Genomic DNA, 115,343 nt, shown 5'->3' on the forward strand with positions numbered 1-115,343 from the left:
GATTTTAAAAGATCGTGGCGGCTTCGCACTCTAGGGCGGCCGTTCCGTTCTGCACTAACGAAGCAGGGAAGAAGTTCACTTCCCTGCTTCGTTTTAAACCATTGTGCAGACTCCACCTGCCGCTTCGGGGGTATGCCCAAAGGCAAAGACCAGCCTTTGGCCTTGGCCTCGCTCGCCACAATCCCGTTGTGAGAAACCCGCTCACAACGGGATTTTAAAAGATCGTGGCGGCTTCGCACTCTAGGGCGGCCGTTCCGTTCTGCACTAACGAAGCAGGGAAGAAGTTCACTTCCCTGCTTCGTTTTGAAATCATTGTGCAGACTCCACCTGCCGCTTCGGGGGTATGCCCAAAGGCAAAGACCAGCCTTTGGGCATACCCCCTTCTATTTTTTCGGTATGATTTTGAAGATTTCTTCGCTTTCGAATAAGGCGATGACTTCTTGGAGCCATTCATAATACCGTTGGGCGTGATCGAGCTTTGCGGTATCGGTTTCGATCGTTTTTTGCAATGTTTCGTCCTCGGTACCACTTAATTCCGCCAATGTGCTTCTTAATTTATAGACTGCCTTTAAATTGTTATCAACTGATGTTCGCCAGCGCTTCACAAAAACCGTGGAAAACGATTTGTACCAATCATTTTCAGTTTCATATAAATCCTTTCGAACCCCTTTTTGCCAGACTCGTTCAACCATGTTCGCTTCTAATAGCGCTCTTATTCCTGTGCTCATACTCGTTTTGCTCATTTTGAGCTCCTGGCTCATTTGATCAAGGGTCATTGGCGACTCGGCAAAAAGAACAGTTCCGTATAAGCGACCAACCGATTCAGAAATTCCGTATAAATAGATGTTTTTCGAAAGTTCATGAATGAACCGTTCTCTAGCTTCTTCCAGCCTCTGCCACTCATCCTCTTTGTTCTCTAACATCTGCTGTCTGGTTCCTTTCTTTGTTTTCTACATAGAGTTAGTTAAAAGTCTAACAAATGTGAGACCCGAATGGAAGTAGCCTTTTAGCGATGATGCTGGCGCATATCAAAGGAAATATAAGGATCAACCGTATATACTATGTACAGTTTAAACTGTACATAGTATATAAACGAAATAAACAGAATATACGGATTGCCCGAAAATAAATTAAGCCGTATAGTTAGATAGTCAGTCATATTGTTACAGGAATATTACAAAGAGGTGTATGTAGTGTCAAAAATTAAAGTAGAGAATTTGACAAAAATTTTTGGCAAAAAACCAAAGCGCGCTTTAGAACTTCTCGCTCAGAAAAAAAGCAAGGATGAGATTCTAAAAGAAACCGGGATGACTGTCGGAGTCAACCAGGCGAACTTTGACGTTCAAAGCGGTGAAATTTTTGTCATTATGGGACTGTCAGGCAGCGGAAAGTCGACACTCGTCCGTTTATTAAACCGGCTGATTGAGCCTTCGGCGGGAAGCGTCTGGTTTGATGGGGTCGACCTCGCCAAGATGGACGATAAAACATTACGAAATGTCCGCCGGCAAAAAATCGGCATGGTCTTTCAAAAATTCGGCTTATTTCCTTTCCGCTCAGTCGTGTCCAATGTTGAATACGGGCTTGAAGTCCAGGGGATCCCGAAGCAGCAGCGCCAAGAGAAAGCGCTTGAGGCATTAAAACTAGTCGGACTCGAGGGCTACGAAGAGAAATATCCGAACGAGCTATCCGGCGGCATGCAGCAACGCGTCGGTCTCGCCCGCGCTCTGGCCAATGATCCCGACGTGCTGTTAATGGATGAAGCCTTTTCCGCACTGGACCCCCTCATCCGCAAGGATATGCAGGACGAACTGCTCGACCTTCAAGTCAAAATGCAAAAAACGATCATCTTTATTACCCATGATCTTGATGAAGCGTTGCGCATCGGCGATCGGATCATGATTATGAGAGACGGGGCGATCGTCCAGATCGGGACACCGGAGGACATCTTAACAAACCCGAAAAATCATTACGTCGAGAAATTTATAGAAGACGTTGACCGGGCCAAAGTGCTCACTGCTGAACATGTGATGATTAAACCCGAAGTGCTTTATCCGGAAAAAGAAGGGCCGCGTGTCGCCCTGCAACGGATGAAGGATCGCGGCTTATCAAGCATCTTCGTTACGAAGCGCAACAAAGAACTGCTTGGGATCATTCATGCCAGTCAAGTGTCGGAGCTGATTAAACAGCAGAAAAACAGCGTCGACAGCATCATTGTCGAAGATATTCCGCGCGTTCAGCTCGATACTCCGTTAAGTGAATTGCTTGATCAGTTAGCGGTAAGCTCTGTCCCCCTTGCCGTAGTGGACGAAGGAAAGCTGAAAGGAATTATTATTAGAGGCGCCGTGCTTGGTGCTCTTGCAGGAAGTGAGGTTGATTTTGATGAGTTCTATTCCACAACTTCCACTAGCTGATTGGATTGACGCGTTTGTTGAATGGCTGAAAAATGCCTCGGTTTTCTTCCAGTCGATCCGGACGACGATTGAAAGCATTGTTGATTTCCTCGTGCTCGTGCTGGAGCTGCCGCCCGCGTGGCTGTTGATCCTGATTATCGGGGTAATCACATTTTTCACGAGCAATCGCAAGGCAGGGTTAACGATTTTTTCGATTATCGGACTATTTCTTATTTATAACCTCGGTTATTGGGACGATATGATTCAAACTCTTTCCCTCGTCTTAACAAGCTCTCTGATTTCTGTCATTGTCGGAATCCCGCTCGGCATTTGGATGGCGAAAAGTGAAATTGTCGCCAGTCTGCTTAAGCCGATTCTCGATTTGATGCAAACGATGCCGGCCTTCGTCTATTTAATCCCTGCTGTCGCCTTCTTTGGGATTGGAATGGTACCTGGTGTTGTCGCTTCCGTTATTTTTGCGATGCCGCCAACTGTGCGGTTAACAAACCTCGGGATACGCCAGGTTTCGACTGAATTGGTAGAAGCCGCTGATGCATTCGGTTCAACCGGCTCCCAGCGTTTGTTCAAAGTTGAGCTGCCAATGGCAAAAGGAACGATCATGGCCGGAGTCAACCAAAGCATTATGCTCGCCCTTTCAATGGTCGTCATTGCCGCAATGATCGGGGCGAAGGGGCTCGGTCAGCAGGTTTATTATGCGGTCGGACAAAATAATGTCGGAAACGGCTTTGAAGCCGGACTGGCGATCGTCATACTCGCGATTATTTTAGACCGGATCACCCAAAGCTTTAACCGCGACAAGCGCAAAAGCGCGTAACGAGCGGAACGCCTGCCGCCATTCGACGGGCGGTAAGGCTTCTAACGTCTTTTTCAGACGGACGCCTTACCGCCCGTTGAAGCAAATAGCGGGAGATAGACTACATTTAAATAAAAAAGGAGAGGTTCATTTATGAAGAAAAACTGGAAACATATCAGCCTGGCAATCGGGGTCGCCTTTTCATTGACATTGGCGGGCTGCGGCTCCTCAAATGAGGATACGACGTCAGACGGAGCGGACGAAAACGGGCAAGACTCCGCTGAAGAAACCGCAGCAGTCGGGGAAGCTTTGAACTACACAATTACCGGAATTGATGCCGGCGCAGGCGTTATGGCTGCAGCTCAAAATGCAATAGAAGAATACGAGCTTGATGAGTACGAATTGCAGGCAAGCTCGGATGCCGCGATGACAAGCGCTCTGAATGAAGCGATCAGCAACGAAGAAGCGATCGTTGTCACAGGCTGGAATCCGCATTGGAAATTTTCTAAGTATGACTTAAAATATTTAGACGATCCAAAGGGTGTGTTCGGTGATGCCGAAAACATTCATACAATGGCACGGCTTGGTTTAGAGGAAGATATGCCGGAAGCTTATCAAGTGCTCGACAACTTCCATTGGACAGAAGACGACATGGGTGAAATCATGGTCGCGATTAACGAAGGACAGGATCCGGAAGAAGCAGCCGCCGAGTGGGTCGAAAACAATCCGGATAAAGTAGCAGAATGGACCGACGGAGTTGATTCTGTTGACGGTGAAACCATTGTCCTTGCTCTCGTAGCCTGGGATTCTGAAATTGCCTCTACGAACATGATCGCAAAAGTATTGGAGGGAATCGGCTATAACGTAGAAATCAGCCCGATGGAAGGCGGTTATATGTGGGCTGCCATCGCCAATGGCGAAGCGGACGCGATGGTTGCTGCCTGGCTGCCGGCGACACACGGCGCTTACTTTGAAGATTACCAGGACGATGTCATCGATCTTGGAACCAACCTAGAAGGCGCGAAAATCGGACTCGTTGTCCCTGCCTACATGGACATTGATTCGATCGAAGATTTAAAAGAATAATTTGCTAACACAGAAGAGCCTGAAACAAAGGTATTTATTCACCTTTTGTTTCAGGCTCTTCTCTTTTGCTATTCTAATTGCTCCCTTACCCGTCGCTGTACGACTCTCAGCCGCAGGAAAAAGCCAAGCGCGGCGCACGTTAAGCCTAATGTGATCCCGATCCAGAAGCCAAATGGCCCGAGCGCTGTCGCGGAGGCTAATAGATAGCCGGACGGAATGCCGATAAGCCAGTAGGAAATGAAGGCCGTCACAAAGGGTAGCTTCACATCCTTATAGCCGCGCAGCACCCCTTGAAGACCAGATTGAGCCGCATCAGAAATTTGATAAAAAATCGCAAAAATAAAAAACTGACTCGCCATGAGAACAACTTCCCGCTCAGTTGTATAAAGATAGGCAATCGGCTCACGCAAAAAGTAAAGAAACAACGCGCTGATGCCCAGGATGCCAATGCCGCTCAATACCCCGAGCTTGCCATACTGTTTGGCAGCCTGCAAATTACCAGCGCCTACCGAGAAGCCGACGACAATCGTCAGCGCCATTGAAATGCTTAGCGGAATCATGAAAATCAACGACGTAAAGTTAAAAGCGATTTGATGTGCCGCCACCGTCACCGTCGCGAACATCCGCCCCATCATCAAGGTCACGACTGAAAAGATGCTCGCTTCAAAAAAGATCGACAGCCCCATCGGCACCCCAATCCGCAGCTGTTCTTTCCAGGCACGCAGCGAGGGCTTCACCCATTGCTGAAACAAGCGGTACTGTCTCAGCACCCTGATCCGGAATGTCATCGTGACACTAATCACAAACATGATCCAATAGGTAATCGCTGTGGCGTATCCCGCGCCGATTCCACCAAGTGCCGGCAGGCCGAAATGACCAAAAATCAAACCGTAATTCAGCACTGCATTACAGGGCAGGGCCAGCACGGTAATAACCATTGTAATGCGCGTATAGCCTTGCGCATCGAAAAAATAACGCAGCACATTCGTGCAAAACAGCGGAATAATCCCGAGCGCCAATCCGGCTAAATAATGATAGGAAATGTAGGCGACATTCGGTTCAAGCTTCATAAACGCAAGCACCGGCTCAAGAACTAGCGCACCCACGCCGGCGACGGCAATCGCCAGCATAAGCGCGACATAAAGAGCTTGACGGACAGAATCGACAATCCGGTGGCGCTCGTTGCTGCCAATCAATTGGGCGACAATCGGCGTTACCGCAAGCAAAATTCCATTCATCCCGGTAAAAATCGGCATCCACAGACTGGCACCAATCGCCACCCCGGCCAAATCAACTGCTCCGACACGCCCAGCCATCATCGTGTCGATTAGCTTCATCGCGAAAAAGCTTACTTGTGTAACAACAATTGGCCATAAGATTGTCAAAAACAGGCCGATTTTTTCTCTCCATGTCTCCGCATGGTACATATTCTCTCCCACCTTATATGCTCTATCTTTCTATTCTTCTCTAGTATTCACAACAATAACTGGAAACGCAACCCCGTGAAAAGCGGTGTCTGTGCCACGATCCAAAAAGCCCGGAACAAAAGGTCACTTCCGACCATTTGTCCCGGGCCGCGGCCGCCATTGCTGAATACCGCCCAACAACATTTTATTTTTTAAAAAGCCCTCTTAAGGCAAAGGCGACATTTTGCGGCCGCTCAGCTAACCGTCGCATAAAGTAGCCATACCAGTCTTCCCCATATGGAACATAGACGCGCATCCGGTAGCCCTGAGCGGCAATTTCCCTTTGCAGGCCGGGACGGAAGCCGTACAGCATTTGAAATTCGTATTGCGATCTTGGAATGCGCTGCTCGCGGCAATAGTCCTTTACCTTTTTAATCATCCGATGATCATGACTCGCAATCGCCGTGTAGCTGCCACTATCGAGATGCTGCTTAATGATCCGGAAAAAGTTGTCATCGATCTCGCTTTTCTGCTGATACGCAACCGACTTCGGCTCTTTGTAGGCTCCTTTGACGAGACGGAGCGGCACGCCTTCGAGCTTCCGCAGATCATCAGCGGCGCAATGTAAATAAGCCTGAATCGCCGTTCCGACATTTTCATGCGATTCCCGCAGCCGGGCAAGAATTTCCAACGTCGCTTCCCGGCGCGAATAATCCTCCATATCAATTTGGACAAAATTCCGCTTTGCCTCGGCGGCACGGACGATCCGCTTCATATGATGCAGGCAGAGCTCCTGGTCAATGTCTAAGCCGAGCTGGGTCAATTTCACGGAAAGCTGACTATCGACGCCGGCGTCATCCAGCGCCTCGAGCGTTTGAATGCACACCTCCGCCGCAGCGCGCGCCTCCTCCTTTGTCGATACGAATTCGCCCAAGTGATCGACCGTACAGACGAGTCCCTGTTCATTCAGTGTTCGCACCGTTTGAACGACACTTTCAATCGTAGTGCCGGCCACGACTTGCGAGGCACCGAGCCGCAGACCCCATCTCCGCGCACCCTTCGTCAGGAGCTTGTTTTTTGATAACGCGATAAAGAAGTGCCTTGATAGTTTGTCGACGACCATCCGCATCCCCTCCCCGCCTGTTTAATACATTTCGGAAATGGTTTTCGCCTGCATGTGAAGAATGAGATAGTCAGGGCCGCCCGCTTTTGAATCCGTTCCCGACATCTTAAAGCCGCCGAACGGATGATAGCCGACAATTGCCCCGGTGCAATTACGGTTAAAGTAAAGATTGCCGACGTGAAAGTCACGCTTCGCCTGCTCAATCCGCTCGCGATTTGTCGTGATCACCGCGCCTGTTAAGCCGTATTCTGTGTTGTTGGCAATGTCCAGCGCCTCCTCGAAGTCACGCGCTTTGCTGAAGGCAAGCACAGGGCCAAAGATTTCCTCCTGCATAATGCGCGCTTTTGGGTCGGCATCAGCGAACACCGTCGGCTCGATAAAAAAGCCGTCCGCATTATCACCGCTTCCTCCGGCGACAAGACGGGCTTCCTGCTTGCCAATTTCAATATATTCCATAATTTTCGTATATGCCGCCTGATCGATCACCGGTCCCATATAGACGTCGGCCGTAGTTGGCTCTCCGACGGACAGCGCCTTCGTCAATGCGACGACACGCTCAAGAACTTCATCATAAACCGCCTGATCGACAACAGCGCGCGACCCGGCCGAGCATTTCTGACCGGAGAAGCCGAAGGCCGAGGTGACGATCGCCTGCGCCGCCAGCTCTAAATCAGCTTCCTTATCGACAACGACTGTATCCTTGCCGCCCATCTCGACAATCACCCGCTTTAAATGCTGCTGCCCCGGCTGAACAGCGGCGGCGCGTTCATAAAGCCGGACCCCTACATCACGTGAGCCGGTAAACGTAATCAGAGTCGTTTTCGGGTGGTCAACAAGATAGTCGCCGATTTCACTGCCGCTGCCGGGCACGAAGTTCACGACGCCCGGAGGCAGGCCGGCCTCTTCCAGCACTTCGACAAACTTATAGGCGACGACCGGAGTCGCGCTCGCCGGCTTCAACAGGACGGTGTTTCCTGTTACGAGCGGCGCTACCGTTGTCCCGGCCATGATCGCAAAAGCGAAATTCCACGGAGAAATCGTCAGGCAGACCCCCGTTGGTGTATAGAGATAACGGTTATGCTCCCCGGCCCGGCTATTTACCGGCTTCCCGTCCTTTAAGGCAATCATTTGTCGCCCGTAATATTCCATGAAATCAATCGCCTCCGCAGTATCGGCATCGGCTTCCTTCCACGGCTTTCCGGCCTCTTTTACAAGCCAGGCGGAAAATTCATGCTTCCGTCGTCTTACGATCGCCGCCGCCCGGATCAATAGATTGGCCCGCTCTTCCGGGCTGACCTTTCTCCAGCTTTGAAAGGCGGCATCTGCTGCCTCCATCGCCTGTTCTGCTTGCTCCTTGCCTGCTTTGGCGACGACCCCGATCACCTCGGACTTATTCGCCGGATTGCACGATGTGATCGTCTCCGCTGTCATTAGCCGTTTCCCTCCAATCACAAGCGGGTAGTCGGCACCAAGCTGCGCTTCGACCTTTTGTAAGGCAGCGGCAAAGGCGCTGCGGTTTTCCTCAATCGCAAAATCCGTAAATGGTTCATGGCTGTATGCTTGTAGCATGATCATCTCTCCTTTTCATTGTCATACGCATCCGGTTATGCAGAAAGCACCTTTTTAATCCGGGTCATCGCCCAATCAAGCTCTTCCCTCGTAATAATTAGCGGCGGCGCGAAACGAATCACATTGTCATGCGTTTCCTTGCAGAGAATGCCCTCTTCCATCAAACGCTCACAATACGGGCGGGCTGCCCGATCAAGCTCGACGCCGATGAACAGCCCCCGTCCGCGAACCTCCTTAATGAAAGGCTGCTTCAGCTCTTTTAATTGCTGCTGCAAATAGTCCCCCTGTTCAAGAGAGCGCTGGACGAGCTGCTCTGTCTCCATCACATCAAGCGCGGCAACAGCAACAGCGCAGGCCAGCGGATTGCCGCCGAAGGTCGAGCCGTGTGAGCCCGGCTCAAACACCTCTAAAATCGCGCGGTCAGCAGCAACAACTGATATCGGAAAGACCCCGCCGCCGAGCGCCTTGCCGAGAATATACATATCGGGGACGACGTTCTCCCAGTCAGAGGCGAACATTTTCCCGCTGCGGCCAAGCCCTGATTGAATTTCATCAGCGATAAACAGCACATTTTCCTGCCGGCACAAGGCAGCTGCCTCCTTTAGAAAACCGGCCGGTGGCATCCGGATCCCCGCTTCCCCCTGAATCGGTTCAAGTAGAAATGCGGCGGTATGAGCGGTAATCGCCTGCTTTAATGCGTCCAAATCGCCGTAAGGGATCACTTTAATCCCCGGCAGCAGCGGTCCAAAGCCGCGCTGGTAGTCCTCATGAGAGGAAAGCGAGACCGCCGCCATCGTCCGGCCGTGGAAATTGTCTTCACAGACGATGATTTCCGCGCAGTTATCCGGCACTCCTTTCTTGTCATACGCCCAGCGTCGCGCCGCTTTAATCGCTGTCTCGACGGCCTCCGCTCCGGTATTCATCGGCAGCAGCATATTTTTCTTTGTCAGCCGCGAAACCTTTTCATAGAAAGGGGCAAGCTGGTCATGGTGAAAGGCGCGTGACGTCAACGTCACCTTCTCCGCCTGGCGCTTCAAGGCGCCAATAATCGCCGGATGGCAGTGGCCCTGATTGACAGCCGAATAGGCACTCAACATATCTAGGTAGCGGTTTCCTTCCGGATCTTTCACCCAAACCCCCTTCGCTTCTGAAATGACAATCGGCAGCGGATGGTAGTTCCGCGCCCCAAGCTGTTCTGTTCGCTGAATAATCTCTGGTGTTCTCACCCAATCTCCTCCTTTTTCAATCCCACATCATTTATTTGCAAGTCTTATGCCAAACGTTTCTTCAGCATCTCTCACCTCATTCAGTGATAAGTGCCAATTTTTTTGTCGCAAACAATAATTTTTTTGCCTTATCGAAAAATTTTTTGTCTATTTTCTTCTTACTTCCTATTTGCAGCGAAAAGGATATTTGCTATTTTCACATTTTCTTTTTAGACTGGAGGAAAGCAGCAGGAGGGCTTTAAAAATGGATTCTTTAAAAATAGATGATTACTTGAAGCAAATTATGATATATGAGCAGCTGATCAATGAGATTGATGTCGGCATCCACGTCATTAACGAAGCCGGCAAAACGATTATTTATAATGAAAAAATGATGGAGATTGAGTCGCTTTCCAAGGAGGAGGTGTTGGAAAAGGATTTTCTCGATGTCTTTCTGTTCGAGGAAGGCCAGCGAAGCACATTACTTGATGCCCTTCATTCAAAAAAGGAAATTCGCAACGTCAAGCAAACGTATTTCACAAACAAGGGGAAAGAAATTAATACGATCAACCATACATTTCCCGTCTACCGCAACGGTGCTGTGATGGGCGCCGTTGAAATCGCCAAAGACGTGACGAAGCTCGAGCAATTAATCCGCCAGCAGCAAGCCGAAAAAAGTCGCGGAACCCGCTTTACGTTTGACAGCCTGATCGGCAAAAGCCCGGTCATGACGGAGGTCATCGAGAATGCCAAACGGGCGACGCGCACGCTTTCGTCCGTCTTAATCGTCGGCGAGACGGGCACCGGCAAGGAGCTGTTCGCCCAGAGCATTCACAATGGCAGCGACCGCCAGCAGGCTCCTTTTATTTCACAAAATTGTGCGGCAATGCCCGAGACGTTAATAGAAGGACTGCTTTTCGGCACGAAAAAAGGCGCCTTTACCGGGGCGGCCGAACGGCCGGGCCTGTTTGAACAAGCCGAGGGTGGAACATTGCTTCTTGATGAAATTAACTCGCTCAGCCCACTCCTGCAGGCAAAGCTGCTGCGGGCGATTCAGGAGAAATCCATTCGCCGGATCGGCGATACCGTCGATCGAAAGGTCAATGTCCGGATTTTGTCGACGATCAATGAAGACCCTGTTGAAGCGATAGCGGCCAACCGGCTGCGCAAGGATTTATACTACCGTCTCGGCGTCGTTTCTTTGTTTATACCGCCATTACGCGAGCGCCGAGAGGACATTCTGCTGCTGGCTGACCATTTTATTCATAAATACAATGTCATCTTTCAAATGGAGGTCAAAGGATTGGACGAGGACGTTGCCGAACTGTTTCTCCAGTACGACTGGCCGGGGAATGTCCGTGAGCTGGAGCATGTCATTGAAGGTGCGATGAATTTACTCATCGGCGAAGAACGGATCAGCTGGATTCACCTCCCGTATCACTTCCGACACCGGACCCAGCTCACTCCGCCAAATCACCCCCTCCCCGCCCTCCAAGAGGAACACGCTTATCAGGCGCGTCCTCTGAAAGATTACTTGGCTGAGGCCGAAAAGCTCTATATTCAGAAGGCGCTTGAGCGCCATCACGGACACATCACGAATACAGCGCAGGAGCTGGGGCTAAGCCGCCAAACGCTGCAATACCGGATGAAACGGCTGAATGTAGCGGGGAGGAAAGGATAAATAACGAGATGATAAAGAGCCTGAGCAAAAGGTCGGGTTCCCTTCTGTCTCAGGCTTGATAGTTGCGCCGACTTTGTGTTGCCGCGGCCATACCTGACGTTTCAAAAGCCTTACACCGTCCACTTATAATAGATAAACTTTACGCTTTTCCCATTCATGTTAAATTCCTGATTACTTGTCGAGATGTACTCAAATCCGTTTTTCTCGAGCACCCTTTGGGAAGCGATGTTATCAGTCGTCGTCTTCGCGGAAATTTGTGTAATGGATTGCCTGTCAATTATGCTTAGTAACAGCTGGACGGCTCGACTAGCAATTCCTTTTCCTGTATACGCTTCTCCCACCCGATAGCCGATAAAGCCCAATTGACGAGATAAATCGATATCTACTATGTTCATCCGGCCAATAATTAAACCGTTTTTGTTCTTTATTAAATAATAGATAGCCTGTCCTTTTCTTTGCTCTTCCAATAATGCGTTGTGCCTTATTTGAAAGGTGTCGAAATGATAGTAATCCTCCCCGCGGTCCGGTACCATTTTTTCAAAATACGCTCTGTTTTCAAGCTCAAATTCATATAATTTCTTTGCGTCATCCTGCTTCAATATTTCCAGTATGATGTCCATTTTCCTCTCCACTCTATTTGATTTCCAAAGGGAAAAACCGTATTATTCTAATTCCTGAATGATCTGTTTAAACTCATCAACCGCCATCCCTTTAACGGAGCGGCTTTTTTCCGGATCAAAAGCGTTAAGGCTTACAGAAGATTCTTCAGGAGAAAAGGGATTCTCAACCGAATGAACTTGTTCATTTACCACTGCAAATTTCCCATGATATTCACCGGTTATGGAATAAACATTTTTCTGAGAAGGATGCGGATCGAGAAACAAAATATATCTTTCCTTGCTTTCCATTAGTGGATTGTCACGTAGAACATACACTTCTCCACTGCCTTCATCTTCTTCCATGATTCCAACCTGATTAACCTGGATTTCTTTCGTGGAAAGCTCTCCTTTTAAAACGTCTAGCACTCTTGCATTGTAATAAGTAGTATCTTCAGACTCCACTTCTTTTTCAACACCTGTAATCTCCACTTCCGCTATCACGTTAGTATCAGCATAAAGCTCTGTTAATGAATCATAATACTTTTGCAAACTCATTTGACTCACTCTGACTGTTTCTACTGAATCAGGAAGGTCGTCGGGAATGAAATCTAGCTTTCCAACCTTTTCTCCAGAGCCTTCCATCAATTCCTCCGTTGATTGTTGACTTTCAGCCTGTGTACCACAACCAGTCAATAGAAGACCTAATGCTACTAAGAGATAGAGACGGTTCATTCTGTTCCTCCTTTTAAAAATTAATATGCAAGGCCACTTTTGCAGCTTTTGATAAGACTTTCATGGTCAAATCTCCTCAATATGTTTTATTTTATAACCATTTCCTGTATGGGGATAAAAATCTGGTAAATAAACATACTTTTTAGCAATAATTACATATTCCATAAGGCTGAGTTGCTTTAATTCCCATGAGAAAGCCGCATTGCTCCACTGAACAATGCGGCTTTCTGAATTTAGGTTGGCTCCTGGTACAACTGGGATAACGCTCTTATTGATAAAGGATCGTTTGCGCCACGCCAATAAAATATTCGGATTCTACAATAATATGGTTTAACACAACTTTCGCTGTCGGATTGGCACTGACGGGTCGACTTTCTTCCATAATTGTCCGGCAGAGATTAATAAATTCATTGCTTTGCTCTAAGCAAAAGGCCGTAAGCTGCATAATATCCTGGTAGAGTGCCTGAGAAACTTGTCCTTTTGAACGGTTGACCGTTTCGATATATCTTATGACACGGTGATGCGTTTCCGCAAAGGCACCCTCCCATTCCTTTAAGGCGTTTACATATTCCTGTTCGAGATTTCCTACAAGCTCCCTAATGACAACCGTATGCTCTTCCTCCTGATGCTTCCAAAACTCCGCCTCATCAAGAACACGCAGCGGCATTTGATTTCCGTAATAAAATTGCATATAACGAACCCCCGTCCTCGTTAATCTCTCGATACTAACACTATTCAAAGGACGTGGAAATAGAACAGTTTATGAGGAAAATCTGACGGCAAAGCCGAATCGAACTGAGTCAAAATGGCAATGGCTTCGTTCGCTACTCGCCTCAAGAGGAGAAACCCGCTCCTCTTGAGGCTTTTAAAACCCGTAGCGACTCCGCCCGGCGCGCGGTCAGAAGGAAAGAAAACCACTTTCCTTCTGCCTTTAAAACATTGCGCCGGCTCCACACGCTGTTCGGAACGCAGTCAAAAAGATTCCAAGGCTGGGCAATGGCTTCACTCGCCACACGTCCGTTGTGAAAAATCCACTCACACCGGACTTTAAAAGATCGTGGCGGTTACGCTCATTGCTTAGGGGCTGGGCTTTGGCCCAGCCCCTACAATAGTTTTTTGCCTAGTAGGGAGGTGATGAGGGCGACGGCTACGTCGGCTGTGTGGTTTTTGACATCGAGGATCGGGTTTACTTCGACGAATTCGGCTGAGGTGATCAGCTCTGCTTCGGCCAGCATTTCCAAAGCAAGATGGCTTTCGCGGTAGGTCAGTCCTCCAAGTACAGGGGTCCCGACACCCGGCGCTTCCTGCGGGTCAAGCCCGTCGAGGTCGAGACTGAGATGAACGCCGTCTGTTTTTTCCGCCAGGTAGGTGATCGTATCTTCCATTACCCGCTGCATGCCGAGACGGTCGACCTCGTGCATCGTAAAGACTTTTATCCCCAGCCTTTTAATCATTTCACGCTCTCCTTCATCAATATCGCGCGCGCCGATAATGACGACGTTCTCCGGCTTCAGCTTTGGCGCATAGCCGCCAATCGTTGTCAGCTTCGGGTGGCCGACGCCTAAATTGACGGCGAGCGGCATCCCGTGAATGTTGCCGGATGGCGACGTTTCAGCTGTATTCATATCAGGATGAGCATCGTACCAAATGACACCGAGGTTTTTATAGCGCTTACTAATCCCGGCGATCGAGCCGATGCTCATGCTGTGATCTCCTCCGAGAATGAGCGGAAAACTGTCTTTCTCTTGAATCGCCGTTACCTGCTGCTGCAATTTCTCACTTGCTTCAATGACTTCCTTTATATTTCTTAGTTCCTGCGTATCATCGGAACCCGGTCGGTCAATCGCGATATCGCCATAGTCGCGAACGTTAAAACCGAGTTTCTCCAGTTCCTCAATCAATCCAGCATATCTCATCGCACTTGGCCCCATGTCGACCCCGCGCCTCTTCTGTCCCAAATCCATCGGCATCCCAATCACCGATATCGTTTGTTCTTTTTTCATAGTTGCTTCCCCCTTCGTTCTCTTCACCTTTTATAATGCAATTACCGTGCCAACAATTACTCTCTCTGCTCCGTCCAAACATTTCCATTCTCAGATTGAATCGTTTCTCTATTTGTTATTTATCATATATACTATCGTCCGTTGAAAGGAACAACTTTTTCATGATATAACCTGACATCAAAAAGTTTTATACCAGGCATAAAGATTTTTATTTTTCATTTATTTCATCATTCAATATACTGAAAATTATCATAATTCAGGAGGGACAACGATGAACCTGCATCCGCAAAAAATAATAATTAAGGAAACAATCGAAGCAACGAAACAAAAATGGATTGATTTATCCTTAAAAATTCATGCTCATCCGGAGCTCAGTTTTGAAGAGTTTCAGGCGAGCCAATGGCTGACCGAACCGCTTGAAGAGGCGGGCTTCACAGTTAAGCGTCAGCTGCTGCCCGAGCTTCCGACTTCCTTCCATGCTGAGTGGACGGGAACAAAAAGCGGGCCGACGATTGTCCTTTTAGCAGAGTATGACGCCCTCGCTGAGCTCGGTCATGCGTGCGGCCATAACATCATTGGGACGGCCGCTGTCAGCGCCGCTGTTTCGCTAAAGCAGGCGTTAGGCGATATCGCCGGAAAACTGATCGTGCTCGGTACCCCGGCCGAAGAAGAAGGCGGCGGGAAAATTTTGCTGGCGGAAAACGGCTGGTTTGACGATGCCGATGCCGCGTTAATGTGCCACCCCCGCGATAAGACAATGATTTTCCGCGGCAGTCTGGCCTGCGTCGATGTTGATATTACGTTTAAAGGGAAGTCTGCTCATGCCGCCGCCAATCCCGATCAAGGAATCAGCGCGCTCGACGCGATGCTGCACAGCTTCGCTGCGATCAAACAGCTGTTGCCTGCCTTGCATAAATCAGCAAACGTCCACGGAATCATTCGCAAAGGCGGAGACGCGACCAATATTATCCCCGATCATTGCGAAGCGAGCTTCCTCTTACGGGCGAAAACACGGGAAGAGCTCGCCCTCGTTAAAAAACGCGTTTATCAAGCGATTACCAGCTCAACCGAAGCCATCGGAGCAACTTGCACGATGGAGGAAGGCCTTACCTATGCAGAACGGATCAACAACCGCGTGCTCAGCCATCTATTTAAGGACAATTTAGAGGCCATCGGCGTTGAAGTCGATGCTTCCGATATTCAATCAGGCATCGGCTCATCGGATATCGGGAATGTCAGCCAGCTCGTGCCGACGATTCATCCTTATATAAAAATTGGCGAGGCGATTACGCACACGCCGGCTTTTACGGAGGCAACAAAGTCAGAAGAAGGCATGCAGGGCTTGCTGCAAGCCGCAACGGCGCTCGCCTTAACAGCCTATGACGTATTTGAGCAGCCGGAATTGGCCAAGCAGGCCAAAGAAGAGCTGGCCGCGACTTTATCCACTAAAGGAGGAATCTAATATGTCCGAACCGAAGCAACCCGGGGCAGGAAGCGGATTGCGAAAGCTTCTCGTGATGCCCCACACATATGTCTTGCTCGTTATCATCATTTTACTCGCCGCCCTGCTCACTTATGTGATCCCGGCAGGTGAGTTTGAGCGGGCCGAGGACGTCAATTCAGGGCGGACGGTCGTCGTACCAGGGAGCTATGAAGAAACCGAGGCTTCCCCATTTAATCCGCTCCTGTTCCCTGTTTCAATTGTTGAAGGCTTTAATGATTCAAGTGATATTATTTTCTTTATTTTAATTATTGGCGGTACATTCCAGATCATTATGTCGACAGGAGCGATTGACGCAGTCACCGGCCGGACGACCAGGCTGTTTTCGAAACGCTCGGCCTTTGTCATTCCCGCTTTTTTAGCGTTGTTTTCTGTCGGCGGCTTTACAATGGGAATGAGCACGGAATCAATGGTATTCGTGCCGATCGGGATTCTCATCGCCCGGTCGCTCGGTTACGATGCGATCACCGGAACGGCAATGGTCATTTTAGGGAGCAACATCGGCTTTACCGCGGGGCTGCTCAACCCATTCAGCGTCGGTGTCGCCCAGTCGATTGCCGAAGTTCCACTTTTTTCGGGGATGTGGCTGCGCGCCATTATTCTGATCCTGCTGCTGATCATTACGTCGCTTTACATCATTCGTTACGCAAATAAAGTGAAGCAGGATCAACGCAACAGTCTCGTCTATGAGCTGGAAACAGAACAAAATCAAGCTGACATCGAAGGAGTCGCCATCGATTCAACGATTACAGGAAAACATATGATGGCGATCTCCGTCTTTCTGATTGGAATTATCGTTTTGCTTTTGGGTGTTTCCGTTCATGAATGGTATATTCTTGAGATTTCCTCGCTCTTCTTAGCGATGGGGATTGTGGCAGGACTTGTCTCCGGCTACGGACCAAGCCGAATATCGAAGGAATTTGTAAAAGGAGCAAAAAGTATCGTGATGGGCGCTTTAATGATCGGTCTGGCCAGAGCAGTTATCGTCGTTCTGGAAGATGGCGCGATTATTGATACAATCGTTTTCTATGCTTCCACTGTCGTTGATACGATGCCAGGCTCCCTCCAGGTGCTTGGAATGTATCTCTTCCAAGTATTCGTTAATTTATTTATTACATCAGGCTCCGGTCAGGCGGCGATTACGATGCCAATCATGACGCCGCTCGGCGACCTGCTCGGCGTCACGCGCCAAACCGGGGTGCTCGCGTTTCAGCTCGGTGACGGCTTCACTAATTTGATCAATCCGACCTCCTCCACGTTAATGGGAGCACTCGCCGTCTCAGGAATCGCCTTTCAAAAATGGTTCCGCTTCGCCTGGCCGCTTATCGTTATCTGGATCGTGTTCGGCGGCATCATGGTCGTCATTGCCAACTTGATTCATTACCAGTAAGCCCGCGCACCGGTTTTAAAGGGAGAAGTGACGCCCACTGCTTTTTAATGAGAAGAGCGGCCCCCGAGCATTGACGTTTTCGGGCGCCACTCTTCTTTCCTTTCCGCTCTTCGTCTATAATGAGGAAAAGGAGACGAGATTGATGAACGAGAAAGATTGCTTAATGCTGACCTATTTAGAACACGAGCCTAATATTACGCAGGCAGCCAAGCGGCTCTTCACAACGCAGCCGGCCCTCGCCTACCGCATCAAGCAAATTGAGGAAGAGTTCGGGATTGACTTATTTTACCGTGAAGGCAAAACGCCGACTTTGACGCCTGAAGGCCGCTCCTTAATACACTATGCCCATAAGCAGCTCCAGCTGTTGCGCGAAACGAAGGATCAGCTGCGTGAGCTGGCCAACGCCGGAAACCTGCGTATCGGCGTGAACAGCTATGTATGCAATTCGCTGTTCCCTCCTCTGTTAAGTCAATTCCATCGCCAGCATCCAGAGATCCAATATTATATCCATTCCGGGATGAGCTCGGAAATTTTCAAGAAATTGCAGAGCGGGGATATTAACCTGGCGATTGTCCGCGGGGATTTTGCCTGGACTGGCGAGAAGCAGCTGTTGCATGAGGATGAAGTCGGCATTGTCTCAAGCTCGCCTATCACGCTCGCTTCCCTCCCTGACGAACCGAGAATCTGTTTCCAGGAGCCTGACTATCTTTCTCAAATTCCTAATCATACAAAGATCACAATTGAGGATATGATCAAGCGATGGTGGGGAGAGCATTTTACCGATGAGCCGAAAGCATTCATGAAAGTGGACAGCTATGAGACCTGTGTCCGGATGGTCGATGCCGGACTGGGCTACGCTATCGTACCGAAGCTTTTTTTGCTTCAGCACGCCCATCTCCCATTTCAGCCGCTTCACTTTAAGGATGGAACTGTCGCTTCGCGGCGCATGTGGGTCTATTATCGCGCAAACAGCCTGACGCTGCGGGCGGTGAAGACCTTTCTATCCTTTTTGTTAAACTACTTTGCCGAAAACATACCTGGTGAGAAAAGAGAAGAGAACTGATGCTAAGGACAAGATGGATAAAAGGAAGTGGATTGCTTCTGCTCGTCCTGCTTCTCTGGTTTATAATTCATTCCGCCATCATGATCGCTGACGGCTTGCAGGATGATGCCCGGCAAACCGATGTTGCCGTCGTATTAGGAAACAAAGTCGATGATAATGGACAACCCGCCCATCGCCTGCAGGCGAGATTGGACAAAGCCGCCGACCTTTATCAGCAGGGCTACTTTCCTTTCATTATCGTCAGTGGAGGAGTAGGGAAAGAAGGCTTTGACGAAGCAGAAGTGATGAAAGATTATTTAATGAACCGCGGCATCCCAGCCGAACAAATTCTTACAGATTCAGCTGGAAACAATACGTTTTTAACAGCGAAGCATACAGACGCTATCATGGACGATTCAGGATTTACGTCTGTCACCGTCATCAGCCAGTATTTTCACATTACGAGGACGAAGCTCGCTTTTCACAAAGCCGGCATTGAAAACGTCTCCGGCGCCCATGCCGACCTCTTTGAATGGCGCGACCTTTACTCCATTTTTCGCGAATGGCCGGCTTTTTATAAATATCTTCTGTTCTATTAATACGCTGATTCCACCACTGCTGCTCTCGGTCTCGTTGCGCGATACACCTGGGCGCAGAATAGAAAGATGAGAACAGCGTCGATCAAATCCCCACCATAATACATCAGCATCGCCCCTGCCTCGGCCTCGGCAGGCGGTACACCTTCAGGGGGATAGGCATACAAATATTTTGCCAGGATCCCATGCGCCGCCAGGGCAAGCAGCAGGACAACTGCCCTGTATCGCACACTCGCCTGATGCGGGGCCGGATCGATCGAAATGATCGCCGCGGTAAACAGATAACCGGCGATAAAGACGTGGAGATGAATAAATAGATGCAACAATAGCGAGTCATGCATCGCGTTAAACAAATTTGTCGTATAGAGCAGCCACAGCCCGCCGATATTGAGCAGAGTCGCCACCACCGGATCACTGACAAATCGGGCCGGACGGCTTTTTAACACTCTCGATAAAGCGCGGGCCCACGGCACAGACATCGATCGCAGCGCCAATGTCATCGGGGCGGCCAGCACCATCAGCAGCGGGGCGAGCATCCCTAAAAACAGGTGCCCGGTCATATGCGCGGCAAAATCGTGATGCGACTTCTCCGCCAGTGGACCGATGACCGCTACTAAAGCGCACCCAACTCCGGCGATCCATAATACGGTTCGGTGAAGCGGCCAGCGTCTAAAACGGTGATTCGTAAAGAACACCGCACTGACATAAAAAATGAGCGCAAGTACGAATGGCAAGGCAAGCAGAAGCTGTGCAAGCAGGGTGATCTCCACATGAATTCCGGCCATTTCATGCCCATGATGAAGGGAATGTGCAGCCGGCATCAAAACTGAACCTTCCTTTCTGCGGTGGCCTGCCTTTTTGATCGGCGAAGCAACACGAGGCCGATGGCAATCATTATAAGTGCCAGGACATTCCAGATCAGATCGTAAACGATGACATTGTCGACGTAGCGGATCTGGTGAATCCTCATCAACTTATGCTGGATGACGCCATCATATAATTGGAATCCCCCGCCGCCAACAAGGACGCCGCCCCACCATGTGCCGCGGGATAAGGCATTCCTTCTCCGCAAATCGGCGAACAAAAAAAGGCCGGCGATCGTCGCAAACCAGCTGAAAGCATGAAAGAGACCATCTGAGATTAAGCCAATTTCGGTTGTTGCTCTATCATAGAAGTGATGCCAGTGCAGCAGCTGGTGAAAGACCGCCTCATCAAAAAACGCGACAAGGCCAAGACCAAACAAAATCCCTGACCACAGCTTCCGCGCACCATAGCGCGAAGAGGCATTCCCGCCTGCTTCGCTTTGATTCACCTTTTTACTCATAGCATTCGCTCACTTTCAACCCAATTGATAAACTCCTTTCTTACTCTACCCAAAAATAGCTGCGCTAAACAACATCATCCAAGCCCGACTTTGTTGCTCCGTCTCTCTAACAGCACTGTATCCCGCCAAATCCCATTAAGCTGGGCAATTCGTTCCCGTCTGCCGATTTCCCGAAAACCATTCTTTTTATGTAGATGAAGACTGGCCTCATTTTCCGGAAAAACAGATGCCTGTAATGTCCAAAAGCCGTTTTCTTCTGTTACATTGATCAGGTCCCGCAGCAAACGAGCACCGATACCGATACCGCGCGCCTCCGCTTTGACATAGACACTGACCTCGCCGACGCCTGCGTAAACACGCCGTTCGGAGACAGGAGACGCTTTGCTCCACCCAATAATCGTTTGCTCCTGCACGGCGACAAGACAGCAGGCCGGATTCGTTTGCTTAAGCCAGTTGTCATATTCCTCAGGGACTTTCGTTTCAAAGGTTGCCTTTCCCGTTTCAATTCCTGCCTCGTAGATCGCTCTCACCTGCTCCCAATCATCTCGCTTCATGGTCCGGATCGCAATGGTCACTTGTATCTCTCCTCTCAAAAAAACGTTCCATTCTTAAAGTATACAACACTTGCAAAATACAAATAAATAGAGTATAACCATTTATAGGAGGTGCAAGATGGAAAACAAAAGAGAATTATTCCAAACGATGACAAGGCGCTTTGGATTCCTCGACAAAAATTGCTGTTCCATTGGCGACGTCGATCTCTCCCTCGCTCAAAGTCATATCCTGTACGAAATTGATAAACAGCACGAACCATCAATGCAGCAAATTGCCGAAACGCTGGCAATGGACATTACAACCTTCAGCCGGCAAATTCAAACACTTATTAAGCGCAACCTCGTTCTGAAAACACCCTCGGCGCACGACAAACGGGTATCAATCCTCTCGCTTACCGCGGAAGGAACATATGTCGCAACAGTAATCGACGAACGAATGAATGCTTATTTAGAAGAAGTGTTTTCTGATATGAATGAATTTGAAAAAGAAGTCGTCCTCCGTTCGATCAAACGTTTAAACGAAGCGATGGCAAAGGCGACGGTTTGCTGCCAGCCTTTGCTATAGCACAATGAAGACAACGACAAGGCGCACCATTCCAGGCGTCCCTCCCCCTCTCATATACTTGCATTTTACAAATAAATAATAAGGAGTTTATGATGAAAACAAAGCTTGAAATCCCTTTAACAACTAGCTGCTGTGAGCCGATCAGAAAACCGTTCTTCGAGGAACAAACCAGGCAGCCAGACCCGTCCCTCCCTGTAGCAATTATCGGCGCGGGACCAGTCGGGCTAGCCGCGGCCGCTCATTTAGCTGAGCGCGGGCACCCGTTTCTCATGTTTGAAGCGGGCAGCCAAGTCGGACACAACATCCACCAATGGGGACATGTCCGCCTCTTCTCCCCGTGGCGCTACAATATTGATAAAATTTCAGCAAAGCTGCTTTCCAGGTACGGCTGGAGCGTGCCGGACAAAGATGCTCTCCCCCTTGGCAAAGAGCTTGTGGAGCACTATTTGCGACCTCTCGCCGACCTGCCTGAAATCAAGCCATATCTATTCTTGAATACACGGGTAACGGCAATCAGCAAACAAAACAGCGATAAAATGAAAAATGCGAAGCGCCATCAAACCCCTTTTGTAATCTATACCGAAAATAATAAAGGTCAGACAGAACGTCACCACGCAAAGGCCGTCATCGACGCCACCGGCACCTGGGGACAGCCAAATCCCGCTTATGCCGATCAAGTCTGGACGAAGGAGGAACGCAGCCTTTCCGCTCATCTCACTTACGGAATTCCCGATATTTCCGGCAAAAACGAAAAGCGTTACCGCGGCAAACGAATTGCCGTCGTCGGAAGCGGTCATTCTGCCTTAAATACCCTGCTCGACCTCGCCAAATTAAAGGAATCCGCACCAGCGACCGACATCATTTGGCTGATGCGCAAGCAGCAGATTGAGCAGGCATACGGAGGCGAAGAAAAGGATGCTTTGCAGGCCCGTGGCGAGCTCGGCACCCGCATCCACCAGCTTGTTGACTCCGGCCTGATCGACGTCAAAACTTCCTGCTCTATTCAAGAGCTGAAAAAGGAGAATGGGACAGTGACAATCCACGCTCAAATAGACGAGCAGTCGACAACGGTTCAATCGATCGATGAAATCATCGTCAACGCCGGCAGCCGGCCTGATTTTTCCTTTCTGCGCGAACTCCGGCTAAGCATTGATTCGGTGACGGAAAGCGTCGAAGCACTCGCTCCGCTCATTGATCCGAACTTGCACAGCTGCGGAACGGTTCGACCTCACGGGGAGCTGGAACTAAAGCAGCCGGAGGAACATTTTTATATCGCCGGCATGAAAAGCTACGGACGTGCCCCGACTTTCTTAATGGCAACCGGCTATGAACAAATCCGCTCGATCACCGCCTACCTTTGCGGTGATACCAGCGCCGCAAGACAGGTCGAGCTTGATTTGCCGGAAACCGGCGTCTGCCGGGTCACCCTCCCGGTAAATGACAGTCAGGCGGATTGCTGCCGCTAGAGACAAGCGCGCTTTTCTTAACTGTAACGTGGGAAGTCGACTTCCTTCTTCACTTTAAGAAACTGTAGTCCGGCGAGGCAGGTAATTAAGCGCCCTCCCCTTCTACGTAACACTCTTCGCATCAGAAATCAAGCGCCGTTCCCTGATTACTTCTACTCACACAAAAACTCCCCTACCATCATGTAAGGGAGTTTCTTCAATCCTTCATTTACTCGCGATTGTCTTGACCTTCATTTGGAAATAGGCGAGTTGTCTTTGCTTTGCTTCTTTGTTTTTGCGTTTGATCTTTTCTTCGAGCAACTCGGGCTTTACATATTCCTCATTGACAACCTTCTCCTGCCATTCATCCCAGTTTTGTTTCATCATTTATCACCTCTTTTTTGTCAGAATAATCAGTCTATTTAATTTAGTCTCATGTTCACATTTATGTCGTCGCGAAAGAATCGTGTTCAAAAAGTCGTTCATGACCAATCGCTTTGCTTGTTAGTCACCTGGAGAGAAGAGATTCGCTTCTCTCCAGGCTTTCCCATTGCTTTGATTACGCGTTCTTTACACAACACCCTGCGCTAACATCGCATCGGCTACTTTCACGAAGCCACAGATGTTGGCTCCTAACACAAGATTGCGCGGCTCTCCATACTTCGTCGCCGCAGCCACACTGTTGTGGTAAATATCAATCATAATTTTCTTCAGCTGCTGATCAACCTCTTCAAATGTCCAGGACATCCGGGCGCTATTCTGCGCCATTTCCAAGGCAGAGACAGCCACTCCACCGGCATTGGCTGCTTTTGCCGGAGCAAACAGTACTTGATTCTGATGGAAAACGCTGATTGCTTCAAGAGTGGAAGGCATATTCGCTCCCTCACCGACAGCAATTACACCGTTCGCTACAAGCTGCGTCGCGGCCGCTTCATCAATTTCATTTTGCGTCGCGCATGGCAACGCGATTTCACACGGCAATGTCCAGATTCCTTCACAGCCTTCTGTATAGAAAGCGCCAGGATGACTGTCGACGTATTCCTTGATCCGCTTTCCTTCGACTTCCTTCAGACGTTTAACGGTCTGAAGATCAATACCGTCCGGATCATAAATGTAACCATTTGAGTCGCTGCAGGCGACTACCTTCGCTCCAAGTTCGGTCGCTTTCTCAATCGCGTAAATCGAAACATTGCCCGACCCCGATACCACTACGGTACGTCCTGCAAAATCAAGTCCGTGATGCTTCATCATTTCTTCCACAAAGTAAACCGCGCCATAGCCTGTCGCTTCCGGTCTAGCCAAGCTGCCGCCATAACTGACCGCTTTCCCAGTCAGCACGCCGGCTTCAAAGCCGCCCTGAAGCTTTTTATATTGGCCGAACATAAAGCCGATTTCCCGCGCGCCAACGCCGATATCGCCGGCCGGCACGTCAATATCGGTGCCAATATGTCTGGAAAGCTCAGTCATGAAGCTTTGCGTGAACCGCATAATTTCGCGGTCTGACTTTCCTTTCGGGTCAAAGTCGGATCCCCCTTTTCCTCCCCCGATCGCCTGTCCTGTAAGCGAGTTTTTGAAAATCTGTTCAAACCCTAAAAACTTAATAATACTTAGGTTAACGGAAGGATGAAAACGAAGCCCGCCTTTATAAGGCCCTAATGCGCTATTAAACTGAACGCGGTAGCCGCGGTTGACCTGCACCTGCCCTTGGTCATCCACCCACGGGACGCGAAACATAATAACCCGTTCCGGTTCTACGATCCGCTCTAACACATTTTCCTCGATATAACGCGGTTCGTCAGCAAGAACCGGGACCAGTGAGTCAAATACTTCTTTCACCGCCTGAAGATACTCACTTTCATGGCCATTTTGCCGTTCCACTTTTGAAAATACTTTTTCAACATAATTTTTTGCAAGCTCTACTTGCTTAGTCTCATTCTCTTTCGTCACATTCATCTTAAGGAATCCCCTTCTCTCCGACTTTTTCTTTTTTATCTATATTTAATTTTGATTTCCGAATATTTTTATTTTAATTTCATTTTATACTGTTACAATAATCGTAACAATATAAATAAAAGATGAAATCAATCTCATTATGAGATTAATTGAAGGAGAGGTCGCGGTGGAGTTTAGACAGATTCTTTATTTTATGGAAGTTGCCAAGCTTGAACATATGACAGAGGCAGCTGAAAGTCTGCTTGTCGCTCAGTCGGCGATCAGCCGGCAAATCGCCAATCTGGAAGAGGAACTGGGCGTAAAGCTGTTTGTCCGGCAAGGAAGACGTCTGCGGTTAACGCCGACGGGACGGATGTTTTATGCGCGGATGAGCAATGCGATGAGGCTGATTGAGCAGGCCAAGCGGGAGATTGCCGAAGAGCTCGAGCCGGAAAAAGGGACGGTGCGGATCGCCTTTCCAATCAGCTTGGCTGCCTATATGCTGCCGATGGTGATTTCGGCTTTCCGCAAGCAGTACCCCGATACAAAATTCCAGCTGAAGCAGAGCAGCTATCGCACTGTCATTGAGGAAGTGATGAATGGCGATTTTAATATGGGTTTAGTTGGTCCCGTACCGACTGAAGATACGCGCGTCAACGGCTCAATTTTGTTTACGGAAAACATCGTGGCCCTCGTGCCGATCACTCACCCGCTCGCCGGCCGCTCGGCGATCCGCCTGCATCAGCTTGAAGGCGAGCCATTAATTTTGCTGTCAAAAGGGCTCGTTTTTCGCGATATGATCGTTTCCGCCTGCGTGAAAGAAGGCTTTGAACCGACCGTCGCCTTTGAAGGAGATGATGTCGATGCGTTAAAGGGACTGGCCTCGGCCGGACTTGGCATTTCGCTCATCCCGGAAGTTACGATGCTCGACAACGTCCCGCGCTCAACCGTAAAAATCCCGATTGTCGATCCCTCAATCCCGCGTACGATCGGCGTCGTGACACCCGTTGACCGCGAGCTGCTGCCAACGGAGACGCTCTTTTACAACTTCATTCATTCGTTCTATAAAGCGGGCTCGTAACAAGAGCAGCCTGATGTTGAATCATGCTGTGATTTATGTTCTACCATAGTCCAGCGATCAAATGGGTCGTTTGACTTGTTTTGCAAGAATTTGTTTCACCTTTACCAAGTCGGGTAACAAAAGAAAGCAGAAGACATGCCGGCTCAGCAACATGTCTTACAGGAGGACAACTGACTGCAGTCAAAACCCTCTTTAACCTGCAAAACCGACAACAGTGAAGGAGGCTTATTCTTATGTTTCGACATCAAAAAGAACTGCAATTTGAAGTGAAAGTGGAAGGTCCGGATCCGATGCTGGCCCGGCAAATTCAGGAGGTGCTCGGCGGTCAGTTCGGTGAAATGACCGTCATGATGCAATATCTTTTCCAAGGCTTTAATTGCCGTGGCGAGGAGAAATACAAGGATATGCTGATGGATATCGGCACTGAAGAAATCGGGCATGTTGAGATGCTCTGTTCTCTTATCAGCCAATTGCTCGACGGCGCTTCTCCGGAAGACCAGGCAGAAGCGGCGAAGGACCCGGCCACTGCAGCGATTATGGGAGGAATAAACCCGCAGCACCTGCTCGTTTGTAGACATCCTTGTCTTCAATCGGCAAAATTAAATCCTCAAGCTTTGTGACGCTCAATGTACCATACGTGCAAATCACATCTACCGGCTCATTTAACACCCGCTTTACCCGTTTCCTGTCATTCGTTCCTTCTACGATCAACACTTTCTCCACCATCCGGCTCATCCTTTGCTCGCGTTGTTCATACTTCTAGTATGCCGCAGCCTGCTCATCCTAACAAGCGAAGAAGAGAAAGAGAAGAACATCTGGCTCACCGAAGGTAACGCTTAAACCAGCCGACAACCCGCTTCATCCCATCAATCTGGTGAGCCTCTTCCGTAAGAACGTGTCCTTCCCCTTGATATTTCACATAGTCAACCGGAACGTTCAATGCTTTCAACGCGGCATAAAATTCATCCGCCTGAGCAGCAGGAATTTTCTGATCCTGTTCACCATGCAACAGCAGGCTTGGAGTTTGCACATTTTGAACAAAGTGTATCGGAGAACGCTTGATCAGCCTTTCCGGGTTTTGATAAGCGATCAGCCGATTGCCCCAGTGAATAGATGCCCACTGTCGCGCCATAGCCGACTGTCCTTGCCAGCTAATCCAGTTCACGATGGAAGCGCCGATCACCGCCGCCTTAAAACGTTTTGTTTGCGTAATCGCCCAAGCTGCCAAAAAGCCTCCATAGCTCCAGCCGGCGATTCCCAACTGCTCCGGATCGGCATATCCGCGCGCTATCATATCATCGACACCAGTGAGGACATCCGCTAAATCTGCTCCGCCTAAATCACAGCTGTTTGCCCGGACAAATTCCGCTCCCCTGCCGCTGCTGCCCCTCGGGTTCGGTAACAGCACTAGATACCCTTGATTGGCCAGGAGCTGAGCCCAGGAATGGCCGAGATAGCACGTATTCCACCAGGAACGGCGCGGTCCTCCGTGAATTTCAACAACTAATGGATAGCTCCGCCCCTCTACATAATCAACCGGCTTAATCAATAGCCCGTGAATATCGAGACCATCCGGCGCCATCCAGCTTAACTCCTCCACCTCTCCCAGCGTCATGCTTTTAACGTCGCTATTATAATCGGTAATTCGTTGCGGGCTTACATTCCAGCTTCCGGTAACAACATTTCCGGGTTCGGCCGGCCCTGAACAGGTCGTTGCATAGCGCTGTCCATCCTCGCTTACTGAGACGGTAAACTGCGAGAAACTTCCGCTCCCAAGTGAACCGGAATCTAACTGGAAAGGGTCCACTAGCGTCTCGACCCTGCCGCCATCGAGCCGAACCACATAAATCCCTACGCGAAACTGCTTGAGCGCGGCAAAAACGAGCCGGCCATCACGTAAAAAGCCGATCCATTTGATACTGCCTGGAAAATCGGCACAAAACGGCATAGTGATAACCGGGTCTGCTTCGAGCCGGAAGAGTTGGATTTGCCCTATTCCCGCTGTGTGCTCACGGCCACACCAGACAATGGTCTGCCCATCCGGGGACCAAGCAAACTGGATCGTCATATCAGAAACCGTCGCAAGAAAACGCTGCTGACTTTCATTCAGCGTCAGCACATACAATTTCTCTGCGTTCGGCTCAGCAGACGCGACAGCCGTAACGGCGAGCTGCCTGCTGTCGGGGGACCACGTATAGCTAGATATTGAATGGCGGGCGATTGTTTTGCTCACCAAGCGGCCGCTTTGCAGGCAGTAAAGGTGCAACCGCACTTCGGAGACAGCAGAGCCAGCAACATCAATCGTTGAACCTGTTGCTTCTGCAGCCGGCTGACGGGATAAAAAGCTGAGGAATCGTCCGTCAGGGGACCACTCGAGCCGCTGCGCCTCCTGCGGAATGGCGATGTCCGTTCTCTTGTTCGTCAGTTGATTGATGATCGTTAAGGAAACCGCGGGAGTACACGTAATAAACGCTAACAAGTTGCCATCGCGCGACCATCGCGGCTCCTTGGCTGGTCCATCGCCCAAAAGCTGCGGCTGTTTCTGTCCTTCTGCATCAGCGATCATGATGCGGCTTCCAGCCACTCCTTCTCGTTTTGCCATTGTTCCTTCGACGTACGCGACCTGCTTTCCATCCGGTGATAAACGGACGTCGCTGACAGTTGTGAATCTCGCTATTTCTTCAGGCCGTGGCGCCCGCTTTTCGTTGACAGCATACTCCATTTTATTTATCCCTTCCACCGATTATTTTGTCAGCTTTTCGACGGCATCTTCAACGATCAACGAGCTGCCAATCGGACCAAAACCTTGAAACCACAGCTCATAGTCAACCTGATATACATTCCCTTCCCGCACCGCCGTTAAGTTTTCCCAAATGCTGTTTCCTTCCACTAATTCAAGATTCTCTTCTTGATCACTTAACAGAAAAATATGATCGGGATCAATCTCCGGCAAAATTTCAAGCGAAATAGGAGCAAATGTATCTTCATTACCCGGAAAATCAACAGGTGGCTGCAGAGCTAAATCGCCATAAAGCACATCGAAGTTTTTCTGACCGTAATAACGCAGCTCTTTATCAGTCACTCGTAAAAACATCACCGACTCCTGACCGATAGCCCGTTCAATCTCCTGTTTCGCTTCTTCCACCTGCTGATCATATGAGGCAATGACCTGTTCGGCTTTTTCCTCCTCGCCGATAATCCCCGCTGTTTCGATAAACGTTTGGCGCCAATCCTTGATCCCCTCTTCCGTTTCCACGACATCTAATAAAATCGTTGGGGCAATTTTCTCAAGACTGCTATAAACTTGATCAAGGTTTGGCAGCCCTAAAATTAAATCCGGCTCGGCCTGTAAAAGCGCCTCAAAGTTCGGCTCGGTAAACCAACCGACACTCGTCGTCCCTTCAAGCTGATCGGCATAGTACCACGTAAATTCCTCAGCATCCGGTCCAGCTGTCGATACAGCGATCGGCGTTATCTCAAGCGCGAGCAGGAAATCAGTAAAGCGTGGAAAGAGAGAAGCAATCTGCTTTGGCTCTCCTTCAACGATCGTTTCCCCCATATGATGGACAATCGTTTTCGCTGTTTCGTCAATCTCCGGCTGTTTAGCTCCCTCGCCCACTGTTTCCCCCGGGTCAGTGTTTGGCTGTTTTGCCGTCCCCTCATGTTGTTCCGTTCCACACGCAGCTACTACCAATAAAAACAAAACAGCCAGTCCAAGCGCCATCATTGTCTTTTTTACATGTATCATGACTATCCCTCCATGATTTAATTGAAAATGATAATAATTATCAATTAAAGTGTAACGAAGCGTTTCTCCCACGACAATGGAAAGAATCATCAAATATCATGGACAAATTTATCATCGATCCTTTTTATCGCCGTCATTCGTTCAACAATTTGGTCTAATGCCTCCGAATTGACCAGCGGCGCGTGAGAATTAAAGCGGTCCTCCAATTCATACACCTGAGCTTGCTTAACCGCTGGCAGTTCCCTCCACCAATTGCTTTGGCCCAGCTCAGTCAGCTTTCTTTCCGCCGCCTTATCCTGACCTGCCAGCAAAATGATATGCGCTGCCTGATAATGAGCTAGCTCGTCGCTATTCACTGTAATAAAATGGTCTTCGGGGCTGATTTCGTTCGGCATGGCGAGTCCTAAATCCTTATAGAGTACAGCTCCAAGCTGGCGTTTTCCACCATATACACGAATCTCCTCCTGAATAATGCGGATGAGCAGCACCGACTCCCCCGCGGCTAAAATTGGATGAAGCTTCCTCCGGGCTGCGGCCGCCTGTTGCTCATAGTCAGCCAGCCAGCTTCTCGCTTCTTCCTCCTTGCCGATTAGCATAGCAAGCCGCTTCAGCAGCCGCTTCCAATCATCATCCCAAAAGGAAGCAGTAGGGGCAATTTCCGTGTAACGGTCCGTGCAGCCACGATGAATGCGCCGATTATCCGTTAAAATCAAATCAGGCTCCGCTTTTACTATCGCCGTTTTGCTTGGTGTATACAGTGCACCAACAATCTTCGTCCCCTTCAACTGCTCGGCGATATGCGGCGGATAGCCGTTAATATTGTCGGGCTTATCATAGGCCGTCGTCGCGACTGGCTTGACACCAAGCGCAAGCAAATAATCACTGAACGAGACATTCAACGTAGCGATCTTCGTCCGGTGTTTGTGCACATAAACTGTCGGCGTTACTCCGACAATTTTTTTAAAGACACGGCTAAAATAAAGCTCATCCTGATAGCCGACGCTTTTCGCAATTGTTTTTAGACGATGATTGCTTAAAACAAGCAGCTCCTTCGCCCGGTTGATCCGCAGCTTGGTCAAATAATCAATCGGTCTCTGTCCGGCGACCTTCTTAAACTCCCTCGAAAAATTAGATGTACTCAGGCCAGCCATTTGCGCCAATGCGTTCATTTTCAACTCTTCCATATAGTGCTGTTTCATATAGTGCATGACCTGCGTCACGCTATACTCTGTCCTCCCCAAATAAAAGGACTGAAGCTGGTCTTCGGCGATCGTCCATAGTACTTCTTGAAAAAGAATATTTTTGCGCATAGTAGCCAATCGCTTTTTCTCTTGATGCCATTGCTTGATTTGTTCGAGCAGATGGATGATTTGCGGCAAACATTGGATCATCACTTCTTCCTGAAAAGGAAAGGCTTGCTCTTCTTGATCAGCATCACCCAGCGCCTCGTGATCATTGTGCACCTCCTGCATAGCAAAAGGCAGCAAATAATATTCAGCCTGACTGTCAGCCGACCCTTCAGCGGCAACCATCGTTCCTGGCTTGATAAAGTAGACCTTTCCCGGCTCTGCATGGTAGGTCATTTTATTGATATGCAGCAATGCTTTTCCAGCCACCGGACAGCACATCGTCAATCGATGGACAAGGCGGGGCTTAAGCTGCCAATCGTTGATCTCCTTTACATGAAACATTTTGGCCAGCCTGACATACATATGTGGCAAACGGTTCAGGAGGTCGTCCATGTTCATCGTGCGCTCACCTCTTGATTGATTTTGATAATCATTTTCATTTATAGCTTTAGTTTACCATACGCTTCTCTGTCTGTCGTACAGCGGGTTGACAGCGGCCTCAATCTTCTTTAAAGTAAAACCTAACACAAACGAAAGGGTGAGCCTACGACAATGAAGTTTTAATCCTATTTTATCGAAAACAAGGTATTGGGAGACAGGAATAAGTAGTAGGAGCAGTCTGCTTTTTTCCGTCTTCGCAACGCTGTTTTCAGAATAGGATTCGCTTCAGCACATGGGCTCTCAGGCCGAAAACCGGGTATGGATTCATGCCCGTGTTTCGCTGGCTGTACCCGTATACCGGGCTGTCTCCTATTCTGTTCAGCAGATGGGAGACTTTTTTGTCTCCCGAACCGATAGCAAAGGAGATGAAAATATGCATTTGATCGAGGCGCAAAAGATAAAGCTATACGCGAAGGACCGCCTTTTACTTGACATAGAACGGTTACAGATAGAGGCCGGAGACCGAATCGGCCTTGTCGGACGAAACGGCAGCGGCAAGACAACGTTACTACACGCGCTTGCCGGTGAACGCCGGCCTGATGCCGGGGAGATCAAAGCAAGGGCAACAAGACGGCTCCTGCCCCAGCTTAAAAACACGAACACGCATAAAAGCGGCGGCGAAGTCACCCAGGCTTACATCCAGGAAGCGGTGGCCGCCGCACCCGCCCTGCTGCTCGCCGATGAACCAACGACAAATCTCGATACCGCCCATATTGAATGGATTGAATCAATCCTGCGTGAATGGCAGGGAGCCTTCATTCTCGTTTCCCATGACCGTGCCTTTCTCGACGCTCTCTGTACGAAAATATGGGAAATTGAAGATGGCAAACTGGCAGAATACAAAGGCGGCTATTCAGATTACGCCGCGCAGAAGGAGCTTCAGCGCCGCAGCCAGCAGCAGGCTTATGAGCAATATCAGAAAAAGAAGCGGCAGCTGGAAGAAGCGTTGAAGGAGAAAGAACGCAAGGCAGCCCGCGCCACGAAAAAGCCGAAGCGGGTCAGCGCCTCCGAGGCAAGCATCATCGGCGCCAAGCCGTATTTCGCCAAAAAGCAGAAAAAGCTTCAGCAAAACGCCAAAGCGATCGAAACACGAATTGACCAGCTCGAAAAGGTGGAAAAGGTGAAGGATCTGCCGGCAATCCGGATGCAGGCCGCGGATGAACCGGCGCTCAAAAAGCAAATCATCATCCGCGCTGAACAGGTCGAGGGTGTCGTTGGCGGCAGGACTCTTTGGAACAAGACGAGCTTTTACGTCCGTGGCGGCGATAAGCTGGCGATCCTCGGCGCCAACGGAAGCGGCAAAACGACACTCGTCAAAAAAATCATCAACGGGAGCGATGGCATTACGATTTCCCCTGCAATCCGCGTCGGCTATTTCAGTCAAAACTTGTCGACGCTCGACACTGGGCAAACGATCTTAGCCAATGTCAGCGAGAACTCCCCCTATGAGGAGTCGTTCATCAGGACGATGCTCGCCCGCCTCCTCTTCTTTCGCGAGGACGTCCTGAAGCCGGTCTCCGTCTTGAGCGGCGGCGAACGGGTGAAAGTCGCCCTTGCCAAACTGCTGGCAAGCGGCTGTCAGGCACTCATTCTGGATGAGCCGACGAATTTTCTCGATATTGCGTCGGTTGAAGCGCTCGAAAGCCTGTTACAGGAATTCAGCGGGACCGTCATTTTCGTCTCGCACGACCGGCAATTTGTCGCCAATATTGCCACCCGCCTGCTCGTTATCGAGAATCGTACGATTACCGCTTTTGATGGGAGCTACCAGGAGTATCGGGAGGCACAGGAGAAACCGCCAGCCACATCCGACGCCGACGACCTGCTCGTCATCGAGCAAAAAATAACCGAGGTGCTCAGCCGCCTCAGCCTCGACCCATCGGAGGAGCTGGAGACGGAATTCCAGCGGCTTTTGCAGAAAAAACGCGCCCTGATTCATGAAAGCTAACAGGCTGTCTGAGTCGCTGAATCATCAATTGCAGCGACTCAGGCCTTTTTTCTGTTTATGATCAGTACCGCAATCGAACTGGGGAAATGTCTAAATCTATTGACATATTTGCCGAAGTTGTTACAATCAACATGTCCAATACTTTAGACAAAGGTGATCTCCATGAAAAATAAACTGAAAGCAATCCGAAAACAGCTTGGGATAACCCAAGAGCAACTTGCGAAGGAATGTGGAGTCGTACGACAAACGATTAATTGTATCGAGAATGATAAATATGATCCTACGTTGGAAGTAGCATTCAAATTAGCGAAAACTTTACATGTAAAGGTAGATGAGTTGTTTATTTATGAATAAATTTCATTCAAATTATATGATCACAATGAAGGATATTGTGCGCGAAGGAACCCCGATTCTCCATCAAGCAACAGAGAATGTAAGGATACCGCCTTCCACAGAGGATAAAGAAACATTAGGCTGCATGATGCGCTTCTTGAAAAACAGTCAAAATCCGCAATTAGCAAAAACATACAAGCTTCGGGCCGGTGTGGGTCTATCAGCGAATCAGATCGGCTTGAATAAACGGATGTTTGTCGCCTATTTAACAGATGAGAAGGGGCAAGAACATGAATATACCTTTCTCAATCCGAAAATAATGAGTCATTCTCTGTCGATGATTTATTTGCCGCAAGGAGAAGGCTGTCTCTCTGTTAATCGCAAGATAAAAGGGTTTGTTCCAAGATATGAGCGGATTAAAGTGAAAGGATTTAATATAGAGGGAGAAGAAATAGAAGCAAAGCTCAGTGGGTATCCCTCGATTGTCATTCAACATGAAATAGACCATCTAAATGGAATTATGTTTTATGATCGTATTCATAAAGAGCATCCATTTAAACTGCCGGAAAATAGCAAGAGTTTATACGAATGACAAAAACATTTCAGTAGAGTTTTCTCCCCTAAAACCGCTTATGAAAAACGCGTAGTATCCTTTCTCGACTGAACCCGAAAGTTTTATCCTTTCTTATCTTTTAAAAAAAGGAGAACTCGCATGATCGATGCCCATATCCACCTCGACCACTATGACTCACACAATCTGTATGATGAGATTGAACGCTGGCACGAGGCTGGCATTACCGGCGTAATTGCCGTCAGCAAAGACCTGCCCTCCTCCTACCAGACTCTCGCCCTGCAGCAGCGCTTCCCGGATTTTGTCCACGCCTGCATCGGATTCCATCCTGAATATCCGCTGCCCGGTGCCAGAGATTTTGCGGAGTGGCGAAGACTGCTGCAAGCAGAGCGCGCGCGGATCACGGCAATCGGAGAAATCGGCCTGCCACATTATGAACTGGCGAATTTGCCAGACCGGCTTGAGGATCACCTCGCTTTTGTCAGTCAGATCCTTGATGAGGCTGTCGCTCACGGGCTTCCTGTCGCCCTCCATGCTGTTCATGACAAGGCGGCGCCCATGCTCCAGCTACTGCAAACGAAGGGCATCGCCGAAGCGCATTTTCACTGGCTGAAGGCTCCGCCAGCTGTCGTCCGTCAAATAGCCGCTGCCGGCTACTACATTTCACTGACCCCGGAAGTCTGCTACCGCCAGCGTGACCAGCAACTGGCCCGCCTCGTGCCAGCCCGACAACTACTGATTGAAACGGACGGGCCATGGCGATATGACGGGCCGTTTTCCGGTCAGGAGACGACACCGCTTTTGCTACAGTCTGTCGTCCAGCAGCTCGCCGCCCTTTTCGGAACAGCGGAAAGCACCATCCGCGCGCAAATCATCCGCAATACGCACAGCTGCTACCGGCTTGAGCCTCGCTTCACCTCATAAGCTGCTCAAGCTCTTCCTTTGTGTATTCGCCGATAATCCCCGGCTTTGTGAGTAAATAGTTTATAATGTCAGTATGGTGCAGCCCTTCAATGGTCTTCAATCCTTCGATGATCATTGAGACGTATGGCACAGAAGGCTTCGTGAACGCGACGTTCAGCCCCCAGTCAGCTGTAAACGTGAAAACTGGAATGCCATCATGCTGTCCAAGATGAATAATCGTTCCATACCATGATTCGCGTACTTTTTGATAGCGCCCGCTAATGATCTCGTCAAAATTCAGCTCCAGCTCCGCGCCATTATTCTCCTGTTTGACAACATCATGAAATTGTTCTGCTGTAATCAAATAGCGTTTGCTGAACGTCTGGGCATCCTCCTCCTCGTCCAAGCCGATAAAGGCCACTCCCTGCTTCTGCCACCGGCTTGAACGTTTCGCGAAATAGAGCGGGTAATGGATGATATCAACCTCTTCCTTAAGAGGAGGGGTCTTGTCCCGGCAGCCAACCTCGGTCTTCTCAGATCCCTTCGGCCTGCCTCCCTCGATGTAGCACATAAAACGTTCCCTGTTCAAGTTCGAGCCGTAGCTCGCATACCAGATATATGTTTCTTTCATAGTAAGTACATGCTCCTTTCTTTAAGAAAACCGCATAGCGGCTTTTTTTAGAAGCACTGTGCGGAGCCGTTACAACGATCTTTGTTCTCGATGAAAGCGGGGTTCTTTCAGCGAGAACGTAACGTGCAGAGCCAGTGCCCCTCCTTGTCATTCACCTAGATCATTGAACAAAGGGTGTACCAAAAAATTACTTTTCTTTTGGTACACCCTAAAACGGCCAATAGATCTGTGCTTATGCTTCCATCTCATCTATACTTCCCCCAGTGTCGCATTCACCCTGACATAGCTTACTTATATTCGGTCATAAAATTTAGAGGTTATCTTTAAGCTCCTTATTGGAAAGTTCATCATCAATCGCTTGAACAGCGACCTTCATTGCTTTCAACCTTCTTGCCAAAAGCGTTCTTTGGGGACTGCCCACCCTTGACTTAGCATAATTGTTCTCGATTGACGGGAATAAACCAGTAAGAACCTTACGGGCTTCTGCTACATCTGCCTCGGTGTATGGATGAAGCTGCTGAAAAAGTACGATTTTCACTTTTTCAACAGCTTTTTCGTAATGAGCGTAGCCGTTGCCTGATTTTGAAAGCCTTGCTACGAGTGGGTTTCTCGTAGCAAGGCGCGCAACGCGCGGAGCCATTACTCTTCTTCGAGTTACGGAAAAAGAGGTTTTTCAGTGGCCTCGTATGGATGAGGGTTTTCATACCACCTGTCTTCCAAGACTGCTAATCCGACGGAAACCGCTTTAAATCGTTTCTGTACCAAGGTCGTGTTTGCGCCCTTTTGAGTCATCTGGGACATGTCGTTTTCTAGTTTATTCCTTGTCGATAACAAAGACTTTACCGATTCCAATTTATCTTCATTGGATGCATTATCCATACTGGCATTGTCCTTTCATGCTCTTCTTATTCTGGAACTTCTGTTTGAAGTGAGGTAATCTTTTCTAACTTAAAGGATACCATTGATCAATCCAATTCCATACATTAAAGCAGACAAATGAGACGATAAAAAAGCCTCGTCTCTGATTTCGAGACAAGGCACTACTGTAAATCACACAAGGCATTTCATCTTTACTCGCTTTTCTCCTTCTCCTGATCATCCCAGCTTTCCAGATTAGAGACACCTTGAATGCTGTCGCGGTAGAAAACAGGATCAATCCCGTTGCGAGCCTGGTCCTGGAAGTGCTTCAGCGCCTTGAAGGCAATCGGCGCGAGCAGGGCAACAGCAATTAAATTGACAACGGCCATCGAACCCATAAAGAGATCGGCCAGCGCCCAGATGATCTCGAGATCACTTGTTGCGCCTACGACAATCATTGCGAGGAAGGCGATGCGGAAAAACAACAGATAAATCGGCTTTTCAGTAATAAACTCAATGTTAGCCTGCCCGTAATAATAGTTTCCAAGCAAGGAGCTGAAAGCGAAGAAAAAGATTGCCACCGTCACAAAAATCGTCGACCATTCGCCTATATGAACAGCCAATGCCGTTTGCGTCAATTGAATTCCTTCCATTTCCCCGACCGTATACACATCCGTCAGCAAAATAATAAAAGCCGTCGCGCTGCAAATCACAATCGTATCGATCAACACACTTAACGACTGAATCAGCCCCTGCTTCACCGGATGACTGACGTAGACCGTCGCAGCAGCATTCGGCGCGCTTCCCATTCCCGCTTCATTGGAAAACAGGCCCCGCTGCACACCGTTCATAATCGCCGCCCCAATTCCACCGCCGATCATTTCTTCCAGCCCGAAAGCATGAGAAAAAATTAGCGCAAACACAGCCGGCACTTGAGAAATGTTCATAAACGTAATGATTAAAGCCGCAATCACATATGTAATAGCAAAAATTGGTACAATCACTTCAGCGACAACCGCAATCCGACGCACTCCGCCAAAAATAATAAACGCCATCAAAACTGCGATCACAATCCCAACGACAGCCGGATTTACATCATAAGCGCCGGCAAAAGCATCGGAAATCGTATGCGTCTGAACTCCATTGAAAATCAACCCAAAACAGAGAATCATTAAAATCGCAAAAAGAATCCCCATTCCCCGCGAGCGAAGTCCTTTTTCCATGTAATAGGCCGGGCCGCCGCGAAAGCCATCCTTATCCCGCACTTTATAAATTTGCGCCAGCGTGCTCTCGACAAACCCGGTCGCCGCTCCAATCAAAGCAACAATCCACATCCAAAATATTGCTCCCGGACCACCGACCGATATCGCGATCGCCACCCCGGCCAAATTTCCTGTACCGACCCGCGCCGCCGTACTGATCGCAAACGCTTGAAACGGCGTCGTTCCTTTTCTCTGCTTAAATGCTGTCCGGTCCGTTCCTTCAATGAGTTCACGAATCATCGTCGGCAGCAAACGAAACTGAACAAAATTCATCCTAATCGTTAAATAAAACCCCAAAAGCAGAAGAAAGCCTACGAGCACGTATGTCCAAAGAATGTCATTCCCTATGCCTATCCATTCAGCCAGCCACGTATCGGTTGAAAACCACTCTTCCATCCCCTCATCCTTTCAAATTAACGTAAAAAATCCCACTCTATTCCTTCCCTCTTTCGCCGGCTAGTAAACCCTTTCCCATCCAGCGCGTCAAGAAGAGGCCGGGATTGAAAGGTTGTTCTTCCTTTTTCACCAGCCTCTTCTAAGTATGGAATTTAAATCCTGTAACAGTCAAGTTTTTTTACTCGACTTCCAGCCTTGCTGTTATTCTTTTACAAACTCCTTTGTACTGCGCACCGTATCAATCGGCCGGACCATGCGTTCAATTTGCTCCCGTTTCCCTTCCAAAAATGGCGGGAGGGAGAGCTTTTCTCCAAGAGTTTCATATGGCTCGTCGCCCATAAAACCCGGCCCGTCCGTCGCCAGCTCAAACAAGATTTGCGGCGCAACCCGCGCATACAACGATTCAAAGAAGAAACGGTCGACATATCCCGATGTTTGCAGTCCAAAGCGGGGCAGTCTGTTAATCCATTCCTCCAGCACGCCCCGGTCTTCCACCCGAAATGCAACATGGTGAACTGTACCGAAGCCTTGACGCGCCTGAGGAAGTACCGTGTTATGCTCCACGATGATCTGCGCCCCGTTTCCGCCTTCCCCTACCTCAAACAGGTGGAAAGAATCCTCCTGGGCAATCTCTTTAAACAGCATTACCTTTTCGAGCAGCTCTTTAAAAGCATCAAAATTAGCGATTCTGATAAAGATCGGGCCAAGCCCTGTAATCGCATATTCCAATGGAACCGGCCCCTTTTGCCAAGGCGTACCGGATACTACACCGGAGTTGTTTTCATCTGAAATGAGTTGATAATGCTGATCATCAAAATCAACGAATGACAACGTCTTTTTACCAAACTGCTCCTTGATTCCCGTATGCTTCACTTCCAGCCGGTCAAAACGCTTTACCCAATAATCAAGCGCCGCGTCGCTCGGAACACGGAATGATGTTTTTGAAATCTCATTCGTTCCATGAGAACCTTTTGGAATTCCCGGAAAGTCAAAAAACGTCATATCCGTTCCCGGACTTCCTGTATCATCGGCAAAAAACAAGTGATACGTTCGAATATCATCCTGGTTAACTGTTTTCTTTACGAGGCGCATGCCAAGCACATACGTAAAAAACTGATAATTTTCTTCCGCGCTGCTCGTAATCGCCGTAACGTGATGCACCCCTTTTAGCTCGTTCATCTCCATTACCTCCATATCATTTATCTCGAATTTGAAATAATTATATCGCTTTTGTCTTTTTCTGTCAACCTGAAGGACCGGGAACGAGGGGACACTTGATTTTGACCATGAGTTAAAGAAGCGGGCCATCGTGAGGCTGGGACAAAAGGTTGTTTTTTTCCCAGCCTCTAAGCAATGAGCGGAACCGCCATGATCTTTTAAAGCCCGTTGTGAGTGGGTTTCTCACAACGGGCTTGTGGCGTGTGAAGCCATTGCCAGTAGGTCCAAAGCTAGTTTTGTCTCAAGCTCAGGCTTTCTTTTAATAAGAGGCTTGTAACGTGTGAACATGCTCCAGCGTTGCCTTAACCTGATCATACTCCGCCCGCAGCTCGGCCGGAATGCGCTCCCGCCCGATTCCCTCACTTGTATTGATGCCGCTTTTCGCCATAATCGTTTGGTGCTTCATCACCGCCTCAATATAGGCATCCATTTCTGCCTCTGTCAGCAATGTTTCCAGCACAGGAAGATCATTCAGACGGTCAAAATAAGGCTGCGCTGCTATTAAAGTCGCTTTTTCTGCTTCATATAGATCAGCTGGCAGCTGGTCGTAATTGATATTTCCATAGGGATCGCCATACTCCATCTTGGCGTTGATAATCGAACGCGCCAGCTCTTTAAATGTTTCATATTCTTCCTGACCGAGCACGCCCTTGGCTTGCGCCAGCTTGGCATCAATCAGCAAATAGCTCTTCATCGTAAAGCCGGCAATATGCTTCTGGACAGTTTCGAATGAGCCGTAAACGTCATCGGCCAGCAACATTTGATACGCGAACGCGCCAGTCGGCAAAACAATGAGCGCCGCCAGCAGCAAACCAGCCACACGCTTTGGAAACTTCCGGCTTACCCCCGCCCGCCGCAGCACTTTTTCTTTTAACTCCGACGGCGCTTCTATTTCCTCTGCCTTTCTCTTCAGTACGTGACGGATACGCTCCTCTGTATTCATTGAACATTCCTCACTTTCTTAGCATCGTTTTGCCTGATCTCTTCTTTTTGCCGAAGCTTTTTCAAGGCCGCATGAACGCGGGATTTCACCGTTCCAAGCGGGATATCAAGAATACCGGCAACAACCTCCTGAGAATAATCGTTTAAATAGTGGAGAATCACGACCTGCTTCAGCTTAAATGGCAGCTGTTCAATCGAGCGGAACAAGTCATCATTAGCAAGTCTCTCCGCCTGATTATAAAGAAGGCTCTCCTTGCCTATTTCCTGTTCCTCCACCCGCCTTATCGTCCGCAGCCTCATCCACTTTTTCCGGCGGTACGCATGAACCTGCTTAATCGCAATCCCGAGCAGCCACGGCTTGAACGGCCGCTCCATATCGTACTTGTCCAATGCCTTAAAAGCCTGAATAAAGCTATCCTGCACGATATCATCAACATCCGTTTTATTGTCTGACAGGAAATGAACGGTTTTGTACACATCCTGGACGGTCCGCTCATACAACTCGCTGTAAGCCTCCTGTCTACCCATCCGGATTTGCCTGACGAATACCGCCAACTGCTGCTGCTCATCATCCAAAGCTCTCCCCTCCTTTTTCTTTTTTCACTTCATATTGGTCAGATCCGGTCGATTTCGTTCGTTTTTCCGAAAAAAAAATTTATGTAATGTGTTCATTTTAGCTGAAAACGGCAACGAGAGCTTGAGACAAAACTAGCTTAGGGGCTGGGCAAAAGGTAAAAAAACAACCTTTTGTTCCAGCCTCTCGCCAGGTAACGAAAAGCGTTATATCAATGTTTCAAACTCATTCTCTTCTGTCAGCCAAGTCGTCACTTCAGTGAGCGGACGGCGTTTTCCTTCATGCGGCTCCCGCTTTGGATAGCCAAAATAGAGAAAGCCGGCAATTTCTTCATGATCGCCCAGGCCAAACAGCTTTTTCATCGTCGGGTGATACGCCGGAGCCCCGGTGCGCCAATAACCGGCTACGCCAAGTCCATGCGCGGCAAGCAGCATATTTTGAATCGCCGCGTAGACGGCGCCTGCCTCCTCCAGCTTCAGCGCCTTCGGATTGTCGCTCGGACGGATCGCAACGGCGATGATCACAGGTGCACGAAATGGCTTTTCGGCGACCTTCTCTAGTTTTTTCTGATTTGTTTCGCTCGTTGGATCGTCCATTTCTTCCTTAGCGATCTCAACAAGTGCGTTCCCAAGTGCTTTTCTTGCTTCCCCCTCGATGACGAAAAAATGCCACGGCTCTGTCCGGTAATGGCTCGGAGCCCACGTTCCAGCTTCAATAATTTTCTCGATCGTTTCCTTTTCGAGTGGGTTTTCCTTCACAAGTCCGATACTTCTGCGGGAGCGAATTGCTTCCAATACGTCCATCGTGATGCACCTCCTGCATTTACTTTTTAAACTAAAATGTATAAAAAGTAGATAGTTAAATTAGACCATAAGAAAGCCGGAAATGCAATTAGTACTACTTGAGCCATCCAGAGCCGCCGCTCTTACTCCTGCTCCCTTTAGACTTTCATTGTCGAGGTTTTAACTCGTCTTCTCATGGTTATCAGTGTAGTAATACGCAAAGAGGAGGACAAATGCCCTTATGTCACCAGAAGTCGTCGGATTCAGCTTTATTATTCTAGGTATCTTGTTGATCATCGGCAAATGGATACGTGTGTTCACGCCGTTTTTGCAGACAATTTTTATCCCGAGCTCGATCATCGCCGGTCTGCTCGGCTTACTACTCGGTCCGGAAGTGCTCGGCCGTTTCTTTCATCTGTTTGACGAAGGCGGCCTGTTTCCGGAAGCGATGATTTCCGTTTGGGAAACGCTGCCCGAGCTTTTGATCAGCGTTATTTTTGCTTCCTTGTTCATCGGCAAAACGATTCCTTCGCTAAAAAAAATATGGCGGATTTCCGGCCCGCAAGTTACGTTCGCCCACATTCTCTCATGGGGGCAGTATGTCGTCGGCTCGCTGCTGGCCCTGCTGCTTTTCATTCCTTTGCTCGGGATGAATCCAGCTGTTGGCGCGCTGCTGGAGATCAGCTTTGTCGGCGGGCACGGAACCGCTGCCGGCCTATCCGGCACATTTTCTGCGGTCGGCTTTGAGGAGGGCAGGGACCTCGCTGTCGGCTTAGCGACAATCGGGGTGCTGTCAGGAGTCGTCCTCGGGATGATTTTGCTGAATTGGGGGGCGCGCAACGGCAAAACAGAAGTCTTGCAAAGTCCTGATGACATTTCAACCGAGCAGAGAAGGGGCCTGATCAAGCAGGAGAACCAGGAGGACGCTCCTGCCGGCCATCAGACTACCCGTCCGGAAGTCATTGAATCATTTACCGTTCACTTCGCCTACATCGGCATTGCAATCGCGGTCGGTTACGTCATTCTGCAAGGACTGATTTTCGTCGAAGAGATGCTCTGGGGAGACACGATTGAACTGCTTGTTCATCTTCCCCTCTTTCCATTGGCTATGGTCGGGGCGGTCATTGTTCAGCTGATCGTAAGCAAGGTTGTAAAGCGCAGTATTCTCGACCGCGGTCTGATTAATCGCATTCAGGGACTAGCTCTTGATCTGTTAATTGTCGCGGCGATCGCGACATTGTCCCTTTCCGTTTTAAGCGACTACCTGCTGCCTTTTCTCATCATGTCAGTAGCGGCAATCGCCTGGAACGTCGTCGCCTTTCTGTTTATTGCGCCTCGCATCATGCCGGATTACTGGTTTGAACGGGCGATTGGCGATCTTGGTCAGGCGATGGGGATGAGCGCGGCCGGGCTATTGCTGATCAAGCTGGCCGACGCCCATGACGAAACGCCGGCAAAGGAAGGATTCAGCTACAAACAGCTGCTGCTTGATATTTTCGTCGGCGGTGGAATCGTCACCGCTGCGTCCGTGCCGTTAATCGTCGCCTTTGGACCCGTCGCCTTCCTCTGCTTCGCCGCCGTCATCATGGCCGGCTGGCTCGCCCTCGGTCTGTTTCACTTCAGGAAGATGGAATAGAGCCATGTCCCGCAATGAGCCGAGTCGCTGCAAGGAGCCTGCAAGAAACAGACTTCCTTTGGCGGCGCCCGGCTCACTTACAAAATCGGCGAAAGCAGCCGGGAAATTGATTCCTTAAAGCGGATCACCTTGGAGCGCTCATTATATTTGAGCTGAGTCAGTTCAGTTGAGACGCTGACATCCTTCTCAAAATAGCCGACGAGCTTCTGGGCGACTTCGATATCGTAAATAAACGCATTTACTTCAAAGTTCAGCTTGAAGCTCCGCATATCGATATTAGCTGTCCCGACCGAGCTGACTTCGCTGTCGATGACGATCATTTTCGCGTGGATGAAGCCTTTTTCATAAATATAGACCTTCGCTCCGACCTTCAATAACTCACCGACATGGGAAAGCGTCGCCCAATAAACAAAAGGATGATCGGGACGGTTTGGAATCATCAAGTGAACCTCTTTGCCTGATAAGCAGGCAATCCGCAACGCATCCAGTAAGCTTTGATCAGGAATGAAATATGGCGTTTGAATATAAATCGAGCGCTTCGCCGACATGATCATTTTGATGTACCCGTTTTTGACCTGTTCCCATTCGGCATCCGGACCACTTGATACAATCTGAATCATCGCCCTGCCGTTTGTCCGTTTCTCCGGGAAGTAGCTTGGGTCATAATGAATCAAATGCTGCTTTGATGCCTGATTCCAGTCGAGGATAAATCTCGTTTGGATCGCGTCGACAGCCGGTCCTTTGATCCTAAGATGCGTATCGCGCCAGTAACCGAATTTCTTTTTTAGGCCAAGGTATTCATTACCGACATTAAACCCGCCAATATAGCCGATCTGGCCGTCGATATTGACCAGCTTCCGGTGATTGCGGTAATTCATCCGGAAGTTGATCAACGCCAGACGGGATGGAAAGAACACACCAACCTCCCCGCCATGGGCGACGACCTCCGCGAAATTCTTTCTTCTTAGTTTTCGCGAGCCCAGATCATCATACAATACCCGGACTTTGACCCCTTCCTTCGCCTTTTTTTCAAGAGCGCGAATAATTCGTTTCCCTAACTGATCATTTCTAAAAATATAATATTGTAAATGAATAAAGTGCTCTGCGCTTTCAATGTCCGCTAACAGCGTCTGGAATTTCTCTTCCCCGTCGACGAGGATATCGACCTCGTTTTTTTCGGTCAGCAGGGCATCATTATTAATTAAATGCATATAAATCAAGTCGCGGTACCGTTCCATTTCCGGCTCATCAAATGAAATAGTTGAATCCCGCATTTGCTGCATCTGGCTGGCGATCGCATCTTCAATTCCGATTTTTTGCATATCCTCCCAGTCAAACATTCTTCTCCTCGTTAAGTTCTGCCCGAGAAACAGATACACAATAAAACCGAGAAATGGGATGAACATCAAGATCATCAGCCAGGCCCACGTCGCCCCCGCATCCTTTCGTTCAATAAAGATGATGACGACCGCAAAAAGTAAATTGACAATAAAAAGAATGATCCCCATCATCATCATAAATAACTCCATCGTTTCTCCCTACCTTCCATCATCGCCACTTCTTTTCGCGCACCATTCATTGTCACGATTCGACATACAGACTGATTATACCACGGGTCATACAAACAGTGGACGAAATCAAAAGAAGGCTGGCCGATAAGGATAATGTACCCTAATCGGCCAGCCTCGTATGCTTATATATTTTCCTGCTTCAAAGTATCAATAATATTTTCTTTCCTAATTTTTGCAATGGAATAGAGCATCGCCGCCCCGACAATCGCGAAAACCGCAATCACAACATAGAGCATACTGAGCCATGGCAGGCTGAAATCGTACGCAAACGTATGATTCACGGAGCGGTGAATCAGATACATCACAAGAATGCTGAGCGGCAACCCGTACAACAGCGCCTTCACTCCGTAGAAAATACTTTCATAATTGATCATTTTATTAAAGGACTTCGGCGTCATGCCAATTGATTTCAGCATCGCGAATTCCCGCTTGCGCAAGGCAATGCTCGTCGAAATCGTATTGAAAATATTCGCAACGGAGATTAGCGTGATCAGCGTAATAAAGCCGTAGGTGAACACTCTCATGATCAGCACCATCTGCTGCTCCTGCTGCCTCATCTGGTGGACGTTGTAGACGTAGAACGAGGATCCCCCAAGTTCATCGATCTCCTCCTGGGTCGTCGCCGGATCACTTGTTTGCAGATGCAGAGTCGTCGTCATCGGCATATTGGTAAACTCGTCGGTCAGTCCGTCAAACACCTGCTCGGATACGACGATATTCAAGCTGCCGAGTCCATTCATCACTGCCCCCATCGGCTGCTCGTCGGTCAGCGCCAGCACTTCCACAGAAATAGCATCGATTTTTTCAGCCTGATCGCCAATCCACTCTTCATAAAATAAATCGAATGTCTCGCCAACCGCGGTCTGAATTGCTTTCGTTTCGACAAACTTTCCCTCATCGTAGTCAGTGTAAGAGATCGTATCGACAGCGATCGCTTTCAGGTTGCCCTCTTCCATTAACTGTTCCGGATCGATTCCGACCTGCTCGGCATAAGCAGTCAGGCTCGGCTCATCCAGGGCAATAACATTCATCGCATAACGATACTCGCCCTCCTCAAGCTGATCGGGAATTTGCTTTAGCTCCTCCGCGATTTTCGTTTCATCCACCATTGCTGACAGATAAATTTCTTTCCCAAGGGTGTAGTTCGTCACATCTCCAAGTGAAGGGATTTCATCCAACAGCTGCCGGGATTCCTCGGTCTCCTGCGTTTGCTGGACGCGAATATCAAAATCCACTCCATCCTGGGACATGTCCACTGATTTCACTAAGCTGTCCGTAAAAAACGCCACCGTCAAAAATAAAACAATGCTAATCACAAGGGAAAACACCGTTACTTGGTACCTGCGTTTATGGCGCTTTAAATTTTTCAGACCGATATCCGCTTCCACTCCGAACACGTTACGGATCAGAAATGATGTTTTGACCGCTTTGCCGCTCAGCTTGACGTCCTGACTTTGACGAATCGCATCAATCGCCGAAATGCGGGAAGCCCTTAGTGCCGGAATATAGGTCGAAATAAAAATCGTCGCGACCGAAATCCCTGCCGCTGTCAACAAAGAGCCCGGCGTGACGACAAGGCGCAAGCCGTTGCCAAGATAAAGCGCCTCCTGCAAAACCCCGTTAATAAAGAAGAAGGTGATGCCAATTCCCACGACACCGGCCAGAAGCCCGAGCGGGATGCTGACAAGACCGATTAAAAATCCTTCAAAGAAAACCGAGTTCCGCTTTTGCCGCTTTGTCGCTCCGACGCTCGAGAGCATTCCTAAATGGCGGGAACGCTCGGACACAGAAATCGCGAAAGCATTAAAAATTAACGCGACCGAGCCGATGACAATGACGGCAATGATGATGCCGAGCAACGAATAAAGGGTGCGATGCAGGTTGTCCTGGTCCGTGACGCCATAATAGCGCAATAACTCGCTATGATAGCTGACATTGCTAATGTTATGCGCCTGTGCCAACGCCTCCGCCTCAGCAAATAAAGCATTGCTCACGTCAGCAAGAACGACCGACGCATCAACAGGATCCGCTTCCGTCACGCTTGCCGGATCGACGTAGGAAATAACGGTATAGCCCGGAGACCATGACGGTTCCCAATGTGGGCTTTCAATCACGCCGACGATCGTATAGCTTCGTTCCTCCTGATTGATTAATGTCTCGACATTTTCTCCTTCTTCATTCATCACGAGAGAGGTTGTTTGACTAAGTAGCTGCTCGCTTGCCTGCCCTTCCGCAAAGCGCTCCCCGATCTCAAGTGTCAGCTCATCTCCAATTTGATACGATACTTGCGCGTTTTTCGCGATTTCCTCAGAAATGACGATTTCATTTTCAGTCTGCGGGAGACGACCCTCCTTCACGTTGACCGAGAATCGCTCAAAGCCTTCTTCATCCAAGTCCTTGACGAACAAATATGGTTTATAGCGATTTGCCGGACTTCCTTCAAGCCAGGCATAACCCCTGTCTCTTGAAAGAGACACTGCCTCCGTGTTGTCCTCGGCTTTAATCACTTCCAGCTGTGCTTTGTCCACTTCATGATAAGCAACATGCCACTCGCCATTCCTGTCCATCGTCTCGCGCTGAAACAAATCCATAAAGGACATGCCGAGTGTGGCGACCGCGGTCACCATCGCGACGGAAATAATCGTTCCGATAATCGTGACAAGGGTCCGCCTTTTATTTTGCTTTAAATGACGAAAGGTCACCTTATTGACGATGTTCATGGACGGATCACCTCATCCTTGGCGACCTTCCCGTCTTCGATGGAAATGATCCGGTCAGCCTGAAGGGCAATCCGGTCATCATGCGTAATCACGACAAGCGTCTGGTTGTATGTTTTGTTAAACATTTTTAACAGGTCAATGATTTCGCGGCTGTTCTTGCTGTCTAAATTTCCCGTCGGCTCATCTGCAAGCATAATCGCCGGGTTGCTGATTAACGCCCGTCCGATTGACACACGCTGCTGCTGCCCGCCCGACAGCTGATTCGGCAAATGCTGCAAACGCTCCTTCAGCTTCAAAATGCCAACGATATCGTCGAATTGCTTCTGATCAACCTTATGATCATCAAGCAAAAGCGGCAGCGTAATATTCTCTTCCACCGTTAAAATCGGGATCAAATTGTAAAACTGATAAATCAGGCCGATTTGTCGCCGTCTGAAAATCGCCAGCTGCGTTTCATTCAATTGGTACATATCCGTGTTATCAACGAGCACTTTCCCGCTTGTCGGCCGGTCGACGCCCCCGAGCAAATGCAGAAGCGTTGATTTCCCCGAGCCTGACGGACCGATAATCGCGACAAACTCACCTTTTTGGACAGAAAATGAAACATTATCGAGCGCTTTGACAGCCGTTTCCCCTTTTCCATACACTTTCGAAAGATTTTCGATTTTTAAGATTTCCATTAATAGACCTCCACCTGTTTCTTAGATGGTTCTAAGTATAGCGGCCTCATATGACTGTGAAGTGACTGCCAAAGTGACAATTTCGTCACCTCGCTGCCGGCGACCTGCTTTTAAGCGAGGGGGCAGTCGATTCATTCAAAAAATTTGCTGGTTATTAATGCTTATAAAATTTCAGCATGAAAGTCGTCCCTTTTCCAGGTTCGCTCGTCACTTCAATATCGCCGTTTTGACTTGTGATAATGCTGTGTGCCATCGCCAGTCCAATGCCGATGCTGCCTTCGCTGGCATTTTTTCCTTTATAAAACCGTTTGAAAATATACGGAAGGTCATCCTTGGCAATCCCTTTGCCATTATCGGCGATGATGATTTCACTGTAGAGCGCATTGTCGGAAAAGGACACGGCAATCTCTCCTCCCTCTCCTGTATGCTCCACCCCATTTTTCAAAATATTAATCAACGCTTCGACCGTCCAGTTCGCGTCAACACCGATTGAAACTGCTCCGTCACCAGCAAGCCTTAGACGCTGTTCCTTAATATCCATCGGAATTAACAGCGGTTCAACCGCCCTGCTTATCAATTCCTCCATCGCAATCGGCTCTTTTTTAAAGTGAATCGTGCCGGCATCGATTTTCGACAGTTTTAATAAGGATGAAACGAGCCATTCAATCCGTTCAAGCTGAATGCGGATATTATTTGTAAATTCCGCCCGTTTTTCAGTCGAGAGCTCGGCGTCGCTGAGCAAGTCAGACATGACCATCATCGACGTTAACGGTGTTTTTAATTGATGAGAAATATCCGAGATCGCATCGGTCAGTTTGCTTTTATCACGGGCCAGACTGTTTCCTTGCTCTGACAGCATTTGTGTCACTTTATATATTTCGTTTTTCAGCAGGCTCAGCTCTCCCTCTTCATTATCGCGGACATCGAGCGCGTAATCGCCCGCCGTGATCTGCCGCAAATAGCGTGAAAGCTTTCCCATCTCCCGATAGCGCCAGCGCGCATACACAAGATTGCTGACGCACAGCAGCAAAGCGGCAACGGCCACTACACTTGCCGCAATTGCTGAAAAAAAGCTCACCACGCCAACGGCAATGGTGCTGAAGACGACTTGAAACAAAACAAAATAGCGGAACTCGCGATTTCTGAACATCTTACTCACCGACCTTATAGCCGAGACCGCGCACGGTCTTTATTAAGTGCGGCTGCTGCGGATCATCCTCAAGCTTTTCGCGCAGGCGCTTAATGTAAACCGTTAATGTATTATCATTGACGAAATCACCAGCCACATCCCAAATCTGCTCCAGCAGCTGCTGTCGGGAAAGAACGTGGCCAATATGATTGGCAAAGATCATCAGCAGGCGATATTCCAGCGCCGTCAGCAGCACTTCCGTTCCCCGCTTGTACACCTTTCCTTCAAGCGTGTGAATCCGGACATCGCCAAGCTCAATCACCGACCTTGCCTGAGGTACCTGCTTCTGATAACGGCGGAGAACCGATTTAATCCGCGATAAAAGCTCGCGTACGCGAAACGGCTTCGTAATATAATCATCCGCTCCCATATCAAGCCCCATCACGACATTCACTTCCTCGTCCATCGCCGTTAAAAAAATGACCGGAATATCGCTCTGCTCCTTCACAAGCTGGCACAGTTCATATCCGCTGCCATCAGGAAGGGATAAATCGAACAAGCATAATTGAATATGATGAAGCTCGTTGGCGAGCACATGCTTCGCCGACTCGGCATCATAGCATAAAATCGTCGTAAACTGATCCTGCTGCAACGAATACTCCAGCCCGGCCGCGATCGTTTTATCATCCTCCACAAGTAAAATCGCCATCTTCTCTCCTCCAAAAAAATAGTAGGGTATAATTCATTATACCCTACACAGGCTGTCGCCAAAGTCGATCGGCTTTTTTGTTTCGTAGTCGGGGTTTTGCTCTTCGACCATCCCGCCGCTTTTCTAGTGGGATCAAATAAAGACAGGTGATCCGTTCTTTTCTATCGGGAGGAACGATGCCCATCGATGCAGGCGCCAAGAAAACATCACAGCTTAAAATGGTCAATTCTTTCCTTTAATTGTTCCGCGAGCTGCGCCAGTTCAGCCGCGCGACTTGACACCTCTTCAATGGAATCGCTCGATTGCTCTGCTGATTCGGCCGCCTGCTCTACCCCGGCAGCCAGCTCTTCAGAAACCGAGGCGATATCATCGACCGCACCAACCATTTCCTCGTTATCACGCGAAATATCTTTAAGATTGTTGGAAATCGCCGCAATTTTGCTGACGATTTCGTTCACCGACTGATTGATCTGCTTAAACGTCTCACCCGTCACCGCGATTTGATGAGAGCCTTCATCAACCACTTTATAACCGTCCTCCAGCGAGACGGCGACATCATTCGATTCGCTTTGAATCTTTGTCACAATATCCGTAATATCCCCGACCGAATCATTCACCTGCTCCGACAGCTTGCGAACCTCGTCCGCAACAACAGCGAATCCTTTCCCATGCTCGCCGGCCCGCGCCGCTTCAATCGCCGCATTTAATGCCAGCAAATTTGTCCGTTCAGCGACTTCCCGGATCACGTTAACCAATGCTGAAATCTCCTGTGACTGTTGATCCAGTCCTCTTACTTTTTCAACCGCATCGTGCACGATCTGATTGATATTGTTCATCTGTGTGACTGATGCCGTCATTAACTGGCTGCCTTCTTCCGTCACCGCCAGCATTCCTTTGGAAACGCGGGCGACCTCTTCCCCGTTCTGATAAGCGTGTTCGATCTCACTTGTAAACCGCTCCATGAATTCAGCCAAATCAGCAGCGCGATTCGCCTGTGTTTCGGTTCCTGAGGATAATTGCTGCATCGTCGCTGCAATCTGCTCACTGCCTTCCTTCACCTCGTTCGCCGCCCCGGTTAACTCCTGGCTTTGCTCTGTCACATGTCTGGATGCGTCCGCCATCTCACGGACAATATGATGGAGGCTATCTTTCATTGCGTTCACAGACTGCGCCAGTCCGTTAAATTCATCTTTCGTTTTCAAAACAATCGGCTCAGTCGACAGATCTCCCTCAGCGACCCTGTTCATTTCCTCATTCATGATCTGTACGTTTTTAACGAGGCCTTTGACGAACAATAACACACAAACAAGACCGAGGATGACGGAAACAACAGCCGTCAACATCGTCGCTCCAAGAATCTCGTGGCGCAATTCCGTTGCCAGCTTCGACATTTCAAAATCCATGCCGACCACCCCGATCACCGTGCCCTGCTCACTTTCGACCGTCATCGCCAGGGTAATCGTCGACTTTCCGGTGGCGGTATCAAAATACGGCTCTGTCCAAATCACCTCGCCCCGGGCCGCTTCAGCCTGCGTGTACCAAGCCGTCGTCCGCGGGTCATAGCTTGTCAGATCGACTTCTGCCGGCGGAATATGATCTAAATAAAGCGCCCCTGTATTCGTTCCGATGTAAAGGTTGATTAAATAATCGTCACCCTGGGAAAGCTCCTGCAAATACTCTTCATAAAAAGCCGTCAGCGCCGGTTCGTTCGCTGCCGGCATATTCTGATAATTTGCGGCGCCCGAGGCCTCGACTGCTTCATATTGTACTTCCGGCAATTCTGCGATGCGCTTCAATTCTTCTTCATAATCGCGAAAAATCGCTTCGATTGTCGACGACATACTTTCCAAGTCTTCTTTCTGGATTATTGCTTTTTCAAGGATAGCGGTTTTCTGATATAAAAACAGCGCGACAAATACTAATGGAATAACGAGTAAAACAATCATAAAAAAGTTTAATTTGAACTTTATTGATTTTCCTTTTATCATTTTTCATTGTCCCCTCTTCAAAATATATGCTACCAATAAAATGAATCAGGAACATTTTACCACTATTTTTTAACCATTTCGACAATTTTTCATTATCTAATAATAATAAAACGCTTACTTTTTCACTCTTTCTGACACACGCTATCAGACGCCTCAATCACTTTCATACAATAATGAAAAAAAGCCTAAGACAGCAGGTTGACTTTTCCCATTTTCGTCTTAAGCTTTGGCAAATCGACTTCCTTATTTTTTCTCATGAGCGCTTTGAGTAAATAATTTTTTTAATTGTATCCACTGAAAGACAGTGCCGCGCCGCCAATTCATCGACGGTCACCCCGTCAGCATAGCTTTGTCTGATCGCGTCATTGCGGCGATCAATCCGCTTTCTTTCCCCAGACTGACTGCCCCACCGTTCGCGACTGGCTGCAGGCTTCGGAATGTAAATCATATCACCTTGGACGTATTTTTGAATTTCCTTTATCAGTTTTTCTGGTAAAACATGACTTGCTTTCACATACTTCATATAGAGCCAGCTCCTTATTCATAGTTGCAAAATAAATAAGGTGCAAAGCCTCTATCAAAACGGCGATCTCCTATACGATCATTTCGCCCCATGCAAAGGATCGCCCATTCATCAAAGGCTTTGCATGAGTAGCTGAAGACGTAGGCAAAAAAGAATTTGCCATCCGAAACCCTCCCCTGCTTTGTGTCGTCTGCTTTATTATACATGTGGTCATTAGTTTGTTGCACTTCTCATGTTTTTTACTTCCGAATATAAACTATAAAAGAAGACAATTAGTGCAGTAGAAACCAAAATAATAGAAATTGGATCATTTAGCATCGTAAATATGTTTCCGTACTGCATCAATCCTCTTCTCAAGTAATCCTCTCCAATAGGCCCCAAAACGAAGCCTAGTATTAATGGAGCGAACGGAAAGTTGTTTTTCATAAGAATGAGCCCTACCACTCCTAACAAAACCATCAACCATACATCAAAAATGAGATAATTATCTGCGTATACACCTACAACCGTAAGCATTAAAATAATACTAAACAAATAATGATTAGGAATCATTAGAATTTTGGGGAATAGCCTCATTCCAAGTAACTGCAGAGCAAATACGGCAATGATCGACAAAAAGAAACCGATAAACACCACATATACAATATCTGGGTTTGACGTAAAAAGCATCGGTCCCGGCTGAATTCCATGAATCATAAATCCTCCTAATAGAATAGCGGTGACTGTATCTCCGGGTATTCCCAAGGATAGTAGTGGTATCAAGGCCCCTCCTAATGCGGCATTATTGGATGATTCAGAGGCGTATATTCCTTCTGGTGCCCCTTTACCAAAATTCTTTTTGTTTTTAGATGTCTGTTTTGCTTGAGCGTAAGCTACAAGGTTCGAAGCTCCGGCTCCTAATCCCGGCAAAACGCCGAAACCCACTCCTATTAGTGATGATCTAATCATATTCCACATATTTGCGAAAGTTTCTGATATCGAGATCCCTATCCCTTTGATTTTGAGCGAGGTCTTTGTTTTAAGATCACCTTTTTCAATATCAGATAGAATTTGGGAGATGGCAAACAGCCCCATAATTACAGCGACTAAGCTAACACCCGAATTTAATTGGCTAATCCCAAAGGTTAATCTAGCGGAACCATCAATAGGAGAAAAACCTACTAAGGCTATGGCAACTCCAAGCAATCCCGAAGTAAACCCCTTAATCATATTTCCGCGGGATAGCACAGAGATTAACAGGATCGCAAAAAAGACTAAGGAAAAAAATTGGGGCGGCCCTAATCGAACAGCAAATTGGGAAATCGTTACCGAGGATGTAATTAAAAACACTCCCCCAATTAATCCTCCAACTAAGGTTGCGATGATTCCGATGCCTAATGCACGTACAGGTTCACCATTTTTTGTCATTGGATACGCATCGAAAGTGGTGGCCACAGATGAAGGAGTTCCGGGAATGCCTAATAGCGTTGATGCTACTAGGCCACCAGATATACCACCGACATATACACCAACAAGTAAAAGTATCGCCGAAACGGAATCAAATCCAAATGTAACTGGAACTAAAATCGCCACAGCCATCGTTGCATTTAACCCAGGTATTGAGCCGACAATAATCCCAATGAACACTCCAACTAAGAGAAAGAAAATCGCACCGGATAACATGCTTTCCATTAAAGTTGATAAGAAAAGATCCAACCTAAAAGCACCTCCTTATAAAACAAGCTTAAAGTCCCTATTTTCTCAATATTGATTAGAACATTCCGTTTGGCAATCTGATATTTAATAGCATAGAGAAAGAGAAATTTACCGTAAGCGTGACGATTATTGATGTTGTGACAGCTATTATGAATGATTTCCTGCTTTTAACCGGGTTTAAAAACCAAATACTAAATGTTAGAAAAATTAATGTACTTACAACGAAACCGACAATATTTAATAGCGCAATATAGCCGACAAAAGCTCCAACAATGGACAGCATTCTTTTTTTACTGCCTTTTTGGATATACTCCGGCTCTTCTTGTTCATTTTCTGGCCCTGTTTCCTGACCTCTTTTAGAAGGCCAAAGGAGAAGGCCAAATCCACATAAAATAAGTCCTCCTCCTATTACTCTTGGCATTAGCACCGGTCCTGGCTCATTCGGAAACTGAGTATAGTTAACCCAAAACGTCTGTAATAGCATGTACAAACCGACAACCATAATACCTAACCCAATATAGCGATCATTTTTTGACATAATTCTCTCCTATTATCACAAGATTAATAGCCTAGTTCACTCTTTAAACTATCGATATATTGATAATTTTCATCAATAAATTCCATTGTTTCTTCTTGTGTCCGAAAATCATGTTGGTGACCAATGTTACCCAAGGACTGAATATATTCTTCTTTTTGAGTCAATTGTTCAGTAGCTTCTTCCCACACTGAAACAATATTTTCATCTAAACCTGCTGGTCCGTACAATACATGAGTAATTGGGAAATCGATATCAAATCCTTGTTCCGATGCCGAAGGTACATCTGGTAACAATTCCTCTCCCCCATCTGCGAAAACGGCTAAAACAGTAAAGTCGCCAGATGCCTGATATTCCGCCGCATTGCTTCCACTCGTAAATGTCATATCTATCTGGCCACCCAAAATGGCGCTCATTCTTTCGGCCTCTGAACCAGCTTCAAGCATTTGAATATCGATGTCCGCGGCTTGAAGTAACATTCCTCCCATAAAATGAGTAGCTCCACCAAAATCAGCCGCCAACGTATATTCTCCAGGGTATGACTTAGCATCTTCCACAAGATCGTTTAAATCTTCCCATCCACTGTCGCTGCTGACGACCAATGCCTGGGTCGAAGAAGAAAACGTCGTAAGAGGCGTTAAATCAGAAAGTTCATATTCTATCTGCCCTGTTGCCATCCCGGTAAAAACAGCCTGGTGGCCGTAAAACAGTTGATAACCAGGAGAGTTGGAGCTGATAACGCTGTTCATTGCTGTACTGCCTCCTCCTCCAGTTTGATTAATGATTGTTACATTCACACCCAAGATTTCACTTATCTCCTCTGCCATAATTCTTGCAGAGTTGTCAGTTGGTCCGCCGGGATTAAACGGTACATAGATCTCGATGTTCTCTTGTGGATAATTGTCTCCTCCATTCGTTGCTTCATCTGAACCACAGGCTGCTAGGGAAAAAGCTGCACCTGCAACAAAAAGAGTCCGTATTAGTCTTTTTAGCATGTTCTTTCCTCCAATTTTCTTATAGTAAAGCGTTTTCATTTTATCCTCTCTTTGTAACTGACTAGTGTTTATCTCTACTGAGCCAAATCTCGTCAAAAAAACTTTCCTTCACGCCATGGCGGCGCGCTGTTTCCAACAGCTCTTCAAAAATCTTGTCATCCAATTCAATTCCGTCTCTTTCCTGCCGCTGGAAGTTAGAATGTTCGATGTCCCCAGGCATGAAGACTTTTTCAAACCCTAAAGCCGGCGCGCTGTTTCTAGTTTGATTTTCCCTTTCTTCCATTCTCTCCAGGAAATCCGGCAATGACAGCATCGCGTCAATATTAATCGCCCCAAAAATATGTCCGAGATTCTGTGGGCTGTCTCCATTATAAAATTGTGAAATATCGCTTCCAAACGCTGAATTGGTTAAAACCCCGGATAAAATATCCACCATTAGAGCTAAACCGGAGCCTTTGGCTCCACCAAAAGGTAACAGGCTACCTTCCAAAGCTTCCTGTGGGTCTGTTGTTCTTTTACCATCCTTCGTTATCGCCCAGTCATCAGGAATTATTTGACCTGTCTTGGCTGCCAATGTTATTTTCCCTCTTGCTTGGTTACTCGTTGCCATATCTAAAAGCACTGGCTTCCCTGACTTTGTAGGGATCGCTATTGAAATCGGGTTGGTCCCCAACGAGGCCTCCCTTGAACCAAATGGTGCCATCACCGGGGAGGTGTTAGTCATCGAGATTCCTATCATCCCGTTTGAACTGATTTTAGAGGTCCAATAACCTGAGGTCCCATAATGGTTAGAGTTATACACTCCCACCCATGACGAACCCGCTTCTTTTGCTTTTTCAACTGCCACTTCCACGGCCGTCTCACTTGCCACTTGACCCCATCCGTTATTTGCATCGATCAGAGCTACCGAGGGTGCGTTTTTTATATAAGTCAGCTCTGTATGTTTTTTAGCGAGACCTTTTTCAATTCGAACAATATAATCAGTTAATCTTGCTATACCGTGAGAGTGATGCCCCATTAAATTGGCATGGACGATGGAATTTGAAATAATCTTCGTTTCCTTCTCAGGCACTCCAAAATTCAAAAGTATCTCATTTGAAAATTCTATTAATTTCTTGTAAGGAATAACGATTTTTCTGTCTGTTGAGCGTTTCATCCGTTCCCTCCACCTTATCATCATTTTTCAGGATATAAAGAATGAGCCTTAGCGATAACTTTCTCTAATTCACGATAGTGCTCTTTTTCCACCGCGACCAAAGGGGGTCTTACAAGTTCCCCAACCGGCAACCCTATAATTTCCATCCCGGCCTTGATCAATGATACAGCGTATCCCTTTTTCTCTTTTCGGATTTGATTAATTGGCAACAATACGTCTATATATAAATCATGTATTAACTCTTGATTATTCTCTTTAAGGGCTTCGTAAAAAAATTTTGAAATGTGGGGAATATAATTAGAAATCGCCGATGAATAAACTTGATACCCTAAATGAAAATAAGCTGGCATCGTAATCTCAGCAAACGGCATTCCATTAATCCACTGTACCCGGTTACCTATTGAATGAATGGCCTCTATGTTAAATTCCATATTACCTATTCCATCCTTAAACCCTACCAGTTGAGGATGATTAGAAATAAGCTGCTCAAGTGTTTTCAACTTTAAAACCGCATTATCTCTTTGATAAATAACTGCATTTAAACTTGTACTTTCTATTATCGATTTATAGTAATGGTAAAGCCCTTCCTGCTCCCCGTGAATCAAATAAGGCGGCAGAATTAAATAACCGTCGGCTCCTTTCCGTTCTGAAAGCTGAGCCAATTCAATAGAGGTCGAAATATTGCCACCTACTCCTGTATAAAGAGGAACTTTTTGATTCGTAATCGATAAGGCCACCTCTAGCATTTGCTCATATTCCCTTTCAGTAAGTGACTGATATTCCCCCGCCCCTCCGGCGATGAAAACAGCTGAAACCTCTGCCTTCACTAAAAACTCGACATTTTCGGAAAATGCTTTCTCATTCAAGCTCCCATCGCTGTTAAATGGGGCTACTGGAAAGCCTAAAATCCCGGATAAATCTGTTTTTTTGATGGTCATTCCTTTTCTCTCCTTATCTGAATTCATTGAGCAAGTTATCCTCTTTATCGAACTCAAGTGAAAACAGTTCTCCTATTTGCGTCATTGTTTTGCTTTTTTCCACTTCAGGTTTCAGCGCTTCTGATACCCAAATCTTTTCTAGCTCCAGCGTATTCTTAATAAAAACAATTCGGGGATTCTTCAAGTCTGCTTCATAGCAGGTCTTTAAAGCGACTTCGATTGCAGCCCTTTCATTTTTCATAATGACGGGTATCTTGGCAGAGCCGAGAACTTTCGAAGTGATAACATTGATATACATGTGATCTAAATTCATTTCTTTGTACACTTGTTCAGTTGTAATATCAGCCATTCCTATCCCTGTAGCGTTTCCTTTCGTTTCTTTCGTTAGCCCTAGCACGATAATCCTCTCGATTGAAGGAGCATTGAATTTCTGAGGAGCTTTCGAAGCAGACCTGCCGGTTATATTAGGATCCATACCAGATCCGCTTATGTTCTTACCAATTTCTGAAACAACCAGAACATCTATTTTTTCTGGCAAGATTTTCGGCATGTATTTTTTTGCCAAAAGCAGCAGTTCCCGATCCCTGGTCAAAAAGCTTCCAGATGGCACAGCTTCAATTTTTGCCGTTCTATCGTAAGCGTTTTCTAAAATGGCCACTCCAAAAGCAACCTTGTTCAATTTAAGATAAACTTGAGCAAATTCTGGAAGTAGAACCGGCATATTCGCTAATGGATATTCATGAACCGTAGTCGCCCCTTTATGTCTACCGAGACCGATCGCTAGCATCTTCAATAAACCGCTTTCATATTCACCTTTGAAACTTGTATGAGGCTTTACGCGATTAATCACGACAATTTTATCAGCCTGTAATGCTTCTCGATCCAAAAAAACCGGTATATCGCTTTTCGTGCGCCCAATTTCCTCGACCTCCATTTCAGAGATTATTGGAACCCCCATACTTTCCTCAGTAATTCCCAGTCCAGCCAGCACATTCTTCTGTCCTTGACCGGTCCCTCCTCCGTGGCTCCCCATGGAAGGGATGATAAAAGGCTCTGCGCCCCAACTTTTTAATTCATTAATTACTGATCGGGTGATTAAAGTTATATTGGAAATTCCCCGGCTGCCCACAGCCACAGCCACCTTATCTCCAGGTTTGATGGCTCCTTTAATCTCTTTACCGGAAAGTTCCATTTTAATCGTGTCGGGTATATCCTCAACCTCTGGAGCAACAAAACTTTGTCTCACCGGGAAGAACTTTGGCAAGCAAATCTCATCTCTCCCGTTAACCATCGCACTCATGAAGTTGTTCCTCCCTCCCATTAAGCTGGCTTTATTCTCCATTTCCCGCGCTATTGATTGACTTTTCTATTTTTTTTCTATTGAAATCCAGATGGTAGTACATTGCGTCAAATGCATCTTTAGGAGAATGATTTTTTAAAGCTTCGTATATTGCGGTATGATGTTCTACCGCTACTTCCTTTTCTCTGATAGGCAAATGCCTGCTCACTTCATCAAAGCTCTCAAGAATCGAATCAATCATTCCCTCTAAAATTGAATTTTTGGCGCTCAACGCAATAATATGGTGAAATCTTTTATCAATATCGGCGTAATTTCCTTTACTCTCCTTAATTTCTACTATTGTTTCATAAAGCTGCTTTAGCTCGGCTTCATTAATTTTTTCAGCGGCAAGTGTTACCATCCCCAACTCAAGAGAAAGTCTTGTCTCCATAATCTTTGTAATATCACGCTGAGACAATGAGAGCATTTTCATAAAAGGCTTGCTGCCAATTTCTGTTGAGAAATACGTTCCCCTATTTGTCTTTCGCGTGATCAGTCCTAACGACTCTATTGAACTTAATGCTTCGCGAAGCACCGCTCTGCTCACAGATAGCATCTCCATCAGTTCTTTCTCGGTAGGAAGCTTGTCCCCCGGATTCAACTTTCCTGAATTTAGTAGTTCAACAATTTTATTAGCCACTTCCTTGGACATTGTTTCGCGTTGAACATTATTTAACAATTGCTGACTCATAAATAGGTTAATTCCTCCTTTTACATTTGATTAATCCTATTGTATGACAAATAGATTATAATATCAATTATTTTGTTTTATTATTCAAAATTCAGTGACTTTTTTAGTGTTATTAAAGTTTTTTAAAGGTTATATTAAGTGAAAACAGAAAAGCTTTGACATTTGCCGCAAAATGATATACATTACCAAATGGTCGAACATTTACTAATGAGTCGATCTTCAATATTCGTATTTAGGAGTGAATAGCATGGAAAATGTGTTTGATTACGAAGATATTCAGTTAATTCCAGCAAAATGTGTGGTATCGAGCCGTTCTGAATGCGATACATCAATCACGTTAGGTAACTATACATTCAAAATGCCGGTCGTCCCCGCGAACATGCAGACGATCATTGACGAAAGCATCGCCCTGTACTTGGCCGAAAACGGTTACTTTTATATTATGCACCGCTTCGAACCTGAAAAGCGCCAGGCATTTGTACAAGACATGAAAAACAGAGGTCTGATTGCTTCGATCAGCGTTGGCGTAAAGGATGAGGAATATCCATTTATTGAGGAATTGGCCGCAGCCGAGTTGGTGCCTGAGTACATTACAATTGATATCGCCCACGGGCATTCCAATGCTGTGATCCGGATGATTCAGCATATTAAAAAGCATCTACCTGAAAGCTTTGTCATTGCTGGAAATGTCGGTACGCCGGAAGCAGTCAGAGAATTAGAAAACGCCGGGGCCGATGCGACAAAGGTCGGCATTGGACCAGGTAAAGTATGTATCACCAAAGTGAAAACCGGTTTCGGCACAGGTGGCTGGCAATTGGCCGCATTACGCTGGTGCGCCAAAGCGGCCAGCAAGCCAATTATTGCCGATGGCGGAATTCGCACACACGGAGACATCGCCAAATCAATCCGGTTCGGCGCTTCAATGGTGATGATCGGTTCGCTTTTTGCTGGACATGAGGAATCCCCGGGCCAAACGATTGAAATCGACGGGAAGCTTTACAAAGAATATTTCGGTTCCGCCTCAGAATTCCAAAAAGGCGAAAAGAAAAATGTAGAAGGAAAGAAAATCTTAATGGAGCACAAAGGTTCCTTAAAAGATACATTAATTGAAATGGAACAGGACCTGCAATCTTCCATTTCCTATGCAGGCGGAACTAAGCTGCTCGCCATTCGCAATGTCGATTATGTCGTCGTCAAAAATTCAATTTTCAACGGCGACCAGAATCATTAAGAAAGACGCCACCAGGCATCTTTTTCTGGAAATTTTTATTTTTAAAAAAGCCCTCCACAATTGCTTTGTCTCTTCACATAGCAAGTGGGGGGCTCTTTATTATTATTGAGCAGACCGAAAGCTTCTTGATAACCAATCTTCATTCATTCTTTCCACCTCTTGTTTCCGTTCAAATGCTCAATAAAATCCCGCAACCTACCGATGTCGGTCAGATGCTGATTACAGCTCAAACTGTCCTGACAAATATAATTTCCTCTTTTTATATACGCCCCGTCGGCAGTTGCCTTCGTTTCCGCCATAAAAAGACCTACCTTCGTATGCTCGTGACAAAGCATGCAAATCCCCTTGTCCTGAACATGGGTAAACATCCCGTACACGCCATGCCATTGACCTTCATTACAGGCAAGCAGAAACTTCCGCTTCGTGCCTGTATCCTCCCACCCGAGATAGGAAAGCTCCTTTCGCTCCTCTTCCAGTACGGCAGGCAGCTTGAGCTTTTTCACCTTAGGAAAGACCTTCTTTACCAAATTTGCTGTTACAACTGGAAAGGGAATAACATACGGCTTCAATGTCAGCAAAAAGGCCTCGCTCTTCTCCCGATCATCAACGCTACGAATCTCTTTCAACAAACGTGATTGTTCTTCACTTAGCTGTTCAAAAACTGCTGTCACTTTATTATCAACCGAGGCTCGAACAGCTTCAAGCACCCGGCTGTCATTCACATTGGCATGGCTGTTAACGACTATGTGAGCCTGTTTCCTGATAAATTGATATTGGTGAACATGAATAAATGGTTCCATCCTGACCCCTCCTTGCTGTCTTTCATTTTAAGGGGATTCCTCACAAGCCGGATAGGGAAAAAATAATTTTAATTAAACTTTACATAGACGAAGACGCCTCCGCAGCAAATCTTTTTTTCAGCCTTTCTTTTTACAGCTCCTCAACGAGCCTCTTGATCGTTTCTTTGATGGACAATGCCGCCTATTAACAATTGGTAGAACAAAGAAAAAACCCTGCATTTCGACAGGATTTCTATCTTAACATGCTATAGCTCCTCCAGTAATCTGACAAGCAAAGCAATGCGTTCAGCCATTTTATCTTTGAGGATATGTTCATAAACAGCGTGGGCGCCATCACCGACCGGGCCTAAGCCATCCAGTGTCGGCACCCCTTGAGCAGCAGTTAAATTACCATCACTGATCGCTCCTGTGGAAGCTTCAGGTAATGGATAACCTAACTCTTCCGCTAATTGCTTAGCTTTACGATAGAGCTTGGCCACACCTTCCGTGCGGTCTAATGGTGGACGTTTGATCAGCGTATAAACGTCCAGCACCGCTCCCGGCAATACCGGCTTTCGTCCTTCAATTTCCTGCTTCAGCTTCTCAACCTCACCCTGGTTTGCCACCCGCGCATCAATTTCGACGGCAGCCTCAGCTGGAATAACATTCGTTCTCGTGCCCCCATGAACAATTCCAGAGCTGACCGTTGTGCCTGTATCATAATTGGTCAGTTTCTGGATTTCGACAATTTGATGCGCCAGTTCTTCAATCGCGTTGATTCCTTTTTCATGATCCATTCCGGCGTGACTTGACTTGCCTTTCGCCGTCAGCTTGAAGTACATTATGCCTTTTCTCGCCGTAATTACTGCCTCACCAACGCCGCCTTCCAGAATAAGAACGGAATCAGCTTTGTCTGCTTCTATTCTAATAATCTCACGTGATGTCGCACTGTTCATTTCTTCATCGGAATTAAACAGACATGTGACTGGTCGCTTCGTTCTTCTCCCCAGATCCTTTATCACTTTCAAAGCAGTCAGGATAAAGGCGATAGCTCCTTTCATATCGAAAGTGCCTGGACCATAGATTTTGTTGCCTTCTATTTTGAAAGGCATTTCTTGTAAAGTTCCTTTTTTCCAAACAGTATCCATATGGGCAATGACAAGGATCGGTTTTAAAGTCGGATTGCTGCCGCCGAATCTCGCTACAAGATGGTCCCCACGATCCTCCGTCCCCGAAGGAATAACTTCTGTTATCCCTCCTAATTCATGCACCCTTTTCGTTAACAGGGCAGCAACTTCATTTACTGCATCACGATCATACGTAGGTGACTCGATTTCAACAATTTCCTTTAAAAAGCTGATGATCTCCGGTTCCAAGCCTGCAATATATTTAATCAGACCATTATTATTCATATATGTCTCCCCCTTCAGTCTTATTTGCGAGCCGCGTTTCTAAGCTCTGTAATCGTTGACTGCACCGAAATGTTCTCAGGGTTACACATAATTTCGATCATCGCAGGTCTCCCGCTATCAAGCGCCTTCGACAGCGCATCCTCAAAATCGGCATCCGCCGCCACACGTTGACTGAAAACGCCCAACGCTTGACCAAGCTCGCAAAAATGAACACTACCAAGATCGGTGCCAATGACACGTTCAGGAAAAGTCTTTTCCTGATGCATTCGAATCGTTCCATACATGCTGTTATTAAAAACTAACGCTACGATCGGAGTGTGATAGCGGACAGCTGTTTCCAGCTCCTGGACGGTCATCATAAAACCGCCATCACCCGATAACGAAACGACCGTCCGGTCAGGCTTTGCCATCTTTACACCTACGGCTCCAGGTACACCATAGCCCATAGCGCCGGAAGTCGGCCCAACGTATGTCTTTGGTTCCGAAAACTGAAAGTAGCTATGCAACCAGGCCGAGAAATTACCCGCATCATTTGTAAGGATCGCGTCGTCAGGAAGTTTTTCCTGGAGGGTTCTGATAATTTGTTTCATATCAACTTTATCTGAGTTGGACATCTTCGGAATAAAAGTTACTTGCTCGTAGACCGTTCTGCGCTCCTCTGCCCATTTCTTCCAATCCTCTTTTGGCAAAGCCGTGTTGTCTGCTAACTGATTTAGCGTTTCCAATGCTTCCTTCGCATCTGACACTATACCAAGCTGCGGCGGATAGACTTTGCCAAGCGTCGAGTACTCAATGTCAATATGTATAATCGTCTGTTTCGGTGAGATAACCGAATAACCTTGCGTCGTCACCTCTGAAAAGCGGGTTCCAATGGCGAATATTGTATCAGCTTCACGTATCGTCTGTAACAAGCTTTGAAATGTCCCAAGTCCGGAATGTCCGACATAGAGCGGATGGTTATTTGGAAAGACATCATGACGGCGAAATGAGGCTAGAACAGGTATGTTCATTTTCTCTGCAAATGCAAGCAACGCTGCTTCAGCATTCGAGGCTGTCACTCCGCCGCCAGCTATAATTAGCGGTTTCTCCGAAGAACTTAACAATGAAAGACATTGCCGCGCTTCCTCCTCAGCAAGCTTAGGACGCGGCTTTCGTGAAATAGGACCAAATTCCATTTCAGTCGTCTGTGCCAAAATATCCGCCGGTAAAGAAACGACAACCGGTCCGGGTCTCCCCGATTTTGCAATTCGAAATGCGCGCTGAACAAGCTCAGGAATCCGTTCAACATCCCTGATTTCAACCGTCCATTTGCTGATATGCATAAAAAACTGATCTAATTCGACTTCCTGAAACCCTTCCCTTCCTCTAAATTTACTATCGACTTGTCCTAAAAAAACGACCATCGGCGTCGAATCCTGATAGGCGGTATGAATCCCGATCGCTAAGTTCGCCCCGCCTACCCCTCTTGTCGCCATCGCCACTCCCGGCTTTCCCGTAGCCTTTCCATATGCTTCTGCCATGAAGGAGGCTCCACCTTCATGCCTCGTCGAAACCAGCTCAATCGTCTCTTCATCATAAATCGCATCCATTACATCTAAATAACTCTCCCCGGGAACACAAAACACTTTGTCGATTTGTTCCAGCTTGATGCATTTGACAACTGCCTGTGCCCCTGTCATCGCTTCACTCATCATCTTCACCTTTCTTCCTCTTTATAGGCGATAATCATTTCAATCTCGACCGCAGAATTCCGTGGTAGCTCTGCTGCCCCGATCGCAGCTCTCGCATGCCTTCCTGTTTCCCCAAAAATTTGAACGAGCAGTTTAGAAGCACCGTCAATGACTTTAGGCTGACTATGAAACCCTTGGGCAGAATTGACAAAGCCGGTTACCTTTACGATTTTTGTGATTCGCTCAAGCGACCCTATCTCCTGTTTTAGACAGCTGAGCCCTTGAAGAATACAAATACGGGCTGCTTCCTGAGCCTGTTCCAGAGTAACTTCCGTCCCCACTTTCCCAGTGATCCCCACTTGTCCATCAACCTTAGGCAATTGTCCGCTTATATAGGCCAGCCCACCATGAAGGACAACAGGAACATATTGAAACGACGGCTCCGCTGCAGCGGGAAGGCTATATCCCAACTCTTTCATTTTTTCTTCAATCATCTCATTCGCTCCTCCAAAATTAATTAGCTGTCTTTTTAAAACCGGACCATACATTTGTCAGGGAAAGGATGGCAAACAGGATCATCAATGAACCTGTTACCGGCATCGACCAATAGGCAAGTCCCGTCGGCCAGCCTAACGTCACGTAAGCAATATTCATTCTAACTTGAGCGACTTCAATTCCCGTTACAACTAAAACACCATAAAAAATTAAAAGCAGAACTCTCGTTACAAGCTCGATCGACAGCTCTATGTTTCTTGGAAACTTTTCTTTAATAAACCCTATCAGAAGATGTTCCTTCCGATGCAACGCGATGACAGCTCCAAACCCGACAATCCAGACGACTAACAGCTGCGAAAAATCAACAACCCATAACAAGGAAGTGCTTGTAAACGTTCTTAAGAAAATATTGGCTACATTTAGCAGGAATAAGGTTAAAAAGCTTACCCCAATCAGCAAGAACAATCCTTTATCAATAATCTCCGCTAGTTTTTTCATTATTATTCTCCTATCCCATTAAAAGATTTGGTAACCAGGTGACCAATGCAGGGACATACGTGACGATCATCAACACGACGATCAAAGCAAACACGAATGGAATGATTGATTTACTCACATGCTGGAATGGAACATTGCCAATTTTGGAGACGATATAGAGCAACCCTCCGACTGGTGGCGTAATCAAACCAATCATCAGATTCAGCACGACAATCATTCCAAAGTGAATTGGATCAATACCAAGCTCCATACTTAATGGAAGGAGCACCGGCACAAATATCAGCATTGCCGGTAAGGCATCCATAATCATCCCAATAAACAATAGGAATATATTGACGAGCAGAAGGAATGCTACAGGGCCCAGATCAAGCGCGATAAACCCTTCCGCCAGCTTTAAGCCAATTTGTTCACTTGCCATAATCCAAGAAAAGATACCGACAATGGAAAAGAGTACGAGAATCGTAGCAGAAAACAAGGCTGTATTTGCGAAAATTCCAATCAAGTCTTTAGGTTTAATCGTTCGATAGATGAACATGCCGATAAATAAGACATATCCAGCTGCCAAAATAGATACCTCCGTCACCGTCACGATCCCAGTCAGTACCCCGGCAATAATAATTAATGGCGCGATCAATGATAAAATGGCATCCTTCAGCATCACAAAAAAGAGATTCCAATTTCGCTCCACCTTTGTGACAGGCAAATCCTGATTACGCATGAGAAAATACAAGATGACAACCAGACCAACGCCCATTAATAAACCCGGTATCACCCCGCCAAGAAACAGTCTTCCTACAGAGAGATTTGTCAAAAGCGCTAAGAAAATCATCGGAATACTCGGAGGAATAATCGGGCCGATCGTGGAAGCTGCGGCATTAATAGCAGCGGAAAAACTTTCGCGATACCCCTCCTTCTTCATAGCTGGCAGCATTACAGACGAAACGGCACTACAATCAGCAGGCGCTGAGCCGGAAACACCCGCTGCAAAAACGTTAACACCAACCGATGTATAAGCAAGCCCGCCCTTTAAATGACCGATAAAGAATTTAGTGAAATTAACAAGCCTTAACGTAACACCAGATTTGTTCATCAGCTCACCGGCAAGAATAAAAAACGGAATAGCAAGTAGCGTGTAATTGTTAATGCCTCCTACCATTTGCGTCGGCAATAAGTTTAATGGGGTATCCGTAAAAAGCAACAAATACACCATTGAAGCGACTCCCATTGAAATAAAGATTTCTAAACCTAAAGCCATCAGAAAAAACATGAAAACAAATAAGAAGACAATGCTAATCGTACTCTCCTCCTTTCTTAGAAGCGGTGTGCGGAGCCGTTACAATCTTTTAAGGATGGCTGAAAGAACCCCGCTTTCAGCCATCCGCGTAACGCGCGAAGCCAACGCTCTTCTTCGTATCAACTGCCGCATTTTATTCAACTATGGTTATTGGTTTAGAATCGTTTGAACTTTTTCCAGTAACCCTTCCTGCCACAGCTCTCCATCAAATGACTGGAAAGTAGGTTCTAATGTGGCACGAATCGAAGCTAAATCAGGTTCAATATATTCCATTTCATCCTTTAAGAGGTTAAGCGACTCCTCGACTTGCTCCCTTGCAAGCTCGGTTTGATAATTCCCAGCTTCAATACTCGCTTCAGTCAAGATGCCCTTTTGCTCATCACTTAATGTACTCCAAAGATTTTCACTAATGTACCAAGCTTTCACATCTCGAATATAATCGGTTTGCATGACGTAATCCTGAACTTCATAGAAGCTCATGTTCTGCACCGTGATAAAACCATTTTCCTGCGCATCTGCCGTTCCCTGGCGTAAAGCCATATACAGGTCACTTAGCGGAATGACAACCGGTTGCGCCCCCAGCGCCTGCATCGTTTGTTGCACAATTTCAGATTCCGCCGTTCTTATTTTCAATCCATTAAAGTCTTCCGCGCTATGAACTGCTTTATTTGCGGTCAGCTGACGGGCCTCGGTATCGCCAATCGCTTTAATTACTCGGACTCCGGTTGCCGCAGCAGCTTCCTCGAATAGCGGTTGAAAGTCTTCAGAATCAAGCACTTTCACTAAATCATCGTAACTTTCCCAAAAGAATGGGAAACTTGTAATATTGAAGTCCCGCGCTCCGTCTAACCAAGGATAAGAGGAAATTCCTTCATACATCATATCAACGGTTCCTGTTTCCATTCCGGTAAACATATCAAGGATCCCGCCGATTGTACTATTTGGATAAATATCAACCTTAATCGCTCCTGCAGAGTTTTCCTCTACAATTTCAGCGAATCTATGGGCAGCCAATGTTGTCGGATCACTATCATCTCGAATTGTCCCCAGTTTAAGAGTAATATTTTCTACTTCCGGACTTTCATCCGTTCCTGTCTGCTCATTTGAAGAAGGAGACGAGTTACACCCCGCAAAGACTAGTAAACACAGCATGATTAGGACAAATAATATTGTTTTTTTCATTTCTATAATCCTCCCTTTTTTTCTGCATTTATGTAAAGTCATAGTTGGCTGTTCGTTGCTACATACTAATTGAATTTTTTGTTTACTTCACTTAAATAGTCGCGACACGCTTCTTCAATTGAATAGTCCGGAACAAACCCGATTTCCTGTTCTATCTTCGTGCAATCCACTAGAGGATAGAGTGAAGAAGACTCTGTTTTCTTTAAGTGTAGCTGACTTTCAGGCACGATTTCTTTAACGATCTCCACAATTTCCTTCATCGATGTTGTGTGGCTTTTGACATTATATACTTCACTTATTTGTGCTTTCGTTACCGCCACTTCATAAAATGCTTTGGCAACATCCTTGACATACATTAAATCGATTAATTCATCCCCCCCACTGATCTCTATTACTTCGGGAGAATAGGCCCGTTCAAAAATATCAACTAAAGTCGAACCGGCCCCCTTATACCAGCGTCCAGGACCGTATACAAGCGGCAGACGCAACCCGCAAATTTCTATGCCATCCTGACAGTAATAACGCGTCATCGCTTCGTTCATTACCTTTGTTAATCCATAAAATGTTGCCGGATTTAAACGAACATCCTCAGGGACCGTAGGGACTTTATAATCTTCATCAAAGCCAAATACAGTTGTTGAGCCTGACCAGACCATCCGCTTAATTCCCGCTGTTTTGGCGGCCACGACTACATGGTGAAAGCCTGTGATATTCACCTCGATTGCTTTTTGCGGCGAACGCTGAGCTGATTTGGCCACCCCATCCTTTCCTTGTCCATACGCAGCTAAATGAATGACAACATCAGCCTGACTTGCTTCCATCGCTTTTTGTAAAGAGGAAAAGTCTAAAATATCACCCTCGACTTTTTGAATAGCCCGCTCAATATCGGAAAGTAGATTTTCTTCAAAGCGCGGGCCATATACCGTAACGTGATGTCCATTTCCAAGGAATCGTCGGCAAATATGCGACCCAATAAATCCTTCTCCTCCTATGATAAACAGCTTCACTTCACAGCCTCCCTTCTTACTTGATAATAGGTCAATTTCTCTTCGTCAATCTCTACACCCAATCCCGGTGCATCACCAACTCGAAGCCAGCCAGCATCAATTTGAAAATTAGCTAAGCCAACTTGATCTCTCAACGCATTCTTTCCTAAATCGTATTCAAACAGCATCGCTTCCGGCTCCGCCAGAGAATGGGGATAGTGCGGTGTGGCTGCCATTAATTGAATGGCGGCAGCCCGCCCCACAACTCCCCCCCAAATATGTGGAGAGATGCGGATATTGTTGGTCTGGGCCATCATGCAAATCGCTTTTGCCTCATGCAATCCACCACATTTCGTCACATCGGGCTGAATAATATCAACCATTGCTTCTTGAATAATCTCTCTAAATCCATATCGTGTATATTCTGCTTCTCCTGTCGTTAAGAGAATGGAAGGAAAAGCCTGCTTAATCTTTTTGAAGCCGCTATAGTCATAGGGAGGAACGGGCTCTTCTACCCAATAAATATTGTACTTTTCCAAATTTTCAAGAGATTTTATCGCTAAATCTGCTGTATAATTACCATTAATGTCAATCATCAGTTGAACTTCCGGGTAATGCTCCCGCACGACCTTAACTCTTGCTATATCTTCCTGTAAGCTTGTACCGACTTTAATTTTAATTGCCTGTAGATTTAATGACTTTACTCGCTCCACTTGCTCTTTCAAAGTATGAAGGCTCTTGGACTCTGTTATGTAACCGGTGGAACCATATAATTTAAAGCGATCCCTTGCCTTTCCCCCTAATAAATTGTAAACAGGCACGTTCAATATTTTTCCAAAAGCATCGTAGGAAGCTATTTCTACTCCGCTTAAAGCGCATAGCATTAACCCTTTAGATGCCGTATGATAGAACATATTCATTAGCTTCCCTGTTAAATTAGGAACCTGCGACACTTCTTTGCCTATATATAAGTGTTGGATTTCCTGAATGATCGATGCTATAACAACAGGCGGTCCAAACGCTTCACCATATCCAACGACTCCAGATTCCGTTGTCATTTTAATTAAGGTGGATTGCCGGGCTGCGACCAGACCTCTTGAGCTTCCATAATGTTGTCCCTCTTGAAGAGGGAATGACAATGGAATTGGTTCTATTTTTACTATTTTCAGTTAGATCACCTCGGAGAATTGTCTTTATTCGCGTAAAACATCATATTGTCAACAATCAGACAATTCTGTTTTCGTGATTTCATTCTATTTCATCTTTGTAAGATTGTCAACAATCTTACTATTTAATTTTAAAATATAGTTTGGTACAATATATAACAAATGAAAATGAGGTGACGGGCATGAATTTACATATAAACAGCCAATTTTCCTCTTCACGAAGAGAACAAGTGGCTCAAATTATAAGAGATTCCATTCTTTCCGGCTCCCTTCAGCCGGGAGATCGAATTAAAGAAGCAGAGATAGCCAATGAGATAGGCGTTAGTCGTGGGCCGATTCGTGAGGCGATCAGACAGTTGGAGGAAGAAGGATTCGTCATTTCATTTCCCTATAAAGGAACGATTGTCGCGGAATTATCCGATGAGGAAGTAATCGATGTTTATATCCCGATCCGCATCTCATTAGAAAGCTACGCGGTCAAAAAGGCGTGTCAAAACGCAACGGAAAAAGACATCGATCAATTACAGCAGTTCGTCACAAGAATGATTACTGCCAGCAAAGAGAATCAAGTTTCGGAGATTGTCGAATATAATCTTTTATTTCATAAATATTTAATTTCCTGTAGTGGAACAAAATCACTCGAACAGGTCTGGAACAGCATCATGAACCGAATTCGCCTCCATTTTTACAAACTAGGGATGGATTCAAATATCGATCCGGTTTTACACTCGCAAGAGCACCAGGATATATTAGATGCAATTAAACAAAAAGATACGAAAAAAGCTGTCGCATTAATTGAAGGTCATATTAGATAGCTTTAAACAAAACGGTGAGTTTTCACCTTTTTTCTGAAGCTTGGAGCAGTGTGTAAAGGCGGTGCTTGATTTTAAAAGTCGATAACGAAGCTGTTTCTTCAGTGTCGACTTTAGACCGGAGACCTGTAAGAAATGGAGGGATCGAATAGAAAGGCTTCAGTCTGTTTCGTCCTTCTTTTATTATTAATTGGCTGCTCTGGGCAGACCACTAACTCAACAGCCGAAATGGTGCTAAAGCGAAACCCGGAGGCCGATATTATTCAATATGGAGAATATGTCTTCCAAAATGCTACTGAATTCGACCATTATGACCAGCAAAGCCTGGAAAAGGTCAAATGGATTGGTGAAATACAACATAACCGGACAACGCCAAGAGACTTCCGTGTTTTTCTGCAAATGTATTACCTGCAGGTACGCCCATTTATTCACCCGCGGAAGAAATTGATGATGAATTTTCTCATGATTGCAGAGCATGTGGATGTCTTATATATTAAAATCGCCTACCGAAAAAACCACTTCGGTAGGCGATTGGCGTATAAGGGAGTCACCGTCATGTTCTTTCTTCTCAACTTCTATTACTGTCCCAGCCTCACTCCATTTAATACCACCGCGCTGTTAGCATTTTCCGCTGTGTATAGAAGTTGACGCCGTCCTTTCCGTTCGCGTGCAAATCGCCATAGAAGGACTCCTTCCAGCCGGAAAATGGGAAGAAGGCCATCGGGGCAGGGACGTTGACATTAACGCCAAGCATGCCGACCTCGATCTCTTCGCGGTATTGGCGGACCGCTTCTCCACTCTTTGTGTATAAAACCGAGCCATTGCCGAATTTGGAGCGATTTGTCAATTCAATCGCTTCCGTCAAATCCTTCACTCTCATAATCGAGAGAACAGGCGCAAACACTTCCTGTTTCCAAATAGTCATCTCCGTTGTGACATGGTCGAAGATGGTCGCCCCTAAAAAGTAACCAGAAGCCAGCTCTGCCGGCACATCTCGCCCATCGCGGACAAGAACGGCTCCTTCGCCGACGGCCTCCTCCATTTGTCCTTTCACCTTATCAAGATGCGAACGGCGAATCACAGGGCCGAGACTCACCTTCGGATCGGCTCCGTCTCCGAGCACAAGCGCGTCAGCCGCCTTCGTCAAACGGCCAACGAGTTCGTCTGCAATATCCTCGGTGACGACGACAACGGCTGTCGCCATACAACGTTGACCTGCACTGCCAAACGCTCCGCTCATAATTCCCTGAACCGTCTTATCAAGATCGCAATCCCCGAGAACAATCGAATGATTTTTAGCGCCGGCAAGGGCCTGCACCCGTTTGCCATGGCTTGTGCCGGTCTTATACACATATTCGGCGACCGGCTGTGAGCCGACGAAGGAAATCGCCGGAACATCCGGATGCTCAAGCAGGCGGTTTACGACATCATGAGCCCCGTGGACGAGGTTTATTACCCCTTTTGGAAAGCCCGCTTCACTCGCCAGACTGACAAGCCGCTCCGCTAAAAGCGGCGTGCGCTCAGACGGCTTCAAAACAAAGGTATTGCCGCATGCTAAAGCAAGTGGGAACATCCAGCAAGGCACCATCATCGGAAAATTGAACGGTGTAATGCCGCCAACGACACCGACCGGATAACGGTACATCCCTGATTCAATGCCGGTCGCGATATCCGGAAGAACATCTCCCATCAATAGCGACGGGGCTCCCGCTGCAAATTCGACACATTCAATTCCACGCTGCACCTCTCCATAGGCGTCGTCATAGGTTTTTCCGTTTTCCTGCGTAATCAGTTTTGCCAGTTCACTATGCTGCGCGACCAGGAGCTGTTGGTACTTAAACAAATAACGGGCCCGCTTCGGCACAGGTACCTTTTTCCATGAACGAAAGGCTTCCTTTGCCGCCTCGACCGCTCTATCAACATCTTCTTTCGTCGACAGCGGGGTTTGTGCAATTTCTTCTCCCGTTGCCGGATTCGGAACAACCTCGTAGTGAGATGTTCTGGCGGCAATCCATTCGCCGCCGATATAATTTTTCAATTTGTTTGTCATGTTGCTTCCTCCGCTTCTTTTTATTTTCCTTTTGAGACAGGTCGCTGTTCATAGCTGAACAGCTCTTCGTATAAGCGGATGATTTCCGCTTTTCCAGGCACCTTCGGATTGTTTTGCGGGCTCCCGCTTTCCAGTGCATCGCCGGCCATCTTTTCCAGCTGACTCGCATACAGCTCCTCGTCGATCCCCCACTGACGAAGGGTGGGAATGTTCAGCCTCGCACATAGGGAGACAATGTTCTCGACTAAGGCATCCGACAGCTCCAGCACGCTGTCCCCGCGGCGTTCCGGCATCAGCACCCGCGCGATTTCAGCGAGACGGTCGCGGCAGCTTTCCTTCGTATACTTGAGTATAACCGGCAACAGCATCGCGTTGGATACACCGTGCGGCACGTCAAAAAGCGCACCGATTGGCCGCGACATGCCATGAACAAGACAAACAGAAGCATTTGAAAAAGCCATTCCAGCCAGCATCGATCCATAAATCAATTCATGCCGCGCCTGTAGGTTTTCACCATCATGATAGGCGGTCTCAATATGACGATAGATACGTTCCAACGCCGATAATGCCAGCATATCCGTAAACGGATGCGCCTTTTTGCTAATGTATGCCTCAAGGGCATGCGTCAAAGCGTCGATTCCCGTCGCCGCGGTTATATGGGGTGGTGATGAAACCGTCAATACCGGATCAACGATCGCCTTTTGTGGGATAAACGCTTCCTGCTTGATCATCATTTTGACAGCGTTTGCTGTATTTGTGACGACTGTTACATCGGTCGCCTCCGAACCGGTTCCCCCTGTTGTCGGGATTGCTATTAGCGGGAGTGGATTTTTTTCGGCGATCTTCCCGTTGTTCATATAGTCGCTGATCTTCCCGCCGTTCGTTGCCAACACCGCAACGGCTTTCGCCGTATCAATGCAGCTCCCTCCGCCAAGGGCAATAATGTGATCGCAGCTATATTGCTGCAATAACGCTAAAGCCTGAACAACATAGATGTCTTTCGGCTCCGTTTCAACACCTAAATACTCATGCCAATACACCCCGCTCTCCTCCAGTAGTTCGCCCGCCCGATCCACATTGCCGAGACTTTTCATTATTTGGTCACTAATTAGCAAAGCCTTGGTGCCAACCTTTCTTGCTTCAATTCCCACCTGCTGAAAACTGCCTGTTCCATACACAATGGTTTTCGGCAATTGATTCGTTACTAATCGCATGCTTGATCCCTCCTTGCCCCGTAAGTTGCAACTATCGTGCCAAGTTACAAGATCCAGGTTTGCAAGCGTTTTCTGGATAACTGTTGTTATTTAGATACAAATGTTTATGATAAATGTCGCAAAAATGCGACATAGGACATTTTTTCTTTGTCACTGCCTCTTGTTTCCGAGTCGTTCAGAAGCCCGGATAAAAATTAGCTGCGTTTTATTCTAAATTTTTATATGCATGAATAAGCTTGCTAATAAATCAGGTTAGTGAGGCAGAAAAAGCCTCTACGCTAAAATGTAAACCTTTACATTTTTTGGCTGGAGCTTAGAAACACATCTCTTTTTTGATGTATACAGCATGCCGAATACGGTAGCAAAGGAGGATTATATTGGAGTCTCATCAATCAATCATTAAAAAAAACGTGCCACTTTACGAACAGGCTTATCGACAATTAAGGACCGACATCTTAACGGGAAAAATTAAATCCGGCAGCAAACTAATCGAAAGCGCTCTGGTCGATCGTTTTCAAATTAGCCGTACCCCACTGCGGGAAGCGCTGCGACAGCTTCAAAAAGAAGGATTACTCGTCGACGATACGAGCCTTGGATTTCAGGTGATTGAATTGAATGCGCAAACGTACAGGGAAATATACGAAACAAGATTAGTGCTGGAAAAAGAAGCAACTAAATTAGCTGTTCAAAACATAACAGACGAACAAATCTCGCAGATAGAGGACGTGATTCAGGAGGCAGAAGCGTTAGTAAACGAGGCCAACCATTTGCGGATTATGGAAGTGAACGCTAAGTTCCATGAAACGATCATCCAGTTTTGCGAAAACAACACACTTGTCCAGTTTTGGAGGCGGACGCTCACTCTCCTGGCGCTTTATCGTGCCAATGTATTGGAGCATTCGGAAAATATCCAGGATTCCCATCAGGAACATAAAGCAATCCTGGCGGCCATAAAAAAACGGGATGTCACCAAAGCGATCGAGGAGGTGGAAATCCATGTGATAAAAAGCTTACACCGTAAAAAACAGAAATGGCTTGAGTCGTGATGAGGTTAGCCACGCCGGCCTGTCTGCACACAGGCTGGTGTTCTAAACATAATTAAGAGGAGGTTATTCACTGATGTGTACAAAAAGCAGACCTTTTTGGATCTTGATCGTCCTGGTCATTTTTATTCCTTTCATTGTGGCATGCAGCGAAAATCGTTCACAGCCAACCGAAGGCGCTTCACCTTCCTCCGGCGATGCAGTGAACGGCGGCGGGGAACCCGAGCTGACGATCCGGCTGGCAACAAACGGCGGACCTGGAAATATGCTTCATGATTCCGCCTATGAATATGCCAAACGGATCGAAGAAAAGTCGAACGGAAAAATAAAAGTCAATGTGTTCGCCAATAGTCAGCTTGGAACCGATTTAGCGGTAATGGACGCGGCCAATTCCGGCAGTATTGAAATGGTCATTGTATCGACAGCCTTAACGCAAAAAGCACCGGAGTTTGGCGTATTCGATATTCCGTTCTTATTCGCCGACCGAACAAAGGTTAAGCAGTTTTCGGAAAGCGATGTCTGGCAGAATGAACTGAAGTCCCTTTTACCGGAACATGGACTGGTCGGTCTTGGATTTTTTGAAAACGGTTACAGACAAATTTCAAACAATGTCAGACCGATCCACACCCCTGAGGATTTAGAGGGGATCAATATTCGGGTTCCCGACAGCCGGATTCGGATTGCAATGTTTGAAGAATTTGGCGCCAATCCAAGCCCGCTCGACTTTTCGGAGCTGTTTACCGCACTTCAGCAGGGAGTGTATGACGCTCAGGAATCGCCGATGCCAGCAATTGTAGGGTCTGCCTTGCATGAGGTTCAGCAATATTTATCGATCACGAACCACGTCTACTCGCCTTGCTACCTTCTTGCAAGCCAAGTCTGGTGGGATACGCTCTCACCTGAACACCAGCAAATCTTTGAAGAAGTCGCGATTGAAACCGGTGACTGGAGTCGGGATGCCGGTCAGCAGGCAGATGACGAATTAGTGGACTTCTTTAAAGAAAACGGGGTGGAAGTAAACGATGCTGATATTCCATCGTTCCAAGCCAGAATCGCACCCGTAGTTGATATTATGAAAGAAAATATTGATCCTGATTTTGTCGACAGAGTCATTGAAGCTGCCAAATAATGAAGCCTGCAGATGAAAGGCGGCGGTTCCATTCTGTGTCGTAATCAGGCTCTATTTTCCTTATTAAGGAGGGAAACAATGAAAATCTTATCTGCTCTACTGCTCAATGGAACAAGGCTATCATTACTCCTCCTGATGATTATCATGGTGATTTCCGTAAGCTGGGGAGTTTTTGCCCGCTATATTTTACAAACATCCGCTCCGTGGACCGGAGAATTAGCGGCTTACACGCTAGTATGGCTGACGTTCCTCGGCTCGGCACATGCCGTTTTTGAAAAGACGCATATTCGCTTTGAAACTCTTATTGAGCTGTTTCCAAGACCGGTTCAGCTTACGATCAATGCCTGCTTTAATGCGCTGATTATTCTCTTTTTTGCTCTGATCATGATTTATGGAATTGAAGTAACTGCCAAGACAATGAGTGACCAATCGATGACGTTGCCAATAACGAAAGGGGTCATTTACGGAATATTACCCGTTTGCAGCATTCTGATTATCATCGGATTGCTTACGGAAACGATTCAATCATTTAGAGGAGGGAAACAATGACTGCATTTCTGTTTGTCTTTTCATTACTCTTCTTTGTCTTGCTAGGAATGCCGATCGGATTTGCTTTAGCCATTGTCGCTTTACTCCTCCTCTTCTATTCCGGCTCCGTCCCGCTGGATATTCTCCCCGTCGTCCTGCTGGATGGCGCAAATAGTTTTCCGTTGCTCGCTGTTCCATTGTTTATGCTGGCGGGAGAGTTAATGAATGCGACGGATATATCCCGGCGCTTAATCGCATTTGCTTCCAGTATCGTCGGCTTTATCCGCGGCGGCCTGGCGCATGTCAACATTGTCACTTCAATGATCTTTGCTGAAATATCAGGTTCCGCTACGGCCGATGCCGCCGCGTTGGGAAAAATATTAATCCCCGAAATGAAACGGAAGGGATACCCGGCCGGTTTTGCAGCAGCCGTCACCTCCTGCTCGGCGACGATGGCAATTTTAATTCCTCCGAGCCTGCCGCTCATCCTTTATGGAGTGATGGCCGGTGTCAGTGTCGCCCAATTATTTATCGCCGGCATTATCCCCGGCTTGCTCGTTGGCTTTGGCCTGATGATCGCCTCCTATATCTTTGCCAGGTATAAAAAGCTGGAAATCGAACAGCGCTTCTCTTTGTCATTTATTTATCAGGCATTCAAGGATGCTTTTTGGGCCTTGCTGATGCCGGTCATTATTCTTGGAGGAATTTTAGGGGGCATCTTCACCCCGACTGAAGCGGCAGGTGTCGCCGTTGTCGTGGCGTTCATCATCGGAACATTTATTTACCGGAAGCTGAAATGGCGTGACCTGCCAACCATTTTAATTAGCGCCGCTAATCAGACAGCGATTGTGATGATCATTATTGCCACTTCAAAATTAGTCGGCTGGTATTTAACAAGTGAAATGATTCCTCAACAATTATCAGCTTTCATTATTTCACTGACAGACAGTCAATGGGTTTTACTTCTTCTGCTGAATGTTTTCATCTTAATTATCGGCATGTTTTTCCATGCCTCGGCGGCGATTATTATGTTAGTTCCTATTTTAATGCCTTTAATCAATGAATTCGGAATTGACCCGATTCACTTTGGTATTATGCTTGCCATGAACCTGGCGATCGGGCAGCAGACACCGCCCGTCGCTTCCGTCCTGTTGACAACCTGCTCTGTAGGGCAAGTGTCATTAAGCCAAACAATCCCTTATTTGAAATATTTTCTCTTTGTGATGGTTGTTCTGCTTTTGATTATTACCTATATTCCGTTAGTCAGCCTATGGTTGCCTGCTTTGCTGGCGTAGACGTTACCATAATAAGAGAGGTGGATTCTATTGAGAAAACCAAGATTAGCCCTTTTACTGGGAGAAGCGGCTGGCATTGGCCCTGAACTACTAGCAAAAGTGGCAGCCGATTCCTCAGTCCGTCAGTTTGCCGATTCTCTTTTAATTGGCGACCTCAGGGTTTTTGAGCAAGGGTTGACGATCGCTAATAGCCAGGTAGATTATGTCGCGTTTACCGATCCTGATCAGGCATTGAAGCATATCGGCGAGGAAACGGTTCCGTTTTTAGATTTGCAAAATCTGAATCCAAGCGATTTGCAGTTAGGTCAGATTTCCGCCACATCAGGCCGAGTTACAGCCGCAACGTTAACGTATGCCCTTCAATTAGCGAAAGAGAATAAAATTGACGGCCTCGTATATGGCCCTCTTAATAAAGAGGCGCTTTATGCAGGCGGGGTTCATTTTCAGGATGAAATGGAGTTTTTCTCCGACTTCTTCAGCTTCACAGGAATAGCCGGTGAAATGAACACAGTCGATGATTTGTGGATTGCCCGCGCAACCTCCCATATCGGGATTAAACAAGTCAGTCAACATCTCACAGCAGATAGCGTTAAACAGGCAATCCTTTTAGCCAACCAAACATTGAAAGAAGTCGGGTACAGCTGTCCGAGAATCGGCGTTTGTGCGCTCAATCCCCATGGCGGGGAAGGCGGTTTGTTTGGCGATGAAGAAATTAGAGTGATTGCCCCTGTTGTCGAACAGGCGAAAAAGGAAGGAATTAGCATTAGCGGCCCCTACCCTGCTGATACAATTTTCCTTAAAGCAGTCGAAGGGGAGATGGATGTTGTCCTCGGCATGTATCATGACCAGGTTCAAATTGGCTTTAAACTGATCGGCTTCAAAAGAGGGGTAAGTGTCAGTGCCGGGCTGCCGACGGTTATTACAACCCCGGCGCATGGGACAGCATTTGATATCGTAGGAAAAGGCATCGCAGACCCCGGTCCCATGAAACGCGCCATCGCCATCGCCGCAAAAATGGTGGAATCGCGCAAACGCCTGCATGCCGGGAGGGAGGCAAAATGACGAGAGGAACGGTTTATTCAGAAAGAGACGGATCGATCGCGACGATTTATTTAAACCGGCCGAAAAAAAGAAATGCTTTGAATTTAGAAATGTGGAAGACCATTACGGAGCTAATCGAATCATTTGAAACGGATAGTGAAGTGAAGATTGTGATCTTTCGCGGTGTCGATGAAACCGCCTTTGCGGCAGGCGCCGATATTCATGAATTCAAAACGTTTCAAAACAATCCCGACGCGGCGATAAACCATAATAAAATCGTGTTAGAAGCGGAAAAACGAATTATGACCTTCTCGAAACCGACGATTGCGCTCATTCAAGGCTTTTGCATCGGCGGCGGTTGTGAAATTGCCTGCGCCTGTGATTTCCGCTTTTCTACTGAAACAGGCAAATTCGCCATTACCCCGGCTAAAATCGGGCATATATACAATACCACCGGAACAAGAAATGTGATCAATTTAATCGGACCGGCCAAAACAAAGGATCTGCTTTACACCGGTCGAATCCTCACCGCAGAGGAGGCCTTCGCGATCGGCCTGATTGATCGAATCTATCAAGCAGAGGACATTGTCGATCAAACGTACCAATACGCCAAAGATATTGCAAAAAACGCCCAACTTTCCGTCAGAGGGGCCAAACATGTCATTCATAAAGTGTTGGAAGGAGCGACTAAGGATACAGAGGAGCTGGCAGCCTTAATCTATGACTCTTATTGTTCAAAGGATTTTAATGAAGGAGTCAGTGCCTTTATTGAAAAAAGAAAACCTCATTTCACGTATTCGTAAACGTCCCTTTAGCAAAAACAGGGAACAAGAGAAAAAGACTCGCTTTTCCGCCTCTCTTGTTCCTTCTCTACAGGCGGGTCTCAATCTAACTGAAACTCTTTTAATTTGCGGTATAACGTAGCGCGATGAATACCAAGACGTTTTGCCGCTTCCGTCTTGTTCCCCCCAACCTCCAGCAGCACCTCGCTAATTTTATGTTTTTCGCCGGCATCCGCCGCTTCTTTTAATGATGACGCGAGAACCGCCGGATTTTGAAAGGCTCGTGGAAGATCGGCCTGGCCGACCTCGGTCCCGTCAGCCATCGTCATCACATAATCAACCGTATTCACCAGCTCCCGGACATTTCCGGGCCAATGATAAGAGAGCAGCAGACGCAAGGCCTCTTCCTTAAACTCCTTATTCTTCATTTGATAGTCGGCGGCACATCTCTCCATGTAATGACTGAGCAGGAGAGGAATGTCTTCTATTCGTTCCCGCAACGGCGGCAGCTGAAGCGGAATCACATTCAAACGGTAGTAGAGATCCTGACGGAATGCCCCCGACTCTACTAACCCTTCCAGACGCGTATTCGTTGCGGCAATCAGCCGAACATCTACGCGCATCGAACCGCTGCCCCCGACTCTCGTAAGCTCTTTCGTCTCCAGCACTCTGAGGAGCTTTGCCTGCATCGCCGGCGACATGTCAGCAACTTCATCTAAAAACAACGTCCCCCCGGACGCCTGCTCAAACTTTCCGCTGGCCCCGCCGCGCTTCGCTCCGGTAAAAGCTCCTTCCTCGTAGCCGAACAGCTCTGCTTCCAGCAATGATTCAGGAACGGCCGCGCAATTGACCGCAACAAACGGTCCCTCATTCTGAGAACTGAGATGGTGGATCGAACGCGCAAATAACTCCTTCCCTGTTCCGCTCTCCCCTGTTATTAAAACGGTCGCCTTTGTCCGCGCTGCTTTCCGCGCAAAGCTTTTGCATGTCTGCAATGCCCTGCTTTTTCCGATCATCTGTTCAAAGGAGTAGAAGCTGTCGGTCGAAGGTTCTCCCGCTTTGCCCTGCTCAGCCATGGCCGGGCCCGCCTGCTGCAAAATCTGATAGAGCTCCGATACTCCCTCAAAGATCAGCATGCCAATCGCACCAATAATGTCCTGTCTCTGCCAAATCGGGATGCGGTGAACAACCATTTTCTGGCCTTGAATAATCTGAACCTTGCCTCTTTGCGGCATACCGGACTTCACGACATGATGAAGCTCGGTATTATCAATCACATCACCAACAAATTTTCCAATCACTTCCTGCTCGGTCTTTTTCCCAAGAAAGCTTAAATAAGCTTTGTTCATACTGACAATTTTCCCTTGTTTGTCTACAATGACAACTCCTTCGTAAGCGCTTTCAAGAATCGTTTCCAAAATTGCCTTCTGCTGATGATCCGCCCGAAGAAAATGCTCATTCGCTTGTCGCCACCGTTCCTTTGTAATCGCCCCCGCCAGTCCGCTTTCATGCTTAACAAGCACGAGCGGTAAATCGTTAAAACGAATGTCATGGATCGAGGAACTGCTCTCGACAAACGCCACCTCTTCCAACGCCTCCAGCGGAAGCACACTTTCCAGCGACTCAACCTCTGTCAGCAGCCGCAGCATCGTATTCGCTTCAATTGTCCCCCACACCTCGTTCTGCTCATCAATCACGATAAGAGGATGAACCGCTTTCCGGATCAGCCGCGCCCATTCCTGAACCGACTGCTGACGATAAACAACAAACGTTACCGGCTCTGCCCAGTACCCACAGGAATCTGGTTCAGCTGTCCTAAACGCAAACTCATGTAACTGCTGCTCCATTACTTGCCCTCCTCTAAGACTGACGACGGACAGGAAAACCCGCCCGCCCCAATCCGACTCATCGCTTCAGGGAATGATTATGTTTTATTTTAGCACAATTTTTTAGGAAGTAATGTAGGTGACCTAAATGCTGAAACGAACGAATCACTAACTCACCTGAAGAAGAAGGATCCACATTCCCGTTATCATTAGTTACATTTTGCCGATTAACGGAATCTCGTTCTCATTGAAGAGGCTTGAACGTCGATCAGACTCCGTTAACCTAAAAAAATCAGCCACACGTCGACTCCACGTTGTTAAACAAACGTTTCATTAAATTGTGGTGGCCTGGCTTTTCTTGGCTGGGCCGGTCATTTCTTTTCAAGCCCTGCTCAAACCAGCTTCTTATAATGGCTCCTTTATGTCCTTAACCAATAGGCGCTGCCATCGGGTTTTCGATCGAGAAAGCCATATTCGATTAAATATCTTCTAATCATCACATAATCGTCGTAGATCGGCTTCAGTACTTGATTGAGTTCCTTTTCGTTATAAACGAAATCTGGGTCGAGCTGCTTGACGATCTCTCTAAGGACGATAAGTCTCTGCTTTTCCTTTGGCGGAAATTTCTTTAGCGGCTTGTCAACTCCGCCCGGAAAAAACTTGGTAATGACCGCTTTCTCCTCTTCCTCGGTAATGTTGTAGCGGTCATCGACCATTGTCGCCGTTTTGTGTACAGGGATAAAAGCCGGGGCGTGCTGATCCTTTTCCTTCAGCAATTCCATCATCGCCAAAAATGTTTTCGCCTGTCTTTCTTTTTCCTTCAAAGCAAAACGGTGGTGCCGGATTGTCGACGGACTGCCGATCTCGAGTTCCGCTTGAATTTCCTTGTCACTCTTCCCTTGATAAAAAAGGCGAAGCAGCTTTTTCTGGTGATCGGTTACCCCCGTCAGCTTCTTATCCATTCCTAAAAGGTAGTCAAAGACAGAGCTGTGTGCTTTTTCAATATGAATCCTCATATACCTCTCCGCCTCATATGATACGTTCTCATAGGAATAGATTACACCCTTTTCAATTTTTTCCCCGCATAGCAGACAACTGTACGAATGCTGCTCTTCGACAAAGCCCTGTTTTAACTCATCAAGCGATGCTTCCCAAAACCGTTCAGACAGCTCCATATTAAACACATCCATTATAAGTTTGTTTTATTGCAAACAAAATATAAATTTGTTTTCAATACATATCCATCATACTGATCATTCGGATGTCCGTCAACCTAAAAAAGGTTCTAAGCAAATGGGAGACGGAGCCTTCGTCCGTCCTGACATTCACTTAGAACCTAAAAACCCGCTTTGGCATCATGGCAATGCTTCACTCACCAAAGTTTATTGCAGTTACATTTCAACTTCTTTTTGCGGATATTTTTTTAGAATCCAATGCTTCATCAATAGATAGTAGACCGCCGCCCCTACAACCATCGCGATGAAAAAGGCATAATCCGGAAAGAAGATACCGGACAGAATTCCCGGAATGAAAACGATAAACGCAGCCGGATTGAAATTATTGGCGTATCTGTACTGGCCATTAGCATCATATAAATCATCAATCGACAGTTTGCGTTTTCTGATGAAATAATAGTCACTGACCATAATCCCAAGAATAGGTCCAAGCAGACAAGAGATGATTAATAAGATCGTTGACGTGTAATCGGCAAATTGCCATGGCTGGATAAGCAAGCCGATAATCCCGGCAATGATGACCGCCGTACTGAACTTGATTTTATTTGGGAAAAGATTCACAAATACATAACCAGGCGGCATCAGGTTTTGACCTGTATTAGAAGCTATTTGAGCAAAAATGACAAACGCTCCTAACACAAAGATTAACAAAAATTTATTATCCTGGAACACTTCCGTCATAACGGTAATCGGATTCCATTCACCCGTCGCAATGCCGCTGACCATCCCAATAGCGACAAAAAGACCCATCGGGAGAATTAACCCCCAGAACTGTGAATGAATGCTGCCGCGGTTTAATACGAAAAAGCTGTCACTCTCGCTTCTTTTCATGAAGCGTGTCATATCAGCGATACTGACCGCCATTGTAATTTGCGCCCCGGCCATAATCGCCATCCCGGTAATAAAAGAGATTCCGCCGTCGCCCGGGCTTAGGAAATCTGCCATTGTAATTTCATATCTGTTGATTAAGAAATATAAAATATACAGCCCTGTTACGAATAAAACAGGCGTTGCCACCCAGTCAAATTTTTCAATCGCGTTAATTCCTGAAGCTGTATTCCAAATCTGAAAGGCACCAAAAATGATAATAATCAGTGTTAAATTTGAATAGCCCGTCAACGCAATGATGATTTCATTGATCGCCATTGAGCCGAGCCACGTCTGAAAACCGAACCAGAAAATCGCTGGAAGTGCGCGAATCAGGCCAGGAATATGAGCCCCGAGATAGCCGAAAGGTGCTCGAATATAAACAGCATACGGAATACCGTGCTTTAGCCCGATATCCCCGGTTAATACAAGAAGAACCCAGACAATGACATTACCGAGAACAGCTGTCAAAATAATCGCTACCGGAGAAAGCGAAGGGTAAAGCTGCGCTCCTGCGATGAACGAAACGAGCTGCACATACATTCCGACACAAATCATAAAAAAGCCGATGCTCGTCACGGTCCGGTCTGATAATTTGGTTGGCATAATATCTTTATTGCTCAAGCTTAGTCCAGCACCATTTGATTGTTGATTAACCTTAGCATTATTTTCCATGATTACCTCCTGTCATTGGCTTTGTTCTCTTGATGAAAGTTCCATAACAATCGTCCTGATTCAGTTCGCCATCGGAAATAACATGATGTCCTCTTACTAAAGTATGAGATACTTTTCCTCTCACTTTTTTTCCCTCAAATGGTGTATAATTAGTTTGCATGTGTAGGTGTTGGGCCGTGAGCAGCTGTGTTGATGTGGGGTCAACAATGGTTATATCTGCGTCACTCCCAATGCCTATTTTTCCTTTTTTAGGGTACATCCCCATTACTTTTGCGATATTTGTTGATGTTAACTCTGCGAATTTCTCCCGTGAGACCCGTCCGCTTTGCACGCCGTCCGAATAGAAGACGATCCCTCTCGTTTCGATCCCCGGCAACCCGTTTGGCGCGCTTGGAAAATGAGTGGCGTATTTATTTTTTTGTTCGATATTATAGCAGCAATGATCGCTGTTGATCATATCAACTAAATCTTCTGATATCATATCCCATAAGCGTTCTGTTTCTTCTTTCTCCCGGATCGGCGGACTGCAAATATAGAGCTGCCCATTCTCTTTCTCGTAAACTTCTTCGTCTAATGAGAGATAATGCGTGCACATCTCTGTGAAAACAGGTAGATTCTTCTTTTGCTTATAGTGCTGAAGAAGCTCTTTTACTTTGCCTGTACTCAGATGGACAAATAAGCTGGCAGCTTCCGTATCTTCGATTAAAGCTAACAGACTTGCGACTTCCTCAGCCTCTGCCATCGTCGATCTGCTTTTCGCGTGATAAATAGGTGTCAGCTGTTGATTCGCTACGAATTGGTTGATCGCCCGGCTGATGATGTCATTATTCTCTGCGTGAAAAAGAGCTAAGCCGTCATGTTTGGCAATCAGTTTCAATATGTCATAGATCGCACCCTTATTCACCCGTACGAGATTATCATAGACAGTGAACATTTTAATGCTCGGGATCCCGGCTTGAATGAGCTGCTCCACTTGTTCAAGATGATCTAAGTTCGCTTCTGTGAAGCAGCCATGAAAGGAATAATCTACATAGCATTCACCCTGCGCTTCTTCCAATCGTCGTTGCAAGGCGTCAAGCGGGGTTTCGCCCTCATACGGAATGGCAAATTCAATCAGGGAAGTCGTTCCTCCATAAGCAGCCGCCAGGGAAGCCTGTTTAAAAGAATCCAAGGTTGAAAACTCACCAAGCTTGAAATTAATATGGACATGGGAGTCGATCATCCCTGGATACACTTCCATCCCGGAGGCGTCGATTGTCTTTCTTGCCTCTGGAAAATAAGCGGCATTTCCAAGCTGAACAATTTCTCCGTCTTTGATGCCTACGTCTACCTGTTGTGTGGAATCAGCATTAATGACTGTTCCATTTTTAATTATTGTATCTAACATTGTTTTCCTCCATTCCTTGTCATCATCGCTCGACTTTCTTCACCCTTGTCTATGATCAATCACCCCCTTTAAGAACGGTTATACTCAATCAAAAATTAAATTTGTTAAGTGCTCAAGATGATGGGCCATCATTTCCTCCGCCTTTTCCATATCCTTTTGCTTCATCGCCTCCAAAATTCCTTCATGCTCCTGAAGCTGATGAAGCCTTACTTCGTAATTCAATATTGCTTTCATATTAAGATGGCCCCACAGCGGGTGGTTGCTTTGTTCAAGCAAGGATGTAGCGATCTGCGTCAATATTTCATTATGCGTCGCTTCCGCTATTTTCGTATGAAACATAGCCCCATACTTAAAAAATTCCTCCAGCTGATCTTCATCGTTTATCAGCCTTCTCATTTCAACCACGGTATGCTCAATATCTGCAATATCCTGTTCCGTTGCCCGTTCAATCGCCAGTTTCGTCACTAACGTTTCAATATGAATCCGGGCTTCAATTAACTCATATGCGCTGCTGTTTTTCATCTTTTTGATTTCAAAATCAAAATTCGAAGCCTTGTTTTTAATGTACGAGCCATCACCTACCCTGATTTCAATAATGTTCATAATTTCCAAAACGGCTAACGCCTCACGAACCGATGCCCGACTTACCCCCAATTGAGCCGAGATCTCTCTTTCCGCCGGCAATTTATCGCCGATTTTGAAATTACCTTCTTGAATCGCTTTATTAATCTGATCTGCAATTTTTACATAAAGCTTTTCCTTTTTTTCAATTGGTTTAAAAAACATTCTCTCACTCCTCTACTAAATATTCCGATAATTTGGCCGATTTGTCAAGCTGTTTGATGGCCTGACCAATTTTTTATAAGATCTCCCCTTCCATTTTTCAGCTGAAAAGGACAGCCAAAGAGCGGGTTCCCAGCCCTAATTCAATAGAAGCCGGGAAACGGTGCCCCTTTGTCTCAAGCACTTAAAATTCCTCGTATATCGCCGGGTCCTGATTTTTCATCCTTCCATCCGGACGCGTTACATCCGAGATTGCCCTCATATCGGCTTCCTCTAAAGAAAAATCAAAAATGGAAATATTCTCGAGCTGTCTTTCCGGAGAAGCAGATTTCGGAATGGAAATTGCGCCGAGCTGATAATGCCACCGTAACACCACCTGTGAAACCGACTTATGATATTTATCGGCAAGCTGCTGAAGTGTCTTGTTTTGAAAAACCTGATTGGCTCTCGCCAGCGGGCTCCAGGATTGAGTCTTAATCTGGTTGCTTTCATGCCACGCTCTTTGTTCGGCCTGATTAAAGAAAGGATGCAGCTCAATTTGATTAATACTTGGCTTGATTCCCGTCTCCCGCTCCAGACGCTCAAGATGCTCCGGTAAAAAATTGCAAACCCCGATCGAACGGATCAGCCCTTGCTTCTTCGCATGAATTAAAGCTTGCCACGCTTCCACATAGTGATCCTGTTTAGGGTTCGGCCAATGAATGAGATACAGGTCATAATAGTCAAGATTCGCGCGAAATAACGATTCCCGAATCGCAATTTCAGCTTTTTCATATTCCTGGTAACGCCCCGGCAGCTTGGAGGTAACGATTACCTCTTCTCTTGGAATCGAGCTGCGTCTAATCGCTTCCCCTACCGTTCCCTCATTTTCATAATTATAGGCCGAATCAATCAGGCGATAGCCTCTTTCATCAATCGCACCCCGAATCGCCTCAGCGCCTTGCTCACCCCTTAATTGATACGTCCCCAACCCAATGACGGGTATAGTAATCCCGTCATGAAGAGTAACTTCCGGAATGACATTTCCCATTGCGCATATCCCCTTTCAGACTTGGTAAACTCTCTTACATTATGAATAGATTAACATATTCCTCCAATTAATACTCGCGTAAAGCGAGATGGAGACAGCAGCCATCGCTCCGTTCATTGCTTAAAGGCTGGGCAAAGGTTTACACCCTTTATCCCAGCCTAATCCTCTGTTTCATTTCAAACATTAAACGAGGCTCGAAACCTCTTCTGCTGAGCCTGTCAGATTACGACTCACCAAGCTGCATCACCCATTCGCGGAGTTTGTGCTTCGGATAATAGATCGTGCCGTTTAAGACGACATGGGGAATATCCGGGTGCTCGACCGTTAAGCTTCGGGCATCCTCCTTGGAGATATTCAGGAAATCATGAACATCTTTCTCCCGGATCAGCTCGTACTCATCTTCAGCCGAGTCGAGCAAACCCTCCGCCTGAGGATTATAAAAGTTCTTCAGCCCTTCGCCGATAAAATAACCGGCAGCTGCAATGCCAATTGCTAACGAAATCATTGTTCCGCTCCCTTTTCATTATTCAGCAACAATCATCTTCTCACTCAACTCAATAAACTCGTCGGCAGTAAGCTCTGGATGAGCCAGGATAACCGAATAGGAAAGTCCCTCTTCCTGCCATACTAGCGAGCGGAATTCATTTAACTCTAAGTACGACCCCTCTTGCCCGCGAATCGTTATTTTTTCTTCCCCCAAGGAAGCAGACTCCTCTTCCATCTGCTCCGATGCTTCAAATACCGTTACCGAAAAATGTGGGACTCCTTCTTTCACATATTCGATTGTCACTTCCGCGCGGTCCCATTCCCCTTGAAGCTCCATCACTTCAATTCGTTCAATCGCAAGCCCGTCGGTTTCAGGAATGTAGGAAAACGGCTTGCCGACATATTCAATCGCTTCATCTAATGTCAACTCCTTCGGATCCTTAATACTCAGATCCTGCCATTCCACATCTTCAGGCAGCTCCAGTTCAAAAAGATCATCCGTGATCTCAGCCTCAAAATCAACCATCGTATATGTCCAATCGATCGTCAAGTTGCCTGAGCTGGAGACATTTTTCAAGATCATCCAATTCTCTTTATCGACCCAAATTTCCTGATCACCGAGCATTTTGCCTTCTTCATTCGCCGTCGCGATCAAATGATGAGCGACCCGGCCGGCAATTTCCGCTTCCTGTCCGGCTGAAATCGCGTGCGTATCGCGAATGAGACTTAATAAGTGCTCAGCCTGCTGCTTAGGAGACATCGGCGTAAGCGCAGAAAGCTCATCCTCCGAGCTGTCGAAGCGCATTGCCTTATTCGCCAACGGCTGGTAGCTGATAAATGCCGTTCCTGTATTGACAGAGATTTCCGTTGAATCGCCCTCACTGTTCACAAGGTCGATCCGCCTCTTCCCATCCGCGCTAACCCATTCCTTCAAGCTGTATTGGTCAATCACCTTATCACCCTCGCTGGTCGTCACTTGCGCCTCCCCATAGTAGGCCTGAATACCTTCCTGCTCCTCTAACGCCTGGCTCAGCACCTGCTCTGGAGAATACTGACTACCGCCAGCGGCACACCCAAATAACAGCAGGGAGAGTCCCGCGAGACCAGCTGCTTTACCGAAATTCCTTTTGTTCATCTTCCTCACCTTCCCCTTCATGTTTTGGTAAGCGGCAAATGACACATGTACCGGACTCCTCTTCTGAGAAAAACCAGACCTCGCCGCCATGCTTTTCGATAATTTGCTTTGTAATGCTCAACCCAAGTCCCGTTCCTCGGGATTCCTTCTTCGTTCTCGCCTGATCGGCCTGGTAAAGCGGATCAAACACATACGGTCCTTGTTCCTTCTTGACGCCTTTCCCTTCATTTTGCACGACCAGATAGAGCGCTTCCTCCGCAAACGGCATCTGCTCTGCGGCAAATGGAAAAAGCCACTCCGGCTGCCAGCATGTGTCCGAAAACACCGCCAGCCAAATGGTTTTGCCTGGCGCGGTATGCAAGATAGCATTGCTCATCAAATTGTCCGCCACCCGCATCAGCTGTTGCGGATTGACGAAATACGCGCCGCTCACCTCACAGCTCACATGAATGGTGATCCCTTTTTCGCGGCAGAGCGGCTCATAATCCGCAACGAGCATTTCGAAGAACTCCTGACCTTCGACCTTGACGAACGTCATCTCATAATTGGATGATTGCATCAGCGTGAACATCAGCAGGTCATCGAGCATCTGTTTCATATAATTGGCTTTATCAAGCACGATCATATGGTATTCCTTCCGTTCCTCCTCGGCCAACCTGTCTCCTGAATGGAGAATTTCTTCGGTATAGGCGCGAATCGACGTTAAGGGCGTTTTTAAGTCATGCGACAGCGTGGCAATCATATATTCCTTTTCCTTTTGCTCTTTCTCGACCGCTTTTCGCGCGTCTTCGATTTGCCTTTTCATCCGGTAAAAATGCTCTGTCAGCAGCCCGATTTCATCCTCATTGGTTCTGACTTCCTCGATCTCTTGACGGTTGGCAAATGCCGTCATCTGTTCCATTAACAGCTTTAACCGCCGGTTTAATTTCCGATTAAGCAGTAAAATGACGCTCATATAGATAACTAGAAACAGGAGCGCCAATCCGGCGAACGTCAGCCAGCTTCTTTCCTCAACAGCAGCGAGCCATTCACTTCGGCCAACTTGCACTTCAAAAAAACCAATCACTTCATTTCTTTCAAAAACGGGCTGTCTGTAACTGTATGCCCGGTGCCCCTGCTCCAGCTTGTATAAATCCTGATATAATCTGTCCAGCGGAGTGGCGAAGGAGGAGGTGTTCCATGGAGTGGAACTGTATAAAGTAAAACCGTCACGATTATAAAGCGAAATGGACAATTGAGCATTGGTCAACTCTTCAACACTCGTCCAGTCGATGGCTGGCTGGTACAGCAGCGGATCATCGAGCGCGTCAATAATCGCCTGGAGTTCAGACCATGTTTGAAAATACTCCTCAACATTTTGCTCATGATGATAGGCCTGAATTGAAGCGACAAGGAAATAAGCGCCCGCCAGTGGAAGAACCATTACGATAAAGTAAGAGAGCAGCAGCCATGTCTTCAGCTTCATGTTGGCTCCCCGATAAAGCGATAGCCTTTTCCCCATACGGTCTGGACAAAGCGGGGACTTTTCACCGGATCGCCAAGTTTTTCCCGCAATGACTTCACATGAACGGTGACGGTATGCAGTCCATTTGCATCGACCTGCAGCCATACATGCTGATACAGTTCGCTTTTAGAAAAGATCCGGTTTGGATGCTGAGTCAGAAGCTTAAGCAACTCAAATTCCTTCACTGTCAGCTCTTTTTCCTTTGCATCGACGAACACCTTTTGCTGCTCCCAGTTAATCATTAACCCGTTATCATAGACGGTCGTGTCGCTGAAATCAGCCGTCCCCTTATAGCGGTGCCAGCGTTTGATTGCCGATTCTACCCGCGCTTTCAGTTCGGTAATGCTAAACGGCTTTTGCACATAATCGTCCGCGCCAATGTCAACGAGCCCTTTCACCTTATCCTCATCTTCCGTCCGGGCACTGATAATTAATAACGGAATATCGCTTTTCCAGCGGATATTCCGGCAAAGAGTAAAGCCATCCATTTCAGGCAGCATCAAATCAACGAGCACAAGATCAAACGTGTCTCGCAAAAAATCCTCCCAGCCTTCCAGTCCGGTCGTGGCCCACGTCACCTCATACCCTTCCCGGGAAAACGCATCTCGAATGACACGGGCAATTTCCGGATCATCCTCTACTAACAATAATCGTGCATCCATGCTTATTCCTCCTGACTACAATGTACCATGTGCTTTTTTCATCTCTGTCTATTTTATCGTTTCTTTATAAATAGGGAATGCGCTTTTTCCTTTGGAGCAGGGAAAAGCTCCTGATACCCAAGTTAATGAAGCAAAGAAGGTGGCCTTTTATTTGTTAATCTTCAGTTTGTAATAAGATTACTGAAGGTGATAAATTCTGAATATAAAAAGGCCTCAAGCGGATGACAATGAACCACCTGAGACCTTTCCTATAAGTTTATTGATCTACTACTGAACCGTCCACATGAAGGCGGGTTCGAATTTCTCTTCTAGAATACGGGAACCGTGTTTCGACATCATCTGCCAACTCTACCCCTACACCCGGAAGTTCAGGAATAAGAATATAGCCATCTTCACAAGGCAAGGTTTTCTTAACCACATCGGCTTGACTGAACGATTTATCTTTATCATCAGTCTTAGCTGCAATATACCGCTCTGTCGCTGAAGCTCTGTCATCACCTGGATACTCCTGTAATGCAAAATTTGGAATGCTTGCGGCAATTTGAATACAAGCTGCTGTACTAACAGGGCTTAATGGATTATGAGGAACAACCATCGCATCATGTGCCTCTGCTAACGCAGCAATTTTTTTAGCACCTGTTATGCCGCCACACATACATACATCTGGCCTGACATAATCAACAGCATTTCTGCTTAAAAGATGAGCAAACTCTTGAGGTGTATGGAACCTTTCACCTGTTGCAAGTGGGATATCAATGTTATTTGCTATATGAGTCATTGAATCAAAGTTATCAGGTGTAGTAGGATCCTCGATAAAGAATGGATGATATTGTGCAATTCCTTTAGCAAAAGCAATTGCCTCCGCTGGTTTAAGCCTTCTATGTATTTCAATACACAGATCGACTTCATCACCAACAGCTTCCCTATACAAGCGAACTCTCTCAATTGCATTTCCTATCTTCTCAGCATACGTTTCGTAATATGGTAATTCTCTATCTTCGTCCAAAAAAGGAGTCAAATGACCAACCGCTGTGAACCCTCTTTGCTTTGCCAATTTGAGGTTATTGATTAGATCTTCTGTCGTTTCTCCTCCGACATGATAGTACACTCTTGCTTTGTCACGAACTTTCCCACCAAGCAATTGATAAATCGGGGCATTTAAGTACTTTCCTGCTATGTCCCACAAAGCAATATCGATCGCGCTCAAAGCGCCCATAATTGCTGCCCCGCGAAAATGAAAGCTTCGATACATATATTGCCAATGATGCTCAATCCGTAAAGGATCTTGGCCTAAAAGGTAGGTTTTAAAGCTCTTAACTGCCTCTGCCGATGCGTCTAAAAAACCCCAGCACCCTGATTCACCTAATCCAACAATACCTTCGTCTGTGTGAACTTCAACAAAAAGAAACCTATTAACAGGAATTACTTTTACATCTGTAATTTTCATTAACTATCCTCCTTAGAAAGAACATACTATGTGAGGCAAACTTTATTTATCCAAACGATGCTTATCTACGTAGCTCCGATTCAGCTCGATTCCAAATCCATGCCCGTTCGGTACTTCATAATACCCATTTATGAAAGGGTTTCTATTCTCAATTATGTTATAAAATAAGGGATCCCTATCAGGGTGAAAAACTTCCAAGTAGGTTCCATTCGGAATCGACGCTAATAGGTGGGCGGATACTTGCGGTTCTTCATGGTGGGCCATCTGAATACCTAAAGCCCAACTTGCTGCTGCTGCTTGTTTCCATGCCGTTGGGCCAGCTCCCCAGCTTGCATCAAAATTACAAACATCAATCGATCCTGCTTTCATTAACTCAATACAAGCTGCAGCTGAAACTTCACTCTGTCCTCCAGTAATAGGGATTCCAGACATGAACCGTACGTCCCGCATCATCGTTTTGTCATTGTACCAGTGACAAGGCTCTTCAAACCAACGAATGTTATAGTCTTTAATTCGTTCAGCAAAATGAAGCGCTTCCATTACTGTCCAGCCTTGATTAGCATCCACTGCTATTATAAACTCCTCACCTGCTGCTAACCTGGCTATCTCTACGCGCTTCGCATCAATCTCAGGCTTCCTTCCTCCTACTTTGAATTTAACACCGGCTACTCCTAATTCTTTGTAAGATTCTATATCCTCTTTAATAGCTTCCGGATCGTACTCTACCCCTTCTTGGTAATAACCTCCAATCAACATAACTGGTAACTTTTCTTGATAACCCCCCCACAGCTGATATAAGGGAATTGACAAGGTTTTACCTATAGCATCATATATAGCACTATCTATACACGCTAATGCTTGAAGAGCAATTTTACGATCAGCTAAAATATCAAAGGTAAATGGTAATAGTTCTTCCCATATTTTATTTACTTGAAAAATATTTTTACCTTTAATCAAAGGCGCCATTTCATTTGTAATCATCTTTATTATCTGGGCCTGAGCCTCTTCCATTTCATCACCATTATAGATTTCTCCTACGACCCCGTCCTCAGTAGTAATTCGGGTAATAATAGTACAACGATGCGTCATATAGTAATGACTGCCTTTAAAAGTTTTGTTTAAAGCTACCCGAACCGGAATAACCTCCACATCTTTAATTAGTGATTTCATTTTCGTCAATGCTTCCATGTTTATGCCTCCTTATAAATAAATCTTTTCATCCCGGAAACGTTTCCAATAAAATTATCTCACTTCTCATGCTCGACGTCAATAATAATTCTGAATATATTTAATTTTTAAAACTATATTATTTCCATCATTCCGGAATTACTTTTTTGTTTTTTAACCTGATTTCATTTGCAGATAAAATAAAAAAAGGTGGTTAAGCCGCCTCAGACCGTAGACAAAACGACTTTGAGAAAGGACTCTCAAAGCCGTTTTGCATTTTTCGTATGGTTTTCCGAAGATGGCACTATCGGTTTGGTATTCCTTCAGTGCCACATCGCCAGTTTTTTCAGATTTATGGCAGCAAAAACAAGCATCGTCTGCATGGAAATTTTTTTGAGCCCCTTCAGGTTCGTCCAACGCATCCTGACAAATGTGGCATAAGACCAGCTTCTTATGGTGTTTTGGTACATTGGGAAAGCACTGAACAGTCCTGACACATATTTGGATTAGAGCTGTATTCACGTCTTTTTTTGCGGAGAAGCCACCTCCCTATTTCCCACTAGAAAAAGCGAACGGGATGGGAGGGCCGACTCCTGCAGGAGAGAAGGGCAGGTTGAAATCCACCGGCGCAGCCGGTTAATTCAACGCCCGCCTGCGGAAAGCGTGCCCCCCATCCCGGTAGCGAGGACGAAGAGCTAAACCTTGACTACGAAACAAAATAGCCTGTCGACTTTGTCGACAGACTGAAGCGGTATAAGTTGCCTTAGATAATTTTAATACCATATGTTATTGTCGTTTTAAGAAGCCACACGATTCCCTTATAATAAATTCGGTAGGAATTCTAAAAGGTTCAATTTTGCCGTAGAGTTCCGGTTCATTAATATAACGGATTAATATTTGCGCAACACTGTAACCTATGTCATTTAAGGGACGCCGAATAACGGTTACCGGGGGATCTAACAAATGTGTTAGTTCATAGTCCTCAAACGTGATAATGGAAATATCCTCTGGATATCGCAGATGATTATCCCTTATCACTTGTAAAACCCCATGAAAGATATAATGATTCAACGAAAAAATCGCTGTTATCGTGCCGTTTCTAATTTTCGGTAAAAGATCATTCATTGCCTTCTTACCGCCTTGGCTTGAAAGGTCACTTTCAATAATGATCCCTTCCCCTGTATTCTCAATACCACTGTCAATGAAGGCTTGTTCATAACCTTCTTTGCTTTTTCGAAATTGACGGCGGGTATGAGAACCTCCAATTAAGGCAATTCCCCGATGACCAAGCGATAATAGGTATTGTACAGCTTTATTAACAGAAGTGAAGTAATCAGTATATACACCCGCAGGTATACCAGGTATGTCCCTGTCCATCGTTACAATAGGAATCCCCATTTGATTAACAATTTCGCTTAAATTAAGATTATCTTCTCGTGGCGGAGCAATTATAATTCCATCCAGATGTTGATTCTCTAACGCCGCTAATATTTTGACTCTAACATCCTCATCGTCTCCAACGTTACATAAAGAGACAGAATAGCCAACGGTATCTAAATATTGAGAAATACCATTAGCTATTTGGGTAAAGGCTACATTGGAAATATTCACAAATAAAGCGATTTGTTTATATTGTTTTGTTCTCATAGTGCGAGCTATCCGATTAGGGGTATATCCTAAGTCTTGAATGCTCTTAAACACTTTCAGTTTTGTTTCTGCATTTATTTCTCCTGAACCATTTATTGCCCTTGATACAGTGCCTATGCCTACACCTGCATGCTTTGCTACATCTTTAATTGTAACTTTATTTTTTTTCATTAAGTATTTCCCCTAGCCCTCTGAGTAAGGTCTTTTAATGTAAGAATATCAAATTTTCGAAATTTTTCAATGAAATCATCAAATCATTAAAAAGATACAATTAAGATGCAACTACCTCACCTTAACTAAACATTTTTTACCCTCATTCCTTTACATTAGAACTTAACATTATTATCTTGCGACGACAAATGATCTGGAAACATCTTATTAATCAAAAATGCTAGAAGAGCTAACGCGATACCAATAAAGTCAAAAAATATAGATCCATTAATTAAAGTCAAAGCTGCGATCAACAGAACTATTCGCTGAACCCATCTTGCTTTTCCAAAGAAATATCCTTGAACGGCACAGGCCAAAAGATAAATTCCAATTATACTTGTCAAAATCGTTAATGCAATCTCGTAGGAACTACCTTTCATTAAAATTGAAGGGCTGTAAATAAACATATATGGAACAATAAAAGCAGCAAGCCCTAATTTAAATGCTTGAAGAGACGTTTTAAAAGGATCTGTACCAGCAATTCCACCAGCAGCAAATGCTGCAACAGCTACAGGAGGAGTTATAGCAGATAAGACAGCAAAATAAAAAATAAACATATGAGCAAAGAGAGGTTCTATCCCCACTTGAATCAATCCTGGAGCTAAAACAGAACCAGCAATAGCATATGCAGCTGTTGTCGGCATCCCCATTCCAAGTATTATCGCAAGGATCATTGTTGCTACTAATGCTAATAGTTGACTGGAAGACCCCAATGTTATTAACAAATTAGCAAACTTTCCTCCAATTCCAGTAAGAGCTATAACTCCTACAATAATTCCCGCACATGCGCATATAGAAATTAATTGAACAACGGACCGAGCAGCTCCTGCTAAAGCTTCAGCTGTTTTCTTCCAACCCATTCTAGTCTGTTTAGAAAACCAACTTATCACTAAACAAGCAAGAATGGCAATAGTGCCGGATCGAATAATTGAGTAATTCATTAAAATCGCAGAAATTAATACTACAATCGGGATAAAAAGGTGAGCTTGTTTTATAAGATCTTTCATCTTCGGCAATTCGCTTCTCTTCAAACCCCGTAACTTCATTTTAATTGCTTCTAGATCTATCATAAAATAAACAGAAACAAAATATAACAATGCCGGGATAATCGCCGCAATCATAATCTCTTTGTAGGAAATTCCAATCATTTCAGCCATGAGGAAAGCCCCTGCCCCCATTATGGGCGGAAGGATTTGACCCCCAGTAGATGCAGCAGCCTCGGTTGCCCCTGCAAATTGCGGTTTATATCCTACTCGTTTCATTAATGGGATTGTTAAGCTTCCTGTTGTAACAACATTACCTGCTGAAGTTCCACTGACCATCCCCATTAAACCACTGGCCAGTAAAGACACTTTAGCCGGTCCTCCTCGTAAACCTCCAGCAGCCGAGAATGAAAAGTTAATGAAATAATCTCCAACTTTTGAAGCTTGAAGAAAAGCACCAAGAGCAATGAACAAGAGGATATACTTAGAGGATACATCAATTGTAACCCCAAAGATCCCGTCAAGCCCATATATATACGAGAAAAAACGTTTTATGGAGTACCCATTATGCTGTAAAATTCCCGGTAAATAAGGACCCAAAAAAGCGTAAGCAATAAAAATAAGCGATAAAATTGGTAACGACCAGCCCGAAGTACGCCGTGTTAATTCCAAAACAAGCAGCGTACCTACTATTGCTATGACAAAATCCATTGTGGTTGGAGTTACTCCTGCCCTAAAAATAAGCTGATCTATATTATAATAAATATATATAAAAATGATCGCACTTGCTAAAATTGCAAGCCAGTCAATCAAATGTATCTTTCCAAGGTTTTTTTGATTCCAACCCGGAATTAAAGCGAAACCAAGCATTGAACCACATAATAAATGCATTGCTCGAAACAACCATGGGTCGATTGCAGCGAAATTTAATAAATATAAATGAAGAAGTGTAATACAAATTGCAAATAAAAAGAACAATCCTCCGACTGCGCCTTTTAGTTGACGCTGTATTATTCCTCCTTCATTATTACTAACCGATCTTTCTCCTTTAGAAATTGTCATTTCTCAATCCCTCCCCTTGGACATTATGAGAGAAAGCCCCTCTTATTGAGGTATAGAGGAGCTTGTGCGAGTTAATCATTTTTCGGATACTCCGGAGGATAGACTTCTTCCGGAAGATCATATCCGTTTTCTTCAAACCATCGAATCGCACCTGGGTGCATCCATAGAAATGTATTGTATTTTATGTTTTCAGCTAGTGTTTCCTCACCTGCCACATGCGCTTGTATAAGTTCCTCATTATGGGATAAGACGGCGTCTGTAGCCTGGTAAACAAAACTATCAGGTAAATCTTTTTGCACTACACCTAAGTTCCAAATAGACGGGCTATACATCACATCGGGTTGATTTTCATAGGTATTAGCAGGTATGACTGCTTCAGAAAGAAAAGGATACTCACTTACAAGCGTACTAACTTGTTCTTCGGTAAAGCCAAACACATTTAATTTATGCTGTAACTCTGCTTCTTGAACAGAGGTAAATGGAATGCCTCCTCCAAACCCGACTGCTGGTATTAGACCATCCATTTGCTGCGAAACTAAATCTCCCAGTCCTGCATAAACAGGTTCGGCCTCAACACCGAGTATCTCTAAAAATTCAGGAAGATAAGTAGCCGGCGTTCCCCCAGATGGCCCCACCCCTACCTTCTTACCATTAAGGTCATCAATACTTCTAATTCCTGTATCTTCTTTAGCCCACCAATGGAAATAAGACGTATACATTGGAAAAAATACTCTCCAATCTCTTAGCTCTTGTCCACCGGTCCATTCTCCTTCGCCATACCACGCTTCCCAAGCAGGTCCCATGGTAACTACACCGATCTCAATATCCTGATTTTGCAGAAGCTGAATGTTATGAACGGGTCCTCCTGTTACCTCTACAGCCGAGTTTACGCCTGTATACTTTTGAATTAAGCTAGAATACCCTCCTGCATAAGCATAGGCAGTCCCTCCTAGAGAAGCTGAACCTACTCTAACCGAGTTTGGCCAATTACTTTTATCGTTTGGATCAAACTCTACATTTTCACTTGGCTCAGGTCCATCCACTGAACTTTCCGGGTCATTACTAGTCAAATCATTATTAGTTGATTGTGATGTACATGCACTTAATCCCAAAATTGCAAAGAGAGCTACTATTATCACGAAAAATTTCAGTTTCATATTACCCCTCCTCAGAATATAATTTAAGCGCTTACAATTATCCGGAAACGTTTCCAAAAACATCTTAACACGAGGAACGCACGTAATCAATAAGTTTTCTAAATTTTTTATTTAATCAAAATTATCTAACTCGAATTGCATAAACAATAAGTATTTTATTTTTTTCAATAAAACTAAAAAAGCGAGCAATAGCGGAGTTCTCCCGCCTATTGCTCGCTTCTCATCTTCCTATAGTATCGATTATTTATCAATTTCTTTTATTTATCCAACGACACCCCGCTTGCCCGGTGGGTTAATACTTTCTCGACGACGGTGCTAATGTATGCCCCTGCTTCAACCGGTGGAATTCCGCCTTTATGAATATTGGAAACAACCATTCGCTCCGCCTCGATTGTGCCGCTTCTCGGGCGATAGCAAAGATAGGCGCTTAACGATTCCGCGCTTCCCAAACCCGGCCGCTCGCCAATGAGGAGGACGATCACCTCGGGACGTAAAATCTCGCCGACATCATCCATAACGGCCACTCTTCCATTTTCAATGTAAAAGGGCGTTCCGAGCTTATGGCCGGCACTCATTAATGCCTGCTGCAACGATAAATAGACATCAGCAGCATTTTCCTCGACAGCACTGGCGCTCAGTCCATTTGACAGGATAATTTGCACAGTCGGGGACGCTTCACAGTTCCCGCGAATGATCTGCTTCGCCTCTTCGGCCAGCTTCCTGCCATAATCGGGGCGGATAATATACGTTTCTTTGTCCGCTACCTGCGTGTTCACCTTAAACAAATTTAGCTCCTTCAGCAATGTATCACTGACCTGGCCATAGACGGCATCCACCGCAGCGGCATGGTCATAGCGGAACTTGAGCCACTCCTTCGTTTTCGGCCGTACTCCAGCCCTGCCAACTCCAATCCGGGCAGGCGTCTTGTTCATCAGCTCCCGCAGCTTCTCGGCTTTATGCTCCGGCTTTCTCAACGCGGCGCGCTCGATCCGGACAGCAGGAGGAGCTTCCTTCGCCGGCGATTCTATAAAAAGGGATTGTGTCTTGCTCGTACTCGTCTCAGTTGATCTCTCCCGAATATTCGTGCCTTTATTTTGGCTGCTGTTCTTCTCATCTTGCAGCCTTTCGATGAACTCTGAATTCACTATCCTCAGCTCCTATCATGAAAAGATCGTCGGATCTCCAGCCAGCTTGCTTAGCTTTCCATTTTCGAATATCCCCATTTTTTCCAGCCACTCCGCGAAGCGTGGAGAAGGCGGTCGTCCTAATGTTTGCCGTAGCGTGGCAATATCGTGATAGCTCATTGATTGATAGTTCAGCATGCAATCATCGCCCATCGGCGTTGCAATAATAAAATTCACTCCGGCGGCTGTCAGCAAGACGCCCAAGTCCTCAATATCATTCTGATCGGCCTTAATATGATTTGTATAGCAAATGTCGACCCCCATCGGGATGCCATGAAGCTTAGCCATAAAGTGATCCTCAAGCCCCGCTCTGATCACCTGCTTGCTGTTATATAAATATTCCGGTCCGATGAAGCCGACAACCGTGTTGACGATATACGGATCATAATGGCGGGCAAAGCCATAATTACGCGATTCAAGCGTCATTTGATCGATTCCGTGATGCGCTTCGGCCGACAGCTCTGAGCCTTGCCCCGTCTCAAAATAGAGCCGCTGCGGGCCTGTTCCCGTACCGTATGTTTTCACGAGCTGATTCGCTTCCTCCAGCAGCGCAGCGGAAATACCAAATGATTTATTGGCTGCCTCGGTACCGGCGATGCTTTGAAAAATCATATCAGCCGGCGCCCCCTGCTCGACGGCCTTCATTTGTGTCGTCACATGCGCAAGCACACAATTTTGCGTCGGAATTTCCCACTCCTGAATGAACTGATGAGTCGCATGCAGCAGGCGCTTCACGCTCTCAACAGAATCATCAACCGGATTTATGCCGATGACTGCATCGCCGACGCCATAGGAAAGCCCTTCCTTTAACGAAGCGAGCATTCCTTCCACATGATCGGTCGGATGGTTCGGCTGGAGGCGTGAGGCAAGCGTTCCTTTATGGCCAATCGCGCTGTTGCATTTCGTAATAACCTCGATTTTATTCGCTCCATAAACGAGATCAAGGTTCGACATCAGCTTGGCGACAGCGGCGATCATCTCACTGGTTAGCCCCCGGCTGATCCGCAGCAGCTCCTCTCCTGTCACCTCGTCGCTTAAAATATATTCACGCAGCTCGGCGACCGACCAGTTTTTCATTGATTGATAAATCGGTTCATTAATCTGTTCTTCAATAATTCTTGACACCTCATCCTCTTCCGGCGTCAACAATGGATTCTCCCGTATTTCGCCAAGTGTCAGCTGACTTACTACTTCCTTGGCGGCAATTCGCTCCTGGACGGTTTCCGCCGCAATGCCGGCCAGACGATCCCCTGATTTCTCTTCATTTGCTTTCGCGAACAACTCCTTTAATGAGGAAAATTGATACACGGTTCCAAGATAGGTCGTTTGCAGCTTCATAAATAAGTCTTCCCCCCTCTAATGTTGAAATGTCAACGTTTTAACGACGACCGGCACGACACCTGTCTTGAGAAGGTGACCGATATCAATATAGTCACCATGACCAACATAAATCTGGTCAATCGAGATGACGCTTTGCTGCCTGGCCTGAAACGTCAGCGTCTGCCCAAGCACTTTCGCATAATCCGCTTCAAGTACAATGACTAAAGGCTGAGCGCTGAACGGCTTTGCCTGAATTGCCTCCAGCAGCACCATCGCTAAAAACTGCACATCCTTAAAGCTTAAATAAGGGATGTCACTCACATACAGAGCAAAATTTTGCCCTTCACGCTGCGGATCATAGAGCTCAATTGCCTGCTTCACCGCCTGATGAATAACCGCTTTCACGGCTTTGAGGTCATGATTGAGGCTAACGCGAAAGACGGGCAAGTTTTTGATCGGCAAATCAGCCGGATCGACTTGAATCGTCGCACCGCTAATGTCCGTCGTTTGCGTTCCTGCGCCCAGTACCGTAGCGCGCACCGTTTCACTCGGAGGAATCCACCTCCACGATGCTAAGTTGTTGTTCTCTTTCAGGGAGACCGCCAAAAGCTCGCCGATATCTTCGTATCCCGTCTCTTCTGCCGCTCTTTCATACCGGTACAGACATTCGCTGACTCCTCCTGAAAACATAATCGCTTCTATTTCTTCCTCCCAGTTGGGCAAATGTCCGAGGAGCAGTACGTGATCTTCCCCACTAAGCCTGCGCCGAAGCGTTCGTGCGATCACCGCGGCCATATAATCGGTTATTTGTTTCAGCTCCAACCGCGTATAGCCGCGACCTTCCACAAGCGTTACTCCAAGCTGCGGCAGCAGCTGCTTGATCGGCGGCGACAGGCGCTGAATATGGCCACCTGCCAATTCAATCAGTCGTCCGCCTATATGCAACGTACACGTCCCACAAAGCTTCCCGGCCTGATACACAGCCACATTTGCCGTCCCTCCGCCGATGTCGATATTTGCGATCACCTTTCCCGTCTTTTTGGAATATTCGTAAGCTCCCGATCCTTTTGCGGCAATGATTCCTTCTAAATCCGGCCCGGCTGTCGCCACTAGAAAATCTCCGGCATAGTCAGATAAATGATCGACGACCTCTCTGGCATTGTGCTTTGTTGCCGTCTCCCCCGTAATCATCACGGCTCCCGTTTTAATATCAGCCGGCGAAATCCCAGCCTTTTCATATTCCAGCATAACGAGGTCTTTTACCTTTTCCATGTCAATTGCCGTCGCAGACTGCAGCGGCGTACGATAAATCGGGCTCCGATGAATCATCTCTTTGTTAACAATTTCGATGCGCGGCATATGCATCCCGCCCGCCATGTTTCGAATGAAAAATTTGCTTAGAACAAGCTTCGTCGTGCTCGTTCCAATATCAATTCCGGCGCTGTAGATCTCCTCGCTTCCAGGGACAAATGAGTGAATAACGAAGTCACCTCCTCATTTTGACGCAAACAAAAAGGCGCCTTACAAAAACCTCATCCACTGCGATGAAAGTTTATATAAGGCGCCGTTGCCGATTAGATTCATTTGGTATAGAACGTATTATAGACGAACTGCTCTTCGTTGTACACCGCTTCATTCGAAAAATTCTGTCAGATTATCTTACAATATTCCTTTAAAATCTGAGCCGCACCGCCACGATCGGTTAAAGCTTTTTCATAACAAAGGGCTCGTGACATTGCCACAAGCCCCACCCCCGCTGTAGAAAGGTTGCGTTTTTTAAGGCCCGGCTTACGACTCCTTCTTTACGATTTCTCGGGCGATCGCTTCCATGCCGACCTGTTTGTCCATGCTCATCCGCCTCAGCTTCCGATACGCTTCCTCTTCGGACAGGCTATATTTGTTCATCAGCATTCCCTTCGCCTTCTCAATCAGCTTTCGATCCTTCAGCTTCTGATCCATTTCCTCGACCTGCCGCCGGTAAAGCCGGGCATTTTCCGCCTGCTGCAAGGCAATTTCCACCGCTGGAATAAGGCTCGCTTCGGAAACCGGCTTAACTAAATAACCGACGATATTCGCCCTCTTCGCTTTATCGATGTATTCCCGCTGGCTGTAGGCGGTCAACAGCAAAATCGGCAGATCCAGTCTTTTCGAGATGATTTCGCTTGCCTTCAGTCCGTTTAATTTCGGCATTTTAATATCCATGATAATTAAGTCCGGCTTCAATTGAAACGCGTGCTCAATCGCTTTCTCTCCATCACCCGCCTGAGCGATGACCTCATAGCCCGCTTCCTCAAGCATCATGGAAACATCAAGCCGGACAATCGATTCATCTTCAACGAGCAAGATCCGTTTTTTCACCGCAACACCAACTCCCTGTTCAGCGGGATATCAACCGTAGCGACAGTCCCTGCTTCCATTTGCCTGATCGAAAACTCACCCGCCAAATCATGCTCAATCAGCATCGTCACAATATCGAGCCCTAATGAGGACTTTGCCTCCGGGGCAAACCCTTTCCCATCGTCCGTGACCCGGATCAAAAAGCGATCCCCTTCCCGCGCAAACGTAACGTCAATCTGTCCTCGATCGACCCCGTCAAAGGCATGCTTCACACAATTTTGGATTAATTCATTGATAATTAACGCAATCGTAACGGCCTTGCTTGATTCAATCTGAACCGGTATCCCCGAATAGGAGAGCACGATTTTCTTTTCTTCACGCTCTGCTTCCCCAACAAGGGCGTTTCCGATTTTCTCAACGAGCTGATAGAGATCGACGACATCAACATTTGAATTGGCAAGAATGATTTCATACACAGCGGCGATGCTCGTAATCCGGTTCAAGCTTTCGGCAAAGTAAACCTTGCTTTCTTCCGGTAATCCTCTTTTCATTTGCAGACGAAGCAGGCTGGCCACCGTCTGCAAATTGTTTTTCACCCGATGGTGAACCTCGCGCAGCGTAACTGTTTTAACGAGCAGCTCCCGTTCCTTCTCGCGCAATTCTGTGATGTTTTTCAAAATGACAATCGCGCTTTTGTCATGATCGAGCTGTGTAAGCGGAATTTTCTTCACTTGAAATATTTGATCAAGAATATGAATTTCGCTTACGAGCACCTCCTCCTCATCCTCCAAAACCGCCGCAACTTCCGGAATATAATCGGTAAGACGGTTCCCCAACTTCCCTTCCCCGCCTATTTCCTGTATCAAATTAATCGCCGGTCGATTCGTATAGAACAGCTCGCCATGATCATTAATAAAGAAAATCGAATCCTCCATCACTTCAGGCAAAATCGGCTGTTTCTCTGAGATTCCGATCAGCATTTCGCTTAATGTCTCATTCGCCTCCGACAAAGCCTTCACCTTTTGCTGATAGTGCAGCTCTTCACTCGCTTTCTCCATAATGACCGTTCCGATAACCCGGCCACGCGGACCCGAGAGCGGAACAACACTTTGCTCCACTGTCCTGCCTTCTTGAGTTAACGCACGATTTTGAACCATCGGCTTGCCGGTCCGCAACGTATTAAATACAGCGGGCTCGAACGCTTCATACGCAAACTTTCCAACTACCGGGTTCTCGTACACCGGCACGGCTGTCGCAGGAGAGGCTTCCGCCACTACAATCGCATGCTGGCCCTCCTTCGTCAGACAATCAATAAAGATATTCGCTTTATTCAGATCAGCAATAAGCTGTAAATTCCCGGCCACTTCTTGAATAACCTCAATATCTTCCGCGCTTAAATTCGTATAATTCAAGCAAAGCTCCTGCACCATTTCTCTTGTCATTCATATTTCACCTGCTTTTTGAAAGCTGCACATCTTTTGTTCTGACTCTTGTCCATAGTATATTTTTGTTGCCTTTCTGATGCAACTGATTTTAAAGGGCGTCTGTCTGTAACCGCTGTTCAGAAAAAACAAAAAAGATATGGGAAAGGGAATTCATCCTTTTTCCATATCTCTAAAACAGTAGACGCTCGCTTCGTGAAGCTATGCCTGCAACGCTTTTTGCACAAATCTCGTCAGGTTTGCAATATACACCTCAACTGAAGCAGAGGAGCGGTGAACATAATAATCGTCAACCGCCTGGTCGGTCAATGAGACAATCAGCCTTGAGATTACCTTTGGATCAAGCTCGGAATCCACGCTTCCCTCTTCCTGCCATTTTCTAATATACGTTTCCAACAGCTCATAAAATGGCACGAACAATTCTCTCCATTCCTGCGCTTCTGAGGAAAGCACGGCACAGCCATTCATCAGGATATTAAAAATATCCACATAATCACTCATGCTGTGAAAGGCAACCCGAAGCCCGTTCTGAAGCCCTTGCTCAAACGTAGCACTTTCCGCAAGACTTTCACTCACTACATCAAATACTTTATCCATCATTTCCTTCGTCAGTGCCTGAATGAGCGCGTTCTTCGAATCAAAATATAAATAAAACGTCCCTTGGGCTATCCCTGCCCGTTTGACAATCTCCGATACCTTTGTCGCTTCCAATCCTTTTTCTGCGAGCACCTCCCGCGCCACAGAAAGAATTTCCGCCCGCCGCTCTGCATTCTGCTGTTTCATCACCAATCACCCGCTCGTTAAAATGGCTCCAAAAAGATCGTTCCAGACCCTTTTGGAGCATCTATTCTTATCGTTTATGCAGCCTCATGTTGATCCCGTGCTTCGGCCGCAATGTAATCGACGGCTCCATTTTAATTGGCAGCTGATCGAAGAGTTCAAAGCGGAACTCTCTGACAATCGTTGCGAGTAGAAGCATCGCCTCCATCATCGCAAACCGTTCCCCGATACAAATTCGAGGGCCGCCGCCGAAAGGGAAATAAACATATTTAGAAGGCTTGTTATCGATATTATCCCACCTTTCCGGAGAAAAAGTCAAAGGATCATTGAAATAGCGCGGATTCCGGTGCATCGCCCACTGACTGATCATCACCTCCGAGCCGGCCGGAATCTCGTAGCCTCCGAGTGTGACGTCCTGCTCTGCGTATCTTGAAATCAACCATACTGTCGGCTGAATGCGCAGCGTTTCTTTAATTACATTCTCGGTATAAGACAGCTTCGATAAGTCAGCCAACGTGGCGGGACGATCACCTACTACCCGGGACACTTCCTGATACAATTTCTCCTCGATATCCGGGTGCTGGGAAAGCAAGTAAAAGGCCCAGCTGAGCGTATTAGCTGTCGTTTCATGCCCTGCTAAAAACAGGGTAATGACTTCGTCGCGCAGCTGCTGATCGGTCATCGAGCTGCCATCGTCTTCATCATAAGTAGAAATCAGCATGGAAAGAAGATCTCCTCGGTCACCAGGATGATTCCGTCTTTCTTCTATGATGGCATAGATCATGTTATCCAAGTCAGCCACCGCCTCCTTCAGCTGACGATTCACAGGCGGGACAAGCTTACCAAGTCCGATTAGATGCAAAATATGACGAAAAACGTTTGTCATCTGCGTGTTAAAGGCGGTCATCACCGTATCGAGCGCGCGGCTCGCATCACGGGAGTCGCCTTGATGAAGATCGAGGTCAAACAGTGTCTTCGTCGCAATTCCCATCGTCAGCTGCATCATTTCATCGTTGATATCCCGTTTATCCCCATCGTTCCATTTCGTTACCATTCTCTCACTGTAACGAACCATCGTGTCAGCGTAATCTGCAATCCTCCTCGGATGAAAGGCAGGCTGGGACAAACGGCGTTGTCTGAGCCAGAACGACCCTTCACTCGTCAGTAAACCATTGCCGAATACGAGACTCATAATTGGATCCTGCTGATACCCTTTTGAAAACTCGCCGCCTTTGTTCATGAAAACGTATTGAATATGCTCGGGATCGTTAAGGAGAAATGACTCCCTGTCCTTCTCAAATTTCAACCGGACAATCTCTCCATACTGCTGACTGCATTTTGTAATAAAGCGGAGCGGATCTCTCCCAAACTCAACCGTATTTCCTAAAACAGGATTTCCCTTCGGTCCGGTCGGCATCGTTTTTGCTGGCATCTTTCTGGCTCCCTTCTTTCAAAACAAATTATGACTGACTGTCAGTCATAATTGTAAATGGAGTACTTCCTTCTTGTCAACAACGATCCTGAAACAGGGGCTGGGCAAAAGGTAGAAAATGATCTTTTGCCCAGCCCCCTCACTTTTTATTCAATCAAACTCAGCACCGTCTTTTTAAAGCTTTCATAGACAGAAAGCCAAAGCTGTGAATCCTCTGCATATGTTGATTTCAGCGCGGCGTACATCGCTTTTTGCTTTTCTTCAAAGCCGGGGTCTTCCTTCGGCGGTAAAGCGGCCCGAAGCTCATCAACCAATTTCTGGCCTTCAGGAGAACGAGGGCCCCACTTTCCGACAAGCTGTCCTTGCTCATCTAAAATTAAAACAATCGGAATCGCCCGCCCGCCATTGGTTAAGTGACGGTCGATTAAATCAGTATCTGCATCACGTAGCGCGACACGCATGTCGACACCAGCAGCCTCTGCTACTTTACGAATGACCGGATTAATCATCATCGCATCTCCGCACCAGTCTTCGGTGATTGTCAGGAAATGAAGACGGTGCTGCTTCAACGTTTCCACAAAGCCATCCTCAGGCAATTCAAATGCTTTATAAACGCCGGTGCTTTCTTCCTTCAGCTTGCTCATCTCTTCCATGTACGTCTGAATGGATTTTCCTTCTTCAAAATACTGCTGTTCCGTTTTCATCTTTTCACGCTCCTTATCACCTTTATCTTAATACCCGCCCCGGTGAAAAGCAAAATTGCTGTTTACCCTTTCAGCCGTCCAACTAAAATTTCTAAATCGACTGTAATTCCGGCTGTCTCCCGTTCCGAAAAACGCGCAATTCTTTCCCGCTCTGCTGTCCAGGAAAGGGGAGACATCAGCGCGAGCTGGTGCAGTTCAGTTTGATTCAAGCTTTTTACATGGCTGACATCTATCACGTCAACGAGCTCAAAATGCTCTTTAAAACGGCAAGCCGGACGCTGATTTCGATAAACCTTTTTCTCCGTCTCCCTAAACAAAGCCTCTCGCAGTTCTTTTAAATAGTGCTGCCGTGGAACGACTTTCATCACTAGTCCATTCGGAGCGAGCAGCCGCTGAAACTCTTTGTAGTTGGCCGGTGACAGGATATTTAAAATTGCATGAAACACCCCGTCAGCGAATGGTGATTTTGCTAAATCCCCGACGAACCACAGCGGCTGCTTATAGGACTGGGCAGCCAGCTTAATGCCTTCCTTTGAAAGATCAAGACCGACACCGGTTATAGCCGTCCGTTCGCTTTGTTCGATTATCCGTTGCAAATGCGAGCCTTCGCCACATCCAGCATCTAGGATCAAAAGAGACGAACCTACAGCTGGAAAATAGTCATTAATCACGTTGACGATCTTCTCATGTAACACATCATACAGTCCGCTTCCCGTAATGATCTCCTGTCTTGCCGCGAACAATCTTTTATCATATTGCTGATTTCTCGGGCGGTTCAGCATGTTGACGTAGCCTTGCCTCGCCATATCAAATGTGTGTCCCTCCGTACAAATCAAGCTGCCATTCTTCACTTGTAAGGAGCGCCGACAATATGGGCAGCAAATCACCGCAATATGCTGTTGAACGCTCTCCAACTTTTTTTGTTTATTCATCCTGCTCACTCTTCCCTTCTGCTTTTTACCAGGAGCCATTGGCTGCCTGAACGAAAAAAAATCACAGGCATACTGCCTGTGATTGAGAGTAAAGGGAAACCGTCCACACCGAAGTCAGGTTAGGAGTGAGGAAGCCGCCACAAATCCACCTTCCCCAGTGTTGGAAAAGAAGGAATAATGGACATAAAGAAAGAAAGGCAGCTCGATCCACCTTTCTCTCATGACATATTATCAAAGAAAAACCGGCTTAAAAGAATATCCTTTAAGCGGCCTTTCCAATATGAAATGAAGATTATTAAAAAAGGGCAGACTGATCCCGTTTACTCTGCAAACACAAAACAGAGCCTTTGAACGTATTTAATTACCGGTTCAAAGCTGGGAAACGCAGTCTCATATAATGTACCATTTTTTAATAACCCTCCTTAACCTGCTATATTATTTATTATAGTTTCTCGTCCACCCGCTGTCAAAGGAACGGATGAGAGGTATGTATATAGAAAGGCGGTCGGACAGGAAATCCGCCGCCGCTCTCGATTAATTACCATTTTTTGAGCCGGTATAGATGTGAATCGCATCGCGTAGAAAGGCGGCCACTCCTGGCTGCTTCTTATCATAAAATGCCGTAAACCGTTCATCATCGACATACATTTGCGCCAGGCCAGTGTGCGCTTCCTTGGAATAGCTCGCCCACGTAAAGCCGAGCCATTGGCGATGCAGATCGGCCGCCTGCTGCGCCAGCTCTCCCGCCGGATCTCCTGTTAAAAACGCTTCATGCAACACATCCAGAACCTCCTCGCCGAGCCTTTCCATCTCGGCATACTGCTCCTGCGTCATGCCTTTCAATTTGGCATTTGAATGCTCGACAGCCTCCTCACCGTATTTCGCTCTTATTTCCTCGCCATACTTCCGCTCGTTCTCATCTACTAGCGTCTGTTTGAACGCTTCAAACTTTTCTCTGTCACTCATCGTTATTCTCCCTTCCTTTGCAGCCAACGTCTTTTCCACAGTGGCAATCAACGCCTCCAGCTGCTTTTGCTTTGTCAGAAGCTTGTCGCGATGCTCTTTCAATGTCTTTACTTCATTGAAGGTCGGAGAGGTGACGATCTCCCTGATCTGTTCAAGATCTACTTCCAGCTCCCGGTAAAACAAAATTTGCTGCAGCTTATCGACCTCCGCCTCTCCATAGATCCGATACCCGGATGAATTGATTCTTGCCGGCTTCAGAAGCCCAATTTCATCATAATAACGAATGGTTCTGCCCGTCACTCCCGCCAAATGCGCCAGTTTTTGCACCGTATATTCCATCACTTCACCTCCTGACTCCTTCACTATAAACATTTACGCAGCGTCAATGTAAAGAGTGATTCCTAAAAAAATTCCTTTTCTCTCTCTTTGCCCATATGCGCTAACGTGATACCATGATAAAAAGAGGAATTAAAGGACTATTTTTCCACTTGATGATGGAGCTGCGCTCACTGTCACTGGACGGATGAGGTTTTTAATCTGACCACGTAATGTTCACAGATTAAACGCCCCAGTCAACTGGTCCATGCTTTGCGTTACCATGGTACTTGACGAACTGGCGGCGAGAACGATAGCGTATACAATTTCACGAAAAGAAAGGAAGAGCGGCAACTTGAACATTCTCCTAGCGCTTATTTTCTTACTTGTCGGTTTTATCGAATGGAAAAATTTCAAAAGCCAGGTTCAGAGAGCTGAAAATGAAGAAGAAACCAGACATCTCACCGTCAGGTTTCTTCTGAAAATCTTGCTGTTTCTACTAGCTGTGATCGTTTTTATTTTTTAAATAGATGGAGGGTATTTCCATTCAAATAGCTAAAAGAAGAGCTTCCTCTTTAAACCCTAAAACAAAATTCCGGCTGGGGTGCGAACATTAAGCATATAACCGAAAGCTACATAAATAAAAATTGTAACGAAGCAGCCTCCCAACAGAGACCGGCCAACCGTTTTCCAATTGAAGGGCGTCCTCGACATCAAAATAAAGAGCAGGCTCGTAAAAATAACGGTCATCGTATAATAGCCGACAAACGGGATGATATATACATACAGAACCCCTGCCACGGCGATTCCAGCGACACTGTACGCTTTTTCTTTCTGAAATGCGAACGTATCTTTTGGCCGTTTCTTTTTCACTGCTATGAATATACTTTTCAGAAAGAGGACAATTGCCAGCAACGTCATGATCGCAATCACGGCGGTTGGAAATAAGCTTCCTTGTCGTAATTCTCTCGTTGGAATCCAAAAGGCGATTGCTACGATAAAAATCACGACGCTTAAGAGAAGGTCAGCTTGTGTTTTCGTCATTTTAACTCCTCCCCTTTTGACAAAACAGTCGTTTCTTTTTTTGCTTTAAGTTTATCCTTCCAGTCAAGAATAAGAGGGGTCACGACAGCCAAAATACAAAGAATGATTAAGATCAAGGAAATAGGTCTTAACACGAGCACATGCCAAATCGACGCCTGCGTCTTTGCCAGCATCATCGACACGCCTAAATTGTCCTCGGCAATTGGACCGAGGATGATACCTAATGCAATCGGTCCAAGAGGAACATTGACTTTCATCAGCAAATATCCAATAATCCCGGCAATGATCATCACCTTCACATCAAACATTTGCCCGCGAACAGCAAACGCCCCAATGACAGACAACGCGATAACGGTGGGGACAATCGCCATTCGTGGCACCATTAACACCCTTGCCGTCATTTTAATCATGAAATACCCGACGACGAGCATCAGGATGTTGGCAACCAGCAAACTCATAATAAAGGTGTAGGCGATATCTCCGCTTTGGGATAGAAGCAACGTCCCCGGCTGAATACCGTGGGCAAGCAACCCTCCCATTAAAACGGCGGCGACCGCGCTGCCCGGAATGCCTAATCCAAGCATCGGAATAAGAGAACCGCCGACTTGGGCATTGTTCGCCGACTCTGCTGTTGCAATTCCTTCCATTGCGCCTGTTCCATATTTTTCAGGGTTCTTATCCCAACGACGCGATTCATTGTAGGCAATCAGCGAGGAAATTGCCCCTCCGGCTCCCGGCAGCATCCCGATAAAGGTTCCGATGATAGAGGACCTTAGAAGAATCACTTTGCAATCTTTGACAAACTTTTGGAACACTTTTTGGACGACTCGCGGTGCTTGTTTAAATTTAGCGACAAACTTTTCGTTCGATTCCATTAAGATTAACATTTGACCAATCGAAAAGAGACCCACCATCGCGGCAACCATATCAATACCGAGAGACATCGATGACATTCCGAATGTAAAACGACTCGTGCCGGTAAATGGGTTAATCCCAATCGTGCTGATCAGCAGTCCAATACTTCCACCGAGCAATCCTTTTAGAATATTTCCCGGCGACATCGCCGCAATCGTTGTCAGCCCAAAGATCGCTAACCAGAAATACTCGGGCGCCCCAAACCGTAAGCCAAATTGCGCCAACGGGGCAAAGAAAAGCATTAAAATGATAACGCCGATAACGCCTCCAATCACAGAAGCAAGAAGTGAACCGAATAAAGCTTCGGATGCCCTCCCTTTTTCCGTTAACGGGTAGCCATCGAAGGTCGTCGCAATAGCAGAAGGTGTTCCCGGAATATTTAATAAAATAGCAGAATTGGCACCTCCATAGATCGCGCCGCAATAAATGGCACCAAGCATAACGAGTCCGGTCGCCGGTTCCATCGCCAGCGTAAACGGCATCATCAGCGTAACGCCCATCACCGCCGTCAGTCCCGGTAAAGTACCGACGATAATTCCACCAACTAAACTAATCATCATTAAAAAAATATGATAGGGAGTAATACTATTAAGAAAACCTGAGACGATCAGCTCCGATATGCCTTCCATCCTTACCCCTCCTTTTTTCGTATAACTAGCAGTGTCCGCTTATTCTTAAAGAGGTAGGATACGACTGCCGTGCATAAGCCGTATCCTTGATGATTTCACTGCATTACTCCCCCTGTTCTTCCAGATCGCGCGTCAACCGCTCGACCAGATCTGCCGAAGTTGCATCAAAATTACGAATATGCTCCTGGATTTCTTCCCTTCCCATCCAGTCAATAACAAATCCTGTTCCTTCCATTTGTTCCTGGAATTCAGGATTATCGACGATGTTTTTAAACCCATCCTCCAGCCGTTGCAATACTTGTGGATCCACACCGGCCGGCGTCAGCCACAATCTGCCAATATGCGTTTCGATCCCGTATCCTTGTTCTTTAAAAGTCGGAATATCAGGGAAGCGTTCCAAACGCTCCGACGCGGAAATTGCCAGCGCCCTCAAGCTTCCTGTATTCACTTCCTGCATCGTTGTTCCCATCGATCCGATCGCTGAATCAACATGCCCGCCGAGAATGCCGCTTAATAGCTCGCCGCCTGATTGATACGTGATCCTTGGCGCTTCGATTTCAGCTTCATCAATTAGCTGCACATAAGACATATGAGCCGGCTCCATCACTTGGGCAAGGGCGATATTCAATTCGCCTGGACGGCTTTTCGCATCATTAACGAAATCCTCCAATGTTTCCCATGGACTGTCAGCCGGTACGACAAATACGGTATAATCACTGGCTATTTGCGCAAACACTTCAAAATCATCAATTTGATATTCGGCCACTCCGGAAGCCGGCTGCAAGGATATATGAGGAAAATTAAAGGTTGCGATATCATGGCCATCATCGGAGCCTGTATTGGCAAACTCCAGCATTCCCACTGCTCCTCCCGCACCGTCCCGATAATTAAAATTCAGCGTGTAACCAAACTCATCAGCGAAATATTGTTCGACAAGCCTGGCGCTCACGTCACTTCCTCCTCCTGGACTAAATGGCACTGTTAAATCAAAATTTCTTGTCGGGAAATCGACTTCTCCCGCTCCTTCAGGCGCTTCCTCCCCTTGTGACGGAGCCGCCCCTTCATTTCCACAAGCCGATACTACAGCAAATAACATGACGATAAGACCCACTAAAAATAACTTTATTCCGCTATTCATTACGATCACTCTCCATATTTTTCATACGTGAAATGT

General features: G+C 46.6%; 103 protein-coding genes and 4 pseudogenes. 26 read left to right on the forward strand and 81 right to left on the reverse strand.

Annotated elements, in window-relative coordinates; all coding sequences use genetic code 11:
• Positions 1–383: 383 nt before the first annotated feature.
• A complete protein-coding gene (locus tag ABMB67_RS10585; protein ID WP_354572036.1) occupies positions 384–923 on the reverse strand; it encodes a GbsR/MarR family transcriptional regulator in 540 nt (179 codons plus the stop codon).
• A 270-nt stretch (positions 924–1,193) separates the two neighbouring features.
• Here ABMB67_RS10585 and ABMB67_RS10590 point away from each other — a divergent pair, with 270 nt between their 5' ends.
• From ABMB67_RS10590 to ABMB67_RS10600, 3 genes are all read left to right on the forward strand, one after another.
• Positions 1,194–2,411 carry a quaternary amine ABC transporter ATP-binding protein gene (locus ABMB67_RS10590; RefSeq protein ID WP_354572037.1) on the forward strand — a complete coding sequence of 406 codons (1,218 nt, stop codon included), beginning with the start codon at positions 1,194–1,196 and terminating at the stop codon, positions 2,409–2,411.
• Positions 2,380–3,225 carry an ABC transporter permease gene (locus tag ABMB67_RS10595; protein WP_354572038.1) on the forward strand — a complete coding sequence of 282 codons (846 nt, stop codon included), beginning with the start codon at positions 2,380–2,382 and terminating at the stop codon, positions 3,223–3,225. Before ABMB67_RS10590 ends, ABMB67_RS10595 begins: the two co-directional genes overlap by 32 nt.
• A gap of 132 nt (positions 3,226–3,357) precedes the next feature.
• On the forward strand, positions 3,358–4,290 hold the full coding sequence (locus ABMB67_RS10600) for a glycine betaine ABC transporter substrate-binding protein (RefSeq protein ID WP_251223488.1): 933 nt from the start codon (positions 3,358–3,360) through the stop codon (positions 4,288–4,290).
• A gap of 68 nt (positions 4,291–4,358) precedes the next feature.
• Here ABMB67_RS10600 and ABMB67_RS10605 read toward each other — a convergent pair whose 3' ends face one another.
• From ABMB67_RS10605 to ABMB67_RS10620, 4 genes are all read right to left on the reverse strand, one after another.
• Entirely contained in the window at positions 4,359–5,717 is a 1,359-nt protein-coding gene (locus ABMB67_RS10605) for an MATE family efflux transporter (protein ID WP_354572039.1), read from the reverse strand.
• 184 nt (positions 5,718–5,901) lie between these two features.
• Positions 5,902–6,819, reverse strand: coding sequence for a proline dehydrogenase family protein (locus ABMB67_RS10610; protein ID WP_354572040.1), 918 nt, complete (start codon positions 6,817–6,819; stop codon positions 5,902–5,904).
• A gap of 21 nt (positions 6,820–6,840) precedes the next feature.
• A complete protein-coding gene (gene pruA / locus ABMB67_RS10615; RefSeq protein WP_251223491.1) occupies positions 6,841–8,388 on the reverse strand; it encodes an L-glutamate gamma-semialdehyde dehydrogenase in 1,548 nt (515 codons plus the stop codon).
• A gap of 35 nt (positions 8,389–8,423) precedes the next feature.
• A complete protein-coding gene (locus ABMB67_RS10620; protein WP_251223492.1) occupies positions 8,424–9,614 on the reverse strand; it encodes an ornithine--oxo-acid transaminase in 1,191 nt (396 codons plus the stop codon).
• A 244-nt stretch (positions 9,615–9,858) separates the two neighbouring features.
• On the opposite strand from ABMB67_RS10620, the gene ABMB67_RS10625 reads away from it, so the two are divergent.
• Complete coding sequence (locus ABMB67_RS10625; protein WP_354572041.1) at positions 9,859–11,274, forward strand: sigma-54 interaction domain-containing protein; 1,416 nt, start codon at positions 9,859–9,861, stop codon at positions 11,272–11,274.
• Between the two features lie 110 nt (positions 11,275–11,384).
• Here the strand turns inward: ABMB67_RS10625 and ABMB67_RS10630 are convergent, their stop codons facing one another.
• The 4 genes from ABMB67_RS10630 to rocF form a co-directional block, all read right to left on the reverse strand.
• Positions 11,385–11,894, reverse strand: a complete 510-nt coding sequence (locus tag ABMB67_RS10630; protein ID WP_354572042.1) for a GNAT family N-acetyltransferase — start codon at positions 11,892–11,894, stop codon at positions 11,385–11,387.
• A gap of 42 nt (positions 11,895–11,936) precedes the next feature.
• Positions 11,937–12,605 (reverse strand): hypothetical protein, encoded by a 669-nt coding sequence (locus ABMB67_RS10635; protein WP_251223494.1) that lies wholly within the window; start codon positions 12,603–12,605, stop codon positions 11,937–11,939.
• Between the two features lie 268 nt (positions 12,606–12,873).
• Positions 12,874–13,296: a DUF2935 domain-containing protein gene (locus ABMB67_RS10640; RefSeq protein ID WP_251223495.1), complete on the reverse strand. Its 423-nt coding sequence runs from the start codon at positions 13,294–13,296 to the stop codon at positions 12,874–12,876.
• 412 nt (positions 13,297–13,708) lie between these two features.
• Complete coding sequence (gene rocF / locus ABMB67_RS10645; RefSeq protein ID WP_251223496.1) at positions 13,709–14,608, reverse strand: arginase; 900 nt, start codon at positions 14,606–14,608, stop codon at positions 13,709–13,711.
• Positions 14,609–14,879: 271 nt separating this feature from the next.
• On the opposite strand from rocF, the gene ABMB67_RS10650 reads away from it, so the two are divergent.
• From ABMB67_RS10650 to ABMB67_RS10665, 4 genes are all read left to right on the forward strand, one after another.
• Positions 14,880–16,070 (forward strand): M20 family metallopeptidase, encoded by a 1,191-nt coding sequence (locus ABMB67_RS10650; protein WP_354572043.1) that lies wholly within the window; start codon positions 14,880–14,882, stop codon positions 16,068–16,070.
• 1 nt (position 16,071) lies between these two features.
• Positions 16,072–17,499, forward strand: coding sequence for a YfcC family protein (locus ABMB67_RS10655; protein WP_354572044.1), 1,428 nt, complete (start codon positions 16,072–16,074; stop codon positions 17,497–17,499).
• A 142-nt stretch (positions 17,500–17,641) separates the two neighbouring features.
• Positions 17,642–18,562, forward strand: a complete 921-nt coding sequence (locus tag ABMB67_RS10660) for a LysR family transcriptional regulator (RefSeq protein WP_251223499.1) — start codon at positions 17,642–17,644, stop codon at positions 18,560–18,562.
• Positions 18,562–19,140, forward strand: coding sequence for a YdcF family protein (locus ABMB67_RS10665; protein ID WP_354572045.1), 579 nt, complete (start codon positions 18,562–18,564; stop codon positions 19,138–19,140). The genes ABMB67_RS10660 and ABMB67_RS10665 overlap by 1 nt, the downstream gene beginning before the upstream one ends.
• Here the strand turns inward: ABMB67_RS10665 and ABMB67_RS10670 are convergent.
• The 3 genes from ABMB67_RS10670 to ABMB67_RS10680 all read right to left on the reverse strand — a co-directional run bounded on the left by ABMB67_RS10670 (position 19,137) and on the right by ABMB67_RS10680 (position 21,036).
• On the reverse strand, positions 19,137–19,958 hold the full coding sequence (locus ABMB67_RS10670) for a cytochrome c oxidase assembly protein (RefSeq protein WP_354572134.1): 822 nt from the start codon (positions 19,956–19,958) through the stop codon (positions 19,137–19,139). The two genes, ABMB67_RS10665 and ABMB67_RS10670, sit on opposite strands and share 4 nt — an antisense overlap.
• Positions 19,958–20,461, reverse strand: a complete 504-nt coding sequence (locus ABMB67_RS10675; protein WP_354572046.1) for a DUF2243 domain-containing protein — start codon at positions 20,459–20,461, stop codon at positions 19,958–19,960. The genes ABMB67_RS10670 and ABMB67_RS10675 overlap by 1 nt, the downstream gene beginning before the upstream one ends.
• A 74-nt stretch (positions 20,462–20,535) precedes the next feature.
• Positions 20,536–21,036: a GNAT family N-acetyltransferase gene (locus ABMB67_RS10680; protein WP_354572047.1), complete on the reverse strand. Its 501-nt coding sequence runs from the start codon at positions 21,034–21,036 to the stop codon at positions 20,536–20,538.
• 97 nt (positions 21,037–21,133) lie between these two features.
• Between ABMB67_RS10680 and ABMB67_RS10685 the strand changes: the two genes are divergently transcribed.
• Both ABMB67_RS10685 and ABMB67_RS10690 read left to right on the forward strand, forming a co-directional pair.
• A complete protein-coding gene (locus ABMB67_RS10685) occupies positions 21,134–21,580 on the forward strand; it encodes a MarR family winged helix-turn-helix transcriptional regulator (RefSeq protein WP_251223503.1) in 447 nt (148 codons plus the stop codon).
• A gap of 92 nt (positions 21,581–21,672) precedes the next feature.
• A complete protein-coding gene (locus ABMB67_RS10690) occupies positions 21,673–23,046 on the forward strand; it encodes an FAD-dependent oxidoreductase (RefSeq protein ID WP_354572048.1) in 1,374 nt (457 codons plus the stop codon).
• A 204-nt stretch (positions 23,047–23,250) separates the two neighbouring features.
• Here the strand turns inward: ABMB67_RS10690 and ABMB67_RS10695 are convergent, their stop codons facing one another.
• Together ABMB67_RS10695 and gdhA are read right to left on the reverse strand one after the other, a co-directional pair.
• Entirely contained in the window at positions 23,251–23,412 is a 162-nt protein-coding gene (locus tag ABMB67_RS10695) for a hypothetical protein (protein WP_251223505.1), read from the reverse strand.
• Positions 23,413–23,595: 183 nt separating this feature from the next.
• Positions 23,596–24,978 carry an NADP-specific glutamate dehydrogenase gene (gene gdhA, locus ABMB67_RS10700; RefSeq protein ID WP_251223506.1) on the reverse strand — a complete coding sequence of 461 codons (1,383 nt, stop codon included), beginning with the start codon at positions 24,976–24,978 and terminating at the stop codon, positions 23,596–23,598.
• Between the two features lie 166 nt (positions 24,979–25,144).
• On the opposite strand from gdhA, the gene gltC reads away from it, so the two are divergent.
• Together gltC and ABMB67_RS10710 are read left to right on the forward strand one after the other, a co-directional pair.
• Positions 25,145–26,038 (forward strand): glutamate biosynthesis transcriptional regulator GltC, encoded by an 894-nt coding sequence (gltC, locus tag ABMB67_RS10705; RefSeq protein ID WP_354572049.1) that lies wholly within the window; start codon positions 25,145–25,147, stop codon positions 26,036–26,038.
• 233 nt (positions 26,039–26,271) lie between these two features.
• A pseudogene (locus tag ABMB67_RS10710) lies at positions 26,272–26,607 on the forward strand (manganese catalase family protein); the annotation flags it as partial.
• A gap of 251 nt (positions 26,608–26,858) precedes the next feature.
• Here the strand turns inward: ABMB67_RS10710 and ABMB67_RS10715 are convergent.
• The 3 genes from ABMB67_RS10715 to ABMB67_RS10725 all read right to left on the reverse strand — a co-directional run bounded on the left by ABMB67_RS10715 (position 26,859) and on the right by ABMB67_RS10725 (position 31,534).
• Positions 26,859–28,760, reverse strand: a complete 1,902-nt coding sequence (locus ABMB67_RS10715; RefSeq protein WP_354572050.1) for a S9 family peptidase — start codon at positions 28,758–28,760, stop codon at positions 26,859–26,861.
• Between the two features lie 21 nt (positions 28,761–28,781).
• Complete coding sequence (locus ABMB67_RS10720) at positions 28,782–29,786, reverse strand: ABC transporter substrate-binding protein (RefSeq protein WP_354572051.1); 1,005 nt, start codon at positions 29,784–29,786, stop codon at positions 28,782–28,784.
• A gap of 89 nt (positions 29,787–29,875) precedes the next feature.
• Positions 29,876–31,534: a helix-turn-helix domain-containing protein gene (locus ABMB67_RS10725; protein ID WP_354572052.1), complete on the reverse strand. Its 1,659-nt coding sequence runs from the start codon at positions 31,532–31,534 to the stop codon at positions 29,876–29,878.
• Positions 31,535–31,949: 415 nt separating this feature from the next.
• On the opposite strand from ABMB67_RS10725, the gene ABMB67_RS10730 reads away from it, so the two are divergent.
• From ABMB67_RS10730 to ABMB67_RS10745, 4 genes are all read left to right on the forward strand, one after another.
• On the forward strand, positions 31,950–33,524 hold the full coding sequence (locus tag ABMB67_RS10730) for a Vga family ABC-F type ribosomal protection protein (RefSeq protein WP_354572135.1): 1,575 nt from the start codon (positions 31,950–31,952) through the stop codon (positions 33,522–33,524).
• 162 nt (positions 33,525–33,686) lie between these two features.
• On the forward strand, positions 33,687–33,878 hold the full coding sequence (locus ABMB67_RS10735) for a helix-turn-helix transcriptional regulator (RefSeq protein WP_251223513.1): 192 nt from the start codon (positions 33,687–33,689) through the stop codon (positions 33,876–33,878).
• Positions 33,871–34,449, forward strand: coding sequence for a peptide deformylase (def, locus tag ABMB67_RS10740; protein ID WP_251223514.1), 579 nt, complete (start codon positions 33,871–33,873; stop codon positions 34,447–34,449). The genes ABMB67_RS10735 and def overlap by 8 nt, the downstream gene beginning before the upstream one ends.
• 120 nt (positions 34,450–34,569) lie before the next feature.
• Positions 34,570–35,352, forward strand: coding sequence for a TatD family hydrolase (locus ABMB67_RS10745; protein WP_354572053.1), 783 nt, complete (start codon positions 34,570–34,572; stop codon positions 35,350–35,352).
• Here the strand turns inward: ABMB67_RS10745 and ABMB67_RS10750 are convergent.
• From ABMB67_RS10750 to ABMB67_RS10785, 8 genes and pseudogenes are all read right to left on the reverse strand, one after another.
• On the reverse strand, positions 35,342–35,962 hold the full coding sequence (locus ABMB67_RS10750) for a hypothetical protein (protein ID WP_354572054.1): 621 nt from the start codon (positions 35,960–35,962) through the stop codon (positions 35,342–35,344). The genes ABMB67_RS10745 and ABMB67_RS10750 overlap by 11 nt on opposite strands.
• Before the next feature lie 310 nt (positions 35,963–36,272).
• A complete protein-coding gene (locus ABMB67_RS10755; protein ID WP_354572055.1) occupies positions 36,273–36,602 on the reverse strand; it encodes a hypothetical protein in 330 nt (109 codons plus the stop codon).
• A 32-nt stretch (positions 36,603–36,634) separates the two neighbouring features.
• Positions 36,635–36,841, reverse strand: a pseudogene (locus ABMB67_RS10760) (hypothetical protein); the annotation flags it as partial.
• Between the two features lie 191 nt (positions 36,842–37,032).
• Positions 37,033–38,478 carry an alanine/glycine:cation symporter family protein gene (locus tag ABMB67_RS10765; RefSeq protein WP_251223518.1) on the reverse strand — a complete coding sequence of 482 codons (1,446 nt, stop codon included), beginning with the start codon at positions 38,476–38,478 and terminating at the stop codon, positions 37,033–37,035.
• Between the two features lie 201 nt (positions 38,479–38,679).
• Complete coding sequence (locus ABMB67_RS10770; protein ID WP_354572056.1) at positions 38,680–39,657, reverse strand: ring-cleaving dioxygenase; 978 nt, start codon at positions 39,655–39,657, stop codon at positions 38,680–38,682.
• A 298-nt stretch (positions 39,658–39,955) separates the two neighbouring features.
• Positions 39,956–40,639: a DUF3600 domain-containing protein gene (locus ABMB67_RS10775; RefSeq protein WP_354572057.1), complete on the reverse strand. Its 684-nt coding sequence runs from the start codon at positions 40,637–40,639 to the stop codon at positions 39,956–39,958.
• Positions 40,636–41,166, reverse strand: a complete 531-nt coding sequence (locus ABMB67_RS10780; protein ID WP_390188864.1) for a sigma-70 family RNA polymerase sigma factor — start codon at positions 41,164–41,166, stop codon at positions 40,636–40,638. The genes ABMB67_RS10775 and ABMB67_RS10780 overlap by 4 nt, the downstream gene beginning before the upstream one ends.
• A gap of 252 nt (positions 41,167–41,418) precedes the next feature.
• Entirely contained in the window at positions 41,419–42,015 is a 597-nt protein-coding gene (locus tag ABMB67_RS10785) for a nitroreductase family protein (protein WP_354572058.1), read from the reverse strand.
• A 220-nt stretch (positions 42,016–42,235) separates the two neighbouring features.
• Here ABMB67_RS10785 and ABMB67_RS10790 point away from each other — a divergent pair, with 220 nt between their 5' ends.
• Positions 42,236–43,630: a sodium/glutamate symporter gene (locus ABMB67_RS10790; RefSeq protein ID WP_354572059.1), complete on the forward strand. Its 1,395-nt coding sequence runs from the start codon at positions 42,236–42,238 to the stop codon at positions 43,628–43,630.
• Positions 43,631–43,707: 77 nt separating this feature from the next.
• Here ABMB67_RS10790 and cls read toward each other — a convergent pair whose 3' ends face one another.
• From cls to ABMB67_RS10860, 14 genes are all read right to left on the reverse strand, one after another.
• Positions 43,708–45,159 (reverse strand): cardiolipin synthase, encoded by a 1,452-nt coding sequence (gene cls, locus ABMB67_RS10795; RefSeq protein ID WP_354572060.1) that lies wholly within the window; start codon positions 45,157–45,159, stop codon positions 43,708–43,710.
• Positions 45,160–45,323: 164 nt separating this feature from the next.
• Positions 45,324–47,921, reverse strand: a complete 2,598-nt coding sequence (locus tag ABMB67_RS10800) for an ABC transporter permease (protein ID WP_251223526.1) — start codon at positions 47,919–47,921, stop codon at positions 45,324–45,326.
• Positions 47,918–48,601, reverse strand: coding sequence for an ABC transporter ATP-binding protein (locus ABMB67_RS10805; RefSeq protein ID WP_251223527.1), 684 nt, complete (start codon positions 48,599–48,601; stop codon positions 47,918–47,920). Before ABMB67_RS10805 ends, ABMB67_RS10800 begins: the two co-directional genes overlap by 4 nt.
• Positions 48,602–48,755: 154 nt before the next feature.
• A complete protein-coding gene (locus ABMB67_RS10810) occupies positions 48,756–49,751 on the reverse strand; it encodes a sensor histidine kinase (RefSeq protein ID WP_354572061.1) in 996 nt (331 codons plus the stop codon).
• Between the two features lies 1 nt (position 49,752).
• Positions 49,753–50,439, reverse strand: a complete 687-nt coding sequence (locus ABMB67_RS10815; protein WP_251223529.1) for a response regulator transcription factor — start codon at positions 50,437–50,439, stop codon at positions 49,753–49,755.
• A 206-nt stretch (positions 50,440–50,645) separates the two neighbouring features.
• Positions 50,646–52,427, reverse strand: a complete 1,782-nt coding sequence (locus ABMB67_RS10820) for a methyl-accepting chemotaxis protein (protein WP_354572062.1) — start codon at positions 52,425–52,427, stop codon at positions 50,646–50,648.
• A gap of 253 nt (positions 52,428–52,680) precedes the next feature.
• Positions 52,681–52,950, reverse strand: a complete 270-nt coding sequence (locus ABMB67_RS10825; protein WP_354572063.1) for a CD3324 family protein — start codon at positions 52,948–52,950, stop codon at positions 52,681–52,683.
• Between the two features lie 213 nt (positions 52,951–53,163).
• Complete coding sequence (locus ABMB67_RS10830) at positions 53,164–54,645, reverse strand: tripartite tricarboxylate transporter permease (protein WP_251194702.1); 1,482 nt, start codon at positions 54,643–54,645, stop codon at positions 53,164–53,166.
• Positions 54,646–54,700: 55 nt separating this feature from the next.
• Positions 54,701–55,183 carry a tripartite tricarboxylate transporter TctB family protein gene (locus ABMB67_RS10835; protein ID WP_354572064.1) on the reverse strand — a complete coding sequence of 161 codons (483 nt, stop codon included), beginning with the start codon at positions 55,181–55,183 and terminating at the stop codon, positions 54,701–54,703.
• A gap of 23 nt (positions 55,184–55,206) precedes the next feature.
• A complete protein-coding gene (locus tag ABMB67_RS10840) occupies positions 55,207–56,214 on the reverse strand; it encodes a Bug family tripartite tricarboxylate transporter substrate binding protein (protein WP_354572065.1) in 1,008 nt (335 codons plus the stop codon).
• A gap of 22 nt (positions 56,215–56,236) precedes the next feature.
• Positions 56,237–57,331 (reverse strand): Ldh family oxidoreductase, encoded by a 1,095-nt coding sequence (locus ABMB67_RS10845; RefSeq protein WP_354572066.1) that lies wholly within the window; start codon positions 57,329–57,331, stop codon positions 56,237–56,239.
• A 20-nt stretch (positions 57,332–57,351) separates the two neighbouring features.
• A complete protein-coding gene (gene kdgD / locus ABMB67_RS10850) occupies positions 57,352–58,269 on the reverse strand; it encodes a 5-dehydro-4-deoxyglucarate dehydratase (protein WP_354572067.1) in 918 nt (305 codons plus the stop codon).
• A gap of 13 nt (positions 58,270–58,282) precedes the next feature.
• Positions 58,283–59,569, reverse strand: a complete 1,287-nt coding sequence (locus tag ABMB67_RS10855; RefSeq protein WP_251194697.1) for a nickel pincer cofactor-dependent isomerase, group 22 — start codon at positions 59,567–59,569, stop codon at positions 58,283–58,285.
• Between the two features lie 31 nt (positions 59,570–59,600).
• A complete protein-coding gene (locus ABMB67_RS10860; RefSeq protein WP_251194696.1) occupies positions 59,601–60,299 on the reverse strand; it encodes a FadR/GntR family transcriptional regulator in 699 nt (232 codons plus the stop codon).
• A gap of 247 nt (positions 60,300–60,546) precedes the next feature.
• Between ABMB67_RS10860 and guaC the strand changes: the two genes are divergently transcribed.
• Positions 60,547–61,530 (forward strand): GMP reductase, encoded by a 984-nt coding sequence (gene guaC / locus ABMB67_RS10865; RefSeq protein WP_354572068.1) that lies wholly within the window; start codon positions 60,547–60,549, stop codon positions 61,528–61,530.
• A 143-nt stretch (positions 61,531–61,673) separates the two neighbouring features.
• Here guaC and ABMB67_RS10870 read toward each other — a convergent pair whose 3' ends face one another.
• The 9 genes from ABMB67_RS10870 to ABMB67_RS10910 form a co-directional block, all read right to left on the reverse strand.
• Positions 61,674–62,330: a FusB/FusC family EF-G-binding protein gene (locus tag ABMB67_RS10870; RefSeq protein WP_354572069.1), complete on the reverse strand. Its 657-nt coding sequence runs from the start codon at positions 62,328–62,330 to the stop codon at positions 61,674–61,676.
• Between the two features lie 245 nt (positions 62,331–62,575).
• Complete coding sequence (locus tag ABMB67_RS10875; RefSeq protein ID WP_251223534.1) at positions 62,576–63,721, reverse strand: M20 family metallopeptidase; 1,146 nt, start codon at positions 63,719–63,721, stop codon at positions 62,576–62,578.
• Positions 63,722–63,741: 20 nt separating this feature from the next.
• Positions 63,742–65,421: a thiamine pyrophosphate-dependent enzyme gene (locus tag ABMB67_RS10880; RefSeq protein WP_390188861.1), complete on the reverse strand. Its 1,680-nt coding sequence runs from the start codon at positions 65,419–65,421 to the stop codon at positions 63,742–63,744.
• Positions 65,418–65,885, reverse strand: a complete 468-nt coding sequence (locus tag ABMB67_RS10885) for a RidA family protein (RefSeq protein WP_354572070.1) — start codon at positions 65,883–65,885, stop codon at positions 65,418–65,420. The genes ABMB67_RS10880 and ABMB67_RS10885 overlap by 4 nt, the downstream gene beginning before the upstream one ends.
• Positions 65,886–65,904: 19 nt before the next feature.
• Entirely contained in the window at positions 65,905–66,384 is a 480-nt protein-coding gene (locus tag ABMB67_RS10890; RefSeq protein ID WP_354572071.1) for a TRAP transporter small permease, read from the reverse strand.
• 10 nt (positions 66,385–66,394) lie between these two features.
• Positions 66,395–67,651, reverse strand: coding sequence for a TRAP transporter large permease (locus ABMB67_RS10895; RefSeq protein ID WP_285890426.1), 1,257 nt, complete (start codon positions 67,649–67,651; stop codon positions 66,395–66,397).
• Between the two features lie 174 nt (positions 67,652–67,825).
• A complete protein-coding gene (locus ABMB67_RS10900) occupies positions 67,826–68,860 on the reverse strand; it encodes a TRAP transporter substrate-binding protein (protein WP_251223538.1) in 1,035 nt (344 codons plus the stop codon).
• 65 nt (positions 68,861–68,925) lie between these two features.
• On the reverse strand, positions 68,926–69,867 hold the full coding sequence (locus ABMB67_RS10905; RefSeq protein ID WP_251223539.1) for an NAD-dependent epimerase/dehydratase family protein: 942 nt from the start codon (positions 69,865–69,867) through the stop codon (positions 68,926–68,928).
• Positions 69,864–70,985, reverse strand: coding sequence for a mandelate racemase/muconate lactonizing enzyme family protein (locus tag ABMB67_RS10910; RefSeq protein WP_285890427.1), 1,122 nt, complete (start codon positions 70,983–70,985; stop codon positions 69,864–69,866). The genes ABMB67_RS10905 and ABMB67_RS10910 overlap by 4 nt, the downstream gene beginning before the upstream one ends.
• A gap of 209 nt (positions 70,986–71,194) precedes the next feature.
• Here ABMB67_RS10910 and ABMB67_RS10915 point away from each other — a divergent pair, with 209 nt between their 5' ends.
• Entirely contained in the window at positions 71,195–71,827 is a 633-nt protein-coding gene (locus ABMB67_RS10915) for a GntR family transcriptional regulator (RefSeq protein ID WP_251223540.1), read from the forward strand.
• Between the two features lie 132 nt (positions 71,828–71,959).
• Positions 71,960–72,472, forward strand: a complete 513-nt coding sequence (locus ABMB67_RS10920) for a hypothetical protein (RefSeq protein ID WP_354572072.1) — start codon at positions 71,960–71,962, stop codon at positions 72,470–72,472.
• Here ABMB67_RS10920 and ABMB67_RS10925 read toward each other — a convergent pair.
• Together ABMB67_RS10925 and ABMB67_RS10930 are read right to left on the reverse strand one after the other, a co-directional pair.
• Positions 72,426–73,874, reverse strand: a complete 1,449-nt coding sequence (locus tag ABMB67_RS10925; protein ID WP_354572073.1) for a CoA-acylating methylmalonate-semialdehyde dehydrogenase — start codon at positions 73,872–73,874, stop codon at positions 72,426–72,428. The genes ABMB67_RS10920 and ABMB67_RS10925 overlap by 47 nt on opposite strands.
• 20 nt (positions 73,875–73,894) lie before the next feature.
• The gene (locus ABMB67_RS10930; RefSeq protein ID WP_354572074.1) at positions 73,895–75,088 is read right to left on the reverse strand and encodes an iron-containing alcohol dehydrogenase; all 1,194 of its coding nucleotides are present in this window, start codon (positions 75,086–75,088) and stop codon (positions 73,895–73,897) included.
• A gap of 377 nt (positions 75,089–75,465) precedes the next feature.
• On the opposite strand from ABMB67_RS10930, the gene ABMB67_RS10935 reads away from it, so the two are divergent.
• From ABMB67_RS10935 to ABMB67_RS10960, 6 genes are all read left to right on the forward strand, one after another.
• On the forward strand, positions 75,466–76,134 hold the full coding sequence (locus tag ABMB67_RS10935) for a GntR family transcriptional regulator (protein ID WP_251223543.1): 669 nt from the start codon (positions 75,466–75,468) through the stop codon (positions 76,132–76,134).
• A 73-nt stretch (positions 76,135–76,207) separates the two neighbouring features.
• Complete coding sequence (locus tag ABMB67_RS10940) at positions 76,208–77,260, forward strand: TRAP transporter substrate-binding protein (RefSeq protein WP_251223544.1); 1,053 nt, start codon at positions 76,208–76,210, stop codon at positions 77,258–77,260.
• A gap of 78 nt (positions 77,261–77,338) precedes the next feature.
• A complete protein-coding gene (locus ABMB67_RS10945) occupies positions 77,339–77,809 on the forward strand; it encodes a TRAP transporter small permease (RefSeq protein WP_251223545.1) in 471 nt (156 codons plus the stop codon).
• Complete coding sequence (locus ABMB67_RS10950) at positions 77,806–79,083, forward strand: TRAP transporter large permease (RefSeq protein ID WP_251223546.1); 1,278 nt, start codon at positions 77,806–77,808, stop codon at positions 79,081–79,083. Before ABMB67_RS10945 ends, ABMB67_RS10950 begins: the two co-directional genes overlap by 4 nt.
• Positions 79,084–79,113: 30 nt before the next feature.
• Positions 79,114–80,145 carry a PdxA family dehydrogenase gene (locus ABMB67_RS10955; protein ID WP_354572075.1) on the forward strand — a complete coding sequence of 344 codons (1,032 nt, stop codon included), beginning with the start codon at positions 79,114–79,116 and terminating at the stop codon, positions 80,143–80,145.
• Positions 80,142–80,927 (forward strand): enoyl-CoA hydratase/isomerase family protein, encoded by a 786-nt coding sequence (locus ABMB67_RS10960; protein WP_354572076.1) that lies wholly within the window; start codon positions 80,142–80,144, stop codon positions 80,925–80,927. The genes ABMB67_RS10955 and ABMB67_RS10960 overlap by 4 nt, the downstream gene beginning before the upstream one ends.
• 80 nt (positions 80,928–81,007) lie before the next feature.
• On the opposite strand, the gene ABMB67_RS10965 is transcribed toward ABMB67_RS10960, so the two are convergent.
• The 31 genes and pseudogenes from ABMB67_RS10965 to ABMB67_RS11115 form a co-directional block, all read right to left on the reverse strand.
• Positions 81,008–82,753, reverse strand: a complete 1,746-nt coding sequence (locus ABMB67_RS10965; protein ID WP_354572077.1) for a sigma-54 interaction domain-containing protein — start codon at positions 82,751–82,753, stop codon at positions 81,008–81,010.
• A 398-nt stretch (positions 82,754–83,151) separates the two neighbouring features.
• Positions 83,152–83,907 carry a DUF2087 domain-containing protein gene (locus tag ABMB67_RS10970; protein WP_251223550.1) on the reverse strand — a complete coding sequence of 252 codons (756 nt, stop codon included), beginning with the start codon at positions 83,905–83,907 and terminating at the stop codon, positions 83,152–83,154.
• A 216-nt stretch (positions 83,908–84,123) separates the two neighbouring features.
• The gene (locus tag ABMB67_RS10975; protein WP_354572078.1) at positions 84,124–85,509 is read right to left on the reverse strand and encodes a cytosine permease; all 1,386 of its coding nucleotides are present in this window, start codon (positions 85,507–85,509) and stop codon (positions 84,124–84,126) included.
• Positions 85,499–86,899 (reverse strand): annotated as a pseudogene (gene hydA / locus ABMB67_RS10980) (dihydropyrimidinase); the annotation flags it as partial. The gene ABMB67_RS10975 and the pseudogene hydA, both read right to left, overlap by 11 nt.
• Positions 86,900–86,980: 81 nt before the next feature.
• Positions 86,981–87,682, reverse strand: a complete 702-nt coding sequence (locus ABMB67_RS10985) for a FadR/GntR family transcriptional regulator (protein ID WP_251223553.1) — start codon at positions 87,680–87,682, stop codon at positions 86,981–86,983.
• A gap of 181 nt (positions 87,683–87,863) precedes the next feature.
• Positions 87,864–88,709, reverse strand: a complete 846-nt coding sequence (locus ABMB67_RS10990) for an aldo/keto reductase (RefSeq protein WP_251224463.1) — start codon at positions 88,707–88,709, stop codon at positions 87,864–87,866.
• 223 nt (positions 88,710–88,932) lie between these two features.
• Positions 88,933–89,214, reverse strand: a complete 282-nt coding sequence (locus ABMB67_RS10995; protein WP_354572079.1) for a DNA-binding protein — start codon at positions 89,212–89,214, stop codon at positions 88,933–88,935.
• Positions 89,215–89,232: 18 nt separating this feature from the next.
• On the reverse strand, positions 89,233–90,330 hold the full coding sequence (locus tag ABMB67_RS11000) for a LolA family protein (protein ID WP_354572080.1): 1,098 nt from the start codon (positions 90,328–90,330) through the stop codon (positions 89,233–89,235).
• Positions 90,308–91,795, reverse strand: coding sequence for a sensor histidine kinase (locus ABMB67_RS11005; RefSeq protein ID WP_354572081.1), 1,488 nt, complete (start codon positions 91,793–91,795; stop codon positions 90,308–90,310). Before ABMB67_RS11005 ends, ABMB67_RS11000 begins: the two co-directional genes overlap by 23 nt.
• Entirely contained in the window at positions 91,792–92,496 is a 705-nt protein-coding gene (locus ABMB67_RS11010; protein WP_251224459.1) for a response regulator transcription factor, read from the reverse strand. The genes ABMB67_RS11005 and ABMB67_RS11010 overlap by 4 nt, the downstream gene beginning before the upstream one ends.
• 256 nt (positions 92,497–92,752) lie before the next feature.
• Positions 92,753–93,943, reverse strand: coding sequence for a galactonate dehydratase (gene dgoD / locus ABMB67_RS11015; protein WP_354572082.1), 1,191 nt, complete (start codon positions 93,941–93,943; stop codon positions 92,753–92,755).
• 42 nt (positions 93,944–93,985) lie between these two features.
• Positions 93,986–95,131 (reverse strand): mandelate racemase/muconate lactonizing enzyme family protein, encoded by a 1,146-nt coding sequence (locus tag ABMB67_RS11020; protein ID WP_251224457.1) that lies wholly within the window; start codon positions 95,129–95,131, stop codon positions 93,986–93,988.
• 153 nt (positions 95,132–95,284) lie between these two features.
• On the reverse strand, positions 95,285–95,527 hold the full coding sequence (locus tag ABMB67_RS11025) for a hypothetical protein (protein ID WP_251224456.1): 243 nt from the start codon (positions 95,525–95,527) through the stop codon (positions 95,285–95,287).
• Positions 95,434–95,633: pseudogene (locus ABMB67_RS11030) on the reverse strand (IS5/IS1182 family transposase); the annotation flags it as partial. The gene ABMB67_RS11025 and the pseudogene ABMB67_RS11030, both read right to left, overlap by 94 nt.
• Before the next feature lie 263 nt (positions 95,634–95,896).
• The gene (locus tag ABMB67_RS11035) at positions 95,897–96,928 is read right to left on the reverse strand and encodes a LacI family DNA-binding transcriptional regulator (RefSeq protein ID WP_354572083.1); all 1,032 of its coding nucleotides are present in this window, start codon (positions 96,926–96,928) and stop codon (positions 95,897–95,899) included.
• Between the two features lie 155 nt (positions 96,929–97,083).
• On the reverse strand, positions 97,084–99,012 hold the full coding sequence (locus ABMB67_RS11040) for a TRAP transporter permease (protein WP_354572084.1): 1,929 nt from the start codon (positions 99,010–99,012) through the stop codon (positions 97,084–97,086).
• A gap of 71 nt (positions 99,013–99,083) precedes the next feature.
• Positions 99,084–100,169: a TAXI family TRAP transporter solute-binding subunit gene (locus ABMB67_RS11045; RefSeq protein WP_354572085.1), complete on the reverse strand. Its 1,086-nt coding sequence runs from the start codon at positions 100,167–100,169 to the stop codon at positions 99,084–99,086.
• Positions 100,170–100,426: 257 nt separating this feature from the next.
• Positions 100,427–101,314: an ethanolamine ammonia-lyase subunit EutC gene (gene eutC, locus ABMB67_RS11050; RefSeq protein ID WP_354572086.1), complete on the reverse strand. Its 888-nt coding sequence runs from the start codon at positions 101,312–101,314 to the stop codon at positions 100,427–100,429.
• A gap of 15 nt (positions 101,315–101,329) precedes the next feature.
• Positions 101,330–102,691 (reverse strand): ethanolamine ammonia-lyase subunit EutB, encoded by a 1,362-nt coding sequence (locus ABMB67_RS11055; RefSeq protein ID WP_354572087.1) that lies wholly within the window; start codon positions 102,689–102,691, stop codon positions 101,330–101,332.
• Positions 102,692–102,709: 18 nt separating this feature from the next.
• Positions 102,710–104,152 (reverse strand): ethanolamine ammonia-lyase reactivating factor EutA, encoded by a 1,443-nt coding sequence (locus tag ABMB67_RS11060; RefSeq protein ID WP_251224468.1) that lies wholly within the window; start codon positions 104,150–104,152, stop codon positions 102,710–102,712.
• A 309-nt stretch (positions 104,153–104,461) separates the two neighbouring features.
• Positions 104,462–105,031 (reverse strand): ANTAR domain-containing response regulator, encoded by a 570-nt coding sequence (locus tag ABMB67_RS11065; protein WP_354572088.1) that lies wholly within the window; start codon positions 105,029–105,031, stop codon positions 104,462–104,464.
• Positions 105,028–106,452, reverse strand: coding sequence for a sensor histidine kinase (locus ABMB67_RS11070; protein WP_354572089.1), 1,425 nt, complete (start codon positions 106,450–106,452; stop codon positions 105,028–105,030). The genes ABMB67_RS11065 and ABMB67_RS11070 overlap by 4 nt, the downstream gene beginning before the upstream one ends.
• A gap of 201 nt (positions 106,453–106,653) precedes the next feature.
• A complete protein-coding gene (locus ABMB67_RS11075) occupies positions 106,654–107,235 on the reverse strand; it encodes a TetR/AcrR family transcriptional regulator (RefSeq protein WP_354572090.1) in 582 nt (193 codons plus the stop codon).
• 67 nt (positions 107,236–107,302) lie between these two features.
• Positions 107,303–108,664 carry a cytochrome P450 gene (locus ABMB67_RS11080; RefSeq protein ID WP_354572091.1) on the reverse strand — a complete coding sequence of 454 codons (1,362 nt, stop codon included), beginning with the start codon at positions 108,662–108,664 and terminating at the stop codon, positions 107,303–107,305.
• Positions 108,665–108,810: 146 nt separating this feature from the next.
• Positions 108,811–109,368, reverse strand: a complete 558-nt coding sequence (locus tag ABMB67_RS11085) for a thioredoxin family protein (protein WP_251224446.1) — start codon at positions 109,366–109,368, stop codon at positions 108,811–108,813.
• Between the two features lie 62 nt (positions 109,369–109,430).
• Complete coding sequence (locus tag ABMB67_RS11090; protein WP_354572092.1) at positions 109,431–110,300, reverse strand: putative RNA methyltransferase; 870 nt, start codon at positions 110,298–110,300, stop codon at positions 109,431–109,433.
• Positions 110,301–110,661: 361 nt separating this feature from the next.
• Positions 110,662–110,706: an erythromycin resistance leader peptide gene (locus ABMB67_RS11095; RefSeq protein WP_354572138.1), complete on the reverse strand. Its 45-nt coding sequence runs from the start codon at positions 110,704–110,706 to the stop codon at positions 110,662–110,664.
• Positions 110,707–110,834: 128 nt separating this feature from the next.
• On the reverse strand, positions 110,835–111,605 hold the full coding sequence (locus tag ABMB67_RS11100; protein WP_354572093.1) for a MerR family transcriptional regulator: 771 nt from the start codon (positions 111,603–111,605) through the stop codon (positions 110,835–110,837).
• A 558-nt stretch (positions 111,606–112,163) separates the two neighbouring features.
• Positions 112,164–112,625: a tripartite tricarboxylate transporter TctB family protein gene (locus ABMB67_RS11105; protein WP_354572094.1), complete on the reverse strand. Its 462-nt coding sequence runs from the start codon at positions 112,623–112,625 to the stop codon at positions 112,164–112,166.
• Positions 112,622–114,169: a tripartite tricarboxylate transporter permease gene (locus ABMB67_RS11110; RefSeq protein ID WP_251224442.1), complete on the reverse strand. Its 1,548-nt coding sequence runs from the start codon at positions 114,167–114,169 to the stop codon at positions 112,622–112,624. Before ABMB67_RS11110 ends, ABMB67_RS11105 begins: the two co-directional genes overlap by 4 nt.
• 103 nt (positions 114,170–114,272) lie before the next feature.
• A complete protein-coding gene (locus tag ABMB67_RS11115; RefSeq protein ID WP_354572095.1) occupies positions 114,273–115,307 on the reverse strand; it encodes a tripartite tricarboxylate transporter substrate binding protein in 1,035 nt (344 codons plus the stop codon).
• Positions 115,308–115,343 lie beyond the last annotated feature (36 nt).

Source organism: Halalkalibacter oceani (assembly GCF_040544555.1).
Taxonomy (GTDB): Bacteria; Bacillota; Bacilli; order Bacillales; family Bacillaceae_D; genus Halalkalibacter; species Halalkalibacter oceani.

What these genes read in the sequence shown, in the direction of transcription:
- ABMB67_RS10585 (WP_354572036.1), bottom strand. Translation starts at nt 923, where the DNA reads ATGTTAGAGAACAAAGAGGATGAGTGGCAGAGGCTGGAAGAAGCTAGA.
- ABMB67_RS10595 (WP_354572038.1), top strand. Translation starts at nt 2,380, where the DNA reads ATGAGTTCTATTCCACAACTTCCACTAGCTGATTGGATTGACGCGTTT.
- ABMB67_RS10600 (WP_251223488.1), top strand. Translation starts at nt 3,358, where the DNA reads ATGAAGAAAAACTGGAAACATATCAGCCTGGCAATCGGGGTCGCCTTT.
- ABMB67_RS10605 (WP_354572039.1), bottom strand. Translation starts at nt 5,717, where the DNA reads ATGTACCATGCGGAGACATGGAGAGAAAAAATCGGCCTGTTTTTGACA.
- ABMB67_RS10610 (WP_354572040.1), bottom strand. Translation starts at nt 6,819, where the DNA reads ATGGTCGTCGACAAACTATCAAGGCACTTCTTTATCGCGTTATCAAAA.
- pruA (WP_251223491.1), bottom strand. Translation starts at nt 8,388, where the DNA reads ATGCTACAAGCATACAGCCATGAACCATTTACGGATTTTGCGATTGAG.
- ABMB67_RS10625 (WP_354572041.1), top strand. Translation starts at nt 9,859, where the DNA reads ATGGATTCTTTAAAAATAGATGATTACTTGAAGCAAATTATGATATAT.
- ABMB67_RS10630 (WP_354572042.1), bottom strand. Translation starts at nt 11,894, where the DNA reads ATGGACATCATACTGGAAATATTGAAGCAGGATGACGCAAAGAAATTA.
- ABMB67_RS10635 (WP_251223494.1), bottom strand. Translation starts at nt 12,605, where the DNA reads ATGAACCGTCTCTATCTCTTAGTAGCATTAGGTCTTCTATTGACTGGT.
- ABMB67_RS10640 (WP_251223495.1), bottom strand. Translation starts at nt 13,296, where the DNA reads ATGCAATTTTATTACGGAAATCAAATGCCGCTGCGTGTTCTTGATGAG.
- rocF (WP_251223496.1), bottom strand. Translation starts at nt 14,608, where the DNA reads ATGAAAAAAGAACAAACGATATCGGTGATTGGGATGCCGATGGATTTG.
- ABMB67_RS10650 (WP_354572043.1), top strand. Translation starts at nt 14,880, where the DNA reads ATGAACCTGCATCCGCAAAAAATAATAATTAAGGAAACAATCGAAGCA.
- ABMB67_RS10655 (WP_354572044.1), top strand. Translation starts at nt 16,072, where the DNA reads ATGTCCGAACCGAAGCAACCCGGGGCAGGAAGCGGATTGCGAAAGCTT.
- ABMB67_RS10660 (WP_251223499.1), top strand. Translation starts at nt 17,642, where the DNA reads ATGAACGAGAAAGATTGCTTAATGCTGACCTATTTAGAACACGAGCCT.
- ABMB67_RS10665 (WP_354572045.1), top strand. Translation starts at nt 18,562, where the DNA reads ATGCTAAGGACAAGATGGATAAAAGGAAGTGGATTGCTTCTGCTCGTC.
- ABMB67_RS10670 (WP_354572134.1), bottom strand. Translation starts at nt 19,958, where the DNA reads ATGCCGGCTGCACATTCCCTTCATCATGGGCATGAAATGGCCGGAATT.
- ABMB67_RS10675 (WP_354572046.1), bottom strand. Translation starts at nt 20,461, where the DNA reads ATGAGTAAAAAGGTGAATCAAAGCGAAGCAGGCGGGAATGCCTCTTCG.
- ABMB67_RS10685 (WP_251223503.1), top strand. Translation starts at nt 21,134, where the DNA reads ATGGAAAACAAAAGAGAATTATTCCAAACGATGACAAGGCGCTTTGGA.
- ABMB67_RS10690 (WP_354572048.1), top strand. Translation starts at nt 21,673, where the DNA reads ATGAAAACAAAGCTTGAAATCCCTTTAACAACTAGCTGCTGTGAGCCG.
- ABMB67_RS10695 (WP_251223505.1), bottom strand. Translation starts at nt 23,412, where the DNA reads ATGATGAAACAAAACTGGGATGAATGGCAGGAGAAGGTTGTCAATGAG.
- gdhA (WP_251223506.1), bottom strand. Translation starts at nt 24,978, where the DNA reads ATGAATGTGACGAAAGAGAATGAGACTAAGCAAGTAGAGCTTGCAAAA.
- ABMB67_RS10715 (WP_354572050.1), bottom strand. Translation starts at nt 28,760, where the DNA reads ATGGAGTATGCTGTCAACGAAAAGCGGGCGCCACGGCCTGAAGAAATA.
- ABMB67_RS10720 (WP_354572051.1), bottom strand. Translation starts at nt 29,786, where the DNA reads ATGATACATGTAAAAAAGACAATGATGGCGCTTGGACTGGCTGTTTTG.
- ABMB67_RS10725 (WP_354572052.1), bottom strand. Translation starts at nt 31,534, where the DNA reads ATGAACATGGACGACCTCCTGAACCGTTTGCCACATATGTATGTCAGG.
- ABMB67_RS10730 (WP_354572135.1), top strand. Translation starts at nt 31,950, where the DNA reads ATGCATTTGATCGAGGCGCAAAAGATAAAGCTATACGCGAAGGACCGC.
- ABMB67_RS10735 (WP_251223513.1), top strand. Translation starts at nt 33,687, where the DNA reads ATGAAAAATAAACTGAAAGCAATCCGAAAACAGCTTGGGATAACCCAA.
- def (WP_251223514.1), top strand. Translation starts at nt 33,871, where the DNA reads ATGAATAAATTTCATTCAAATTATATGATCACAATGAAGGATATTGTG.
- ABMB67_RS10745 (WP_354572053.1), top strand. Translation starts at nt 34,570, where the DNA reads ATGATCGATGCCCATATCCACCTCGACCACTATGACTCACACAATCTG.
- ABMB67_RS10750 (WP_354572054.1), bottom strand. Translation starts at nt 35,962, where the DNA reads ATGAAAGAAACATATATCTGGTATGCGAGCTACGGCTCGAACTTGAAC.
- ABMB67_RS10755 (WP_354572055.1), bottom strand. Translation starts at nt 36,602, where the DNA reads ATGGCTCCGCGCGTTGCGCGCCTTGCTACGAGAAACCCACTCGTAGCA.
- ABMB67_RS10765 (WP_251223518.1), bottom strand. Translation starts at nt 38,478, where the DNA reads ATGGAAGAGTGGTTTTCAACCGATACGTGGCTGGCTGAATGGATAGGC.
- ABMB67_RS10770 (WP_354572056.1), bottom strand. Translation starts at nt 39,657, where the DNA reads ATGAACGAGCTAAAAGGGGTGCATCACGTTACGGCGATTACGAGCAGC.
- ABMB67_RS10775 (WP_354572057.1), bottom strand. Translation starts at nt 40,639, where the DNA reads ATGAATACAGAGGAGCGTATCCGTCACGTACTGAAGAGAAAGGCAGAG.
- ABMB67_RS10780 (WP_390188864.1), bottom strand. Translation starts at nt 41,166, where the DNA reads ATGGGTAGACAGGAGGCTTACAGCGAGTTGTATGAGCGGACCGTCCAG.
- ABMB67_RS10785 (WP_354572058.1), bottom strand. Translation starts at nt 42,015, where the DNA reads ATGGACGTATTGGAAGCAATTCGCTCCCGCAGAAGTATCGGACTTGTG.
- ABMB67_RS10790 (WP_354572059.1), top strand. Translation starts at nt 42,236, where the DNA reads ATGTCACCAGAAGTCGTCGGATTCAGCTTTATTATTCTAGGTATCTTG.
- cls (WP_354572060.1), bottom strand. Translation starts at nt 45,159, where the DNA reads ATGGAGTTATTTATGATGATGATGGGGATCATTCTTTTTATTGTCAAT.
- ABMB67_RS10800 (WP_251223526.1), bottom strand. Translation starts at nt 47,921, where the DNA reads ATGAACATCGTCAATAAGGTGACCTTTCGTCATTTAAAGCAAAATAAA.
- ABMB67_RS10805 (WP_251223527.1), bottom strand. Translation starts at nt 48,601, where the DNA reads ATGGAAATCTTAAAAATCGAAAATCTTTCGAAAGTGTATGGAAAAGGG.
- ABMB67_RS10810 (WP_354572061.1), bottom strand. Translation starts at nt 49,751, where the DNA reads ATGTTCAGAAATCGCGAGTTCCGCTATTTTGTTTTGTTTCAAGTCGTC.
- ABMB67_RS10815 (WP_251223529.1), bottom strand. Translation starts at nt 50,439, where the DNA reads ATGGCGATTTTACTTGTGGAGGATGATAAAACGATCGCGGCCGGGCTG.
- ABMB67_RS10820 (WP_354572062.1), bottom strand. Translation starts at nt 52,427, where the DNA reads ATGATAAAAGGAAAATCAATAAAGTTCAAATTAAACTTTTTTATGATT.
- ABMB67_RS10825 (WP_354572063.1), bottom strand. Translation starts at nt 52,950, where the DNA reads ATGAAGTATGTGAAAGCAAGTCATGTTTTACCAGAAAAACTGATAAAG.
- ABMB67_RS10835 (WP_354572064.1), bottom strand. Translation starts at nt 55,183, where the DNA reads ATGTCAAAAAATGATCGCTATATTGGGTTAGGTATTATGGTTGTCGGT.
- ABMB67_RS10840 (WP_354572065.1), bottom strand. Translation starts at nt 56,214, where the DNA reads ATGAAAACGCTTTACTATAAGAAAATTGGAGGAAAGAACATGCTAAAA.
- ABMB67_RS10845 (WP_354572066.1), bottom strand. Translation starts at nt 57,331, where the DNA reads ATGAAACGCTCAACAGACAGAAAAATCGTTATTCCTTACAAGAAATTA.
- kdgD (WP_354572067.1), bottom strand. Translation starts at nt 58,269, where the DNA reads ATGACCATCAAAAAAACAGATTTATCCGGGATTTTAGGCTTTCCAGTA.
- ABMB67_RS10855 (WP_251194697.1), bottom strand. Translation starts at nt 59,569, where the DNA reads ATGAGTGCGATGGTTAACGGGAGAGATGAGATTTGCTTGCCAAAGTTC.
- ABMB67_RS10860 (WP_251194696.1), bottom strand. Translation starts at nt 60,299, where the DNA reads ATGAGTCAGCAATTGTTAAATAATGTTCAACGCGAAACAATGTCCAAG.
- guaC (WP_354572068.1), top strand. Translation starts at nt 60,547, where the DNA reads ATGGAAAATGTGTTTGATTACGAAGATATTCAGTTAATTCCAGCAAAA.
- ABMB67_RS10870 (WP_354572069.1), bottom strand. Translation starts at nt 62,330, where the DNA reads ATGGAACCATTTATTCATGTTCACCAATATCAATTTATCAGGAAACAG.
- ABMB67_RS10875 (WP_251223534.1), bottom strand. Translation starts at nt 63,721, where the DNA reads ATGAATAATAATGGTCTGATTAAATATATTGCAGGCTTGGAACCGGAG.
- ABMB67_RS10885 (WP_354572070.1), bottom strand. Translation starts at nt 65,885, where the DNA reads ATGATTGAAGAAAAAATGAAAGAGTTGGGATATAGCCTTCCCGCTGCA.
- ABMB67_RS10890 (WP_354572071.1), bottom strand. Translation starts at nt 66,384, where the DNA reads ATGAAAAAACTAGCGGAGATTATTGATAAAGGATTGTTCTTGCTGATT.
- ABMB67_RS10895 (WP_285890426.1), bottom strand. Translation starts at nt 67,651, where the DNA reads ATGTTTTTTCTGATGGCTTTAGGTTTAGAAATCTTTATTTCAATGGGA.
- ABMB67_RS10900 (WP_251223538.1), bottom strand. Translation starts at nt 68,860, where the DNA reads ATGAAAAAAACAATATTATTTGTCCTAATCATGCTGTGTTTACTAGTC.
- ABMB67_RS10915 (WP_251223540.1), top strand. Translation starts at nt 71,195, where the DNA reads ATGAATTTACATATAAACAGCCAATTTTCCTCTTCACGAAGAGAACAA.
- ABMB67_RS10920 (WP_354572072.1), top strand. Translation starts at nt 71,960, where the DNA reads ATGGAGGGATCGAATAGAAAGGCTTCAGTCTGTTTCGTCCTTCTTTTA.
- ABMB67_RS10925 (WP_354572073.1), bottom strand. Translation starts at nt 73,874, where the DNA reads ATGACAAACAAATTGAAAAATTATATCGGCGGCGAATGGATTGCCGCC.
- ABMB67_RS10930 (WP_354572074.1), bottom strand. Translation starts at nt 75,088, where the DNA reads ATGCGATTAGTAACGAATCAATTGCCGAAAACCATTGTGTATGGAACA.
- ABMB67_RS10940 (WP_251223544.1), top strand. Translation starts at nt 76,208, where the DNA reads ATGTGTACAAAAAGCAGACCTTTTTGGATCTTGATCGTCCTGGTCATT.
- ABMB67_RS10945 (WP_251223545.1), top strand. Translation starts at nt 77,339, where the DNA reads ATGAAAATCTTATCTGCTCTACTGCTCAATGGAACAAGGCTATCATTA.
- ABMB67_RS10950 (WP_251223546.1), top strand. Translation starts at nt 77,806, where the DNA reads ATGACTGCATTTCTGTTTGTCTTTTCATTACTCTTCTTTGTCTTGCTA.
- ABMB67_RS10960 (WP_354572076.1), top strand. Translation starts at nt 80,142, where the DNA reads ATGACGAGAGGAACGGTTTATTCAGAAAGAGACGGATCGATCGCGACG.
- ABMB67_RS10965 (WP_354572077.1), bottom strand. Translation starts at nt 82,753, where the DNA reads ATGGAGCAGCAGTTACATGAGTTTGCGTTTAGGACAGCTGAACCAGAT.
- ABMB67_RS10970 (WP_251223550.1), bottom strand. Translation starts at nt 83,907, where the DNA reads ATGGAGCTGTCTGAACGGTTTTGGGAAGCATCGCTTGATGAGTTAAAA.
- ABMB67_RS10975 (WP_354572078.1), bottom strand. Translation starts at nt 85,509, where the DNA reads ATGGAAAATAATGCTAAGGTTAATCAACAATCAAATGGTGCTGGACTA.
- ABMB67_RS10985 (WP_251223553.1), bottom strand. Translation starts at nt 87,682, where the DNA reads ATGTTTTTTAAACCAATTGAAAAAAAGGAAAAGCTTTATGTAAAAATT.
- ABMB67_RS10990 (WP_251224463.1), bottom strand. Translation starts at nt 88,709, where the DNA reads ATGGGAAATGTCATTCCGGAAGTTACTCTTCATGACGGGATTACTATA.
- ABMB67_RS10995 (WP_354572079.1), bottom strand. Translation starts at nt 89,214, where the DNA reads ATGATTTCGTTAGCAATTGGCATTGCAGCTGCCGGTTATTTTATCGGC.
- ABMB67_RS11000 (WP_354572080.1), bottom strand. Translation starts at nt 90,330, where the DNA reads ATGAACAAAAGGAATTTCGGTAAAGCAGCTGGTCTCGCGGGACTCTCC.
- ABMB67_RS11005 (WP_354572081.1), bottom strand. Translation starts at nt 91,795, where the DNA reads ATGAAGCTGAAGACATGGCTGCTGCTCTCTTACTTTATCGTAATGGTT.
- ABMB67_RS11010 (WP_251224459.1), bottom strand. Translation starts at nt 92,496, where the DNA reads ATGGATGCACGATTATTGTTAGTAGAGGATGATCCGGAAATTGCCCGT.
- dgoD (WP_354572082.1), bottom strand. Translation starts at nt 93,943, where the DNA reads ATGAAAATTACAGATGTAAAAGTAATTCCTGTTAATAGGTTTCTTTTT.
- ABMB67_RS11020 (WP_251224457.1), bottom strand. Translation starts at nt 95,131, where the DNA reads ATGGAAGCATTGACGAAAATGAAATCACTAATTAAAGATGTGGAGGTT.
- ABMB67_RS11035 (WP_354572083.1), bottom strand. Translation starts at nt 96,928, where the DNA reads ATGAAAAAAAATAAAGTTACAATTAAAGATGTAGCAAAGCATGCAGGT.
- ABMB67_RS11040 (WP_354572084.1), bottom strand. Translation starts at nt 99,012, where the DNA reads ATGACAATTTCTAAAGGAGAAAGATCGGTTAGTAATAATGAAGGAGGA.
- ABMB67_RS11045 (WP_354572085.1), bottom strand. Translation starts at nt 100,169, where the DNA reads ATGAAACTGAAATTTTTCGTGATAATAGTAGCTCTCTTTGCAATTTTG.
- ABMB67_RS11055 (WP_354572087.1), bottom strand. Translation starts at nt 102,691, where the DNA reads ATGAAGCTGCAAACGACCTATCTTGGAACCGTGTATCAATTTTCCTCA.
- ABMB67_RS11070 (WP_354572089.1), bottom strand. Translation starts at nt 106,452, where the DNA reads ATGACAAGAGAAATGGTGCAGGAGCTTTGCTTGAATTATACGAATTTA.
- ABMB67_RS11075 (WP_354572090.1), bottom strand. Translation starts at nt 107,235, where the DNA reads ATGAAACAGCAGAATGCAGAGCGGCGGGCGGAAATTCTTTCTGTGGCG.
- ABMB67_RS11080 (WP_354572091.1), bottom strand. Translation starts at nt 108,664, where the DNA reads ATGCCAGCAAAAACGATGCCGACCGGACCGAAGGGAAATCCTGTTTTA.
- ABMB67_RS11085 (WP_251224446.1), bottom strand. Translation starts at nt 109,368, where the DNA reads ATGAAAACGGAACAGCAGTATTTTGAAGAAGGAAAATCCATTCAGACG.
- ABMB67_RS11090 (WP_354572092.1), bottom strand. Translation starts at nt 110,300, where the DNA reads ATGAATAAACAAAAAAAGTTGGAGAGCGTTCAACAGCATATTGCGGTG.
- ABMB67_RS11100 (WP_354572093.1), bottom strand. Translation starts at nt 111,605, where the DNA reads ATGGAATATACGGTGCAAAAACTGGCGCATTTGGCGGGAGTGACGGGC.
- ABMB67_RS11105 (WP_354572094.1), bottom strand. Translation starts at nt 112,625, where the DNA reads ATGACGAAAACACAAGCTGACCTTCTCTTAAGCGTCGTGATTTTTATC.
- ABMB67_RS11110 (WP_251224442.1), bottom strand. Translation starts at nt 114,169, where the DNA reads ATGGAAGGCATATCGGAGCTGATCGTCTCAGGTTTTCTTAATAGTATT.
- ABMB67_RS11115 (WP_354572095.1), bottom strand. Translation starts at nt 115,307, where the DNA reads ATGAATAGCGGAATAAAGTTATTTTTAGTGGGTCTTATCGTCATGTTA.